The following is a 97,137-nucleotide window of genomic DNA, read 5'->3' on the forward strand; positions in this document are numbered from 1 at the left end:
GCCGCTCCTCGGCGCGCTGGGTGAGGCGTTCGGCCTGCTCCACGCGGCGGCGCACCGCCGCGCTGACGCGGTCGCATGCCCGGGCCTCACGCAGCCGCGCTCGCTCCACCCCCCGCGTCACATCACGCTCAAGCACGGCGCTGGCCACCCGCAGGCGCTGTCGCTCACGCTCCACCCGCCGGGTGGCATGGCGCGCCAGCCGCGCGTAACGATCTTCCATCTCCGACCAGAAGCGCTCCACCTGCTCGATGAGCAGGTCCGCCGCAGCGGTAGGCGTCTTCGTCGAGGTGCTGATCAGATCGAGCAGGCACACATCACGCTGATGCCCCACCCCGCAGATCACCTTGAGTGGCAGCCGACACACCGCCTCACCGATGGCCTCGGTGTCGAAATAGGCCAGATCGGAGCGCGAGCCCCCGCCGCGCACGATCGCCACCACGTCGAAGTCGGCCGCCCGCTCTTCAAAATAACGCAACGCACGCAACACCGACGCCTCGGTGTGCACCCCCTGCACGTTGGCGTGGTGCACCGTCAGCGCAAACCCGAAGCCGCTCTGGGCGAGCTGGTGGGCGAAGTCGTTGTAGGCGTCACTCTCGTAACTGGTAATGAGCCCCACGCGCAGCGGACACACCGGTAGAGGTTGCGCCAGGTTCAGCCCGGCAAGCCCCCGAGCCTCCAGCGCTCGAAAGGCCCGCTCCCGATTCATCTCCAGCTCGCCGGCGGTGTAGCGCGGGTCGATATCCTGGACGATGACCTGAAAGCGACCGTTCTGCGGGTAGAGATCGATCTTCACCAGCACCCGCACCGCCAACCCGTCGCGCAGCCGCACATCGAGCGCGCTCTGGCGCAAAACCTCTTCCACGCGCCGCCGATCGTCCTCGAAGAGCACCGCCTTGATCCGCGCCACCTCGCTGGCTCCGGCATAGGGTCGCTCCACAAGATCGAAGAAAAAGGTGCGGTAGCCGCTGGCGCGGTTCTTATCAAAGTCCTGCAGCTCGCCCACCAGCCAGACCGCCTCGGCGAAACGCTCGCGCAGCGCCAGCCGCGCCTGATGGTTGAGCTGCGCAACGGTCAGCGTGCCCTCCGGCACCGTGGGAATCGCCGGCGCCGGAAGCTCCTGAACCTTCGCCTGGTTGTCGGCGCAGTACGCCCGAAGATCTTCGCTGTGCTTAAAGTGATGCGCTTCCAGCTTGCTGATCACAAAAGCCAGATGCTCCAGCGGGACGAGCCAGCTGCGGGTGTGCTTGTCGTACCAGCGATCGGGAAGCGTGCGCACCACCGCCACGAGCTCCCGGTCGTAAGGAAAGCTGATGCGCAGCCGGCTGTGCTGCTCCTCAATGTCGATCATTCGCGCCATCGGCGCACCCTTGTTGAAGTCTCAGCCCGGCTCCACACACACCCTCCCGGCCTCACCGAGGCAGTCGCCCTCCAGGGCACCGCTCTCCGGCTGACAGGGCACACACTGCGCCGGCGCCTCACACTGGGCGTCATCGGTGCACTGCGGCAGACACTGGCGCTTGTAACATATCTCGCCATCGCCACAACGCACGTACTCGTCGCACTCGGTGGTCGTGACGCACCCGGCCGCGACCATCATCACCAGCGCCAGAAGCACCATCACGCCCGCTCGACACCACCCTGTGGCGAGTCTACTTTGGCCACAGCGGTGTGAACCACTCCCCCTGATGAGTCTGCTGATGCTGCGTGCGCCTTTTGTCATCGTCTTCAATCTCCTGCGCCTGCTGCGCTACCTGTGGCGCTGGCTCTTTTTTAAGCTGGGCCGACGGCTGGCGCGCCGACGCCAGCTCTGGGTACGCCTGAACCTGGGGACGCGTCGGGCCTTCGGGCCGGCTCACGGGCTGGCCGCGCGCTTCCAGCGCCAGGAATCCTACCTGCAACTTCGCGACGACGTCGACCGTCTCGCCAGCTCTCCTTACGTCAAAGGAGTTGTCCTCGTCTGCGACGACTTCGCCGAGGGGGCCGCACGCACCGCCGATCTTCGGGAGCTCATCCTTCGTCTTCGACGGGCCGGAAAGCGGGTCATCACGCACACCCACGCGCTCACCGGCAACGACTTTGACCTCGCCAGCGCCACCGACGAGGTGCTGCTCACCCCGGGGGGCCGCCTCTACCTCTTCGGACGCCGCTTCGAAGAGATCTTCGCCGCGGAGCTTCTAGAGAAGGTCGGTGTCGCCGCACAGTTCGTGCACATCGGCCCTTTCAAGACGGCGGCCCACCGCATGATTCACAACCACGGCACTCCACCGCAACGGCTGATGATGACGCAACTTCTCGAGACGCTGGAGCAGGAGCGCCTGGAGCGTCAGGCCACCTCGCTGGCGCTTTCCCCGCAGACCCTGGATGCGGCGGTGTCGCACATGCCTCTGGACGCACGACGCGCGCAGGCGATGGGTCTTGTCGGACCGGAGCTTCATCGCGCGCAGCTCAAAGACTACCTGGCGATGGGCGCTCGCAACGATGGCTTCATCCCTCATCCCGAGCTCGCCACACCCGACGGGCCGGACGAACGTCGTGCCGAAACCAATTCGACGCCTGCTGAGCGTCAACCCGTCGACCTGCGCTCCGCCGAAGACTGGCTGGCCAGCGACCCGGGGCCCTTTCAACCTACGCCGCTATTTCGCCGGCGCGAGCGCATCGCCGTGATGGACCTCTCCGGAATGATCGTGATGTCCTCCACAGATATCCCCGGACAGTCCGCCGCCAGCGTGCAACCTTCGGAGGTGCTCCCGACCCTCAACGCGCTGCGCCGCGACCCGCGTGTGCGCGCGGTCATTCTGCACATCAATTCGCCGGGCGGCAGCGCCCTGGCCAGCGAGATCCTCTGGGAGGCCATTGAGCGACTGCGACGAGAAAAACCGGTCATCGCCTACTGCTCCGACGTCGCCGCCAGCGGTGGGTATTACATGGCGGTGGCCTGCGATCGCATCGTCTGCCAACCCGAGACCCTGACCGGCTCCATCGGCGTCATCGCCGGGAAGTTGGCGCTACCCGGCGTCTTCGAGAACCTTCATCTTCACGTGGAGCACCGCGAGCGCAACCCGGTCGGCCGCTTTCAGAGCCTGAGCGCGCCGCTCCCGGAGCGTGCTCTCGCAAACCTGCAACAGGATGCTCGGGCCTTCTACCGGATGTTTCTGCGCCGCGTTGGCCATGCTCGCCAGCTTCCCCGCCGACGCCTGCACCGTTACGCACGGGGCCGCGTTTACACCGGCCGCGACGCCCTGATCCGGGGCCTCGTCGACGAGCTCGGCGGCTTCGACCGCGCCTTTGAGCTCGCCTGTGAACTCGGCGAACTCTCTGCGGAGCGCGCCGATCTGCATTTTACCTCCCATCGCCGCGTGAGCCTGCCGGCGCTGCTTCGACGGCAGGTCCGCGCCGAGCTCCCCGCCCTCTCCACCCTGGACACGCTGCGCACGGCCACAGCCCTGCTGCGCCAGGAGCAGCTCCTCGCTATCTGCCCGCTGCGACCTGCCAACGCCTCGCCATCTTGAAACCTCGTCCCGGCTCTGGCATCCCACCCCTCGATGATCCCTCCGCGCGGCGCTCGATCACGCACGTGCCTTGATTAACCTCGCCACCGCGCACACATTGTCGCCAACTGCCAGCACCTTCGCTGGCACCGACCTGAATCACGGAGTACCCCATGGCCGAAGTCATCATCTACCGCACCCAATACTGCCCCTACTGCGATATGGCCAAGCGCCTCTTTCGCGAGCTCGACGTGCCTTTTGAAGAGATCGACGTGACCCACGATCCCGACGCGCGCGCCGAGCTCATCCAGCGCACCGGCGGCAAACGCACCGTCCCTCAGATCTTCATTGATGGCACATCCGTCGGCGGGTTCACCGACGTGCAAGCCCTCCAGCGCACCGGCGAGCTCACCCGCATGCTCAAGGGCGAATAGCCCACACAAGGTATCGCGCGCCCACCGCCGCTGCCCCCACACTGGGCGTGCCCTGCCCCTGCGCACACTCGAGGCTTCCCTCGCCAGCGCAGGGGCCCTCTTCATGTATCCAGCTTCGATGAGTCTGTGTGATGTTTCGAGCGCGCTACGCCCCCCTCGCCCTGCTGCCCTTCGTCTCGCTGAGCGCCGCCTGTCAGACCGACACGGTGGCCTGCCAGCAGGACTCCGATTGTTTCCTCAACGAGCGCTGCTCGGCAGGGTTCTGCGAGGCTCGCCCCTCCGTGGAGCCCGACACGGGCAACGATGCCGACGTGCCCGACGACCTCGACGCCGAGGACGATACGGCAGACGCGCTCCCTCAGCCGCCCGATCTTACCACCCTCTGCCCCCCCTCCCAGCGCCCCGCCGACTCGGGCGACCACACCCCATACGCGGTCGCCCTGGCACCCACCCACGCCTGCGCCGTTGATCTCGACGGACGTCTGCTTTGCTGGGGCGAGAACGCGCGCGGCCAGCTGGGCGACGGCACCCTTGACGCGCAGCGGGTCCCGACCCGTGTAGCCCCCGCCTGCCGCTGGAACCGCATCGACCTTGCCGGAGAGACCACCTGCGCCATCACCATCGATGACCAGCTCTTCTGCTGGGGCGACAACCGCTTCGGCCAGCTGGCGCAGGGAGATTTTGAAGATCGCCCCTACCCCACGCAGATCCCCGGCGAGTGGTCCTCCGTCAGCGTGGGGCCGGACCGCGTCTGCGCCCGCGACAACGCCGGCGATGTCTGGTGCTGGGGGAACAACGGCACGCGTCTCAACCTCCTGGGCGCAGAGAACCTCCAACAGCGCGAGCCCTCCCCCGTCAAGATCATCGACGACTTTTACGCCCTCGACCTTGCGATTGGCGAGCATCACACCTGCGCGGTGCGACGCAGCGATCGTCAGCTCTTCTGCTGGGGTGACAACCTCCAGAGCCAGATCGGACCGGAGCTCGGCAGCGCGGGCTCGGCGAGCCCCTTCTTCACAATGCGCAACTTCAACTGGCAGCACGTCAGCGCCGCCGGCGACCACACCTGCGCGGTGCTGCGCGACAATGAAGAAGGCAACCTTTACTGCTGGGGCGATGACGCCGCGCCCTACGGGCTCGTGGCCCCCGACAGCGAAGACGCCCCCCATAACGTCGGCGCCGAGGGCCACTTTGGTTGGAGCATCCACACGAGCACCACGCACACCTGCAGCATCGACTTCAACATCGATAACCAGACCTACAACGGGCTGGTGTGCTGGGGGGATAACAGCCAGGGCCAGGTCGCTCCAACCAGCGAGGTCGCCTCGGTGAGCACGCCTCAACGCGTCGACCTCCCCGACACCGACGTCTACTTCGCCGCTGTCACCGAAGGCGTCACCTGTGCGTTAAGTGGCTTCCCGCAGCAGCTGCGCTGCTGGGGCAGCAACGCCCGGGGCCACCTGGCCACCGGCGACACGGAAGCCCGGGAAGGGTTTGTGACGATCAGCCTGGCTCCGCGCTAACGTCCCGCATCTCGACCACCGCCTCGCGGGCTCTTTGCGCATATCGAAGAGGACACAAATGAGGCCGCGCCCTCAATGGGGCGCGGCCCTTTCTATTCGGTGCTATCCGACTCGCCTTATGCGATGCCCGAAAAAACGAAAAGGCCGCGCCCTCAACGGGGCGCGGCCTTTTCTATTCGGAGCTACCCGACTCGACTTATTCGATGCCCGAGAAGACGAAGGGGTAGTTAATCACGCAGATACCACCGTCGGGCTTCTCAAAGCGCAGGCGGTCGATCACGCGGGTGATGCAGCTCTCCACCGAGGAGTTGTTCATCGTGGAGCTGGCGATCGCCGCGTTGGAGACCGAGCCGTCCAGCTGCACGCGCCAGGTCGCGGTGATGTTACCACTCAGGGTGGGGTTGGTCTGAAGCTCACGCTCGAAGCAGTGGCGAATCGCGGCCTGACGGCTGCTGACCACCTGACGGATGTTGCCCGGGTCGCAGAAGTCGCCGACGGCCGGCGCACCGGTCGACATACGCGCCTCAACCTTGCGCTCTTTCTTCTTACCGAGCGCCGCGCCGGTGCCTTTGCCGCCGCCGGTGTCGACCTTACCCAGGCCGCCAACACGACCGAAGCCTTCGCCACCACCGCCGCTGCCGCTGCCGCGCATGCCCATGCCGCCCTGGCCACGGCCGATCTGCAGCTCGCCACCTTCGCCGCTCATCGCGACGTTCATCTTGGAATCAAAGCCTTCCGAGTTGCCGAAGAGGTTGGCCAGCGGGCCGTCGCTGATGATGTTGTTGCTCAGCGCCTCGTGCACACCGATGTTCTTCACATCGATCTCGTCCACCATCGGGCCGTCGACCTTCGGGATCTTGGAGTCAGGCATCTCTTCATCCGGGTCACCGAACTCGCCTTCTTCACCGCCAGCCTTCTTGCCGGTGGTGTCTTCGGCGGGCTCTTCCACTTCTTCTTCCTCTTCGAGCGCGGCGTCGACATCATCGACGGCGAAGCGCGCGAAGCGGTCCATGACCTCGAGTTCGGTGAGCTCAGGCTCAATCGGCTGCATCATCGCCGTGATCAAGAAGATCAGGTGCGCGATCGCCGCCACGATCAGCGAGACCGAGAGCGGACCGTCAAAGATCTCTTTGGGGCTCGTCCCGACAATCGCCTCCCCACGCTCAACGAGCTGGAAGAAGATGTTGACGTTGCCCAGGTTGAGCACACCCCAGTCGCCGAAGCTCAAGTCCACTTCGTAAACGGTGGCCTGACCTTCATCGGTGCTCACAGTTCCCGACTTGGTAGCCTTGCCCTCTTCGATAAGCTCTTCGAGGTCAAACTCCTCATCGTCGATGTGGAGCGCCGCTTCGATCTTATCGGTGATTCGGATCTTATAACCCGAGTCCAGACGCTCAAATACATCAAGCGAGGCGGGAAGCCCCGGCGCCGGGACCGAGAAGACGTTCTTATCGTCTTCACCGATGGTGACTTTAGGCGCGCTGTCTTTGGTGAACGTCGACTCTTGATAAATCGTCCCGTTCCAGACTAGCGCGACGCGCAGGTTATGATTCTTCGGCTTCACCAGGAGCTCCGTTCACTCGGTTTTATCACCATCTGGCCGCACAGGGTGCGACGACTCTCGCCGACGCGGTCGGCCCGAACTCCGCTTCATTGTACCCGAAATCGGGGTCAGAAAGCGGACAAGGGAAGATACGTTTTGCGTTTTCCGGCGTCAAGCATGCCTTAAAAAGCGCGCCCATCCACCGGATCACGGCATAAAACCTACATCATCCGACACCACATCATCAACCACCTTCCCATCTCACGATGCACTGCGTCATCGCTCAACCTGATCACCTTTAGAATTTGCGAAGCCTCTTTGCGTCTTCTACCGTCCTCACTGGCACCGGGCACTGCCCGCGACGCAAGCAACGAGTTTAGCATGTCGTCCCCACTCCAAACCTCTCCATCTCGCGCTTCTATGCCACGACGGTTCAGCATCGTCGTCGCTCTTGCGCTCGTCATCTGGAGCGACCTCGCGCTCGCCCAGCAGCCTGAGCCCCTGGAGCGCGTCAAACCCGGCGAGCTGCAGAGTTTTGAGGATGTGCGCATCGAACGCATCAGCCCCCACGAGCTCAGTGAGATCACGCCAGGGCTGGGACGCCCCCAGATCGCGACCGCTGAAGGTGCCGATCTCCCTCGCCCCTTAAACCGCCAGGAGCTTGAGCGCCTGCGTGGTATCGCCAGCAGCCGCACCGCTCTCATCATGGCGCTCGTCATGCCGCCGCGGCCCTACCGACAGGTGCCGATGGTGTACGTCGGCCACGCGGTCTGGGTGGAGCGTACCGCGGCCCAGCCCGCGGCTCTTATCAGCACCGCCGACTGGCTCGCCGACGCGCAGAAGATCTTCTTGATCGACGACGCGACGGCCACCGCCATGCGCGAACACGGCATCCCCCTGGCCAGCCAGCCCTCCCCGGGTGCGAGCCGCCCCTCGGGGGATGGCGTTGAAGATCTCTTAAAGAAGGATGCCGACCTCCTCATCGAACTTCGTGCGGCGCGCCGAGAGCCCAACCTTAACCTCGCCCACCTGACCTTCGTCTCGGACACCACCGCCGAGACACATCGTCCGTCGCAAGGTTGGCCGCTGCATGCCACCGACCGCCCCGCCCCACCGATGATTTTCGCGTATTCGCCGGAGCGCCCCGACCGCATCGAAGCGGTGCAGATCCACGCGCTGAGCACCCTGGAAGATGCTTTCCAGTTCTACCTGCCGACCACGTCGACGGCGATCCTCGGCGCGCCCCTCTTTTCCAACAGCGGGCATCTGGTCGCGCTCAACGCCCTTCGCCACCCCGAGCGTGGCGAGGTGGGCCTGGCGGTCCCTCCCGGCGCACTCCAGCACTTTGTTGAATCGCTCTCTGAGCCCTGAGCCTCGCCGCGATGCCATCTCCATCCACCACCGAAGACACCCTGCTTGAGGGGGTTCACGACGCCTTAGGACGCGCCGGGGTCGCCCCGGGAGATACGCTCGTGGTGGCGTGGAGCGGCGGACGCGACTCCACCGTGTTGCTCGATCTTCTACAGAGGATCGCACCGACACTGGACATCCACCTGGTCGCCGCCCATGTCGATCACGCGATGCGCGCGAGCTCATCGGACGATGCGGCACATTGCGAGGCTCGCGCTCAAGAGTCCGGCATTCACCTGGAACGCGTCACGCTCTCACCGGGTGAGGCGTCCAATCAGGCCGACGCGCGTCAGGCGCGTTATCAGGCGCTCGCCATGCTGGCGCGCCGGCATCAGGCGGCCGCGCTCGTGACCGCCCACCACGGCGACGATCGCCTCGAGAGCGCGCTCATCAACCTGCTGCGCGGCAGCGGCCTCGATGGTCTGGCCACCTTGCAGGAAGACACGACCCTCATCGTCAATAACGCCAGACTGCGGGTGCTTCGCCCCTTGCTCTTCGCATCGGCCGAAGATGTCGACGCTTACTCGCGCCGACGCAACCTCGTGTGGGTCGAGGATCCGACCAACGCCACCGACAGCTACCTTAGAAACCGCATCCGCCACGAGCTCACCCCCGCGCTCCGGGCGATCGCCGGTGAGCTCGCCCCGGCGCGCCGCACGCTGACAAACCTGGTGTCGGAGCGCCGGGCGGCAGACGCCGCCGCCGACGCCCTGGAGACGCGCGCCCGCCGCCCCCCGCTGGAGCCCGACGCACACGCCTTCGATGCGCACACTCTGAAAAACGCCCCTCGCGCCGTCTGCACCCGCGTCATCCTGCGCATCGCGCCCCACTTCGATCGCCAGACCCTCGCGCGCATCGCAGCAATGCTTCCCGAGGCCTTCTCGATCACCCCGAAATACCTGAGCGCCCCCGGGTTTCTGGTGCGCGTAAGCCACGGCCAGCTCGTGCTGCTGCCTTCGCGCGAGCGCGGGGGGCGCGATCGTCTGCACCCCACCGCAAGACCGGCGACCCTCGCCGCCGCCCCTCGGGGCCTGATTGACTGGCAGGGCTCTAAGCTCCGGTGGTCGACACTCCCTCGCGCCCTGGCCGCGCCCGACCACCCCGCCCGTCCCTGGCGCTGCCTGCTGCCGCCCCCTCCTCAGGGACACACGCTGACGCTGCGCGGCTATCGCCCCGGCGACACGCTGAATCGCATCACTGGCCAGGCCATATCAACGAGGTTCAAGGCCAGCGCCATCTTCCAGGCCGCGCGGCTCGGCGCCGACGTCCGCTGGTGCTGGCCCTGCATCGCCGACGCCGACGACACCCTGATCTGGATCGCCGGGCTGACGCCCCCTTCTCGGCCCGCTCAAACCCCATCATCGGAACACCTTATTGAGGTTATCGTACAACCGAGCGCCGCTCTGAGTGCAATTCTTCATTGGCAGCGGAAATAACCCCCCCGAAAAATCCCTTCTCCCCATCGACGCCGCACGCACCATCCGCGGCCCCGCAGATGGGTGACTCAAGCGCCGGGTGCGCTGTTGAACGCCCACATGCGAGGTGTTATAGCTTGTCGGTCCGGCCCCCCGCATTCGATGCTCTCGCCGGACTCCCGCGCGCTTCTAAAGGCAACCCCTTGAAGGCTCGCCATATACTCGACTTCGACGAGGCCAAACGTGCTCAACAAGATCCCCCTCCGCGCATCATTGATCTGGGGTATTCTCATCATCATGGTCGTGGTGGTTTTCAACATCATGACCGACACCTCCATCGACTCCTCCGAGATCTCCTTTAGCCAGTTCCGCAACGCGGTGGAGACCGGCCAGGTCGAGGAGGTCACCATCAAAGACCTCGAGGTCAAGGGCACCTTCAGCGAGGAGTTCGCCCGCGAGCATCACGAGGGCAAGACCGAGTTCAACACCGTGGGTCCGGTCGGCGAAGATCTTCAGGACATGCTCGCTGCGCAGCAGATCGAGTTCTCCTTTGATCGCGCCGACGAAGACGGCGTCTGGAAGACGATCCTCGTGACCTCCATCCCGCTGATTCTGCTGGTGATGGTCCTGATCTTCTTCATGCGCCAGTTCCAGGGCGGCGGCGGTGGCCGCGCGATGACCTTTGGGAAGTCGCGGGCGCGACTGCTCAACGAGAACCAGAACAAGGTCACCTTCAACGACATCGCCGGCATTGACGAGGCCAAAGAGGAGCTCCAGGAGATCGTCGAGTTCCTCAAGAATCCCAAGAAGTTCACCCGTCTGGGCGGTCGCATCCCCAAAGGTGTGCTGCTGATGGGCTCGCCGGGTACCGGTAAGACCCTGCTCGCGCGTGGTGTGGCCGGCGAGGCCGGCGTGCCCTTCTTCTCGATCTCCGGCTCGGACTTTGTGGAGATGTTTGTGGGCGTGGGCGCCTCGCGTGTTCGCGACCTCTTTGAGCAGGGCAAAAAGAACGCGCCCTGCATCATCTTCATCGACGAGATCGACGCCGTCGGTCGCCACCGTGGTTCCGGTATGGGTGGTGGGCACGACGAGCGCGAGCAGACGCTCAACCAGCTCCTCGTCGAGATGGACGGCTTTGAGTCCAATGAGGGCGTGATCCTCATCGCGGCGACCAACCGCGCCGACGTGCTCGACCCGGCGCTGCTTCGCCCGGGCCGCTTCGACCGCCGCGTGATGGTCGCGCCGCCGGATGTCCGAGGCCGTGAGCAGATCCTCAAGATCCACACCCGCCGCACCCCCATCGGCAAGACCGTCGATCTCAAAGACATCGCCCGCGGCACCCCCGGGTTCTCCGGCGCCGACCTTGAGAACCTGGTCAACGAGGCCGCCCTCCTGGCGGCGCGCTCCAACAAAGATCGCGTCGAGGCCATCGACTTCGAAGAGGCCAAAGACAAAGTCCTGATGGGCGCCGAGCGCAAGAGCATTGTGCTCACCGATGAGGAAAAGGCCGTCACCGCTTACCATGAGTCGGGCCACGCGATTGTGGCGCTGCGGCAGGCCAACACCGACCCGGTGCATAAGGTCACGATCATCCCGCGTGGTCGTGCCCTCGGTGTGACGCAGCAGCTGCCCACCAAAGATCGCTACAACCTCAACCGCGACTATGTGCTCGAGCGCATCGCGGTGATGATGGGCGGTCGCGCTGCCGAAGAGCTGATTTACAATCAGTTCACCACCGGCGCCGGTCAGGACATCAAGGTCGCCACCAACCTGGCGCGCCAGATGGTCTGTGAGTGGGGTATGAGCGAGGCGATCGGGCCGCTCTTCTATGGCGAGTCGCAGGAAGCCAGCCTCAGCACCACCCGCCCCTACAGCGAAGACCTCGCCCGCGAGATCGACGCCGAGGTGCGACGCATCGTCAAAGAGGCCTACCAGCACGCCTACCAGTTGCTTGAAGAGAACCGCGAGCTGCTGGAGCTGATGACCGAAGCGCTCCTGGAGTTCGAAGCGCTCGACGCCGATGAGATCCGCTACCTGGCCGAAGAGGGCAAGCTCGACTGGATCCGCGAGGAGCGCCAGAAGAAGATGGCCGAAGAAGCCGAGGAGGCCGAGAAGGCTCCCAAGACCGGCTTCGCCTCCAAGATCAAAGAGCAGGTCCCCCCGGTTGAGCCCAACCTGGCGCCCTCCAACACCTGGTAATGACTGAGTAAGCGATGGCTTTTCTGGCAGCCCCCCGGCCCAGAGCACACGTGCCGACCCTTGAGGTCGGCACGCGCGCTCTGCCCTTTGGAGATCGCGCCCACATCATGGGTGTGGTCAACGTCACGCCCGACTCCTTCTCCGATGGTGGGGCATACTTCGACGCCGAGCGCGCCATCGCTCACGGCCTGGAGCTGGCCGCCGCCGGCGCCGACATCCTGGATGTCGGCGGCGAGTCCACCCGCCCCGGCGCCGAGCCGGTCAGCCTCAATGAAGAGCTGCGGCGGGTGATCCCGGTCGTCGAGGGGCTCGCGCAACGCTGCGACGCCTGGATCTCGGTGGATACCTATAAGGCGGAGGTCGCCCGCCAGGCGATCATCGCCGGCGCGCACATCATCAACGACATCAGCGCGATGACCTTTGATGCAGCCATGGTGGAGGTCATCGCCACGCATGACGTCGGTGTGGTGCTCATGCACACCCGCGACCGCCCGCAGACCATGCAGGACGACCTGAGCGAAGGCGACATCGTCGCCGAGGTGGTCTCACACCTCGAGGAGCGCCTTCGCATCGCACGGGAAGCGGGCATCCCCGGCGAGCGTGTGCTCCTCGATCCGGGCATCGGCTTTGGGAAGAGTGTGGCGCAGAACTACTGCCTCATCCGCGAGCTGAGCCAACTTCGTGAGCTGGGGTGTGCTATCGTGCTGGGCACCAGCCGCAAGAGCCTCATCGGTGCGGTCACCGGCCGCCCCGCCTCCGAGCGTCTGATGGGCACCGCGGCGACAGTGGCCTGCGGGATCTTCGCCGGCGCCGACATCGTGCGCGTGCACGACGTCACAGAGCTCGTCGACGTCGTGCGCGTCAGCGAGGCGCTCTGCCAGATGGAGACTCACTGACTTAGATATGCAATTTTTTTGCTCCCCCGGGTGCTCTGGTTCACCATAGGCCCACTCGCGTCTCGGGGCGCTTACCTGTTGAGCTGGCCTACCTCACGTCGCGCCGGGCGACGTCTACTGGCAACGCATGGATCTTCTCTTCGACATCTTCCGGGTGGACTCGGGCTGGCAAGCCTTCTTCACCATCCTGGACATGACGATCGTCTTTATCGTCATCTATCGGGTGCTGCTGCTCATCAAGGGCACGCGCGCGCTGCAGATGTTGTTCGGGCTGATCTTTATCCTGATCTTTTTCTACATCTCGCAGGAAGATTACCTCAATCTGGCCACGACCCACTGGTTGATCGATATGTTTATCGCCAACCTGATCATCATCGTGGTCATCATCTTCCAGCATGACATCCGCCGCGCGCTCGCGCAGGTCGGCCGCGCCCCGATTCTGGGCGGCGCGCGCTCCTACGAAGAGACCTCCGTACTCGAAGAGGTCGTCAAAGCCTGCGTGATGCTCTCCAGCCGCAAGCTCGGCGCGCTCATCGCCATTGAGCGCGAGGCCGACTTAAGCCACTTCACCGAGGAGGGCATCAAACTCGACGCGGTGGTGACCAAAGATGTGCTCTTCACGCTCTTTTTGCCCGAGCATCAGAACCCGCTGCACGACGGCGCGGTGATCATTCAAAAGGGGCGCGTCTCGGCGGCGGGCTGCTTCTTGCCGCTGACGATCAACCCGCGCGTCGAAAAGACGCTTGGCACCCGCCACCGCGCCGGCATTGGCGTGACCGAAGATACCGACGCGGCCGTCGCCATCGTCAGCGAGGAGACCGGCACCATCTCGATCGCCTATGAGGGCGAGCTCCACCGTGACCTGGATGCCAACGAGATGCGCTCGCTCTTGCAGAAGATTTACCGCGCGGGCACCAGCTCGGCGCCGGCCGGATCGCTGCTGGAGCGGCTGAAAGTCGGCCTGCAAGACCGCGCCACCCCGCCCCCCCCTTCCAGTGACGAGACCGAGAAAGACGAGGTCTCCTCATGAGCTCCTTGAGTCTGCGCGCGGTGCTGCGCCACATCTTTGTTCACAACTTCTCGCTCAAGTTCATCGCGGCGGTGCTCACCCTGGCGCTCTACATCTGGGTCAGTGAGGATCGCGAGACGGTGGTCGCGAGCTTTGCGCCGGTGCGCATTGTGGTGCCCGAGAACCAGGTCCTGGTCTCCGATCCCCTCGACCGGGTGAAGGTCACCATCCGCGGGCGCTGGTCGGACATCAACCGCTTTGACCCGAGCAATCTCGAGCCCATCCGTCTGGATCTGACGCCGGCCGACAGCGACTCCATCGTCACCATCAGCGGCAACATGGTGCGCGTGCCGCCCGGGCTGCGGGTGGTCTCGATCGAGCCGAGCTCCATGTATGTGGAGCTTGAGCCGGAGGCCCAGCGCGTTGTGCCGATCATCCCTCAGACCACCGGCGAGCCGCAGAGCTCCTATGTGGTCGAAGGGGTCGATGTGACGCCCGGGCGCGTGACGATTCGCGGGCCGCGCTCGCGTCTGGAGCGCATCAACTCGGTGCAGACCGAGCCGGTCGATGTGGGCAACCGCAGCGAGTCGTTTGAGCGCAACGTGCAACTTCGCGTCGAAGACGGCCTGGTGCGTGTTGAGTATGATAGCCGCATCAGCGTGCGGGTGCGCATCGGCTCGGAGCTCATCACCCGCACCCTGGACGATGTCCCGATCACCGGGGTTAACACCTCACTCGACGTCAACATCTCGCCGGCCACCACCTCGGTGACGGTGCGCGGCCCCCGCGGGCTGGTCGAGGCGCTCGACCCCGACGTGGTGCGCGCCGAGATCGATCTGAGCGACGAGGATCGGCGTCCTCCCGGCACCTTCTCCAAGACCGTGGCGATTCAGAACCTGCCGCCGGGCGTGGAGATGACGCGGGTCTATCCGGACCGCTTCCGCGTGATCACCACCGAGCGTTGAGAGGACTTGCCCGCGGCCTGCGCCGTGTAGAGCTTCGTGGCCACGCTCGGTGAAGTCCCGGCCCGGCTTTAGCGGCCCATCCGATCATGCTATGCACGTGGCGCGCGCCGGCAGGCGCGCTGCCAGACGACGGCCTCTCACCCAGGGACCACGCCATGACCACCCGACAGCTTTTTGGAACCGACGGCATCCGCGGCGTCGCCAACCAGTACCCGATGACCGCCGACCTGGCGGTGCGCCTGGGCCAGGCCATCGCGCAGCACTTTAAGTGCCGCCCCGACGAGCGCCCTTTTGGCCACCGCACGCGCATTGTCATCGGCAAAGACACCCGCATCTCCGGCTATATGTTTGAGTCGGGTCTGGCCGCCGGCATCACCTCGATGGGCGCCGATGTGCAGCTGGTCGGCCCGCTGCCCACGCCGGGGATCTCGTTTTTGACGACCGGCATGCGCGCCGACGCCGGCATCGTCATCAGCGCCAGCCATAACGCCTACCAGGATAACGGCATCAAGATCTTTGCCTCCGACGGCTTCAAGCTCCCCGACGAGGTCGAGCTCGCCATCGAAGATCTGGTGCTGAGTGAGGGCAAACTTCAGCCCAACACCGACCGCATCGGTAAAGCCGCGCGCATTGATGACGCCACCGGCCGCTACATCGTCTTCTTGAAGAACACCTTCCCCCGCGATCTGACCCTGGACGGGCTGCGCGTGGTCGTCGACTGCGCCAACGGTGCCGCCTACAAGGTCGCCCCGGCCGTGCTGCGCGAGCTCGGCGCGGAGGTCTTCACCCTGGGGGTGGAGCCCGACGGCTACAACATCAACCAGGACTGCGGCAGCCTCCACCCGCACAACACCGCGCGCCGCGTGCGTGAGACCCGCGCCGACGTGGGCATCACGCTCGACGGAGACGCCGACCGCCTCATCCTCATCGATGAAAACGGCGACATCGTCGACGGCGACGGCATCCTGGCGCTCTGTGCCATCCACCTCCACGAGCAGGGCAAGCTCGCCGACAACACCCTGGTCACCACGGTCATGAGCAATGTGGGCCTGGAGGTCGCGCTGCAGAAACGCGGCATCAAGCTGGTGCGCACCTCGGTGGGCGATCGCTACGTGGTCGAAGAGATGCGCAACGGCGGCTACACCCTGGGTGGTGAGCAGAGCGGCCATATGATCTTTTTGGAACACTCGACCACCGGAGACGGCATGCTCGCGGCGCTTCAGGTGCTGGCGATCATGCAACGCCACAAGTGCCCGCTGAGCCAGCTGGCCCGGGTCATGAAGCCCTTCCCCCAGGTGCTGCTCAACCTGAAAGTTCGCGAGAAGCCGCCGCTCGAAGAGCTTGAGGCCTTCCAGAAGATGGTCCGCCAGGTCGAGAGCGAGCTCGCCGGCGAGGGCCGTGTGCTTGCGCGCTACTCGGGCACCGAGGCCAAAGCCCGCATCATGGTCGAAGGCCCCGATCAGCAGAAAGTACGTGCCTACGCCGAGGCGCTTCACGCCCAGCTCCGCGAACTCATCGGCGCCTGACTTTGATGATGTTTACCTGATGGATTAGGAGTTAGTGATGAACCCCACCCGCATCCGCCCCCGGCTGGGCGTCAACGTCGATCATGTCGCCACCATTCGCCAGGCCCGCACCACCCGTTACCCCGACCCGGTGAGCGCTGCGGCGATCGCCGAGCTCGCAGGCGCCGACCAGATCACCATTCACCTGCGCGAAGATCGCCGCCACATTCAAGATCGCGATCTTCGGGTGTTGCGCGAGACGGTACAGACCCGCCTCAACCTGGAGATGGCCGCCACCGACGAGATGTTCAAGATCGCCATGGAGGTCCGCCCCGACATGATCACGCTGGTGCCGGAGCGCCGCGAGGAGCAGACCACCGAGGGTGGCCTTGCCATCGTCGGGCAAGAGAAGACCCTGGGGCCTTACCTGGAGCGCCTGCGCCGTAGTGGGGCCCACTTAAGCCTCTTCATCGATCCGGATCCGGCTCAGATTGAAGCCAGCGCGGACCTGGGCGTCGACATCGTCGAGCTGCATACCGGCGACTACTGCGAGTCGGCCGCGGAGTTTACCAACACGCTCGCCCCCTCGGAGTTTGAGCGCGATCACGAGTGGCGTCGCCTCCGCGACGCCGCCTCCCGCGCGGCCAGCGCCGGGCTGACCGTGGCCGCCGGCCACGGCCTCGACTACAAAAACGTGCTCGCCGTGGCCGCGATCCCCGAGTTTGAAGAGTTCAACATCGGCCACAGCATCGTCGCGCGCGCCATCTACGTGGGCTTTGAGCGCGCGGTCGCCGAGATGATCGAGGCGCTGGCCGAAGGCCGGGCCCTGGCCGAGTGATTCCCGCCCTCGTGTGTTCCCCCTGCCCTGACTTAGCGCCGAAGTGACCTATGCACCTTGTGACCCCCGAGTCGATGCGTGAGATGGACCGCTGCACCATTGAGACCATCGGCATCCCGGCCGAAGTGTTGATGGAGCGCGCCGCCCGCGGCGCGCTGGGCGTCCTGCTGGAGCATTTCGCACCGCCCGCCGGCGCCCGCATCGGGGTGCTCTGCGGCATGGGAAACAACGGCGGCGACGGGGTGGCGCTGGCCACGATGCTCGACCACCTTGGCTACCATCCGGTGCTGGTGCTGATGGGCACCCCTGAGCGTTTCGGCCCCGAGGCGCAGCGCTTCCATAAGGTCGCCGAGAGCCTCATCGGCGATCGCCACCAGCTCAACGGGCTGGACGCCGCCGGGGTGCGCCACGCGCTGAGCTCGCTGCCCCCCTGCGAGCTGTGGTGCGACGCGCTTCTGGGCACCGGGCTGGATCGCCCGGTGGAGGGGCGCTTTGCCTCGGCGGTGAAGTTTCTCAACGATCAGCCCGCGCCGGTCTTTGCGCTGGATACGCCCAGCGGTCTCGATGGTCGCACAGGCCAGGTGCTCGGGGTGTGCACCCGGGCTGAGGTCACCGCGACCTTCGGCTTTCCGAAGATCGGGCAGCTCCTCGACCCGGCGCGCGCATTCATTGGCACGCTCTGCCCGATCGACATCGGCATCCCGGCGCGCGTGCGCGACGCGGTCGGTGTCGAAGCCTTCGCGCTGGATGCGGACTGGCTTCAGGGCAAGATTCCGCCTCGCCCCACCCACGCCCATAAGGGCTCGGTCGGCAAGATCGCGCTCATCGGCGGCCGCGCACCCACAACCGGTGCCCTGACCATGGCCGCACGCGGCGCGTTGCTGGGCGGCGCCGGGCTGATCTATCCCGGCACCGATCCGCAGGGAGCGTTCAGCGCCCGTGCCACCCCGGAGATGATGGCACGCGCGATCTTCGGCGACGCCGGCGAGCTTCACGCCGACGCCTTAAGCCAACTTCTCGATCAAAGCGACACGCTTGTGATCGGCCCCGGGCTGGGGACCGACGAGGCTGCGCGTCAGGCGCTGCGACACGCGCTGACGGCCACCCCGCGCCCCACAGTCATCGACGCCGACGCGCTCACCCTGCTGGCACAAAATCCGGATCTTTTTCAGGCGGCCTGCGACCTGGCCTCGTGCGCGCCGGTCGTGCTCACGCCTCACCCCGGCGAGCTGGCGCGCTTGCTCGATCGCAGCGTCGACGAGGTCCTGAGCGACACCGTGGTCGCCGCTCGTGAGCTGCTCGCGCGCATCCCTGCGGTCATCGTGCATAAGAGCGCCGCGACAGTCGTCGCCGCGCCCGACAGCCCTCTGGGCATCAACCGCACCGGGAACCCGGGCATGGCCACCGGTGGGATGGGCGATGTGCTCAGTGGTCTTATCGCCGCATCGCTAAACGACCACCCCGACGATCCCTGGATGGCCGCGGCGATCGCGGTGTGCGTCCACGGGCTGGCCGGCGACGCGGCCCGCGACGCGGTGGGCACGCGCGCCACCACGCCCGGCGCGCTCCTGGAGCAGCTCGGTTCGGTATGGCGCAGGTTTGAGACATGATCTGCGGGCGTTGCTACCTCCGCGCGCTGATCCTTGCGCTCTTCGCCCTGATCCTCGCGGGCTGCGAGAGCCCCTCCGACCCCGCGGCGCTCGGCACCCTCTGCCTGCCCGAGCGCCAGGGGTGCCCCGACGCGGTGAGCCTCTCGCGCAGCGGCGTGGGCCGTAACGCCCTGGAGGTGGAAGTCGCCACCGATCTGAACAGCAGCGCCGAGCTCACACTCACGGTCTCCACCCCCTCCGAGATCGGCCTCCCTTCCGACACCCCACGAGTCGAGGAGCGCTGGCTGCTGGCCGCCCGCGATTACACCCTGGGGCCTGGCGAACGCGTCGTGGAGCGCATTGAGCCCTCCGAGCTCACGGTGGCGCCCGAGCTGATGGTGGCGCTTGAGGGCCCTGACAACACAGGCCCCGTCGAGCTCACCTACCTGCTGATCTCCGAACCGCTGGAGTGCATCGACGACAACGACTGCGCTCGACGTGAGCGCTGTGAGCCGGTGTACGGCCGCTGCGCCAACTGCCTGAGCGACTCCGACTGCGCACCCACCCAGAGCTGCTCCCGCCAGAACGGCCGCTGCTTCCCCGAGGCCCAGTCTGGTTGCCAGTCGGCCTCCGGAGGCCCCCCGGCCGCACTTCTCGTTGTGCTGACCGCGCTGGGCGTAATCCTGCTAAGGCGTCGCCAACACCTCACACGCCCTCTATGGGTGCCTGCAGCTACGCTGACACTCGCCCTGCTCGCCATAGCCCCTGGCGAGGCGCAGGCGGCCCCGGGGGCATCGTTGAGCGTGGGTGCAGGAGGCCGTCTGCTCCTGGGGGGCGTCGCCACCGGTGCCAGCCCCGGCTGGGGCGTGGCTCTGAACCAGGAGTTTCGCTGGCGTTTTGCCGGCTTGAGCCTGCATTTTTTAAGCGGCAACCACGCCACACAGAGTGACAGCCCGCCGTTTGAAGCGAGCGCGCAGACCTTCGCTCTGGGGGGCGGACCGCGTGGCTATTATCCTATTGGCCCGATCGAGGCGCAGCTCGGGTTCGACTACATGCGCGTCGGGCTGGCGGGCACCGGGCTGGTGCAGAACACCGGGCTTGAGCGCGACTTTCACGCGCTGGGCGGAGTGGCCGCAGCGCGCTGGAGTTTTGGGGACTTCCACCTCATCGGGCGCGCCACCTACCACGAGCTTGTGGACGCATCGGGCAGAATGCTCGGGCTCGACGTGATGGTCGGGATGGGCTTTTAGCGTCGACCCCGCGCGAGACCGACACGCGTATCCTCTCAGCGTTTTGACTCTTTCTCGCGCAGCTCTTTGAGCCGGGCCTTGAGCTTCCGACGACTGAGCACCCGGGCCTCGACCAGCATCTCGGCCAGCGACTGCAAGATCGCCTTCTGGTACTCGACCTCCCGCTCCAGACGCGTGATGTGCTGACGCTGTCGCGCAACCACCTGGGCCAGCGTCGGTTCATTCTCGGCGCCGTCGGTCTCGTCGTTGTCGAGAAACCCGAAGGGTTGGCGATCGATGGGGAAGAGCCCCGACTCGCCACTGTCGAAACCAGGCGCAGCGCTCTGACTGGGATCCAGGGGGATCAAGCCCGAACCGGTGCGACTGTAATGGGCCTGACTTCCGGTGCGCCCGCGCCGCTCAAAGCCCGAGGCGTTGAGCCGGCTGGAGCTGGGCTGCTCGTAGGCGTCCGACGACGCATCAAGCTGGGCGTCAAAGTCGTTGAGGGCGCCGGCCATATCGCCAAAATCGCGCTCCCGCGCGCTGTGTCCGCTGGCGCTGCGCCGCGGCGACGGCGTCGTCGAACCGCCTCGCGACGCTCCGGCGCGCGAGGAGCTTCCGGCATCCGACGCGCTCCTCGATGCGCCCATCGAAGGCTTTGGCGTCTTTCGTGGCGCGCTCTCTTTGCCGAGCTGATGCTCCTCCAACGCGTCGGTGAACGCATCTTCAAAGCCGTCAAAGAAGTCTTCGCCGGGCTGCGGCCCCGGGCTGGTGCTCTCGCTGAGGCTGGGTTTGCCGGCCTCGCCGCGGGCGTTCTTCACCAGATCGAAGAAGGGGTTGTCCTCGGCGGCGTGAAGGTCGACCTGGCGGGTCGGGCCACTGTCATCGAGGTGCACCACGCGTGTGGCCGGCTCATGGGCGTCGCCGGGCATGTGGCGAGGCGGCCGCGCGCGGGCCATCGCCGGAGGCTGCACGGGCGCGGCCACGGTCTTGTCGGCGGCGTGTTCGTGGTTGTAATGCCGAAAAATCTCGCGCTCCAACGTCGAACGCGGTGCGATGACCAGGGATGGCGAGATCCCGGTGGCCTCGCGAACCTCCTGGAGGACGGGGCGGGCGCGGTCGGCATCGAAGACGACCATCTCCAGCTCCCCGCTGGCCTCGTTGTAGGTGATCGCCAACACGCCGAACTCCTCGGCGCGCTCCGAGCTGACGAGCGCCAGGGCCTCGGGCTGCGCCTGGATCGAGGGTCGCTCGTGAACGCGGAGTCCCAGATGCTCGGCGATGGCGCGGGCGAGCTGGCGCTCGTCCACGCCGGCGCGGGTGATCAGCTCTTCGACCACCGAGCCTTTCGACATGGAGGCGCGCAGCACACACCGCTGAATGTCCTGTCGACTGACCACCTGCTGCGCGACCAGATGGTCGACAAGTTGGCGTTCCATGGGCATTGGCCCCTGTATTCTGACAAAAAGTGAACTTCTGTATCGAGCTAGACCCCGCCAATCTAATACGCGGAGGGAAGGGATGGCAAAGCGTTTTGCCCCGGCGCGTCGATCCGCGCGATCTGCGCCCGCAGCGTCCGGCGACCTCCGCTTTCTGGCAGCGCCATCCGCATGACGAGATCACTGACGATCACCTGTCCTCGCTCCACATCCCAGAGCAGCGTGCCCTGACCTTCGCCCTTCACGTGAAGCGCGTCAGGTGAGGACGTCTCCCCAACTTCCCGAAGCTCGATCGCGATCCGACGCTCGATCCAGAAGACGGGGCGGCCCTCGTGCATGATGTGCTCCCGCAGTCGATCTTCCACATCCACCCGTTTGACCAGATGCGTCGCAAGCGCCGCATTATCGGGGACCGGTAGCAGCCCCGCATCATCGAGGCGGTATCGCCAACGCTCGCCAGCGAGCTGCGCGTCCAGCGGAAAACGCGGCGTGAGCAAGCGGTGAAGATCGTCGAGCAGCGCCACGCCCCAGGCTCCTGCAGCCTGCGCGGGCCGCCCCCGCTCCGACCGACCCCCACCGCCCATCCGATCCCGGGCACGCTGATAGACCGCCCCCTTAAGCGCCCGCTCCTCCTGGGCGGCGCGAAACCCGATCACCGGTGCCCCCGCCCCCCGGACCTCCAGCGTCGCGGACTCAACCTCCACGCGTTGAATCAACGCCTCACCGTCCGCGCTCTCCTGACTCGACCATCGCGAGTACGCCTCCAGATCTATTTTATTTTTTAGCGCATCCGACGCCTCATCGTGCTCCCAGCGCGCGCGCAAGCGGTACCGCACCGGCGAATGCCCCGCATAACGCAGCGTGAACGCCTCGCCGGCCGCCGGCGCGCCCTGCCAGTCTGGCGAGAGGGGCGGCGGCACAAACGCCTCACTGGAGGCGAACGCCAGGTGTGTGGAGTCGTCGCCTTGCGGCGACTCCAGCGCCCAGAGCCCGGCAAGCGTCGCCACCAACCACGCCCCCAACACCATCGGGTAGCGCTTCGGAGGTCGCGTGGCTTCGTCATCACGGCTCTGCACATTCTGCACGGCGCGCTCCATTCATCTCACCAGCCTTGACGCTAACGCATGCCCCACGCGATCTTCAACGCCGCGAACGCCCCCCGGCCCCCGACGAGCTCCTTCAATGACTTCACGACGTTTTGAATGCACCCGTTGCCAGCGATGCTGCGCACGCCCAGGCCAGGTCGAGTTCAGCGCGCCGGAGGTCTTTCTGGCCGCATCATTTCTGGGCGTGCCCCCCGACGAGCTGACCGAGGCCTACATGCACCCCCGGGGCTCAGGCTGGGTCATCGCCGTCGATGAGGGCTCGCCATGCCCCTTTCTGGGGAAACGCGGCTGTGAGATTCACCCGGTGAAACCCTCCCAATGTCGCACCTACCCCTTCTGGCCGGAGATCCTCGACGAGCCCGGCGCCTGGCAGGCCGAAGCGACCTGGTGTGAAGGCATCGGACGTGGCCCCCTCTATAACGACGACGCCATCGCCGCGATCCTCGTTGGCGAGCGAGACACCTTCGAGAACGACGCCGACGTGGGCTAACGAACACGCGCTCACCGCGGGCGCTCTTCGCCCCCATCGCCTATCGACCCAGGCGTCCCCTCACCCCAGCGCCGCAGCAAAGGCTGAGACCGCGTCCTGCATGCACCCGCGTGCATCCGCGAGCTCCGAGTCGTTGAGGGTTCGAGTCCCCAGACCGAGCAGCAGCGTATCCACCGGCTCCATCGCCCGGTCGCCGGCGGGGTGCGCGCGGCGAGTGGTCTCAAGTCCCTCGCCGGGCACCACCGCGCCGAAGATCCCGTCGGTGTCGCGGTAGGGCCAGTCGCGCACCAGCTCAAAGAAATGACGGGCGGCCGCGATCGCCTCATCGCGGGCCAGCTCCTGCCCCGTCGGGTACGCACCCCGCTCGGTGGCCGCCAGCTCAAAGAAGGTGCGAATGAGCCTGGGGTTGGTGATCACCAACCCGTAGAGGTAGGAGTCGGGCACCGCCGCGATCACAAGCTCCACCTCCGGGCGTTTGAGCACCGCGTGCGCCGCGCAGAGGTAATCCTCACAGATGAAGCGGTCGTAGACGCCACAGTCGCGACCGTCGACCCCCTGATTCTGAAGCGGATGCACCAGACAGCCCACGCGCCCCGCAGGATCGAGCCCGTCGAGCAGCCCCAGAAAGGGGCAGCTCGCAAGCTCGCCGAGCAACTTCACCTCGGGCGGATCTTCCCACCGCGCGCGAAACGCCCGCAGCGAGGCCTCATCCTCGATCGAGGCATCCCGGCGAAACGCCCGGGTGCGCTCGACCAGACGCGCCATCAGCGCGGCCTCATCGCTTATGCGATGGTTGTACATCCCGCAGCAGGCCCCGCAGCTCTTCTTGCCATCCGGGTGACAAAGCGCGCGGCGCGCGCTGCTCTCGGAGACGCCGGCATCCACCCTCAGTCACACTCCTGCTGGGCGTTGAGCAGGCGCGCGCCCTGAGGCGCCTCAAACTCAAACCCGCTGTCGGGCAGGTTGCGGTTGACCCGGGTGTTCTGGAAGACAATCTCGTTGGTGTTCCCATAGGGGTCGTAGACGGTCGTGCGGGTCACCTGGAAGGTCTGCGGGTCGACGCGAAAACGCAGCTCCCTGTAATGCGGCGTGGGCTCTTTCGGCGTGAGCTTAAGCTCGGGAGCCTGCGCGGTGGAGCGCTCGCTGAGCTCGGCGTTGAACTCCTCGAGCAGATCGCCCTGCCCCATCAAAAAGCGCAGGCTCGTGGGCAGCTGGCTGTCTTCGAGGCACTGCTTGAAGACCTGCTGAAACTCGAACTCATAGATCCAGAAGGCCGAACCATCACTCACCAGCACCCGCTCGCGCTGGGTGGCGTCGGTGGGGCTGTAGTAGTCCCAGCGCATCTTTCCGGGCTTCTTGAAGTAGACGCGGCCGCGCGAGCGCTTGCTCTCGCCAGCGGCGATGTCGGTGTAGGTCTGGGCAAACGCCGCCTGAAAGTCGCTCGTCTCCTGGTAGAAGCGCTGCACCCGGCGCGCGACATCCTCCGCGCTCATCTCCGCCGGCGCCTTCGCCACCTCGGCCGTCTCGCCCGCCTCCTGGGCCAGCGGCTGGCTCAGCGCGGTGAGCGCAGCGAGTGAACCCGCCGCGGCCGCCGCTGCGATCTTCATCCAGGGTGTCATCATCGCACGATCCTTCACGCTAACCTCTCATTAAGTTCAGGTGCGCCCTTCGCGTTCGAAGAGCACCGTCAGGGCTCGGGTGTAAGACGCCGGCCCCGTCGAATTATTCGTCTGCACATCAGCCCGCCCGCACCCTCCGCCCGCCGGGGGCGCCGAGTCACTCAGGAGACGAGCTCCTCGGAGGCGTCCTGCTCCGCATTGCGGCGCTCGATCTCCACGCTGATGATGCGCTTGGCGTCCGCTTCAATAACGCGGAACACCAGATCGTTCCACACGATCTCGTCGCCGGCCTCCGGCACACTCCCCGACTGCGAGAGGATGAACCCGCCGAGCGACTCGTAGTCCGGGTGCTCGGGAAGCTCCATATCGTAATACTCTTCCAGATCGTAGATCGGCACCCGCGCGTCGGCCATCACCCGCGCCTCATCAATCGCGATGATCTGGGCGGGCTCGGTGTCGTATTCGTCCTGAATATCGCCAAAAAACTCCTCGATGATGTCCTCCAGCGTGATCAGGCCCGCCGTGCCGCCGAACTCATCGACGACCACCGCCATATGGATGCGGTTGATCTGGAACTCCGCAAGCAGATCCGCGATGCGCTTGGTGGCCGGCACAAAATAGGTCCGACGCAGAAGTTTGCTCAGATCAAAGTCCTGTCGGGCCGCCATCAGCTGAATGACGTCCTTGGCGTAAAAGAGCCCCACGATATCATCGATCGTCTCGCGGTAGACCGGGATGCGGCTGTGGCCGCACTCCATGAGCACCTCAAGGACCTCCTCAAGGTTGATCTCCTCGGGGATGGCGACCATGTCGGTGCGCGGCACCATGATCTCGCGTACGACCGTATCGGGGAACTCAAAGACCGAACGCAGCAGGCGCTCGCGATCCTCGGGGATCTGCCCCTCCCGCGAGCCCAGATCGATCATGTACTGCAGCTCCTCGTTGGTAGCGTAAGGCTGGCGCTCATCGACGCTGCCCCCCACAAGGCGCATCACCCCGGCTGCGAGTTTGTTGAAAAAGAAGGTGGCCGGGGCAAAGAGCGCCACCGGAAGGCGCATCGGCCACATCACCACCGAGGCCAGCTGCTGGTTGCGCACCCGCGCGATCGTCTTCGGGGTGATCTCGCCGAAGGTCAGCAGCAAGAAGGTCATCGCGCCAACCGCCACCGGGATCGCCCATTGCGAGGCCGCCGTCGAGCCCAGGAGGCGAGCCGCAAGATCGGTGGCCAGCGCCGAGGCCGTGATGTTGAAGATGTTATTGCCGATCAAGATCGAGGTCAGCACCACCAGCGGCTTATCCCGCCAGAGACGCAACGAACCCACTCCTTTTTCCTCGATCAACCGCTCGGTCTGACCTTCGCTCAACGAGGTGAGCGCAGTCTCCGAGCCTGAGAAGTACGCAGAGCCTATCAGGCAGGCAATAATGCCGATGACTTCCGCTATGACAACGTCCAACGCCGTCGACCTGGGCTAAAGTTGATCCACTGCGGGGCGGCCTCGTAAAGGCGGCACCCTGCTCCCTGAACCCGCGGCCCGAGCACAGCGCCCGGCCGAAACCACGATCCAGAATCAAGAGCGATACCATGGTAACGCCCCATCACCCCAATTATTTCAGAGCCTCGCGCCGATGTCGATCCTCGCGGCCTCGCCGAAGGTTCGAGCCGCTACTCAGGCGCGACGACGTTCGTTACGCTGCCCCTTTGCCCTGCCCACCCTGTCAAATCGCCGCTCTGAGACGCCCTCCCCGAGCGTCTTCCGGGGCGTTTCGATAACGCGAGCGCGACGTCAACGAGCTCGGCGATCGTCTGCAGCGCCTCGACCGCAACCTCACCGAGGCGGCGCAGCGTCTTGGCGCCGATGGAAGCCTGTGGTGGCGCGACGCGTCGTTTATCAGCGCCCTGAACGCCTCGCCCGAGGCACGCGAGCAGCTGCGTCGGCAACGCGTCGCTGCCGCCCAGGTCATTGAGGCCGCCCGTGACGACCTGACCCGCTTCCCTGAACGACTTTTTGCCTCCCGCATCAACGAGGCCTCGCTTGAGCTTCCCACACTCAGCGACGAGGACCAGGCACGTCGCACCCCGGTCGAAGCGCCCGCCGCAATGCCCGGCATCTGGGGGTGGCTAGCGGTGATCGCCCTTTTGGCGTCGATGCTTGCGAGCACCCGCGGCGGACTGCGTGCCGTCAAACTCAAACGCCTGATGGAGCACATGCCCACAAGCCCAATCCGCGGCATCACCTACGGGCTGACCGAGGTCTGCGGAACCCCCTCTCGCCAGAGTCAACAACGAGAACTCTTCGGCCCGGTCTCCGGCCGCCCCTGCCTCTACTACCGCTACGTGATCACCCGTCGCTCCGACGACAAAACCATCACCGAGAAAGACGTCACCGCACACGCGCCCTTTCTGCTCACCGACGCCAGCGCCTCGGTGGTGGTCCATCCCGCCGAGGCGACCTTCTACACCGACCACGTCGTCTCCAAAAAAGAGGGCTCACGCACCTACTCCGAGTACGCGATCTACACCGACGACACGATCTACGCCCTGGGCTTCGCCGGCCTCTCCGACGAGGTCCACGACCACCTTGAGGTGCTGCATCACCCGGATCTTCCCCTGATCATCGCCGCGATCCCCGAGCGTGAACTTCACTACCGGGTCGATCGCAAAGAAAACGTCCTGCTGGGCCTGGGTGTGGCCCTGACCGCGTCGTTAGGCATGTACACCTTCACAAGTTTTGGCACCTTCGGCGCCGGAGACTACGTCTACGCCACGCTTACAAGTTGTGCGTACACCGCGGCGTGTTTTGTCGCGTTGCTCTACAACGACCTGGTGTTTGTGCGGGAGCGTGTGCGCCGCGGCTTTGCCAACGTGGAGGTCGCGCTCAAGAAGCGCTTCGATCTGATCTCCGCGCTGCTCCCCGTCGTGGAGTCGTATGTCGCTCACGAGCGCGAGACCCTGGACGCCATCGCGACAGCGCGCACCCACATCCCGGCCGAGAGCCCCTCAGCGGCCGCGCTTCACAAGAGCTCCGAAGCCATCTCGCAGAGCAACCAGGCCAGCCGCGCGCTCGTTGCGCTGCGGGAGTCCTACCCTCACCTGCAGGCGGACACCCACGTCAACGCGCTGATGCAAACCCCGACCGATGTTGAAGATGAACTCGCGCTGATGCGCGCGGGTTCTAACGATACCGTGGAGCACTACAACACCCGCATCGCGAAGCTCACCGAAGTGCTGATCGCGCGCACCTTCGGGTTTGCGCCGGCGATGTACCTCCATGCGACGATCGCCCGCCAGAGCCCGGCTCCCGATCTCAGCGCGCTTCACACTGAGCAGGCCCCTGCCTCCTCCTGATCTCCGGCGTCGCCGCGGTGCCGGCGACCTGCGACAAGCTGCCGCAGCGCAGCGAGGAATGCCCCCGGGAAAGGCGCGCGTTGGGCGAGTGTTGCGATTCGGGCGGCTCCGTGCCACAAGGAGCCCGGGCCCGGGTGGCCCAACATTCGTCACGGTGCGCCCCGCCGCGCGCCGCTTCCCTCGCCAGCACCAGCGTCCGGCCCCCATGACTGCCCGAAGTCCGATCCGCCGCCTCTTCCCGATCCTGCTGCTCAACATCACCGGGTTCGCCATCGCCATTCCGGTGCTGCCTGCCCTGGCCGAAGCGCTGGGTGGCAGCGCCGTGGATGTGGGGTTGCTCTACGCCACGCAATCCCTGGGGCAGTTCATCATGGCGCCGATCTGGGGCCGCCTCTCCGATCGCGTCGGCCGAAAGCCGGTGCTCATGGCCACCTTCCTGGCCGCGGCGCTCCTGGAGCTGCTCACCGCGCTGACCATGAGCTTGCCGCTACTCTATGCGGCACGCTTTACCGCAGGCCTCTGCGCGGGCAACGTCGCCACAGCCAGCGCGCTGATCGCCGACAGCACCGACGCCAGCGGACGCAGCCGCGGCATGGCCGTCATCGGGATCAGCTTCGGCCTGGGCTTTACGCTGGGTCCTGCGATCGGCGCGATCGTCGGAACCTTCGCCCAACCCGGCGCCGGACTGATGGGCGCGGGCCTGCCCTTTGCTGCCAGCGCGATCCTGAGCCTGATCACCTTTGTCCTTGCGGCCTTCGTGCTCATTGAGCCTCCGGCCACCGAAGAAACCCGCCGCGCCAACCGGGTGCGTTACCGCCCCGCGCGCGTCAGCGAGCACCTCAAGAAGGCCCCGATCTTCGCGCTCTGCGCCCTCTTCTTCGTCTACACCGTGGCGTTGGCCGTGCTCGAAGGGACCTTCTTTCTCTACATGTCGGACACCTACGGCTACGACATCGTCGAGGTCGGCTTCATCTTCGCGGCGATGGGCGTCGCCATGGCGATCTTCCAGGGCGGCGTCGGCCCCATCTCGCGCCGACTTGGCGACCGACGCATGACCGGAGTGGGCCTGGCGGCGCTGGCCGTCGGCCTGGCGCTTGCGCCGCTGAACCCCTCTCTGCTCTACCTCTTCGCGATGCTGGGCGTCGCTACGATAGGGCGAGCGCTGGTGCATCCGGGGATCCTCTCGATGACCTCCCAGCAAGCCGACGATCCACGCCACACCGGACAGATCATGGGCATCCTGCAATCGGCCTCCAGCCTGGGACGCATCGCCGGACCTGCCGCCGGCGGCCTTCTCTTCGCCGCCCTCAGCCCGTCGGCCCCCTTCGTGCTCGCCGGCGTGTTGCTGGGGATCGCCGCGGCCCTGTGGTGGATCATCTGGCCGCGCCTGCGCCCGAATCAGCTGCATGGCTAAGACCACAAGACGCAAGGCTTAGCGCCCGGGGTACGCTTATGCGTCAAATTGCCACATCGCTTTGCCTCCCTCCAAACTGGCCCTCGCGCGGGTGCGCTGCTACCTTCTGCAGCGTGAAGACCGGCAACGCAAAATACGCGTTTTTTCAACACCTTGCCCCCGACCAGGGGTAACCTTGCGTTATTGCTGGAATATTTCACACCCAACTTGCCCGACCTCGCCGAAACTCACTCTCGCCGCGAAAAATCAAGGCGAAACGCGATCTTAGGTGAGGACATAAACGTATTGACAAGCTCGCGCAGCGCGTGTGAATAAGGGCCTCGTTTTCGAAGGGCATTTTGCTCTTATTGAATCTGGCGCCCCGCGCCTGCTCGACGAAGTTATCCCATCGGTTCACGGAGTCGTTGGACGTATGAATGCTCGTTATCTGACCATCGCTGGCATCCTGGTGCTCGCCGCCGCGATCGGGTTCTCGGCCTGCTTTAATCCCCGGCAAGGCTACGCTCCCGAACAGCCCATCGCCTTTAGCCACCAGCTTCATGCAGGGATCAATGAGATCCCCTGTGGCTACTGTCACGTTAACCCCGGCGAAGGCCCCGTCTCGGGCGTCCCTTCGGTCAACACCTGCATGAACTGTCACTCGCAGGTCAAAACCGACAGCCCCGAGATCCAGAAGATCCATAAGAGCTGGCGTGAGGGCACCCCGATCAAGTGGGTGAAGGTGCACGACATGCCTGACCACGTGCAGTTCAGCCACACCCCGCACATCAACCGAGGCATCGACTGCTCGGAGTGCCACGGTGCGGTCAACCGCATGGACGTGGTCGAAGTGACCAACCCCTTCAACATGGGTTGGTGTGTGGACTGCCACCGGCAGCCCCAGCACAACGCCCCGATCGACTGCGTGACCTGTCACTACTGATCGTCAGGCTGCGCGGTGTCTGAGAACGACCCGCCGCGCAGGTTCGCGATCTCAGTTGAAGGCGCCCCCCCAAGCGTAAGCACGGCGCCGAGGAAGTTTTCACTCAACGTCAGGTCGGCCTGTGTCGCATAGACCACCGACCCGTCTGCCCCACGAATGGCCGCTATGAGTAAGCACCTCAAAGATCCCGATCTTCCCAAGCACTCGGAACCGCAACCGGGCGCCTCGGCGCTTCTGCGCGCCGACGCCCAGGGTGATGTCACGCTGAGCTTCTCCGACGGCTCTGAGCCTTTGAAGATGAACCGCCGTGACTTCCTGCGGGTGAGCAGCGTCGCTGCGGCCACCGCGGCGATGAGCAGCGCGGCGTGCCGTCGTCCCGTGCGCGAGATCGTCCCCTATGTCGATCGCCCCGAAGAGGTGCGCATCGGCATGTCCAACCACTACGCCAGCGTGTGCACCGCCTGCCCCTCGCAGTGCGGCATGCTGGTGAAGTCGCGCGCCGGTCGCCCGATCAAGCTCGAGGGCAACCCCCAGCACCCGGTCAGCCAGGGTGCGCTCTGCGCTCGCGGCCAGGCCTCCTATATCGACCTCTACGACCCGGACCGCCTGCGCGACGCGCAGCGCGTCAGCGGGGAGAGCGTCTCGGCGGTCAGCTGGGAAGACATCGACGCGCAGGTCGCGGCCAAGCTCAGCGAGATTCGCGGTGGCGGCGGACTGCGCATCCTCACCGGTGCGATGCACGGGCCGGCCACTGACGCGCTGATCGCCGAGGTGACCTCCAGCGTGCCCAACGCGCGCCACTACACCTATGAAGCGCTGGGCGACGACGCGATGCTCGCGGCCAACGAGGCGTCTTACGGCAGCGCACACATCCCGCACTACCGCTTCGATAAAGCCAGCCTCATCGTCACCTTCGGCAGCGACTTTTTGGGCACCTGGCTCTCCCCCTCGGAGTTCACCCGCCAGTTTGCCAGCCGTCGTAACCCCGACGGGGAGATGTCGCAGCTGATCGCGTTTGAGCCGACGCTCACCCTGACCGGAATCAACGCCGACCAGCGTGTGCGCGTTCGCCCCGACGCGATGGTCGATGTGGCGATGGCCGTGGCTCATCAGCTCTTCACCGCACACAACCCGCAGGGCGTGCCCGCCGGCGCGGTGCGCCAGGCGCTGAACGCCTTTGCTCCGGCTGCGGTTGTGGAGCGCCTCGGTGGTGATCTGAGCGTCGAGATCATTGAAAGCGTCGCGCAGAAGCTCTCGCAGACCGCCGGCAAGTCCATTGTTGTGGCGGGTGGCAACGCCAGCGCCACGAGCAACGGCGTGGCGCTCGAGAGCGCGGTCAATCTGATCAACGCCGCGCTTGGCAACGACGGGCAGACCATTGAGCGCGATCGCCCCAGCTACGGCGCCGCCGGTTTGGCCCAGCTTCAGGCCCTCATCGCCGAGATCGAAAGCGGCGATGTCGACATGCTCATCATCAGCGGCACCAACCCGGTCTACTCGGCCCCGGCCTCGCTCAATGTGGCTGAGGCGCTGGCCAAGGTGCCCCTCGTGGTCAGCACCTCGACGCACTTCGACGAGACGGCCCGCCAGGCGCACTACGTCGCCACCGGCTGCCACTCGCTGGAAGCCTGGGGTGACTCCAACCCCCGCGTCGGTGTGCACGCGATCCGCCAGCCGGCGATCCTGCCCCTCTACAACACGCGCTCCTTTGAAGACAGCCTGATGACCTGGTTCGGCACCGCCGAACTCAGCAGCACGCTGGCTGCCTTCATCCCGGCGCCGCCCCAGCCCGCCGGCAACCGCCCGGGCGCGGGTCAGACCTACGACACCGGCCCCTTCTACCGCTTCCTGCGCGACTTCTGGCAGCGCGAGGTCTATCCGAAGGCCGACTCCCTGGCGAGCTTCGATCAGTTCTGGCTCTCGACGATGCGCGAAGGCGTCTACCTGAGCAACGACGCTCAGAGCGCCCCCTCGCTTCGCGTGCGTCAGACCGTCGCCAACCTGCCCTCCGCGCCCACCGAGTTTGAGGCCGCTGGCGACCTGGGCAACAAGGTCATTCAGCTCTTCGCCTCGATCCCGCTCTACGACGGGCGCCAGGCCAACAACGGTCACCTCCAGGAGCTCCCCGACCCGGTCAGCAAGCACGTCTGGGGTTCCTACGCGATGGTCAGCTACAAGACCCTCAAGGGCGCCAAACTCGAAAACGGCCAGTACATCACAGTGCAGGTCGAGGGCGGCCCCGAGCTGAGCTTCCCGGTGATCATGGTCCCGGGCATGCACGATGACGTCATCGCCATCCCGCTCGGTTACGGTCGCACCGGCGCTGGCGATGTCGCCAACGGCGTGGGCGCCAACGCCTTCAAACTCTCGCAGAGCGGTGAGAACGGCGTGCTCTTCTCGGGCATCAAAGCCACGATCAAGAAGACCGAGAAGGTCGAGGTCCTCTCCACCGTGCAGCAGGGCAACGTCATCGATGTGGACTACCACCGCATCATGGCCACCGCCGAGCTCAAGGAGTACCGCGAGAAGCCCGACGCCGGCATCCACCACCCGGTGGCCACCAAGAACCTCTGGGAAGACCACGACTTCGGTAACCTCAAGTGGGGCATGTCCATCGACATGTCCAAGTGCACCGGCTGCTCGGCCTGCGTGATCGCCTGCCAGGAAGAGAACAACATCCCGGTCGTCGGCCGCCAGGGCATCCTGGAAGGTCGCGAGATGCACTGGATGCGCATCGACCGTTACTACCAGCTGCCCGAAGAAGCGGTGAAGATCCGCTCCTCGGTCACCGACGACCCGATGTACAGCTCCGAGCCCGAGGTCGCCTTCGGCGAGTACCTGGATAACCCGCGTGTCTTGATGCACCCGATGCTCTGCCAGCACTGTGACCGCGCTCCCTGTGAGACGGTCTGCCCGGTGCTTGCCACCATGCAGAGCAGCGACGGCCTCAACCAGATGAGCTACCAGCGCTGCGTGGGTACCCGCTATTGCTCCAACAACTGCCCCTACAAGGTGCGCCGCTACAACTGGTTCAACTACTCGGAGAACCGCGGAGATACCTTCTTTGCGCGCCTCTACCCCGAGCTCAAAGAGCACGGTCGCCTCAACCAGACCGAGCCGCTTCAGCTGGGACTGAACCCCGACGTCACCGTACGTACCCGCGGGGTCATGGAGAAGTGCACCTTCTGCGTCCAGCGCATCCGTCGTGGCAAGTGGGAGATCATGAAAGAGGGTCGCCGCTCCTTCCGCCAGGGCGAAGTCGTCACCGCTTGCCAGCAGGCTTGCCCGGCCGAAGCCATCGACTTTGGCAACGTCCTCGACGACTCCCACACCGTCTCGAAGATGCACAAGTCACCCCGGGCCACCTTCGCGCTCAGCGATATCAATACCCGGCCTGCGGTCGCTTATATGACCAGCATCTGGAACACCGACGAAGAGCTCGTCTAAGCACCCATTGTTGTCGGGGCGCCACGAACAAGGCGCCCCGGTCCCCCGATGTTTTGATCCACTGACGCTCCAAAGAGTTCCGGCATGAAACAGAGTGAACTACAGGGACGCCCCCGGGCAGCCGAAGCCGAAGGGCCTTTTGGCGGCCCGCTGGCCCGGCGAGAGCCCCTCGTCGCCGATAATAAGACCTGGGCGCAGGTCGATGATGACATCGCTCGCCATACCGAGGTGATGCCCACGGCCCGATGGTGGGCGGTGTTCGTCCCCTCGGTGTTGCTGATGCTTGTCTTCCTCAGCTCGCTGGGTGTGGCCATTGGTACCGGTATCGGTACCAGCGGCATCAGCCACCCGGTCGGCTGGGGGGTGTTCATCATCAACTTCGTCTTCTGGATTGGTATTGGACACGCCGGGACGCTGATCTCGGCCATCCTCTTCCTCTTCCGCCAGAACTGGCGTACGGCCATTAACCGCTCGGCCGAGGCGATGACGATCTTCGCCGTTATGGTCGCCGGTCTCTTCCCGCTTTTGCACACCGGCCGCCCCTGGTTTGCCTACTGGCTCTTCCCGCTCCCCAACGGGCGCGGGCCGCTGTGGGTCAACTTCAACTCGCCGCTGCTGTGGGACGTCTTCGCCGTCTCCACCTACGCGACGATCTCGCTGGTCTTCTGGTACGTGGGCCTGGTGCCTGACCTGGCGACCATCCGCGACCGTGCGAAGCACCCGCTGCGCAAGAAGATCTACGGCATCTTGAGCCTGGGCTGGACCGGTGGAAACCGCTCCTGGCGCCACTACGAGGCCGCCTACCTGATGCTGGCCGGTCTGGCCACGCCGCTGGTCCTCTCGGTGCACACGATCGTGTCCTTCGACTTCGCGGTCTCCGTGATTCCGGGCTGGCACACCACGATCTTCCCGCCCTACTTCGTGGCCGGCGCCATCTTCAGTGGCTTCGCGATGGTGCTCACGCTCACGATCATCATGCGCCACGTCTTCGACTTGAAGAGCTACATCACGATCAACCACCTGGAAGCCATGGCCAAGGTCGTGCTGCTCACCAGCGGTGTGGTCGGCATCGCGTACCTGACCGAGTTCATCATCGCGTACTACTCGGCGGTGCCTGCGGAGCGCTTCCACTTCGCCAACCGTATGTTTGGCCCCTACGCCTGGTCGGCCTTCATCATGTACGGCTGCAACATGGTGGTCCCGCAGCTCCTGTGGTTCAAGAAGCTGCGCCGCTCCATCCCGGTGCTCTTCGTCCTCTCGCTCTTTGTGAACCTGGGCATGTGGTTTGAGCGCTTCGTCATCGTTGTCACCGCGCTCCACCGCGACTTCGTGCCCAGCTCCTGGGGCATGTACAACTTCAAGGCGATGGACTGGCTGCTGACCATCGGGTCGTTCGGGATGTTCTTCACCCTCTTCCTGCTCTTCGCCCGCGTGCTGCCCACCATCACCATGTTCGAAGTTAAGGCTGTGATGTCGCCTGAAGAAGCTTCGCGCAAGAACCGTAAGGAGGTCGTCGGTGGCTAAGGACAAAGAGACCAAAGAGACGCTGGAAGAGACCAGCGAAGAGACCGCCGCTGAGACCTCCGCAGAAGAAACGGAGACCAGCGCGACCGACGCAGAGAACACCGCTGTGAACGACGCCGAAACCACCAAAGCCGAAGAAGGCGCCGAGGAAAGCGAGGCTTCCGAAGAAGCCGCCGCTACCGAAGAGAGCGACGCATCCGACGATGCAGCCGCTCAAGAGGCCGCTGCTTCTGAAGAGAGCGATGGCGAAGACGCCGAGGCCAGCTCGGATGACAACCCCGACGACGAGGTCGAGGAGTCTCACGAGAGCCTCACCGTCGCCGGCAACGGCGCCAGCGACGCGGTGGTTCCCCCGGCTGCGGGCGACGTCACCAACGGAGAAGGTATGAAAGGCATCGCCGCCTACTTCGATCTTCCCGACGATCTGATGCTGGCCGCCGCGCACACCCGCGACTCCAAGTACGACGCCTTTGAAGCCTACTCGCCCTTCCCCATTCACGGGATGGACGACGCGATGGGCCTGGGCCGCTCCTGGATTCCCTGGGTGACCTTCGGCGCCGGCTCGGCGGGTTTTCTTACCGCCAACGCCATCCAGTTCTTCATGATGACCTTTGACTGGCCGATGATCGTCGGCGGCAAGCCCTACGCGCCCTGGCCCTCCTTTGTGCCGATCATGTTTGAGCTCACCGTGCTCTTCGCCGGTGTCACCACCGCACTGGTGATGCTCATCGCGGCGGGTTGCTTCCGCAAGCCCTTCATCATCGACCCGGAGATCACCAAAGATCGCTTTGTGCTGTGGATCTCCGCCGACGACGACGCTTTTGATGCCGAAGAGGTCCGAGGCTTCCTCGAGACGCTCAACCCGGTTGAAATTCGAACCATCACGAAAGGCGCTTAATCTCATGAGCATTCCAAGCACGCTAAAAACTCGCGTCGCTGTGACCGCGCTGGCCCTCCTGGGCGCCTCGTTCGTGGGCTGCATCTATGAGGTAGGGATCCCGGCCGACGGCAGCAAACAGATGGGTGAGCTGAACCCGATTGAGGGCATGCACAACCAGTCGAGCTACAAAGACCAGGAGGCACAGCCGGTCTTCCGCGCCGACCAGGTTCCCGGCATGCGCACCCCGCCCCCGGCCACCGTGCCGGTCGACGGTCAGCTTCGCCCCGATCAGCCCAGCCCCGACGCCAGCGCGCAGCTGGTCAACCCGGTGCCGGTCAACGCCCAGAGCCTGGAGTACGGCCGCTTCCTCTACCGCACCAACTGCGCGGTGTGTCACGGCAGCGAAGGCGCCGCCGACGGCACGATCGTCGTCTCCGGAGCCTACGGCGCGCCGCCGAGCCTGCTGACCGACAAGCTGCGCGGCTACGAGGACGGACGCATCTACCACGTGGTCACCTACGGCCAGGGCGCGATGTGGGCCTACAAGAACAACCTCACCGATATGGAACGCTGGGCCGTGGTCAACTACGTGCGTGCCCTGCAACGGGCCGACTTCCCCGAGCCCATCGACCTGGATCGGATGCGCGACCAGTAACCCCATTTGACTCACGGACGCGCACAGCGCTCTTTGAACGACCGTTGAATTAGCATAGAGGCAAACTCCAATGGCTCACTCATCTCACCACCACGACATCGCGCCGCCTAAGCGCTTCGAGCTCCCCGGGGGCTTCCAGACAGCCGGACTCGCGCTCTTTGTGCTGGGCCTTGTGGTCTTTGTGGTCGGTCTCCTTATGGGAGAGTACAACGCGGTGCGCGCCTGGCGCGGCTACATCATCGGGTTCTGGTTTACCTTAAGCCTGGGACTCTCCGGCCCCTTCTTCATCGCCACGCAGTACCTGGCCAAGGCCGGTTGGAGTGTCGCGATTCGCCGCGTGCCCGAGGCCTTCGGCGCGTTCCTGCTGCCGGTGATCATCTTCGGCGCCATCGCGCTGCTCGGCGCCGAGACGCTCTTTAAGTGGCTACCGGCTGACCCGGCTGAGAACCACTACATCGACGCGGTTGTCGCCGCCAAAAGCGGCTTCCTCAACTTCACCGGCATCGCGCTGACCACCATCGCCTCGACCCTGGCCTGGTTTGGTTTCTTCACCTGGATGCGTCGCAACAGCCTCAAGCAGGATGAAGTCGGCGGCTACAAGCTCACCCACACCAACATCTGGGTCAGCGCCGGCTTCCTGCTGGTCTTCGTCATCGGCTTCTCGTTCATGAGCTGGTACTGGATCATGTCGTTCAACGCGCACTGGTACTCCACGATGTTCTCGGTCTACGCGTTCGCCGGCCTCTTCCAGTCGGGCCTGAGCGTGATGGTGCTGATCATCCTCTACCTCAAGCGCCGCGGCTACTTCGGTGACACCGTGGGCACCCAGCACATCCACGACATGGGCAAGCTGGTCTTCGCCTTCACGGTCTTCTACGCCTACATCGGGTTCAGCCAGTTCCTGCTCATCTGGTACGCAAACATCCCCGAGGCCGCCGAGTGGTACGTCCACCGTACGACCAACGGCTGGGGCTTCTTCCTCTTCATCCTGCCCTTCATCAAGTTCATCATCCCCTTCCTTCTTCTGCTCCCCCAGGAGCACAAGAAGAACAAGAACAACATCCTGCAGTACGTGTGCGGGTGGCTGATCCTCACCCAGCTCTACGAAGTGTGGCTCTGGGTGGCGCCCTACCCCTCCATCAAAGGTAGCTACTCGCCGCTGTGGCCGGTCTTTGAGCTTCCGATCGCCCTGGGCTTTGTCGGCCTCTTCATCGTGGTCGTCGGTCGCTCACTGGCCAAGCACAACCTGGTGCCGCTCAAAGATCCCTTCCTGGCTGAGAGCATCCCGCACTCCCACGATCACCTCATCTACCCCAACGGCAAGCCGGAGTAAGTCTTAGCTTATCCGAACGCTCTTGAGGTTCTGGCATCCACGCTCTTCGCAGTGACGTCATGAAAAACGCTACGCTTAAAAATGGTCTTAAAATCGCGCTGGTCACCGGCGGCATGGTCGCCCTGATCCCGACTGTCTACGGGCAGGGAATCGGGCTGCAGACCCTTGACCGCATGCTGGTGCCGACCCCCCAGAAGATCGAACGCGGGGAGAAGGTCTTCGCCGAACAGTGTGCCACCTGCCACGGCGATCAAGGCCGGGGCGGGGCCGAGCTCGCCGAGCGCAACGGCGCCCAGGGCTTTGTCGGCACCGAGGTGGAGCGCTCCGGTCTGGAGTCGATCTACAGCGTCGTCGCCCACGGCTACGCCACCGAGAACTTCGAGCACACGCCCTTCAACAACCTGTTCTTTCAGGATCAGTGGGCCGTCTCGCACTACGTGCACAGCCTGATCGACAACCCCAACCCGGTGCCGACGGAGCTCTCCGAGCGCATCCGTCGTGAAGCCGAGTTCGGCGTGTGCGACCCCGAGATTCGCGTGGGCATCGCCGATCTGGTGGAGCCCTCGGGGGATGAGCAGCTTGCTAAGGGCGAAGAGGTTTTCGCGCAGCAGTGCGCCTCCTGCCACGGTGCCCAGGGTAAAGGTGACGGCCCTGCCGGCGGCGCGCTCAACCCGCCGCCGCGTAACTTCGAGGCCCCGCCCGCCGACTGGACCAATGGCACCAGCGCCCTGGCGATCTACAACACCCTCTTTGCGGGCATCTCCGGCACCTCGATGCCCGCCTACGGCCACCTCCCGGAAGAAGAGCTCTGGGCGCTCACCCACTATGTGCGTGAGTCCTTTATCCCCGAGCAGAACCAGGAACCGGCCACCGATGAGCAGGTCAACGACGTCTGCCGCTCGCTGAGCGCCCCCCCGCGTCCCGACGCCATCCCGGTGAACGACGCGATGCGCTTCCTGGCCGCCGACGCCGCTGAGAACCGCCTGATTCGTCTCGGCCAGTACGGCGACCCGGTGCTCGCCGCCGACGCCAACGCCGCCGACGGTCAGCAGGTTTACGGTCAGATGTGCGCCAGCTGCCACGGCAGTCAGGGCGCCGGCGCTCGCAACGTGGGCCCTTACGGCGCCTTCCCGCCCTTCCTTTACATCAACGTCGGGCGTCTGGTTCCGGCCTCGGTCGGCGGCACCTACCAGGACGTCGCCGCGCGCACCATCGGCGGTGTTCACGCGACCCTTCCCAACATGACTCCGGCAGCGTCGCTCTCGGAGAAAAACTGGAAGGACCTGCAGGCCTATGTCGCTGGATTCGAAGGCGAAGGTAGCGAGCGCGTCACCACCGAACAGCCCGTCGACGAGACCACCGCGCCTGCGGATACCACCGGCGAGATCCCCGCCGACGGTCAGGCAGAGCCCGGTGCGGTCACGACCCCTGAAGTGGAAGATCCGGCCACCGAGCCTTAAAACCTGATTTAATCGCCGCCTTCGGGCGGCGAGCTCATTGACTTCACGCTCTGCGTTATGAACGCTTCAACCTCCAGTCAACCGTCGCAGATGCTGGGCCTCGCGCCTTCGACGAACGGCAACCTTATGAGTAAAAAAACCATGAGCGGCTATTTTAACCCTCGCCACCTCAAGCGCGCCGCGCTGCTCCTCGCGCTCACTCTCGCGCTGCTGATCCCGGCGACTGCGTTCGCTGTCCCCGGCTCCGGGGAGTTCATCGCCCACTACACCGAGAACGGTCGCGAGATGACCGGGCTCTACAACATGGTCGCCAAGATCTGTCTGGCGGTACTGATCATTGTAGAGGTAGTGCTGTTCGCGGCGATTATTAAGTTCCGCCGCCGTAGCGATGACGAGCGTCCGCTGCAGAATCACGGCAACCTGGTCCTGGAGATTGGCTGGACCTCCGCCGCCGCCCTCGCGCAGATCTGGATCGGTGTGGCCACCATCAACGTCATGTTCGCTACCGAAGTCATCCCCGACGACATCGACATGACCGTCGAAGCCGTGGCCTACCAGTGGGACTGGCAGTTTGTGTATCCCGACCACGGTGGCCTGGTGCACGGCGACCTGGTGGTGCCTGCGAACACCAACATCAAACTTGAGGTGACCTCGCGCGACGTCATCCACTCCATCTTCGTTCCCGACCTGGGGATTAAGATGGACGCCGTCCCCGGTCGCTTTAACTACTGGTGGTTCCGCGCCGATGGCCCGGTCAACCAGGTTCGCGTCGATGAGTTCGCCACGGTCGAGCGCCCCGAGCGTGAGTACGTCACCACGCGCCCTGACTTCATGCAGACCCGCGACGACGCTACCAACAAGACCATCTCCGGCCTTGAGCAGCGCGTCACCTACCTGGGTCGCTCGCGCACCGTCGAAGAGGTCTCGCCCTACGCCAACTACAGCGCCATTGAGTACCAGGGCACCTGCACCGAGCTCTGCGGTCTTGGCCACTGGGACATGTACTTCCGTGCAGTGGTGATGACCCCGTCGAGCTTCCGCCAGTGGGTCTTTGATATGCAGAACGCCGTCACCGAAGCCAACGGCCCCGACGTCTTTGCCGCGCGCTGCGCCACCTGCCACGGTGAGAGTGGTCAGGGCCAGGGCGAGCAGTTCCCCAGCCTGGTGGGCGCCGCCCGCGTGGTCGAAGAGGGCCAGAAGGACTCCCACATCCAGCTTGTGCTCCAGGGCCAGGGTGTGATGCCGGCCTTCGGACAGATCCTCAACGACGCCGAAGTCACCGCCGTCGTCAACCACGAGCGCCTCAGCTGGGGTAACGCCGGTGGCGAGGTGACCGACGAAGATGTCGCGCGGGTTCGCGAGTCGTTGGGCCTTCCGCCCTTCCCGGCCGGTGGTGTGGAGCCGACTCCGACCCCCGACCTGATTGCCGCTGGCGAACGCATCTACGAGAGCTGTGTGAGCTGTCACGGACGCGACGGTCAGGGTCCGGATTACATCCCCTCGCTGGTCAACAACAGCAAAGTTAACGGCGATGTTGCCGCTCTGGCGGAGCTTCTTATCAAGGGTGCTGACAGCGACCAGTGGCCTGGCGAGAAGAGCCCGGTTGCCCGTTCCATGACCGACTTCCAGCTGGCCTCCTTGCTCACCTACCTGCGCGGCTCCTTCGGCAACGAGAGCGACCCGGTGCAGCCCGGCGACATCGAGCGCATCCGGCGCGACATCAACTGAGACGATCGAGATTGGCGCGCTCCAACGCGTGCTATCAGTAGACTTACACTTGGGGGAGCCTCGGGCTCCCCATGCAGGCACATAAAGCGGCGAGGCATCGCATCATGGAAATCAAGGCCAAAGGTTACCTGTCTCCTCTCACCGAAGAGGCCAAGACCTCCCTGTGGGTCTATCTCAAGGAATGGGCGTGCACGACGGACGCCAAACGTATCGGGATCATGTATCTGCTCTTCGCCACGTTTATGGCGATCTGGGGCGGCATCTTGTCGGTCATCATCCGTTTGGAACTGGCACAGCACGGCCCGGACCTGATCATGGACGCGTCGTTCTACAACGCGCTGCCCGGGATGCACGCCACGGCGATGATTTTCTTCTTCATCATCCCCGCGTTCACCGGGGTGGCCAACTTCGTGGTGCCCATTCAAATCGGCGCCCCGGATATGGCCTTTCCCAAGCTCAACAACGCAGCATTCTGGATCCTACCCCCGGCAGCCATCCTGACCTTCGCGGGCTTCTTTATGAACAGCCTTCCGGAGTTCGGTTGGACGGCCTATCCGCCGCTCTCCAACTCGGTCTACTCCCCCATCTGGGGCGCGGACTTCTGGGTCATTGGCCTGATTCTGGTCGGTGTGAGTTCGACCCTGGGCGCGGTGAACTTCCTTGCGACCGTCTTTAATATGCGATGCAAGGGTATGAAGTTGTTCCAGCTTCCGCTCTTCACCTGGGCGATGACGGTCACCAGCTTTTTGATTCTGGCAGCCACTCCCGTGCTTACAAGCGCGCTGCTGATGTTGACCTTTGAGCGCATGTTCCCCGGCGTCTTCTACTTCTTTAACCCCGCTGGCGGCGGCGACCCGATCCTCTACCAGCACCTCTTCTGGTTCTACTCCCACCCCGCTGTCTACATCATGATTCTGCCCGGCTTCGGCATGGTCAGCGAGGTCATTCAGGTCTTCAGCCGTAAGCACATCTTCGGCTACGTGCTTATGGTGTGGTCGATGATTGCCATCGCCGTGCTCGGCTTTCTGGTCTGGGCCCACCACATGTTCGCAACGGGTATCGCGCTTGAGATTCGCGTAGGCTTTATGTTCCTCACCATGCTGATCGCGGTGCCCACGGGCATCAAGATTTTCAGCTGGCTCGCCACGATGTGGGGAGGCTCGATCAAGTTCGACACACCGATGCTCTTCGCGACCGCTTTCCTTGGGATGTTTACCATCGGTGGCCTCTCCGGGGTTGTTGTGGCTGCGGTCCCGGTTGATATTCAGCTTCACGACACCTACTACGTCGTCGCCCACATCCACTACGTGCTCGTCGCCGGCTCGCTGATGACCGCCTTCGCCGGTGTGTACTTCTGGTTCCCCAAGTTCACCGGCCGCTTCTACAATGAGCTGCTCGGCAAGGTGCACTTCTGGCTGACGGCTATTTTCATCAACGTGACCTTCTTCATCCAACACTGGTTGGGGATGAAGGGCATGCCACGCCGCTACTACGACTACGACCCGTCGTTTGAGCTCGCCAACCTGATCTCCTCGGTGGGTTCGGTGGTGCTCTTCCTGGCGCAGTTCATCTTCATTGCCAACATGATCTGGAGCTGGCGCAACGGGAAAGTGGCCGAAGACAACGCCTGGAAGGACGGGTTTACCCTGGAGTGGCAGATCACCTCGCCGCCCGACCACCACAACTTCCACCACGAGCCTTACTGGAAGCCGCTGATTCGCCAGCACGTCGGCCCGGACCAGCCCGGCGGGCTGTGGCATCGCTACGACGACTGATCTTCGCAGGGGGTGGCGCCGCATCACCACGCGGCGCCTCTCACCTCGGTCTCACCTGATACGAGCTATTGACTTTAAGAGGTCCTTGAAATGGCATCACAAAACGCCTCCCTTGCGGCTGACTCCATGATCGGTGAAGAGTCGTTGGGTGTTACCAACGGCAAGCTGGGCATGTGGGCATTTCTGGTCATGGACGCCATGACCTTTGCCGGCCTTTTGGCCGGTTACGCCCGCCTGCGCTGGACTCCGGGCAGTGACTGGCCGCTTCCCATCGAAGCGTTCGGCTTCACCGGCATTCAGCTCACCGCGCTCAACACCTTCATCCTGATTTGCTCCAGCGTCTCCATGGTCCACGTGCTCGCCGAGCAGATGCGTGGCAACATGGAGCGCGCCAAGAAGTGGATGCTCTTCACGATTTTCGGCGGGCTCGTCTTCCTGGGCATCCAGGGCTTTGAGTGGACGCACCTGATCATGGATATGTGGCCCTACCTCTTCGATGAGGGCTACGAGGCCGCCTACAGCGTGAACTTCGCGGCGACCTTCTTCATCCTGACCGGCTTCCACGGCATGCACGTCTCGGTCGGCGTGATCTACAATGTGATCATCTACCTGGGTCTGCGCAGCGGAAAGATCACCAAAGACGACACCTCGGTCGTCGAGATCGCCGGACTTTACTGGCACTTCGTTGACCTGGTGTGGATTCTGGTCTTCACCTTCGTCTACCTGATTTAAAGGTGCCCCGGCGCCTTGTGATACGAATCAACGCTTTCACAGGACTTTGACATGGCTTCTCACGACGCAACGAGTGATCCCAACGAGGGCTGGGGCTGGGGCTTTGACTTCCTCTACAGCCAGTACATGTGGGTCTGGCTGGCGCTGCTCATCCTGACGCTGGTGGAGGTGGTGATCCCCGAGCCGGAGATCATCGGGCTGAGCTTCCAGTTCTCGCGCCCCTTTGTGGTGATCTCGCTTATCAGCCTGGCGCTGGTAAAGACCTGGATGGTCGCCTGGTACTACATGCACCTGATCGCCGAGCGCCCCTCGATCATTTTGATCGCCTGCGCACCCTTTCTCTTCTCGCTCTTCCTGACCATCGGCATCTTCCCGTGGAACGGAGGCTGAGTCGCCGACACGGCGTCACGGCATAGCGACCCTGTAGCATCTGACACCTCGCCGCCCGTCTTCCGGGCCGCGAGGTGTTTGTTTTGTGAGGGCAGGTCGCGACAATTTGCCCTCTTGGCTTGAAAGTGTCTGCCGCTCATGATTAGTTTGCGGCGCTCCGGGCTCCGGCAAGAGAGCCCTGGTCCCTCCCGCACCACCCCCCATTGATGAGTCTGGCGATGCAAGGCCTCCAACGTTTTCTTTTTCTGGCGCGTGAGTTTGCGCAGCTGACCAAGCCGGGCATCCTTCGCCTGCTGGTGATCACGCAGTTTTGCACGATGCTGGTGGCCGCCGGTGGCGTCCCCGATCTGTGGACCGCGATCTGGGCCACGGTGGGCACCGTCTTGATCTGCGGCAGCGCCAACACCATCAACATGGTGTGGGACCAGGACATCGACGGGCTGATGGGTCGCACCGCGCACCGCCCGCTGGTGGTGGGGAGCATCAAACCCGCGCATGCGCTGATCTTCTCGGGCGTTCTGGGGTTGAGCGCGGTGATGATTCTGACCTTTCTGGTCAACCCGCTCGCTGCGCTGATGGGCATCGCCGGACACGCCTATTACGCTGTGATCTACACGATGTGGCTCAAGCGCAGCACGCCCCAGAACATCGTGATTGGCGGGGCTGCCGGCGCCTTCCCGGCGCTTATTGGCTGGGCCGCGGTGACCGGTGAGTTGAGCCTGACGGCCTGGCTGATCTTCGCGATTGTCTTCTTCTGGACGCCACCCCACTTCTGGGCGCTGGCGCTCTATAAAGATGTCGAATACGGCAAGGCCAACGTGCCGATGATGCCGAATGTGCGGGGCCATCACACCACCAAGCTGCAGATGCTCATCTACATGCTGCTGCTCCTGGGGACCTCGCTGGCGCTGAGCCTTACCGGCGATGTCGGGCTCATCTACCTGGTCGCCGCGGTGATCCTCGGCGCGGGCTTTACCTACTGCTGCATTCGCGCGGCGTTTGACGCCACGGACTACTGGGCCAGGCGCACCTTCGCGTTCTCGATCATCTACCTGGGGCTGCTCTTCGCGGCGATGTCCTTCGACAGCCTTCAGACCCACTACTTCACCGAGCGTCACTACCTGGCGGCGATCGAGCGCGACGCCGATCGCATGCGCGCCGAGCAGGACATCGATGAGATTCGACGTCTGCATAACGCCGCCTCCGCCCCGGTGCTGACCTCCACCCCCTGAGCCCGGAGTACCTCGTATGGCGAGCTCACCGCATAACGCTGCCACCGCGGAGATGGCCGAACGAAACGCCAGACTCGGCAAGTGGTTTATCGGCGTCATCGTCGGGATGTTCCTTCTCGGTTTTGCATCCATTCCCCTCTACCGCTGGGTCTGTGCCCAGACCGACCCGGGTGGTTCGGCCTACTTCAACGGCGAAGCCGACTCGTATGAAGGCGTCGTCGTCGATGAGAGTCGTCAGATCCGCGTGCGCTTTGCCACCAACGTCGAACGCCAACTTCCCTGGTCCTTCGACGTCGCCGAGAAGCACGTCACGGTCCATCCGGGTGAGAAGCGTCTGGTGAGCTTTACGGCGCTCAACGAGGCCCCCTTCCCTATCAAGGGAAAAGCCGTCTACGACATCAACCCTCCCGAGGCGGCGCCCTACTTTAAGAAGATCGAGTGCTTCTGCTTTGTCGAGCAGACCATCGATGGCGAGTCGAAGTACGAGATGCCGCTCTATTTCTGGTTCGACCCGGAGCTCCCTGAGCATGTCACCGAGGTGACGCTGGCGTACACCTTCTTCAGCGCAGACAGCTCGATGACCCGCGCGAGCCGAGAGTACTGATGAGCGATGAGCAATCCGTAGAAGCCTCCGACGCCCCCCTTCCTGAGAAGGGCGCGTTTCAGGTCGACGAAGCGATGCGTCGCCGCAACCGCCTCACCGCGATCATCATCACGGTGCTCGTCCTGACCATGATCCTCGTGGGCACCCGCCATCAACTCTTCGGACCCTGATGTCATCGCGTCGATTTAAAGCCCCGGGGGTCGTCGCCACGCTCTTTGCCCTGCTGGGGCTGGCGCTGCTGCTGTGGCTGGGGACCTGGCAGAGCATCCGATATCAAGAGAAGTCAGCCGCGGAGTCGCAGCGCGACGCGCTGGCCGACGCCGAGCCGCATCACATCACCTCGCTCGACGCGCTTAACAGTGGCGAGCTGGACTTCCACCCGGTGACGCTGCGTGGTGCGTTTGCGACGGAGCCGGCCTTTCTCATTAAACATCGCGTGTTCAAGGGAAAGCCTGGCTATTGGCTTGTCAGCCCGCTGATCCTGGAGAGTGGCGAGTCGGTGCTCGTGAACCGTGGCTGGGTGCCCTATGAGGATGGAGAGGGCAAAGCGGCGGCGCTCATCGACCGCACCGATGGGGAGGAGACGCTTCACGGGCTGGTTCATTACCTGGACTACGTCGTGGCCGACGACGCGACGCGCGAGGCGGTGAAGCGCGGCGAACACGACCCCTCCCTGATCCTCTGGGACTCCTATGACACCGAGGGCATGCACCAAGCTGTTGAAGGTCCGACGCCTTCACGAGCCGTCATTGTGACGCTCTCCGAGGAGCACTCCGGATCGCCCTACCCCATCGCCAGCTACGCGCACATCACCGAGCCTTACCTGACCGCCGAGAAGCATTTTGGTTACGCGTTGACCTGGTACAGCCTGGCGGTGGCTCTGATCGCGATCTACATCGCCGCCGGATTCGGAGCGCTTAAAGCGAGCCCGATGGCGCCTCGCGAAGACGGCCAGCTTAGAGACCACTCCTGATCGTATCGGCAAGGCCTCGCGGCTTCGGCGTGTGGCGCCTGGTGACGCTGCGGCCTGCTAGAAGCGACCTTCCCAGCTCAGGGTGGCCCCCCTCTCGGAGAGGCTGACGTCGAAGCGTGGCTCAGCAGGCCGCATGGTCGGCGTCTCACGAGCGCCTGCCCTCTCAAGGATTAGCGCTCCGAAGACTGCGGCCCCGACCCCCAGCGTGATGCTCGCGCCCAACCGGTGCAGGTTCGTCGCGCGGGCCTGCCTCTGCCGCGCCTCTTCGCCAGTAAAGCTCATCGCCTGGGTCCCCTCACAGCTCATCCAGGAGTCGCCACCGGTCTGCGCGGAGCAATTGTAACGATGCTGCTGCACCAGGGCGTAGCCCAGCCAGGCGCCGCCGGCGACCATCAGCGTGGTGGGAGCCGCCCAGACCACCGCGCTTCGAGAGGGAGGCTGCGGCAACACCGCAATCGGCGACGGTCGACCTGGCTCCCCGGCCTTCTCATAGAGTCGTGGAAGCACCGCCCCCAGCGCGCGATGGGCAGCGGCCGGGTCGTTGAGATCAAGAAGCTCGGCGTGATTCTCATCGCCAACCCGGCTGCTCCAGAGGCAGGCCTGCCCATCTTTGATGGACATTGTGGCCTCACAGTACTCCCCGGGCCCCATGATCACGATCTCGTCCACGCCGAGCGTTGTCGCCATGGAGCGCACCTCGTCGCCGTCGACCATGCGACCGGCGACGATCGAGGGCCAGTAGCCCGCGAGGTTATCTCCCGGTGTGATCCCGCCAATGCTCCACGCGGCCTCATCGTTGCGGCTTGCTCCATCGCACATCGAGGTCAGCATGTAGCGTTGCCCGGGTTTGACACGCACGCGACCCACATGCACCTCCTGGCCGAAGATGGCGATGGGGCAGTCCCATCCGTCCTGCCGGTGCACCGTGAGCGTCGCGCCGTAGTCCGCGAGCTTCTGGCGTGCCTCTTGCCAGAGCTCAGCGATCTCCGGAGGCCAGCGCCGCCCCAGAATCGATCGCGCCACGAAGAGCGTGGTGAGGCGATCCACGAGCGCTCCGGCGCGCGCCTCCTCCCCCAGATCCAGCAGAGCCCGCACCAGGTAGAGCGACGCGTCGTGCACCGCGATCGCCGCCGGCGGGTCTGCGCCCCACTCCTCCGGCGCATCGAGCAGCTGCTGGACCGGGCCGTCGAGAAGCGCCAGCACCGCGGCCACATCCTCAAAGAAGTAGGCCCGCTCCGCGTCCTTAGCCCAGGTCATGAGCTCCTGCTGACGTTGGGGCGGCATCGGTGCCAGCCCCGCGCTCGCTTCGACCACCTCGACCGAGGTCCAGGTGTTCAGCAGCTCAGCCGCGGCCCGCGCCGTCGCGACGTCTTCGTCGTACGAATACACCGGCAGGACCGCGACCTTTGCGGGCCGCTCCAGAGCCGGCTCCCAGGGCAGCGGTTGAGCGCCCGCCAGGCTCACCAGAAGTTGCATCACCACCATCACGCCTGCCCCGACTTCCCACTTCACATCGGCTCGCATTGCTCCTCCCGACCACAGATCGACCTTCACCGCCCGACCACCGGGCGTTCATCCTCTCTGTTATCGAAGGCGCGGGGCGACTTTTGCATCTGGATACATTTCTTTACAACGCCAACAGAACGCCGCGCAGAAAAAGCCCGCCCTGCGAGCGCAGGGCGGGCCCAGACCATCCCCGGGTGCGATGCGTGCCCGGGCCTGGTGAACGTCGTTCAGAAGACGGTCAACGCGTGGTAGGGCACGCCGTGCAGCCGTTTCGAGCCCTCCAGAAAGCCCAGCTCCACCAGGAAGGCGCACTCCACCACCACCGCGCCGAGCTCCTGAACCAGGGCGACGGTGGCCCCACAGGTGCCTCCGGTGGCCAGCAGGTCATCGACCACGACCACGCGCTGGCCAGGCTTCAGCGCGTCGGTGTGCATCTCGACCCGGTCGGTGCCGTACTCCAGGGTGTAGTCCACGCCAATACGGTTGTAGGGGAGCTTTCCGGGCTTGCGAACCAGGGTCAGACCCACACCCAGCGCGTGAGCCAGCGCCGCGCCGAAGATAAAGCCGCGGCTCTCAATGCCGACGACCGCGCTGATGTTCTGAGAGGCGTAGCGTTCGCGCCAGGCCTCAATGATCTCGCGGAAGAGCATCCCGTCGGCGAGCACCGGGGTGATGTCTTTAAAGATGATCCCCTCTTTGGGGAAGTCGGGCACATCGCGCAGGGTGCTGCGAACTTTGCTGACGAGATCAGACATCGCTATCTCCGGGGGCGCCTTGTGAGCGGGGCTCGGCGTGAGGTTGGAGCGCGTCCCACTGACGCAGCTCATTAAGAAATCGGTAGTGGGTCAGATCGAGGTCGACCGGGCTCAAGCTGATATGCCCCTCGGCCACCGCGTTGCAATCGCTGCCGGGCATATCATCAAAGCCCAGCTCGGAGCCACCCAACCAGTAATAGGGCAGGTGACGGGGATCTTCTTTGGCGACGACCTGGCGACCGTAGTTGCGTCGGCCCAGCTTGCTCACGCGGACGCCGGAGCTCGCGCTGAGCGCGGGGGGAAAGTTCACGTTGAGAAAGGAAGCCCGGGGCAAGCCCTCTTTCAGCGCGTCGGCGGCGATGCGCTGGACCCAGCTGGCGAGCAGCGCAGCATCCATCGCACCGCGGCCGGCCTGACTGAACGCGATCGAGGGCACATCGGAGAGCGTCGCCTCAATGGCCGCGGCCACCGTGCCGCTGTAGAGGACATCATCGCCGAGGTTGGCCCCGTGGTTGATGCCGCTGACGCACAGGGCCGGTCGGCGGGGCAAGGCGTGGTTTAAGGCGATGTAGACGCAGTCGGTGGGCGTGCCGCTGACGGCGAACTGCTGTGGGGCACGCTCCCGGATGCGCAGGGGCTGGCGCAGGCTGATCGCCCCGCTGACCGCGCTCTGCTCGGTGGCCGGGGCCACCACCCAGACCTCACCCAGCGCACGCATCGCGTCAGCGAGGATCGCGATGCCCGGAGCATCAATGCCGTCATCGTTGGAGACGAGGATCAGGGGGCGCGTCACAGGCTTCCTTTCGAGGTGGGGTGGCCGCACTACCATGCCCTGGCATACTCTGCGGCCCTAAGGGGGCTCAGCCGCCCTGCCCCAGGGAAACTTTCATCAGGTAGAGCGCCTCGCGTGCGGCGTTGGCCACAAGCTGACTCTCCACCGGCTCGTCATCGACGGGCTTGATGGCTTTGTCGGGGCCGACCTCGAAGGAGTCCTTGAGGCTCAGGCCCACCAGCTGATCGAGAAACGCCGGGCGAGTCAGCTCCCGGGAGCCCCGGTAATCGAAGAGGCGCACGCGGCTCACTCGCCCGCGCGCGTCCACACCGATGCCCACCTCGATGCGCACGACATTGCCCTCGAGAAGTCGAGATTCCACGCGCGGATCGATGAAAAGCGCCACCCCGAGGAAGCGTCGTTTTCCCGACGACTCATCGACGGCGATGTAGAACTCCGGGTTGCGATCTTCGGGGTAGAGCTCAAAACCGAGCTCTGCCTCGATCTGCGCGACCTCGGCGTCGGTGTAGCTGTCGCGTCGGCGCAGAAAGTCGGTGGCGTCGGGGAAGATCTCCTGGAGGTAACCCCGGGTGATCTCCCAGCTTCCGAAGGTCGCAAGGTGCGCCTCGGCCGGCGGAGGCTCAGCGAGCAGCAACGCGCCACCAAGCACCACACCGGCGGCCAGACGCATCATCGTCGAGAGGTGTCCCATCACATCAACCCGGGCCTGATTCAGCCCTCGTTATCGGTGTTCTTTTTTTGAGCGCGCTTGAGCGAGTCCACCTGCCGGTTGAGGCGGTCGAGCTCGCGTTTCATCGTGCGCAGATCGTCGCGGGTGGCCAGGTTGAAGCGCTTGGCGAACTCGTCGCGCTTCTCGTCCAGGCCGTTTTTAATCTCGAAGGAGGCGCGAAAGGCCTTGCTGACGCCCTTTTGCACCTTTTCGTTGTTCATGATCTTTTGCGCCGTGGGGCTCTGAAGCGCCTTGAGCGCGTTGTTGACGAGATCGTCTTTCCAGCTGGCCATGGTCTCGCTCCTGGGAGGTGATCGGGTACCCGAAAGTCTGCCGCGCCGGGCGGCGTATTCGGCGCTGAACATTGCCCTGAGCCCCCCAAAAGTCAAGGCGGCGAGGCGCGAGTTCGCGGTCCCCCCGCACGTGCCGGCACACCCTGCGAGGCGCACGAGCGCGGGTTTTGTATGGCGAGCGCCGCGGGGCTCGTTGCAGTCAACACATACTATCCCCTTGATGATTTCAAGGCCGGCCCCGACTCCGGACGGAACGCCCGGCATGCCCCCCGACTTTCGATGCGAACGCGAGACGTCCATCCGACGAGTTCCACCCTGGGGCTGGCGTGGCGCGGCGACAGCACCTCCCGCGCCTGGTTGCGCGGCCGGCGACAGTGGAAACAGCCGCTGATGTTGAAGACGTCGGCTGGCCATCGGGTCGCCGGCGCTTTGATTTTGTGCGTCGATTCGGATAATCCAACGGGGGGCAAGCAGCCGGCGTGTCGCCGCGTTGCCAGGCAACTCTTCAGAGCATCTGGGACATGATGACCAACGACACTGCTGGCGGGGTCGGCGGCCGCACAAGCGCCGGCAGGCTTCCAAAACTCGTGGGGGGCGCGCTCATCGCCCTTTTGCTGCTCGGGGTGGGGGCCTGGCTGATGGCTCCGAAGATGGCGCGGCGCGTGCTGGACTCCCAGCTGGAGCGGGTGGAAGCACGCAGCGGCCTGGCCATCACAAGCGGGGCTTTAGAGACGCGTGGCTTGAGCGGTGTGTCCCTGCGCGATCTTGAAGTGGTCATTCCTGGCGAGGCGACGCCGGTGGTCACCGTTGAGCGCGCGGACGTCTCACTGGGCCTGCTCGCTGCGGTGAGAGGGGATCGCGCCATCAGCGCGCTGACGCTTCAGGGCGTGCGGGTTGCGCTGAGCTTTGATGACGAGGGCCGTCACACCGTGGCGCGCATCCTGGCGTTGAAGGGTGGCGAGGACGCCGGTGAGACCGGCGACGACACCGAAGGGCCTCGCGATCTGGAGGCGCTGGCGGCACGTATTCAGGAGCGCGCGTTGCGTCACTTCGGCGGGCGCTTTCCGCAGGTGGAGGTGCGCGACCTGCAGGTCGACTTTGCCGATGCGGAGACCCCGTCGCGCTGGCCTCTGACGCAGCTTAAGAGCGAGCTTGCGACGCTGGAGAGCGGTGAGACACACGCTCCCTTTGAGACTGAACTGCAGCTGGTGCCCAACCCCGATCATGGGTTGAGCCTGCCGGCCACCATCACTCTGAGCGGGGCGCTGGCCCTGCCTTTGACCCGAAGCTCGGTCGACGTGAGCTTCTCCGAGGCGCTGCGGGCCCGGGCGCCGGCCCCTTACGACTTTATCGAAGTGAGCCTCAAGGGGGCGGCGGTTACCGACGACTTCGGCGTGGCGCTGCGGGCGCTGACGCTGCGCAACCGACTGGAGCCCGGTGAGGCGCCGATCTTTGAAGCCGCCCTGGCGAGCCTGGCGCTGGAGGGCTGGCCGGCGCGCCCGAGCGAGGTGACGTTGCAGGAGCTGCGCGTGGAGCAGCCTCACCTTCGGCTGAGCTATGCCGCCCACGGCGCTTCTAACCTGGGCGATCTCGATGCCCTCCTGCGTCGAGGTGTCGCGAAGCGCAGCGTGCGCACCGCCCGGGAGGTCGCCCGGGAGCTGGCGGAACGCGCCATCGCAGACGCCGCCGAAGAGGATACCACCGATTCTGCTCCTGCCGCTGAAGACCTCGACGCGCTGGCAGCGCAACCCACCGCGGATACGACGAAGCCCACCGGCCCCTCCATGCGCGAGCTGCTCACCGAGAGGTTGCCTCAGCGCATCAAAGTCAGCGACGTGACCATCGAGGTGGTTGACCCCAGGCCCCACCCCAACCTCAACGCTCCTCTTGAGCGTTTTGCGCTGCGAGGTGGCGAGCTCGACGTGGATCACCGGCCGATTCAGGGGCAGATCGAGCTCAAAGCCCTCGCGCGCATCGAGGGTGCTGACCCGCCCGCCCGCGTCGACGTGGCGCTCGACCTCCCTTACCGAAAGGGGGGCTGGGAGGCCAACGTCGACATCGAAGAGTTGGAGCTCTCCCAGCTCGCGCAGCTCGGCGGGCAGCGCGTCGCCAGCCGACTTTTTGGCGGCCGGGTCAACGCGACCCTCGATCTCGGAGAGGGCGAGCAACGCGGTCGCACCTCCTTTGAAGGCATGTTCGCGCTGGACGGCTTTCGCGCCTTCTTGAGTCCGGTCGCCGCCGATCCGATCGAGCTTGGTGAGGCCAGCCTGGCGCTCAAAGGCTACCTCGATCCGAAGGCGGCCATCCCGACGGCGCGACTGCTCAAAGCAAACGAGCCCGAGCTTGCCGACGACAGTGAGGAAGGCAGCGACGACGAGTTTCCCGCGCCACCGGAGCGCGGCGCCTTCGTCATTGAAGAGGGCAAAGCCCGCCACCGCGACGCCAGCGCCGACTTCCAGCTGGCGATCTACGGCCTCGACGGCATCGACCGCCGCCCCAACCGCCTCGACCTGACCATCGCGATGGACCCCACGCCGGTGCAGACCCTGGTCGACGCGATCCCCTCGGCCATCCTCGGCCCGCTGGCGGGCATGCGCCTCTCGGGCACCTTCGGCTGGAACTTCGCCATGGAAGTGCCCCTCTACGACGCCGGGCGCATGCAGTGGGAAGCCACCCCGGAGCTCCTCAATCTGGAGGTGATGCATCTGCCCGAGGAGGTCGACGTCTACAAACTCTTCGAGCGTTTTGAGCACACCATCGAAGACACCTGGGAGGTTAAAGCGTATCGGCGCACGCGCACACTGACCTACCGCCGCGACATCATCATCCCGAAGATGCGCCCCACCCCCGCGCCCTGGCTGGTCGAAAACGCCGGCATCCCCCTGGAGGAGCTCGACCTTCGCCGGCGCGAGCGCGGCTGGCCCGAAGTCCCGCCGTGGTCCCCGGGGCTGGGCATCCCTCGCCAGGCCATCGACTCCCCGGAGTACTGGCTCACCCGGCACGCCACCTCTCAGGCCGCCCCGCTCCCCTGGACACCGCGTGCGGAGCCGGTCAGCGCGCTGGAGTCCTTCTTTGGTGAGTGGAGCCCGCAGCCCTCACCCGAGGTCCCGCGCTGGGAAGCCCCGTCCTCGCACCACCGCAGAAGCGAACAGACCATCGACACCGAGCGCTACGGTGACTACGTCTACGTGCCCCTGCACCATATCTCGCCCTATATGGTGCGGGCGATCCTGACGACGGAAGATAACTCCTTCTTTGATCACCCCGGATTTAACTTCTACGCCATCAAGCAGTCGGTCGCCGCCAACCTGCGCGCCGGGCGCTTCGTGCGCGGCGCGAGCACCATCTCAATGCAGCTCGCCAAAAACCTCTTTCTGGACCGCGAAAAAGTGCTGGCGCGCAAGTTCCAGGAAGCCACCCTGGTATGGTTAATGGAGAGCGTCGCCGACATCCCCAAAGAGCGGCTGCTGGAGATCTACCTCAACATCATCGAGTACGGCCCCGGCGTCTTTGGCATCCACGAGGCCGCAGTCCACTACTTTGGCAAGCGCCCCGACGCACTGAGCATTGGCGAGGTGGCCTGGCTGGTAAGCATCATTCCCGGGCCCAAGCGTTACCACTCCTACTACGACCGCGGCGAGATCTCGCCGGCGTGGTTCCGCCGCATGGGTCGCTACATCCGCGCGATGGAGACCCGCGAGCGCATCACCCCTGAGGAGATGGAGCTCGCCCTGGCCGCGCCGCCGGCCTTCCATATCCCGCAGGATGGCGAGCCGATCTTCCGCGCTGATTATGAGCGCGAGAACCCTCCCCCACCCCCGGAAGTCCCCGAGGGCGCCGGCGAAGGGGTTGAGGAGCTGGGCGCCGAGCCTACGCTTGAGCCCGCGGAAGATCGCGGCTTTATGCGTCTTTTTGAGTGATCTGGCGGAATAGCACGTCGGAATCAGCGCCTTGCTGCATCTGGCGGTTGTCGCCTTCCCCCCTTTTGCTAAGCTGAGTCCATGGCACCGACGTTATCGCCCGACCCCAACCTGGCCCCCGCGCTCCTTAAGCTGCTCGATCGGCTTGAGCGCCGCGTACGCTCGCAGCGCGCCGTCGCCTCGGCCGCCGCCGGCGCTTGCCTGGCGCTGATGCTAAGCGCCGTGGGCGTGGCCGCGTTGCGGACGCAATGGATCGATCCGACGCTCTGGTGGACGGTACCGCTGGCCGCGGGACTGCTCATCGTCGCCGCAGCGCTGTGGGGCTGGCGCCGTGCGGTGGACCGCATCGCCATCGCCCAGCACATCGACCGTCATTACGATCTGCACGATCGCATCTCCACCGCGCTGAGCCTGGCGATGAGCCCCCCGCAGGATGCGGCCGGGCAGGCATTTGCCCGCGCCCAGGCCGCCGACGCGCTCACCTACCTCGACCGCATCGATCTTCGCGAGGCCACGCCCTGGCAGCGCCCCGCCGACACCACCCTGCTGGCGGCCTGCGCCCTGGTGACCATCGGCGTGGGGATTGTGCCGCTGCCCGACCACCGGGGCACGCTCCCCCCTCCCTTTGAGGTTCGCTACGAGGCCTTTGTCGACGACGCCACCCTGGCCCTCGAGCGCGACCGCATCGCCGCGCTCCGAGAGGCCCTCGGCGACGATCCCGACCCGCAGGCCGAGGCGATGCTCGACGCGATGGAAGAGCTCCTCGACCGCGCCGAAGCACGCACCATCTCGCAGCGTGAGTTCCTGGAAGAGATTGAGAAGATCGAGACTCAACTCGACGCCGCCGACGAGGTCATCGCGCAAGAGCTTGAGACGCTCAGCCGCACTCTGGCGGACGCTGCGCAGGAGCTCGCCAGCGAAAACGCCGAGGCACTGGCCGAGGAGCCCGCCCTCAAAGAAGCGATCGACGCCCTGGCCAACAACGACCTCGCCACGGCCAGCGAGGCCCTCGAAACACTCGCGGAGTCCATCCAGGAAGAGGGCATCTCGCCGGAGCGCGCCGAACGCCTGGCGGAGCTCCTGGAGACCTTCTCCGACAAGCTCAACGCCGAAGATGAACGTCTGCAAGATCTCGTCGAAAAGCACCGCGACGCGCTCGAGAAGCTCGCCGAACAGTTCGGCGACGAGGGCAACCTCACCGAAGAGCAGCAGGCGCTGCTCGATGAGGCCGAAGAGATGCTCTCCAACGCCGAGAACGCCCGTGAAGAGTTCGACACCTCCGAGGCCAAAAACCAACTCGAGCGCCTCTCCCGCGACCTCGACGAAGTCGTCAACGAATACCTGGCCGAGGCCAAAGGCAGCGAAGACGGCGACGAGGGCATCGCCGGCCAGGCCGAAGAAAACCGCGGCGATCGCCCCGACTACCGCAACGAAGTAAGCCGCAAGATGGAAGACGCCTCCGAGCAGCTCTCCGAGGCCGGCGAGCAGCAATCCTCACAGCAACAGCGCGAAGAGATCCGACGCCAGATGCAGGAGATGCGCGAGAGCATGTCACGCGGCACCGGCGAGGCCAGCGAAGAGGAGCAACGGCGCGGCGATCAGGTCGAAGACTTCATGGAGCGCGCCCGCGGAGAGTCCGAAGCTCGCGACGACGCGCAGCTCGACCAGGAGCGTGCTCAACAGCAGGGAGAGCCCGGCGAAGCCGGCCAGGATGGCGAGCAGAAGCCCGGCGCCGAGGCCGAACAAGCGCAGGGCGAAGAAGGCGAAGCTCAAAACCCGGGGCAACCCGGCGGCGGGGAGCCTCCTCCCGGCGGCGAAGGCGGCCAGGCGAACTCGGAAGGGGAAACGAACGATGGCGAATACCGCCCCGGCGAGAGCGACGCCCCGGGCGGCGACGGCCCCGACGAGCAGGCGCAGGGCTCGGGCGAGACTGAGCTCGATGGCGAACGCGTCCAGGAGCAGGCTCAGGGCCAGGAGAACTCCTCGGGCAAGTCCCGCGCCGAGATCATCCGCGGGGCCAGCGAAGAGGGCTTCGCCTCGGCCGAGTACCAGGAGGTCTACGCCGACTATGAGTCCGTGGCCGAAGAGGTCATGGAGCGCGAAAACGTGCCCGACGGCTACCGCTTCTTTATCAAACGCTACTTTCAACTGATCCGGCCCCAGCAGCCTTAAGCGGCCGCTTTGCGCCTTTCCACGTCTCTGGAGACTCCGTCTTATGTCCAGTGAAAACACCGCCCCCGACGCCTCGGTGCAGGCAAAAGTACAGGCCTTTCAGAAGGACGCCGGCCGCATCCGCGAAGAAGTCGGCAAAATGATCGTGGGCCAGCGCGACATCATCAACGGCGTCATCCAGGTTATGCTCGCCGGCGGCAACGTGCTGCTCGAAGGCGTGCCCGGGCTGGGCAAGACGATGCTCGTGCGCACCCTCTCCGAGGCGCTGGGCCTGAACTTCTCGCGCATTCAGTTCACCCCCGACCTGATGCCCACCGACATCGTCGGCGCCACCATCATCGTCGAGGGCGAAGACCGCCAGAAGCATTTTAAGTTTGAGCGGGGCCCCATCTTCTCGAATATCGTGCTCGCCGACGAGGTCAACCGCGCCACGCCCAAGACGCAGTCGGCGATGCTCGAGGCGATGCAGGAGCGCAGCGTCACCGTGGGCAAGGAGACCTACAAGCTCGACGATCCCTTCTTCGTGCTCGCCACGCAGAACCCGCTGGAGATGGAGGGCACCTACCCGCTCCCCGAGGCCCAGCTCGACCGCTTCCTCTTTAAGCTGGTCGTGAAGTTCCCCGACCTCGACGAGTTGCACAGCATCATGGAGCGCACCACCCAGGTCTCGCAGCCGGAGGTCAACCCGGTGATCGACAAGGCGCGCCTCCTGGAGATGAAGCGCTTTGCCCGCGAGGTGCCCGTGGCGCGCCACGTGCAGGACTATGCCCTGCGCATCCTCCAGGGCACCCACCCCGAACACCCGGGCGCGCCGGAGATCACGCGCAAGTACGTGCGTTTCGGGTCGTCACCCCGCGGCGCTCAGGCGATCATGACGACCGCCCGGGTGCGCGCGCTGACCGAGGGTCGCTTCAACGTCAGCAGCGAAGACGTGCGCCGCAGCGCCCAGAACGCCCTTCGCCACCGCGTCATCCTCAACTTCGAGGGCGAGGCCGAGGGCGTCTCCACCGACACCATCGTGCAGAAGATCATTGAGGCGACGCCCGAGTCGACCTGATACATCTCCGGCTCGATGACGGGTGCGCCCAGATCGCTTTTTCTTTTCATGTCTTCGCAAACGCTCGTTTCCCTCGCCCAGCTGTGAGTCCCCGTGGCCAAGCCATCTCGCCAACATCCCGACGACGCGCGCTTCGACGATGAGTTCTTAAAAAAGCTCGATTACCTCTACATCGTCTCGCGCAAGATGGCCGCCAGCGGCCAGCGCGCCAAACGTCAGAAGAAGATCGTGGGCTCTGGCCTCGACTTCGCGGACTACCGCGTCTACTCGCCAGGCGACGACGTGAAGAGTCTGGACTGGCGCGTCTACAGCCGCACCGAACGCCTCTTCTTAAAGCTCTACGAAGAAGAAGAGGATCTGCACATCTACTTTCTGGTCGACGCCAGCCGCTCGATGCACCTGGGCCAGCCCAACAAATGGAACTACGCCCGCCAGGTGGCCGCCGCGCTGGCCTACATCGGGCTGAGCAACCTGGACCGCGTCAGCATCATCCCCTTCTCCTCGAAGGTTGAGGGGCGCCTTCCTCCGGCCAAGGGCAAGGCGCAGATCTTTAAGATCTTCAACTTCCTCGATGCCTGTGATGCCGGCGAACACACCTCGCTTCGCCAGGCCTTTAAGACCTTTGTCAGTCAGAACAAACGCCGCGGCCTGGCCGTAGTCATCTCCGACTTCTACGACCCGGACGGCATCGAAGAGGGGCTCAACGCGCTGCGCTACCATCGCTTTGAACCGATGGTCATTCAGCTCTTTGATGAGCGCGAGCTCAACCTGGACTTCCATGGCGAGGTTCAGATCGTGGACTGTGAGACCGATGAGGCCCGCGACATCACGGTGACCCCGGCGATGCTCAAGGCCTACCGCGAGGTCTTTGAGGAGTTCTGCACCGAGCTTGAGGGCTATTGTAAGAGCCGGCAGATCCTCTACTTCCGCGCCCCGATTCAGCAGCCTTTTGATGAGCTGATTCTGCGGGTCTTCCGGGCCGGAGGTTTTCTGAAATGAAGGGGAGTCGTTGATGCAATGGACCGGTCTGCCCATAGCGACCGTGCTCGGAGTGGCGGGGTTTGTGGCGGTGTTCATCACGCTGCTCTACCTGCTGCGTTTGCGAAAGCGCCGGGTGCAGGTGCCCTACTCCGCCCTCTGGGGCCGGGTGCTCGCCGAGAAGAAGCGCCAGACCGACTGGTGGCGACGCTTCAAGCGCCTGCTCTCCTGGTTGCTCTTTATGATCATCGCCGCGCTGATCACCGTGGCGGCCCTGGGGCCTCGCTCGGCTGACGAGGTCGTGGAGGGGCGCCATCTTCTGATCATGCTCGACACCTCCGCCAGCATGGGGGCGACCGATGTGACCGGGGGCCTCAACCGCTTTGAGGTCGCCCGCACCCAGGCGCTGGAGCTTCTTGGGAGCGTGGGCGGCGATGACCGCGTGATGGTCGCGCTCTTCAACAACCGGGTGATGCCGCTCGGACCTTTCGTGCGCGAGACGCAGCCCCTGGAAGCCGCGCTGCGCGCGGCCACGCTCAGCGCCAACGCCACCGACTTTCGCCAGGCGTTGAGTTTTGCGCGCGACAGCCTCCGCGATCGCGGTCAGGCTGAACTCATCGTGCTCAGCGACGGCGCCGGCCTGCAGAACCTCGACCTCTCGGAGTTCGACCCTGGCGAGGCGGTGCGGGTGCGTCACATCGCCCCTGGCGAGCGCTCCGAGAACCTGGCAATCACCGGGTTCAACGCGCGACGCTACCCCTCCAACCGCCTCGATCACGAGGTCTTTGTCGAGGTCTCCAGCACCTTCGATCGACCGGTGGAGGCGCGCCTGGAGCTCTTGAGCGAGGGGCGCATCATCGAGACGCTCCCCCTGGAGCTCTCCGCCAACCAGGTGCACCGGCAGTTCTACCCCGGGCAGGCCTTTGCCGGGGAGCGGCTGGAGGCGCGCGTGCGGGTGATGACGGCCGACGCCGAAGACGTCTTCCCCCTTGATGATCGCGCCTACGCGGTGCTTCCGCAGGCCCGCAAACTTCGGGTGCAGGTCGTCTCCACCGGCAACCTCTTTTTGGAAGGGCCGCTCTTGCTCAACACCCACATCGAGGTGACCCGGGTCAACCCGGAGCGCTACGACCCGCAGGCTGAGTTTGACGTGACGTTTTTTGATAACGTCGCCCCCACGCTGCCCGTCTCGGGCGATCTGGTCTTTTTCAACCCTCCGGCCGAGAGCTCCCCCATCGCGATCCGCGACGTGGATGACGAGCCGATCTTAACCGATGTGGCCTCAAGCCACCCGCTGATGCGCTGGATCAACCTGCAAGACCTCAACATCGCACGCACCTCAACCTTTCGGCGCGAGGCCAGCGACACCGCCGTGGCGAGCGCGTTCGGACAGGCCGTGATCGTGGATCGCGAGCTCGATGGTCGCCGCCTGATCGCGGTGGGTTTTGATCTTCGGGAGAGCGACTTCCCGCTGCGCGTGGCCTTTCCGATCTTCATTCTCAACATCATCGACTACCTGGCGCAGGACGACGTCGACTTGATGTACGCCTTTGAGACGGGCCGCTCGGTGCAGATCCCGGTGGCGCGCGACATCGAGGAGGCGCGGGTCACCGCCCCCGATGGTGAGGTGCGCAGCGCGGCGATCCATCGTGGCGAGGCGGTCTTCTACACCGACCAGCCCGGCTTCTACGTGCTCACCCCGGGCGGTGGCGAGCCGGTGGCGGTAGCCGCCAACCTGGCCAGCCCCGAGGAGAGCCGCATCGCCCCGTCCGAGCTTCAGCTTGGCGAGCGCGAGGTCAGCCGCGACGCGGCAGGCCTTGTCTTTGAGCGGCGCGAGATCTGGATCTGGCTGGTCCTGCTGGCCATGGGCCTGCTGCTTTTGGAGTGGCTCACCTACAACCGCAGGTGGACAGAATGATCGGCTCACGATCTTTAGTCTCCAAAATCTTCTTCTGGTCGACGCTTTCCCTGATCTGGGTCGCGGGCCTCTGGGCCTACCTGGACGCCGTGGTCTGGGCGCAGGCCGAGACCTGGAGCTTTGTTTACGGGGAGCGCACCTTTGAGATCATGGCGCCAGAGTACATCGGGCTGCTGCTGGTGCTGCCCCTGTTGGCCATCGTCGCGCGCTTCACCCTCTCGGACTTTCCTCTCTATCAGCGTGTGCTCAACGTCGGCTTTCGCGCGCTGGTGCTGGCCGGGCTGACGCTGGCGTTGATGCAGCCGGTGGTCACCAGTTTCGACTCGAAGATCGCCACGATCGTCGTGGTGGACACCTCGGCCTCCTTCCCCGATGAGGCGCTGGAGCAGGCCCGCGAGCGCATCAACACCTATGTCGCGGCGGCGGCCGAAGACGACCAGGTCCGCGTCATCGGGTTTGCCGATCGCCCCTACCAGATTGAGCCTGGCGCCGACGGCACCTACACCGAGCTCCCGCGCCCGAGCTCCAATGCACCAACCGACACGTCGGCCGACACCGACACAGACGCAGCAACCGAACTTCAGGAGCTCGCCAGCGAGCCTACCCTGCAGACCGACATCAGCGCCGCGCTGCGCATGGCCTACGGCCTCTTCCCCGACGATCATCTCAAACGCCTGGTGGTGATCAGCGATGGCAACCAGACCCGCGGCGATGTGCTGGCCGAGGCCAACCGCGCCGCCGATTTTGGCATCCGCCTCTACGCCGCGACCCTCGATTATGAGCAGCCCGCCGAGGTGCTCATTGAGGCGGTGGATGTTCCCGAAAACATCGAGCTCGGCGCCCCCTTCTTTCTGGTGGCCCGCGTCTTCTCGACCTACGCCACCACAGCCCGGCTGACGCTCTGGCAGAACGAGTACCGGGACGGTGAGCAAGAGGTTGAGCTGCAGCGCGGCGTCACCGAGGTGCGTTTTCAGACCGAGGTTTACGAGCCCGGCTTTCGGCAGTTTCGCGTGCAAATGAGCGTCGACGGGCCAGACGGCTACGCGGCCAACAACAGCTTTATGTACAGCGCGCATATCCGCGGCAAAGCGCGGGTGCTCTATGTGGAGGGCGAGATGCGCTCGCGCCATCACCTGGAGCGCGCGCTGCGTAATGAGAACTTCGATGTGGAGACGCGCAGCCCCGCAGGTCTTCCGAAGAGCGAAGAGGAGCTCGACCGCTTCGATCTTGTGCTCCTCTCCGATGTGCACTCCCGCCACGTCAGCGACGCCCAGCAGGATCTTCTCACACGCTATGTGCGCGACCTGGGCGGGGGTCTGATCATGGCCGGGGGTCAGGACTCCTTTGGCCCTGGCGGCTGGGAAGATAGCGCGGTGGAGCGCCTGATGCCGGTGAGCTTTGAAGGGGAGCGCCAGCGCGAGACGCCTTCGCTGGCGCTCCTGATGGTCATCGATCGCTCCGGCTCAATGGCCGGCGACCGCATCGCGCTGGCCAAAGACGCCGCCCGCGCCGCCGTCGAGGTCTTGCAGCCCGGCGACCAGGTCGGGGTGTTGGCCTTTGACAACGACATCGACCCCATCGTGCGCCTGCAACCTGCGGCCAACCGCTCACGTATCCTCAGCGCGATCAACCGGCTGCAGGTCCGCGGGGGCACCGACATTGAGCTCGCGCTCAATGAAGCCTACGAGCAGCTGGCCTTTGCCTCGGCCCGAGTTAAACACATCATCCTGCTGACCGACGGAATGTCGGAGCCCGGCGCGATCTTCACGCGCATTATGCCCGCGATGCGCATTGAAAACATCACCGTGACCACCGTGGCGGTGGGCGACGGGGCGGAGACGTCTATGTTGCGGCGCATCGCCGAGCGGGGCTCGGGGCGTTATCACTTCACCAACAACCCCTACAACGTCCCGCAGATCTTTACCCAGGAGACGCGCACCGTGGCGCGCTCGGCGCTGGCCGAGGAGCCGATCCGCGCGCAGGTCGCCGGGCGCGCCCAACTTCTTGAAGGCATCGCCTGGAACGCCGCGCCCTACCTCCTGGGCTATGTGACCACCACGCCCAAACCTCAATCCGAGGTGCTTTTGACCGTGGAAGGCGGTGACCCGCTGCTCGCGCGCTGGCGTGTGGGTCTGGGCAAAACAGCCGCGTTTACCTCGGACTTGAAGAACCGCTGGGGCGCGGAGTGGGTGCGCTGGCCGGGCTACGCGCAGCTCTGGGCCCAGCTGATTCGCGATACGATGCGCACCGACGATCGCGATCGCCTGCCGATGCGCGTCGACATCGACGGGGAGCGCGCCCGGGTGATGGTCGACGCCATCGGCGAAGATGACCGCTTTATCAACGATCTCGACAGCGTGCTGCGCGTGACCGACCCCGATGGGAACGACTCCCAGGTCGCGCTGCAGCAACGCGCGCCGGGGCGCTATGAGGCCAGCTTCCCCCTGCCTCAATTCGGTGCCTACCAGCTGGCCGCCCAGCACGACCGCGGCGGAGATACCTTCGCGGTCAGCCAGGCCAGCCTGGCCTACCCCTACCCCCGCGAGATGACCTACCTGGAGCCCAACGAGGCGCTCATCGCCCAGATTGTGGCCATGGGTCGTGGCGAGCTCGATCCGGCGCCGGCGACGATCTTCGACGCCGATGGCGAGGAAGTCCGCTACCGGCGCCAGCTCTGGCCCTGGGTGCTGCTTTTTGCCCTGTCGCTGATGGTGCTCGATCTCGCGCTGCGCCGCATTCGGCTCAGCGGCCAGACCGAGCTGAGCTGGCTGGCGCTAACCCGCTCGAAATAACGCACACCCTATGACGGCGACTCGCCGCCCCTCCTCGCCAGGGGCGGTTTTGACGTCACGCCAGGGCGCTCTCATTGCCGGAGTCGCGCACAAAGAGCACCGAGCTGCCGGTGAGCTGCACCATGCGCTCCATAAAGTCGCGATCGATGGTGTCGGCGAGCCCCATGATCTGAAGATCGGCACGCGGGGAGTCGGCGACCCACTTCATAAAACTGCCGCTCTCCACCCACGACTCGGTGCCGCGGGGCAGTCGCGCATCATCGATGAGCAGCTGCAGGTAGCGCCGCGCGTTGTCGGTCTCCTCCGGGTCGGGGCAGACCGTGAGCAGGCGTAACGAGCCCTGCCAGTTGCGATGGGCCTGGTAGCCCAGCAAGAGCGAGAGGTCGAGGTTGGCCAGGCGCAGCCCCACCGGCCAGCTCGGGCTCTGATCGCGCACCCAGACGTTGATGCGGCGCTCATGGCCCAGCGACGACTCGGGGTGCTCAAAAAGAAAGGCCGCGCCCATCTTGCGCGTGATCGCCACGTCCAGAAGTTCTTGCAGTGTGGGCTGATCGTACATATCGGCGTTGATGAAGAGGATGTTCGGTCGGAAGTAACTTCCCTGCATCACCGCCGAGGCCATATCCACGCCGGCCGGGTAGGTGCTGGCCTCAATGGTGACCGCCGTGGCAAAGAGCCCCTCGCGCTGAAAGTCGGCGGCGACCGCGCCAAGATCGCCCAGCGCGCGCTGACGGATCGCAGCCATCGCCGCGGTGGGGAGCTTGCCGGCGCCCATCCCCGGGATGGTCTTATGCTCACCGCTGCGCCGCCTTGGCCTGTACCGGGCGTGCGCGTCGTCTTCGCCCACCTCGCTGGCCTCGGCCGTGACCGGCGCGGCCGCGTCCCCACTCTGCGGGTACGTCTCCCGGCTGAGCACACCGACCACCTGCAACGACCCCTTCGGTGCGGTGAGCAGCCTTAAGAATCGAAACTGCCCATCGAGTTGGGTGCGGCTCTCCACCGGCACGAGCAGGTCGGGCTTCCAGCTGCGCTCGTTGGCCTCCTGCGGCCCCCGGGCGATGCGTTTGGCGGCCCAGTCCGCCAGCGACACAAAGATCGAGCTTCGCACCGTCTCCCAGGGCGTCTCCAGGCGCCGCCCCACCAGCACCACATAGATCCCGCCGATCACCGAGAGGGCCACCAGCGCAAAGGCCGGGCTGATCACAAAGACCGCCAGCAGCGCCAGCGCCGCGCCCACCACCGGCACCGCCCTCGGCACACGGAAGGTGGGGCGAAACGAGATCATCCCCAGGCTCTGCTCCACCAGCACCACCAGGTTGATGGTCAGGTAGGTCAGCAAAAAGAACATCGTGATGAGCACCGCGATGCGATCCAGGCTCCCGAGCGTCAGCGCGATGGCCACAAGCCCGCCCGTAAAGAGCGCGGCGTTGCGCGGCTCCCCACCGCCGGTGACATGCGAGAAGAAGGCGCTCCGGGGCAAGATGCTATGCGAGCCCAGCGCCTGCAGCACGCGCGGCGCGGCCACCAGCGAGCTCAGGGTCGCCGTGAAGGTCGAGGCCAGAATCCCCACCAGCACAAGCTCGCCGAAGGCCGCGTAGTCCACGACGACCAGCGCGTTCTCACGGAGCTCCTGCGGGCTGGCCACCATCGAGTACCAGAAGGCCAGAAAGAGATACGTGCATAGCGCGACGAGCACCGCCGCCATCGTCCCCCGCGGGATGCTGCGCCGCGGGTTGGCCAGTGCCCCGGACATGCTCGCGCCCACATTGACCCCGGTGCCGGCCGGAAAGAAGATCGCAAAGAGGATCCAGAAGCCGCCGGCCTCAAAGCTGCCAAAGAGCTCCGGGTTGCGCAGCTCCACCTCACCGCCCTGCCCCATCCCGGTGAGCCCCAGCGCGATCGAGATCAATGAGGCGACGATGACGATCATCACCAGCCCCTGAAGTCGAAACGCCAACTTCGTCGAGATCAGCGTCGCGCCAAAGGCCAGCACAAAGACCGCATACGCCACCGCCACCGGCGGATGATCCGGGAAAATATAGCCCCAGGCCTCGGTGAACCCGTAGATGTAAAGCGCGGCCGAGAGCGCCTGCCCCACGTAGAGCGGGATCCCGATGGCCCCGCCGGGCTCCAGCCCCAGCGACTGACTGATGATCGAGAAGACCCCGCCGGCGCCGACCCGGATGTTGGTGGTGATCGACGAGAGCGACATCGCCGCGGTCCCGGTGATGGCAAAGGTCAAAAGGATCAACGCCAGCGCGCCCAACAGCCCGGCCTGGCCCACCACCCAGCCCTCCCGCAGGTACATCATCACCCCGCAGATCGTGAGCACCGTGGGGCGAAACACTCCGGCAAAGGTCCCCAGCCCCTCGCGCACCGAGAAGATTGGCGAGGCGCTCTCCACCGGCGGAGCGATCGTATGCGCGGGGTTGTCCAACGCGCCGAGAGGTTCGGTCTTCTGCTCGGCGATCGTGCTCGCCAGATCGTCCTGCTCTACAGGGCTGTCACCATCCATGATCGTCTCCATCGCATCAGCGTGATTCATCGTGCGGGCGTCCCCCTTCGTTACGCGAGCCGCACCCGCCGGGATTGTCGGCGCGCAGCCCGACCGTGTCCAGAAAGGCGAAGGCCTGCCCCGGCGCTAGACATCGCGTCTGCTGTGGGGCTATCATCGCCGGCGAGCACCGCCACTCTCAACTACTTCGACCCTCTTAAAGATGATGGCCATGCGAAAGTTTATCGGAGTCGGGCTGTTGGTGACCCTGATGTCCACTGGAGTTCCCGCCCAGGTGATGGCGCAGTCGGACGCCGACGCCGCCGACATCGCCCGTCAGGTCGAGAGCCTCTCGGCCGAAGGCGCGCAGAGTTTCCGCGCCGGCGACTACGAAAAGGCCATCGAGTTCTTCGAGCAGGCTTACGCGCTCGATCCGGTGCCCAACCTGCTCTACAACATCGGGCGTTGCTACGAGCAGATGGAGCAGTGGGACGAGGCCATCGCGCAGTATGAGCGCTTTATGGTCGCCCCGGACGTTGAGAGTGAGGCGCGCTCCCACGCGATGGAGCGGGTGCAGTCCCTGCGCGAGATTCAGGCGATGCAGGCCCGCGAAGACGGCAGCGATGGCGACGGCGTTCAGGATGAGGGCGCCGACGATGTCATCGCCACCCCGCAGCCGGCGCCCCCCAACCGCACCCCCGGCATCATCACCACCGCCGGCGGCGTGGCGCTGATCGGCGGCGGGGTCGTGATGGGCCTGATGGCCAGCGGCAACGCCGAGAGCATCACCGACACCCAGCTCAGCTATGACGATCGCCTGGCCGCGCGCGACAGCGCGCGCACCCAGGCCCTGGTGGCCGACGTCTTCTACGTCTCCGGCGCCGCGGTGACCGCGCTGGGCATCTACCTGATTGTCAGCGCCGACAGCGTCGAAGATAACCCTCAGGCCTCGCGCTCGATGCTCACCCCCTGGGTGGGCAAAGGCAGCGCCGGCGTTGGCCTGACCCTCGGCTTCTGAACCTTCTGGCGCGCCGCACGCTCGCGGCGCGGACCTGCTCCCCAAGACCGAACCTATGTCCTCTTCTCGCGACCAACGTCGAGCGCTCTACGAAAAGCTCGTCGGCCAGACCGTGGCTGATCGCTACGAGATCGTCAGCCTGATGGGTTTTGGGGGCATGGGTGCGGTCTATGAGGCGATCCAGCGCAACATGAACCGGCGCATCGCCCTCAAGTACATCCCCTCGCATAACCCGGTGACCGCCGCGCGCTTTGAGCGCGAAGCGCTGACCGTCAGCCAGCTGCGCCACCCCAACACGGTCACCGTCTTCGACTACGGCCAGACCGACGACGGGTTTCTCTACCTGACCATGGAGATGCTCGCCGGGCGCACCCTGACCGAGGCGATCAAGACCGAGGCGCCTTTCTCGCCAAAGCGCGCGGTGCACATCGCCTCCCAGATCTGCCGCTCGCTGGCCGAGGCGCATAAAAACGGCATCGTTCACCGCGACGTCAAACCCGATAACATCTTCCTGATCGAGGTCGACGGCGATCCCGACGTGGTCAAAGTCCTGGACTTCGGCATCGCCAAAGCCGTCGGCGGCGAAGATGACGTGCAGCTGACCGGCGATGGCCGCATCGTGGGCACGCCCCGCTACATGTCGCCCGAGCAGATCCTCTCGCAGAGCGTCGATCACCGCAGCGACATCTACAGCCTGGGTTGCATCATCTTTGAGATGCTCTGTGGCGAGCCGCCTTTTCAGGGGCCGACGACCACCGCGCTGATGATCAGCCACGCCCAGGATCCGCCCCCTCCCTTCGCCGAGCGCCTCTCGGAGCAGGCGCTGGATATGATCCCGCTGGCGCTCGAGCATGTGGTGCGCCGCACGATGTCCAAAGATCCCGGGGCGCGGCCGCAGACCACCGAAGAGCTGCGCGAGGAGCTTGAGAGCGCGCTGAGCAAGCACCACGCCGCGCTGGCCGCAGGCATCGCCTCGCCAACCTCGACCGGCAACCACTTCGCGCCCTCGGCGCCGGGTGGCGCGGCCGGGGGATTCGGTGGCACCGGGAACTTCACCGGAAACGGCCAGTTCAATGGCACCGGCAACTTCACCGGGAATGGCCAGTTCAATGGCACCGGCAACTTCACCGGCGCCGGTCAGGCGATGGCGCCCGGCGCGGCAGCCGCCCAGGCGCCGGCGAAGGGCGGTACGAACAAGGGGCTGATTGCTGCGGTTGTGCTCGCGCTGATCATCGTGCTCTTGCTGGGGGTGATGGTGCTGCGTGGTCAGGAGCAGAGCGCGCCGGAGACGACTCCCGAGGTCGCGGGGGCGTCGGCTGAAGCGGCACCTGAGATACCCGAAGAGCCCGCCGAACCCGCGATCGACGAGCCGACGGTGGTCGCCGTCAACGACACGATTATTTTGCGGCTGACAACCGAGCCGCCGGGCGCGACGATCATGGAAGGTGACGACGAGCTGGGCACCACGCCCTACAACCTCTCGGTGGCCCCCGGCGGCGACCCGCTGACGTACCGCCTTCGCCTGGACGGCTACGAGCCCCTCGATGTGCGCATCCCCATCGACCCGGAGCGCGGCCTGCGCCAGGAGCTCAGCTACGAGCTGACCGCCGAGGAGCGGCGCCCGACCCGGCGCGCCCCTCGTCAAGAGCGGCGCCCGCGTCCCCCCGAGGAGGTCTCCCAGACCGAGGAGCCCCCCGCCGAGGAGGAGACGCCTGCCGAGCCGCGGCGCCCCTCGATTGAGCTGCTCGATGACGGGCCCCGCCCCAAAGTCAACCGCCTCTAACCTTCGCCGGGGAGCCTGGCCGAAAGGGGGCGTCCTCATCCTGAGCGTTCATGCAAAAGATCTGCCCAACCTGTCAGCGCAGCTACGGCGACGAGGTCGTCTATTGCCCGCATGACGGCATGAAGTTACGCCTCAGCCGCCCCGAAGGTGACGACCCGATGATCGGGCGCGTGCTCGACGGGCGCTGGATCATTGAGAAGGCCATCGGCGCCGGCGGCATGGGCGCGGTCTACCTGGGCCATCAGCGCAGCGTCGACCGCCAGGTGGCCATCAAGACGCTGCGCGCCAACCTCAGCGAGACCGACGACTTCGTCGACCGCTTCTTTCGCGAAGCGCGCATCGCCACCACCATCAACCACCCGCACAGCGTCACGATCCTGGACTTCGGTCAGGACGAAGATGGCACCCTCTATCTGGCGATGGAGTACCTGGTGGGCACGCTGCTCAGCGAGCGCATCAAAGAGGGCGATCTCACCTTTGAAGAGATCTTGCGCATCGGCGTGCAGATCGCCTCGGCGCTCTCTGCTGCGCACGACGCCAACATCGTCCACCGCGACTTAAAGCCCGATAACATCTTTCTGCTCGACATCCCCGGCGGGGGGACCTTTGTCAAAGTGCTCGACTTCGGCATCGCCAAGGTCCTGGGCGCCGAGACTCAGGTCACGCGCACCGGCCAGGTCTTTGGCACGCCGCAATACATGAGCCCGGAGCAATGCCAGGGCCACGAGGTCGACGGGCGCGCCGATCTCTACAGCCTGGGCTGCATCCTCTATGAGCTCGTGGGTGGTCGACCGCCCTTCTCGGCCGAGACGCCCATGGCGATCTTGATGGCGCATGTCGTCAACGAGATCCCCTCTTTGCGCCAACAGCGCGAGCTGCCCGAAGCGCTCGAGCGCGCGATCACGTCCCTGCTGGCCAAAGATCCGAACGACCGCCCCGCCGACGCCAGCGCCGCACGCGCGCTCTTCGAGGCGTTGCTCGCCGAGCTCAACCCGGAGGTCCTGGCAGGCACGCCGGGCCCGGCCGATCCCGACGCCCCGACGATCTCGCCGACGCGCGCGGGGCGCACAGTGACCGAGACGCAGACCCAGCCTCCTCTGGCCTCCCTGAGCACGCCCATCGACGATCTCGATGATCTGGCACCGATCACCTACGACCGACGCTCCCGAACGCCGCTCGTTCTCGGGGTGCTGGCGATCCTGGTGGTTGCAGGCGCGGCGTTCGCGCTCTCTCGACCCTCCACGGATGAGCCGGCCAACGACGCGATCGCAGCCGAGGCGCCTTCCCAACCCGCTCCAGGTGACGAGGTTGCCCCGCAGGTCGCGGAGGACCGGCCTCAAGACAGGGCGAGCGCGGAGCGTGCGCGCGAGCAGGCCGAAGACGATGCCCTGGCGCTGGGCGAACCTGTCGCCGCGCTGGCGCGCCAGACCGCCGAAGCCCTGCATGCCAGCGCTCAGGCGGCGCAGCGCGCCGAGGCGCGCCGCTCAACGAGGCCCTCCCGAGTCGCTCCCGATCGGCGGCCGCGTCCGGAGGTTCGCCCTGAGCCCGAGCCGCAACCGGAGCCGGTTGAGGCGCCGAAGCCGGATCCTGGTCCCGAGCAACCGGCCGAGGACGATCCCTTCGACGGGTTCTTCTCCGAATAATGTCTTTGTTTGATTGACGTGGTGTTGCGCTATGGCTTCTGCCCCTTCCCATCGCGTCGCTCTTGCGGGTGTGTTGTGGCTGGCGCTGCTAACCGGCTGTGCGACCACCTCTGAGAGCGACTACATCGTGCCGGGGACCACCGACCTTCGCATCAGCAATGTGGAGATTCGCGGCGTTGAGCAGGTCTCCGAGAGCGAGCTCCGCGACGGACTCGCCACCCGCGAAGATCCGGGCTGGCGGGCCGCCGTATCCTGGCTCCCCCTCATCGGGGCTGAGCGCCAGTACTTCAATCAGTTCAGCTGGCAGCGCGACCGTGAGCGCATCGAGACCTTCTACCAGCGCCGCGGGTACTTCGGGGCGAGCATCGTCTCGGAGTCGATTATCGAAAACCCCGAGGAGGGCACGATCAGCGTGCGGGTGACGATCGATGAGGGGGAGCCCACCCGCATCGCGCGCATCGAGCTTGAGGGGCTAGATCCCTCCTCCCAACTCTCTCGCGAAGCGCTGCTGGATGATCTTCCGCTCAACCAGGGCGCGATCTTTACCCAGGAAGACTACCTGACCACCCGCGATGCGCTGGGCCGCCGGCTGCGCGAGGCGGGCTACGCCTACGCCGCCGTCAGCGGTCGAGCCTTTGTCGATCCTGAGACCCGGAAAGCGGACGTCTTTTTCTTCATCGACGCCGGTCCCCGCTCGCGTTTCGGCCAGGTGCATATCTTCGGGCTGGAAGACGTGGAGGAGCGTTTCGTGCGCGAGGCCATCACCATCGAGCCCGGTGAGCAGTACGATCCGCAACGCCTCAATGAGACCCAGGAAGACGTCTACGAGCTGGGCGTGTTCGGCCTCGTCACGGTGCTCCCGGCTCACGAGGCCCGCGAGTTTACCCTGGAGGACGCCGAGGATCGCGAACGGCTCGAAGATCTTCTGGAAGAGAGCGACATCCCCGATGACGCCGACCCACAGGCCGGTGTCGACGCTTCTCCGCGCCCCGGCATCGACGCGGCCGCTCCCCCTGACGACGCCAACGCTCAGGAGGACACCTCCAACGCCGAAGGTTCGGAGGCCTCCGGTCGCGAGCGAGCGCTGGGCGTGAGCACGCTGCTGGAGAGCGCCCAGCTCGAAGCCGAACGCCGCAGCCGCCTCGATCCGGAGGTTCCCGTCGTCGTGCGCCTCAAAGAGGCCAAGAAGTACAACCTGCGCGTGGGTGCCGGCCTGGCCGTGGAGAGCGCCCGACAGGATGTGCGCGGGCTCCTCAACTGGTCAGCGCGCAACTTCCTGGGCGGGCTGCGTCGCCTGGATCACTTCAACGTGGCGGGTTACGCCTGGGCCCCCGGGCTCATCCCCCGCGCCGAGCTGGTCAACCGCGGGGCGATCCTCTCCAGCGAGCTGCGCTTCTCCCAGCCCCAGTTCATTGAGCGCCGCACCAACCTGCGCCTGAGCGCCAGTGTGGAGCGCGACGTTCGGGAAGGCTTCTCGTTATGGAACCCCGCACTGAGGGTGGGGCTCGACCGCCCGATCTTCCGCAAGCTGCGCCTGGAGGCCTCCTACAACGTCGCCTACTACAACTACTTCAACGTCGAAGAGTCTCTGGTGGATGTCTCCACGACCACGCTGGGACTGGACTTCCAGACGGAGTTTTTGCTCGAGTACCTGGAGCAGTCGCTGATCCTGGACATGCGCAACGACGTGCTCGACCCGACCTCCGGCGCCCTGGTCGCACTGACGGTTCAAGAAGCCGGCAGCTTCGCTGTGGGCGGTGAGTTCGACTTTATCAAACCGGTGCTCTCGGCCGAGGGCTACGTCCCCTCCGATCTTCTGGGCCGCTCGGTGCTCGCGATGCGCACTCGTCTGGGCAGCGTCTACAACATCGGGCGAGAGACCGGGGTGCCGATTCAAAACCGCCTCTACAGCGGTGGGACCGACGGGATGCGCAGCTTCGGCCGCCAGCGCCTCTCGCTCTACACCCCCTCGGGCGAAGCGGTACCGGTGGGCGGGCTGACCCAGTTTGAGTGGTCGGTCGAGCCGCGGGTGCGCCTTGTGCCCAACCTCTTCTCGATCGGCGATGTGTGGGGGGCGGTCTTCGTCGACGCGGCCACCATCCTGCGCGGCCAGCTCGAAGTCGATACCGCCGCCAACGATCAGGGCACGGTGAGTTTCAACGAGCTGGCGCCCTCCCTGCTCTACGGCCTGGGAACCGGCCTGTGGTGGAACACCCCGGTGGGTCCGGTGCGCCTGGACTTCGCCTACACCCTGAGTGACACCACGCAGGACCCGCGCTTTCGGCGCTGCGCCGATCCCTCCACCCAGGGCACCGAGGCCTGCGTCTTTGTGCCTCAGGATGAAGACGCCATCCAGGAGCTGCTCGTGGGCTACGGCTTCTACCTGAGCATCGGGCACTCGTTCTAAACCCCCGAGGCGGCCTTAAGCGCTGTGGCGACGCCGCGCTCAAGGCCCACCGCGGCAGACGTTCGGGCATAAAAAAACCGGGCCCGAAGGGCCCGGCAATTCGCTTCGATCTGCCCGTTAGGACTCAGGGCACGATCGTGATGTCGGCGCTGTTGACGTCCTTCTCCGAGACCCCGAAGCCGCTCCAGGGCGTCAGGGCATAAAACGCCAGCACCATCGCCACGATGATGATTTCCACGGGGTTCTCATACCACCAGTCCCAGAAGACCGGGGTCTTTTTGCGAGAGATATGCTGGGGGGCGCGCTCGGACATCGTTAGCTCGAAGAGGAGTAGGTTAACACCATCGACCAGATCTGGCGCCAGAGGTACCACCGGGGGCCTCCAGGCGCAAGAGCCTGTGCTAGAAGCGCCCGCTGAAGCTCACGCCCAACGCCCGCGCGGAGCCGGCCTGATCGGGGCTGGAAAAGCCCGGGGCGTCGGAGGCCGGCGGAAGGCGCCCGCTCCAGTCGCGTCCCAGCAAAAAGAAGCCGGAACCGGTCAGGATCAACCCGCAGCCCACGGCCTGTCCGACCGAGAGCATGCCCTGCCCGGCGCCGACGCCACACAGGGCGCTGCCCGCAAAGCCCATCACCGCCAGAGTATTGGCCCACCAGGGCGGCGCGACGCTGACGCGGTCCAGGCGCACCGGGCGGTCCATCGCGCGCTCTGAGCCGGGCATCGGGATCACGTCGTCGCCTCCGGCGCCTTCTGCCACCTCCTCTTCCGCGCTCTCCGCCACGGGATCTTCAGCATCGGCGCCATCTTCGGCGGGCTCCTCCGCAAGGGAAGCCTCCGGTTCATCGACCTCCACCTCGGTGGTCTCGGCGCTGGCGAGCTCTTCGCTCTGACGAGGAGGAGCGGCGCTGCCTACCTGAAAGATGCGCTCGACGGTCGCGCCCGCTCCGACCTCCACCACGGCCTGCAGACGCTGGCGGTCGGGAAAGACCAGGGTGACAATGTTTTCGCCGGCGCCCACCGGCATCGTCACCGGCGCCTGCCCCTCCGGCTCACCCATATACTCATTGAGGTAGACGGTGGCGCCGGCCGGCACCGAGTCGACCACCAGGTAGGCCTGAATGTTCTCCTCGAGGTCGCGCAGCTGATCGATCTTGGCGCGCACACGCCCCTCGACCGGGCTGTCCTTGTCGAGCTCCAGGTAACGCAAAAGTGTCTGACGCGCGCGGGCGTAATTGCCCAGGTTCTCGTAGCTCAAACCGATGCGGTAGAGCAGGCGCACATCCTCAAGCACGTCATAGGCCTGGCGGTACTTGAGCAGCGCGTCGCTGAACTCACCGGCGTCATAATGACCGTTGGCCTCCCGCACCGTATCGAGCGCCTCGTCGGAGCCCTGCGCGTAAAGCGGCGCGCAGAAGCAGAGGATCACCACCGCCACAAGCGCGCCGAACCATCGTCTCATTGAGCGTGCGCTCACCATGAAAACCGCTCCATGCAAAGCCCCCGCCGCAGCGGGCAGCCGTGTCTCATGTCGTCAAAAGCGTTCAACGGGCTGCAACCTAACGATCCGCCCGCCCCGAGGCAACCACAACGCCCCTTCGGGGGATGCGCGGTTGCTAAAGCGCTGCCTGCGACTATATTACTCGCCAGCAGCTGTCCTGCCCCGCGGTCGCGGCCCTCTCCCCGAGAGCGCCGTTGTCCCGAATCCGGCCGACTTCGCCAAGATACCGCGGGCATCTGGAGGACACAAAAGGCGTAACTGGCCCAGAACAAAGGATCTTCATGGCACGGTTGATGTCTAGCACGGAGCTTCAACAGCGTATCGCAGAAGGCGAAGACTTCGTACTGATCGACATTCTCAACCCCGAGGACTACCAGCGCGAGCATATCCCCGGCGCAATCAACATCCCTGTGGAGTCGCTCAAGGAGCGCGCCCGCAAGGACCTGGGTAAAAATCAGCGCATCGTCGTCTACGGCGACAGCCACGACGCCGAGGCGTCCAACCGCGCGGCAAAAATCCTCGAGGAGCTCGGCTTCCGCAAGGTCTCCGATTTCGACGGGGGCCTCAACGCCTGGAAAAACGCAGGCTTCCTCACCGAGGGCAGCGAGGCTGAGATCGTCGGCGAAGTCACCCGCCTCTGATCAGCTCACCCTCGCGCGGCCCGGCCATTTAAGACGCCGGGCCGCAGCGTAAAACGCAAAAAACCTCGCCAGCTCCTGGCGAGGTTTTTTTATGCGTGCTCGATCACCGAAGACTCAGTCCTCGACGGTGGCTTCCGCGCGGTAGAGGATCACATCGCCCTCGGAGTTGGCCACCAGCGCCTGGTACTCCGTGCCCGGGTTCTCCTCGACCTTGGCCCACTCGCCAGCCATCTCGTCGGCGCCTTCCTGGGTGCGAAAGAGCGCCAGATGCGCCGTCTCGGCCTCGCGGTCGTAGCGGATCAGCGCGAGCATCGTCTCATCCTGCACCTCGGAGGCCTGCAGGTAAGGACCGCCCTCAATGGCTTCGAGCTCGTCCATATCGACGATCTCTTCTTTGCCATCGGCAAGCGAGCGCACCACCAGACCGTTATCCTCGCTCTTGGCGACGATCACGACCTCTTTGGCCGGCGCGCCGTCGAGATTAACCCGGCCGCGCTTCTCTTCCTCGGCCGCCAACAGATAGATGCGGTGCGGGGCGATCCCGCGCGAGTCGAGCAGCTTCTGCAACCGGTCGCGCTCCTCAAGCAGCTCCAGGAAGCGTTGTGCGTCGCGCAGGTTCGTGGTCCGAAACTCCACCTCGCCCTCCTCATTGAGGATCTTGCAGTGGCGCGCACCGCGCTCAATGACCAGGCCATCATAGGACAACAACTCGTCTTCATTCGACGTCACGATTGTTACCCTTTTGTTTCGAGATTTCTAAAGAATTTCGGGACTCAAAACCCGCCAACGGGTCGTTATCATTAGCACACGCGTGCCCCTTGTAAAGTAGGTCGCGTCAGATGCGCACGCCAGGCCCCCCTTCTTGCGCCCCGGCGCGGGCTGTGCGACCACATCTTACGACCAGATTTCGGGGCGACGAGGCCGTGTTCTCACCCGCAGCGCTCCACTCCTCTCAGCATGACGTGTCCGGTATGATGAAGTTTCTCCTTCACCATCGCTCCCATTCCACAGCCTTGCTTCTGGCGGCCCTCTTGCTCGCCGGCTGCGCCCACGATCTTCAACGTGGCGAGGAGGCGCTGCGCGCCGGTGACGCCGCCCTGGCCGAGCGCATCGCCCACGAAGAGCTCGGCAACGACATGGCCAACCCCCGCGCCAACCTGGTGTTGGCCGAAGCGCTGGTGGCCCAGGATAAGCATCAACAGGCGCTGCGCCCGGCGACCGTGGCGGAGCAGTCCGGGGAGTTCGGCGCCCGCGCCTCCTTACTCGTCGCGCGTATTAATGAAGCGCTCAATGAACCGGCCGAGGCCGCGCTGGCGTACCTGCGCGCCCGCAACGAGGACGCCACCGCGGTGGATGACGCGAAGTTGGCCGAGGTTCTGGAGGCGGGCATCACCCACGCCGAGGTGCGCCAGCAGCTTGCGACGCTGATCCGACTGCGCGGCGCGCTGCGCCTCATCAACGCCGATCATCCCGCCGCCTCTCTGGAGCGCCTGCGCGCCGACGCTCTGGTCTACGCCGACGAGCTGGTAGCCCGTGGCGAGTACGTCGACGCGGTCGACCTTCTGGAAGGTACGCTGGCAGAGGATCCCGACTTTGAAGCCGGGGCCGCACAGCTCGGTTCGCTCTACCTGCGCCTGGATCTTCCCGATGAGGCGTTGCGCGTCTGGCGCGACGCCGCCTCCCAGGCGCCCGACGACGCGGAGCGCTCCCGACGTCTGGCGAGCTACGCGGAGCGCGCCTCGGAGTTCGACGCCCACACCGCCGCCATCGAACTTCTCGACGAGGCGATCGCGCTTCTGCCGCCGCCCCACCCCGACCTCGCCAGCCTCTACGCCAGGCAGGCCCGGGCGTACCTGAGCGCCGAGCAGCCCTCGCGCGCCGAGACGGCGCTGCGCGCCTCCCTCGACAACCTCGCCAGCGAGCCCACCGCCGCGGACTACACGCGCCTGGCGCGCCTGGCCACCGACTACGGCGCCCCTCAGATCGCGCTGAGTCTGTTGCTCGACGCCTCCGAGTCGGTGCAGCTCGACTGGCCGATGACCGAGCTTTTGGCCAACCTCCTGGCCTCCCGCGCGCGCCTTGATGAGGTCGAGGCGCTGATCAACCGCTTCGTCGAGGCCAACCCGCCGGCCCACGTCGCGTTGGAGCGCGCGGCCAACTGGGCGCAGCAGCGTAACAACCTCCCCCTGGCCCGCTCGCTCTATGAGCGCGCGCTGCAGTTCCCGGAGACCTCCGACAACGCCAACCTCGCGCTGGGCATCGTGCTCATGGAGCTCAAAGAGCGCGAGGCGATGCTGCAGGCCTTTATGGCCTACCTCCAGGCCGTCGACATGGAGACCTCCAGCGTCCTGCAGATCACCGAGCTGCTCACGCGCGAGCGCTTCTTCGAAGAAGCGGAGCGCCTGCTCAAGCGCCTGGGCAGCGCGGCGCGGGAAGAGATCCGCGTGGTCGAGACGCTCGCAGGCCTTTACGCCACCTGGGGCCGACCTGCCGACGCCGAAGCCACCTACGACGCCTGGATCGCCTCGCGCGGCAACCAGGAAGAAGATCTTCGCTTTGTCGCCGAGCGCTTCTGGCGTCTTGGCGATCCGGGGCGCGCGCTCAGCTACTACGAGCGCTCCGCCCGCGCCGGAAATTATCGCTCCTGGCTCAACGTGGCCGACATCAACTTCGAGCAGGGCCGCTTCCCGGCAATGAGCGAGAGTCTGGAGCGCTACGTCGCCAACAGCACGCCCGGCCAGGAAGAGAACGCGCTGGCCGACGCGCTGATGCGATACCGTCGCGCCAACCTCCCCGACCGTGTCGAGTCCACGCTGAAAACGCTGCTGGAGGCGGCGCCGGACGACTGGCGCTGGGTCGAGCAACTCTCCGATCTCTATTTTGATACCGGCCGTGATGAACGCGCCATCACCATTCTGGCGCAGTATATGTCGGTGACCGACATTCCGGCCCAGGCCTTTGAGGGCATTTTGGCGCGGCTGAGCGCGCGCCAGCGCGCGTCGGCCGCACTTCCCCTGGCCCGCCAGATCTTCGGTGATCGTGACGACTACGTCTCCAACCGCGTCTTCGGTGACGTCTACGACGCGATGTCGCGTGAGGCCTCTTCGGACGATGCCACCGAGCTACGTCGACGCGCCGCGCATCACTATCGCCGCGCGCTCGAGCGGGCCCAGAAGGCCCCTGAGGGCTGGAGCGAGCAGGCCGACGCCCTGTTGCGCGACTGGATCCGGCAGGCCGACTTCTGGCGCCAGCGCCGCTACTTCGAGGTCGCAAAGCTCGCCTACGAGCGCGCCATCGCGCAGGGCAACTCCCCGGCCTCTGTGGCCATCCCCTACGCCGAGACGCTCCTGGAGCTCGGCGAGCTTGAGCGCGCCGAGACCGTACTGGAGCAGCTCCACCGCGACCGCTCCCGCAGCACGCGCGACGCGGTACGCATCGCCGAGGTGCTCATGAAGTACGGGCACTATGAGGCCGCCGAGCCCTACCTCAATCTGCTCTTCGCGTCGCCAGACGCCGACGCCAACCGTCAGGGCTTTACCCTGCTGGCTACAATGTACCGGCAGCAAGACCGGCTCGACGAGCTCGGCCCACTCATCGACAGTTACCTGGCCAAGGCCCCCAACACGCTGATCGCACGCCAGCTCATCTTGAGCACGCTCGAGAGCGCCGGGATGTGGGATGAGGCCATCGCCCAGCTCGAACGCATCGCCTCCATGACGCCGGGCGAGCACACCTACCTCATCGCCCTCAACCACTTCCGCGCCGGCCGCAGCGAAAAGGCCAGCGAGCTGCTCACGCAGTGGGCCACCGAGAGCGCTCAGACCGAGATGTGGCTCGCCGCCTCCGATGTTCTGGCGAACCATGGCGAGCTCGACCGCGCGCTGGAGCTTCTGGATGCGGGCGTTCAGCGCGCCCCGGGCGACCGCACACTGCGCCTGCAACGCGCCACGCTCCGCGCCCGCGCAGGCCTGCTCGAAGACGCGCTCGATGACGCCAACGTTTGCCTCGGCGAGCGCGAGGAGTGTCCCGGCGAGCTCATCGCCAGCTTCATTGAAGAGGTGAGTGTCGCGGGGCGCTTTGACCTGGCCGCGCCCTTTATGGAGCAGGCCCGCGTCAGCCCCGCCCGCAACGCCGCCCAGACCCCGGGACGCACCCACCCGGCGCTTCTCTCGGGCGATCCGGATCAGGTCCGCACCTTTGTCGATGAGGTGCTCGGCCAGGGCGTCGGGCTCACCGAGCTCGTCAATCAACTCGACACCGCCGGCTACCACGCGCTGAGCCAGGCGATGATCGAGGAGGAGATCCAAGAGGGCGACGCTGCCACCGGCGCGCTGCTCCTGCTCAACCGCCAGCTCGCCATCACCCCGGGGGCCGCCGTCGACGATCTTCTGATGACGCTGCGTCCGGTGGTCGACCCGCTGGAGCGCAGCAATGAGGATTTTGTCGGCCCCGTCGGTGACACGCTTATGCGCATGGGACGCCGCGATGAGGCCATCGCCTACCTGCGCGCGGCGGTCGATGCGGGCGACGTCAGCTACCTCGGCCAGCTCGCGCAGGCCCTGATCCTGAAAGGTCAGTTTGAGGAAGGCATGGACCTTCTGATCCGCTCAGTGGAGCTGCCGGGCGCGAACACCGAGAGCGCTGCCAATGCGGCGATGCGCCTGGAGCTCGCCGCCCAACCCGAGCTGGCCCGACGCCTGCTTCAGGAGCTGGCCGGTCAGCCCGAGACCACCGCCCAGGCCTTCCCGCTGAAGACTCACTATGACCTGGAGCATCACGGCGATGTCCGCCAGGCGCTGGCCGACGTCGACGCGCACCTCGAGTGGATGCGCCAGCTGCGCGGCGCCGACTTTGGCGACGCGTTGAGCTCCAACGCCATCGAAGACGCCATCGTCGGCGCGCTGGAGACCATCGCCTCTCTCGGCTATATCGACGCGGTCCTCGCCCACCTCGACACGCTGCCCGGGGAGCTTCGCGAGTCGCCCCGCCTTGGACGCCTTCGGCTGCACGCCGCGCTACTTCGGGGCGACGATGAGGCCATCGACGGCGCCGTCGACGCGCTGCTCACCGCCGCGAACAACGCCCCCGAGGCCCGCCGCCAGATCACTCTGCAGCTCCTCGCCTTCGGGCACACCGCGCGCGCCGAAACGGTGCTCGCCCCGCTGTGGGAGACCCGGGCCTCCGATCGGGAGAACGTCGCGCTGCAGCTCGCGCTGCTCCGCGCTCAAAACGCCCCCGATGCGGCGATCACTGATGCCGCCGAGGCGCATATCAACGCCAGCGCCGACCGCCAACTCGCCCGCACCCTGGTCAGCGAACTGCTCACCGACCTGGCGCTCGATGACCTCGCGCTGGAGGTCGCCCGACGCGGCGCCGCCCAAATCCCGGTCGCATCCGAGCTCAACCTGGCGCTTAACGCCGCGCTCATCGACGGCGATCTCGACACCCTCCGCGCCCTCCTGCCGCAGATGGTGCGCACCGCCGATCAGCCCGAGACCGTCCTCGAGAACCTCTATCGCCGCAGCCGCTTCAGCCCCGACATCCGGGTGCCGCTGGCCATCCTCGACCACCTTCAGGCCATCCGTCCCGCCGCCATCAGCTGGGAGCTCGAGCGCATCTACCTGCGTTTTCGCAACGGCGACGTCGCCCAGGCCCGCGAGCGCATGATGGCGATGGTCGAGCGCACCGGCGCCCACCCCTCGGTGGTCGACGCGCTGCTCGCCATGCTCAACAACGAGCGCCTCGATGTGGAGATCGCCCGGGTGCTCGCCACCGAGCTCAACCCCGACACTCTGGGACCGCTTCACCTGCGCGCGATCGCCGAGGCCGAGCTGGCCCTGGGATTTGAAGATCGCGCCCAACCCTGGCTCCATCGCCTCGACGCGCTGGCCGGTGACCCCGCACATCGGGTCGCCATCGCCACCGACCTCAACTCGCGCCGCCTCTACACCGCCGCGCTGCAGGCTCTCGGGGAACCCCAGCCGGAGAACTCCCCGGCCTACGACGCCGCGCACGCCATCGCCACGATGGGCTCCGGAGAGCCCGCTGCCGACGCCTTCCTCAACGCCATGCGCCGCGGCATCCCCTCGATCAGCGCGCTGCACGACGCGCTGGTCGCCGCCATCGACGGCGATCTTCCCGACGACGCGCGCCTGTTGATGGAGACCCTCACCCAGACCCCGATGGCCCCGGCCTACGCCGCGACCCAACCTCTGCAGCTGGTGCTCACCGCCGGGTCGCTCGATCGCAGCGGTCGCGGCATGCAGTACGTGCGCGACTTCCTCGACACCCGCCTCCCGCGCATCGCCAGCAGCGCCGGCATCAACTGGCAGCAGTTCGCCGGACAGCTCGCTGAGGCCTACCGCCATGACGACGCGCTGGCCGCCTACGGCGTCTACCGCGACCGCATCTTCCAGTCGCTGCTGACCAGCCCCCGTCGCGAAAACCTGGCCATCTACCTCAACAACCTGGCCTACATGTACGCCACCACCGACCAGCACATCGACGAAGGCCTTGAGCTTGCCAGACGCGCCATCGCGCTGGCCGGTGGCCGAAACTCCAGCTACGTCGACACCCTGGGTTGGCTGTACTTCCGCCAGGGCGAGCTGGATCAGGCCCGCGACACCATCAGCCGCGCGCTCAACCTCTATGACGGCAGCACCCTGGGCCTCGAAGAGCTCTACCGCCACCTTGGCGAGATCCTCGATGCGCAGGGCCAGCACCACAGCGCGGCCTGGATGCACATCTACGCCGACCGCGTCGGACAGCGCTCTCCCTGGCAGGGCGCCCCCTGAGGCTCGCGACAACGAAAAAAGCCCGGGCCATCGCCCGGGCTTTTTTCTGCTTTCACGCTTCGCGTCGTCACCGTCACTGGCATCACCGACTCAGCCCGCGATCTCTCCGCCGGAGTCTTCGTCCCACTCCAGAAAGGGCCCCGGCAGCTGCTCGTCTTCATCATCAAAGGGAATGTCGATCACCGGCGGCGCCGCCACCGGCTGGGACTGCAAGCACTTCACGAGCGCCTGAATCGCGATGCGACGGCGTGAGCCCAGCGCGCGGTTCACCACGAGCTTAAGCTGACTGTAGCCCAGCACATCGATCGCCCGGAAGTCGTGCTCATGCATCGGCGCCGGATCTTCGAGGCGATCCACAAAGGCATCGGCCAACCCCAGCAGGCACGCGGTGTAGGTGTCGCTGACGTTGACCACCTCCACGTTCATCCCGCGATGGGAGAAGACCTCACGCGCCAGCGCCGGATAAGGCGTCGCGATGCGCGCCAGCGGACGCGACGAGAGGCTCGCGAAGGTCTCGCCCTTCGGCGCCGCCAGAATCAGCGGGTAGCGCCCAAAGGCAAAGGTATAAGGCCGCCACACCTCCACGCCGGTCTCATTGAGAAGATCGGTGCTCATCACCCCCAGGTGACTGATCGCGTGCTCGACGTAGGTGCCGACATCGGCCGGCGCCAGCGGAAAGACCTCAAAATCAAAGCCGCAACCGAGCGGGTCGCCCACGTGGTGGAGCCCCGGCATGTCCAGATCCGGCAGCGCAAACCCACAGGCGCGCAGCTGCTCGACGATCGCGTCGAGCTCCGCGCTCATGGGCAACGCCAGCCTCAAGCTCTGTCGCTGTGTCATCCTCGCTCCTCGCCACGGGCAATCACGCGCGTGGGCAGGTTATTGCGTCGTCGCTCCAGGACCTCTTCAAAGCCCAGCACCGCATCGCTCTCACGCACCGTCACCACCTCGTGCGCACGCCGGCGCGCCCCACCCTGGGCGACCTTCGGATGCAGGAGCTCCACCAGCGTCTCCAACGAGAACGAAAAGCCGACCGCCGGCGTCTCTTTGCCAAAACGTCCGATCAAGGTGTCGTAGCGCCCGCCCCGCGCCAGCCTTCGGCTGGCCCCCTCCGAGACCACGCTGAACCCGATGCCGGTGTAATAACCCGGCCCATCGATCTCACCCAGGTCGATGCGCACCTTCTTGCCATAGCCGAGCTCGGCCAGCGTGCGCTCAATGTCGCGCAGGTACTGCACCCGCTCCAGCAGCTCCAGCTCGTTGGGCAACGCCTTCTCGATCCAGTCGAGCTGTTGCAGACCGCCTTCCAGGCCGGCGAGCACCGCGATGGAGTCGATGAAGGGCTTACGGGTGCCGAGGCCTTCGAGGATCAGGCGCACCTCATCGGGGTCGCGCGCCAGGATCGCCTCTTCCACGTCTTCGCGGATGCGTCTGGGCGCGCCGGTCGCCTTGAGAAGATGGCGCGCCAGCTGATGATCGGCCAGGTTGATGTGGAACATCTTCAGCCCCAGGCGCTCCAGCACCTCGAGCACCACGAGCAGCACCTCCACATCGGCCACCAGCCCGCCGCGCCCGATGAGCTCGGCCCCCAGCTGGTAACTCTCAACCTGCGCGCCCGAGAAGCTGCGCTCGATGCGCACGACTTTATTGGCGTAGCTGACGCGCAGCGGCAGGGGCAGCCCGCTGAGCTGAAACGCAAAGGTCTTGGCCACCGCCGGCGTCACGTCGGGGCGCAGCACCATGAGGTTGCCGCCCCGATCCACAAAACGAAAGCTGCGCGCGATCTGATCTTCGTCGAGCGCACCCTGCAGGGCGTCAAAGCGCTCCAGCAAGGGGATTTGAATTTCCCGGTAGCCCCATCCGCCAAAGACCTGCATCGCCTGGGCGGTCACCTGTCGACGCAGGCTCACTGAGCGGTCCAGCGCCGGCGTCGCAAACTGTATATCCAGCACGTTGTGCTCCCTGATGGGTCATCTCTCTACGTCGCGCGCTTGCCACTTCGGCGCCCTTTTAGGGGGGCAACCCTGCAGTGTCAATGCCACCTCATGACCACCTCAGGGCAATCGCAAAGTCCCACAAGATCTTTTTGTGGAGAACCCACCCAATCCGTAGGGAGGGGTCTTGTGCCCCTCCGGAACTCCCAAAGCGGGGACCCACAAGGGGTCCCCCTACGGTGGCGGGTGGTGGGGATTCACTTTGCGATTGCCCTGATGACCACCTCATGGCGCGCCCCGCCACCTTCGAGGTAGCGCGCCGCGCTCGACTGGATTGTCCGGGCCAAGACCATTACTAATGTAACGAATTGCGAATCGTGATCTTCCCCAATCGAATTGGAGTCAGTATGGCGTCTCTTCGCTCTCGTCATCCATTCTCACTGCTCGCCGCACTTTTTGCCGCGCTGCTCTTTCAGACGCCGACCCTCGCCAGCGCCCAGGCCCCGCCGCAGGGCCCCTACCCCGCGCTGAGCGCGCCGGCTGCGGTCGAGCGCTCGGGCACGCGTGATGCCGCCATCATTGTGGCGCTGCAGGACTACGTGTTTTTGCCCGACGTCCCCGGCGCCATCGACAACGCCAACGACTGGGAGCGTTTTTTGAGCGATGACCTGGGGGTCCCCCGGGTGCACACCCTCACCGACCGCCAGGCCACCCGCGAGCAGCTCCTGCGCTTTGCGGAGCAGGCCGCCTCGGAGGTGGGCGAAGGCGGAACGCTCTGGTTTGTCTTCATCGGCCACGGCGCGCCGGGCTCGGCGACCGATGGTCTTCTTGTGGGCGTCGACGCCCAGCAAGATCCCGACAGCCTCAAAGCCCGCGGCCTCTCCCAGCAGGCGCTGCTCGATGTGCTCAACGAGGGAAAGCAGGCCAACACGGTGATGGTCGTCGACGCCTGCTTCAGCGGTCGGGCCTCCAACGGCGACCCGCTGGCCCCGACCCAGCCGGTGATCCCCATCAACGTGCAGCCGACCTTGAGCAAATCCACGGTGATCCTCTCGGCGGCCGAGGCCACCGAGTTCGCCGGCGCCCTCCCCGGTGCACAGCGCCCGGCGTTTAGCTACCTCTTGCTCGGCGCGCTGCGTGGCTGGGCGTCGTCGGAGGCGCAGGTCAGCGCCCGCGACGCCTGGTCCTTCACGCGCCGCGCGCTGCGCGGCATCCCCGGGCGTTTTCAGCAGACCCCCTCGATCTTTGGCAACGACGAGCTCGTGCTGGTGCGGGGCGCCTCCGAGAGCAACCCCGGGATCGAGCAGATCATGCGCACCGCCGCCTCCAGCCCCTCCACCCCGCGCTCCGAACCCACGCCGGAGCAGGCCAACCCGGCTGAAAACGCGGCGCGCTACCAGAGCTTCGCGCTCAGCCCGGGCTTTGTCCCCGACCCGGCCATCGGCCGCGGCCTGGCCGGAGGCTCCGTCAACGCCGCCTCGCTGGGCCCGGTCGCCGGCGGTGAGTGCATTGGCATGGTCGATGCGCGGCCCGACCACACGGTGAAGCTCACCACCGATTTTGGCTATCTGCGCTTCGGCATCACCAGTGAGGCCGACACAAGCCTGGCCATCCGCCGCCCCGACGGAAGCTTTTTGTGCGATGACGACACCCACGGCCTCAACCCGGAGGTCGCCGGGCGCATGCCCGCCGGGGACTACCAGATCTTCATCGGCGCCATCGGCCAGGCCGACGACCGCTCCTACCGCCTGGAGCTCTCCGAGCGCCCGGTCAACGCCGCCCCCCCGCAAAACCCGGGCTCCCCCTCGGCAGAAGCCAACTTCGCAGCCCTCACCCTCTCCCCGAACTTCACGCCCGACCCGGCCACCGTCGGCGGCCTGGCCGGCGGCAACATCGACGCGAGCGCCATCACCGGCAGCACCGCCGGATGCGCCGGCAAAATCAGCAACCGCCCCGACCACATCCTCACCCTGAGCGGCCACTTCTCCACCCTCTACCTGGGCGTGAACTCCGAGGCCGACACCTCGCTCATCATCCGCCGCCCCGACGGCAGCTTCGTCTGCAACGACGACACCGTCGGCCTCAACCCCCGCATCAGCGGCGCCTTCGCCGCCGGCACCTACCAGGTCTACGTGGGCTCGCTGGCCAGCGGAAACCCCTCCTACGACCTCTACGCCTCCGAGCTCAGCTACGGCATCCCCTCCCCCGAGCCCGCCCCCACCCCCACCCCGGGCGGAAGCTACCAGAGCTTCTCGCTGCGCCCGGGCTTTTCCCCTGATCCGGCCGTGGGCACCGGCACCGCCGGCGGCAGCCGCGACGCCTCCACCCTGGGCGGCAGCCCCACCGGCCCCTGCGCAGGCAACATCGACACCAGCCCCGACCACCGCGTCACCCTTCAGAGCAGCTTCAGCTACCTCAGATTCAGCGCGAGCTCCCCCATCGACACCTCCCTTGTGATCCTGGGCCCCGCTGGCAGCCGCTACTGCAACGACGACTCCGACGGCCTCGACCCGGTCATCGAGGGCGCCTTCCCCGCTGGCGAGTACGAGGTCTACGTCGGCAAGGTCGGCGCCGGGGATAGCGCGAGTTACAGGTTGGAGATCACGGAGCTGCGCTGAGCTGAATCGCGTCGGCCGCCGGGGGGGACACGCATGCCCTCCACCCCACCTCTAAACCGGTCTCCCACCCCCGTTTTCGCCCCTCACCCCGACAACCAGTCACACCTCGCCCCATTTTTACGAGGGTCACCGTGACAGATTGGCACACACAGACCGCCTCAGGGGGGAGGTCACCTCCCCCAAAACACGCGCTTTGGCCGCTTTTGGGGGAGGTGATCGTGACAGCCTGGCACACCTCGACCGGTTTTGCCGGGGGTCAATTCAGATTTCCCGCACACGATGACCGCGTTTCGGGCAGGTCACGCCACCAATCTGGCACATCTCGACGGTTTTGCCGGAGGTCGGTGCCGAGCGCCCTCACCCCCGTCCCCTTCTCCATCGACCTCCACGCCCCGAAACTCGCTGCGCGACCCGCAACCTACAGGGTTGCCCCCTGTTCCCACCCGCCCCAACTTATGCTACTCCCCTCCTCCCTTCTCAGGCCGCGCACGGGGCGCATCTTCGGCGCACCGGCGGCCAACGTCGTCGGCCTGCTGCACCTGCGCGGGGCCGACGTCGCAACGATCCCCCCGCGAGGTTTTTTGTGGACTGGCAAGAGCGCTACTTCAAAGGCAAAAAAGTCTGGGTCAAGGTCGACCACCTGGGTGACCCCATCGTGGAGTCGGGGCGCGTGGAGATGCGCTACCAGAACAGCGAGGACGCCAAGATCTACCGCGCCTCCCCGGGCAACGTCTCCGCCCAGTCGGCCGAGCTCGTCGATGCCACCCGCGACTTCGAAGACAAACTCGCCGGCAAAAAGCCCGCCTCAAAGTCGAAGTCCTCGTCGAAGTCCTCCCGGTCGGGAACAAAAGCGGCCCCGGGCTCCATTACATCGCTCGAAGCGCCCGAGCGCTGGGGTCCGCGCCACGAATCGACGTCGGTGCCCGACACCATCGCCGCGCTGGAGTGGCCCGCGGAGGGCGTCGTGGAGATCTACACCGACGGCGCCTGCTCCGGGAACCCCGGCCCCTGCGGCTACGGTGTGGTGATTCGCGATGGCAAAAGCTACCGCGAGATCGGCCAGTACCTGGGCCAGGGCACCAACAACATCGGTGAGCTTATGGGCATCAAAACCGCGCTGGAGGCCGTCGAGGACCGAAGCCGCCCCGTACATCTTTACACCGACAGCACCTACTGCATCGGCGTGCTCACAAAGGGCTGGAAGGCCAAGGCCAACCGCGAGCTTATTCTGGAGATCCGCGAGCTGGTTTCGAAGTTCCCCGACCTGACCTTCCACAAGGTCAAAGGCCACTCCGACCACCCGCTCAACGACCGCGCCGACTTTATGGCGACCTCCTCGCTCGACGACGCCCGCTGAGCCCCCGAGTCCGGCTTTTCAGACTTCGCCTCAACCTGAACCTGCGATGGATGATCGACGTATGACCACCCCCGATGAGACGCCTCAGAATGTGAGCGCCGCAGACGCCAACGCCGCTTTAGAAGAGCGCGTGGCCGACGCCAGCCAGTTTGTCAGCCGCATCCGCGCCTCCCTGGCGCCCATCGTCATCGGTCAGACCATGATGGTCGACCGCCTGCTCATTGGACTGCTGACCGGCGGCCATGTGCTGCTTGAAGGGGTGCCGGGCCTGGCCAAGACGCTCACCGTCAAGAGCCTGGCCGAGAGCATTCACTGCCAGTTTGCGCGCATCCAGTTCACCCCGGATCTTCTGCCGGCCGATCTGATCGGCACGATGATCTTCGATCAGGCCTCCCGCGACTTCGTGCCGCGTAAGGGTCCGGTCTTCACCAACATTTTGCTCGCGGACGAGATCAACCGCGCCCCCGCCAAGGTGCAATCCGCCCTGCTCGAAGCGATGCAGGAGCGCCAGGTCACCATCGGCGACGCCACCTACAAGCTCGACCGCCCCTTTCTGGTGCTCGCCACGCAGAACCCCATCGAGCAGGAGGGCACCTACCCTCTTCCCGAGGCCCAGGTCGACCGCTTCATGCTCATGATCAAGGTCGGCTACCCCACCCGCTCCGAGGAGCGCCAGATCATGGATCTGGTCACCGAAAGCGCCGAGATGCCCACCCCACAGCCGGTGGTCACCCCGCAGGAGGTCCTCGACGCCCAGCAGCTCGTGCGCCAGATCTACATCGACGACAAGCTCAAGGATTATATCGTCGACATCATCTACGCCACGCGCACCCCGGAGCAGTACAAGCTGCGCTCGCTAGCCGACTTTATCGACTACGGCGCAAGCCCCCGCGCCACGATCTACTTGAACCTCGCCAGCCGCGCGCACGCCTTTTTGGAGGGTCGCGCCTACGTGACCCCCGAGGACATCAAGGCAGTGGCCTACGACGTTTTGCGCCACCGCGTCGTGCTCACCTATGAGGCCGAGGCCGAGGAGTACACCCCCGAGCGCGTGCTCACCACGATCCTGGAGACCATCGACGTCCCCTGATCCCGAGCCTTGACGCGAACTCACCCTCGCCCCCTCCCCTCGAAGGACGCCCCCAAAACCATGCTCCCCGGTGAACTTTTTAAAGCGGTACGCCACCTGGAGATCGTCGCGCGCCGCGCGGTCAACGATCACCTGGCCGGCCAGTACCACAGCGTCTTTAAAGGGCGCGGCATGGACTTTCTGGACGTGCGCGCCTACCAGCCCGGCGACGACATCCGGGTGATCGACTGGAACGTCAGCGCGCGCACAAGCGAGTTGCACGTCAAACAGTTCACCGAAGAGCGCGAGCTCACCGTCTTTTTGCTCGTCGACGCCTCGGCCTCCCAGTCCTTCGGCACCCGCCATCGCCGCAAGCAAGAGACCGCCGCCGAGCTCGCCGCCCTCATCGCGTTTAGCGCCATTGCCAACAACGACCGCGTGGGGCTGATCATCTTCACCGACGAGGTCGAGGTCTTCTTGCCGCCGCGCAAAGGCAAAAAACACGTGCTGCGCGTCATCAAAGAGATCCTCGAGCCGCGGGTCGAGCGGCGCAAAACCTCGATCACCACCGCGCTCGAATACCTCACCCGCATCAGCCGCAAGCGCAGCATCTCCTTTCTGATCAGCGACTTTCTGGACGCCGACTACGAGCGCAGCCTCAAGATCGCCAACCGCCGCCACGAGCTCATCCCGCTGGTGGTCGTCGACCCGATGGAGCGTCGCATCCCCGAGATGGGTCTGGTGCATTTTGAAGATCCCGAGACGGGGCAAATCATCCCGGTCGACACCTCCTCGTCGGCGGTGCGGGAGGGTTTTGCCGCGCATATGGCGCGGGTGCGCCGCGACCAGCAGCGCATCTTCAACAAGCTGCGCATCGACAGCGTCACCATTGATACCGAAGGCAACCACATCGATCCCCTGGTGCGTTATTTCAAGCAGCGCGCGAGGCGACCATGATCTTTTGTCCACCAGAACACCCTCGACGCGCGCTGCAGATAAGCGCGCTAACGCTGCTGCTCCTCGCGCCAGCACCGCTGCTCTACGCCCAGGATGGCCCGGCGCGTGCCGACGCCACGGAGCCGCCTGCGGCTGCCGCGAGCGAAGGTGTCGATGAGAACGACAGCGCACGCGCGACCCTGGAAGGCCATGAGCTGGTCGTGCCCGACGGACTGAAGGTCGGCGACACCGTGAGCGTAAGCGTCACCGTCCGACACGCCGCCGACCAGCGCCTGACCATCGTCCCGCTCCCGGAGGGCTCGCGCTGGGAGCGCGTCGCGCTCGAGAGTGACACGCGGGATGAGGGCGACCAGAAGATCACCACCTTCGCGCTGGAGTTCGCCGTCTTTCGACCCGGCCCCACCCGATCGCCGGAGGTGATCATTCGGGCGTTGGGCAGCGATGGCGAGCCGGTGGAGCTGACGGTGCCCCGCACCCCGGTGCGTGTCGCGCCGATCAGCCAGGCCGACGCCGGGCTCCTGAGCGCGCGCGGCGCGCGCGCCCTGCTCGTCTCCGACGCCACGCCCTACCTGATCGCCGGCGGCGCGCTCGGACTTTTAGCGCTGGGCGCAGCCGGCGCGCTGCTCGCGCGCCGACGCCGTCGCGACGAACCCGACGAGGCCCCACGCAAGCCCCCGGCCGAAGAAGCCCTGCAAAAGCTCGAGTTTCTCGCCAGCTCCTCGCTGCTCGACGATGGCGAGGTGATGGCCTTCTATGTCCGCCTCTCCGAGACCTTGAGGACCTACCTGGGGCGACGCTGGGGCTTCCCGGGCACCGAGCTCACCACCACCGAGATCGTTGCGCGCCTCAAGGATCGCGCCACGCTCCCGGCGGACTTAAGCGTGGGCGATCTCAGCCGCTGGCTGCGGGCCTGCGACCGCGTCAAATTCGCCGGCCACACCCCCGCGCCCGCCGAGGCGCGCCAGCACCTTCAGTCGGCCTTCCACATCGTTGAGCGCACTCGCCAGCGCCCCGAGCAAGCGAGCACGGCTGACGAGGGCGAACCACAACCCCCTGAAAATAAAGCCATTTCAGGCACTAAACCCGACGCGCGGGCCTCAGAGCCTGCCGAGAGCCCGGACACTGGCGAGGAGGCGACGCGATGATGAGCTCCCCGCTGCTGATCGCCACCTTTGCGTTTGCCCACCCCTGGGTGCTGGGCCTCTTGATCCTCATCCCGCTGCTGGCGGTGATGATGCTCACCCCGCGCATTCGCGCGCGCCGTCAGCCTTCCTTTCTTTTCTCGGCCACCGGCAGGTTGGCGCAGCGCTCGCGCGGCCCCCGCGTGGTGCTCGACCCGCTGATCGACCTGGCCCTCCTGCTCGCGCTGGCGGCGATGATCGTGGCGATCGCGCGCCCCCAGACCTCTGAGCCCCTCCCCACGGAGGTGGAGGGCATCGACATCTTTGTGGCTTTGGATATGAGCGGCTCGATGCGCGCCATTGACCTCGACCCGGCCCAGGCCCGCGCGCTGGAGGCCCGCGGCCAGCGCCCGCCCACCCGTTTTGAAGACGCCGTGCGCACCCTGCGCGAGTTCATCGCCACGCGCCCCAACGACCGCATCGGCGTCGTGCTCTTTGCCCGCGACGCCTACCTGCACTTCCCGCTGACCCTCGACCACGAGCTCCTCGACGAGAGCCTGGCCAGCCTGCAGCTCGGCGACATCGACGACTCCGGCACCGCCATCGGAAACGCCCTGGGGCGCGCGGTGGCCGGGCTGGTGGAGAGCGAGGCCGAGTCCAAACTCATCATCCTCATCACCGATGGCGATCGCCGCGGCGGCAACATCTCGCCAGTGCAGGCCGCCGAGATGGCCCGCGACATCGACGCGGTCGTCTACCCCATCCTGGTGGGGCGAGAGGGCAAGGCGCTTATTGCGGCCGGCCGCGACATCTTCAGCGGGCGCATCGCCTATCAGACCAGCGAGTTCCCCATTAACCCCGAGTTGATGCAGGAGATCGCCACCGTCACCGGCGGCCAGTACTTCCGCGCCTTCGACGCGCGCTCGATGCGCGAGGATCTGCACGAGATCATCGACGCCTACGACCGCACCGAGCTCGAAGACGTCAAGAGCGTGCGCTACCGCGAGCATTACCACAGCTGGGCGCTCGCGGCGCTTTTGCTGCTGGCCTTTCACTTCTTCGCGCGGCACACGCTGTGTCGGACCTTTCCTTAAGAAGAGGCGCCGATGGTGTTCGCAAAGACCGACAACCTCTACTGGCTGGCCCTGCTGATTCCCCTGGCGGTGGCCTGGATAAGCTACGAAGTCTGGCGCCGCGGGGTGCTGCGCCGCCTGGGCGACCTCCCGCTGATCGAGGCGATGACCGCCTCCTTCAACCCCACCCGCAAGCTCGTCGCCCGCGTCTGCCAGCTCGCTGCGCTGGCGCTCTTGACCATCGCCCTGGCCCAGCCGCAATGGGGCATCAGCGACGCTCCCTCCTCCCGCGAGGGCCTCGATGTGGTCTTCGCCATGGACCTCTCCCGCTCCATGCTCGCCGAGGACGTCGCGCCCAACCGCCTGGAGGCCGCCAACCGCGAGATTCAGACCTTTATGACGCGCCTGGCAGGCGACCGTGTGGGCCTTGTGATCTTCACCTCCCTCTCCTTTCCGCAGGCCCCGCTGACGACCGACTACGCGGCGATCAACTTCTTTTTGCGGCGCGTGCACCCCGAGCAGATCCCGGTCGGCGGCACCTCGCTGGGCGCGGCGCTGGTCGACGCCACCGAGCTGCTCACCGGCCGCGCCGACGATTCGGAGGACGAGGGCGCCATGGCCCGCTCCCCCAACCAGGTCATCGTGCTGATCACCGACGGCGAAGATCATGAGTCCGACCCGATGGTCGCCGCCCGGCGCGCCGCGGAGCTGGGCATCCGCGTGGTCACCGTGGGCGTGGGCAGCACCGAAGGCGCGCGCGTGCCCGTCTTCGACCAGAACGGCAGCCGCCGGGGCTTTCTGCGCGATCGCGATGGCGAGTACGTCTTGAGCACCCTCGATGACGCCACGCTCAAGAAGATCGCGCAGACCACCGGCGGCACCTACATCCACTTTGACCGCCCCGGTGCAGTCTCCAACGCGCTGGTGGGCTTTCTGGACCAGCTGGAGCGCACGCAGTTCGAAGATCAACTTCGCGAGCGCTACATCGACCGCTTTATGATCTTTCTGATCCCCGCCTTTGTGCTCACGCTGCTGTCGATCTTTCTGGGCCAGCGCGTCCTGCCGACCGTCGGTGGGAGCTCGCTCGGCGGGCGACTCAGCCGTCGCGTCCGCGCCATCCTGGGGCTCTCGCTCGTCGCATTGCTGCTCGGGAGCTCCGGCTGCGAGCCCCCGCCGCGCCCCGACGCCGCCATCGAAGAGGCCAACCAGCTCATCGACGAGGGAGAGTTCCAGCAGGCCCTCGACCTGATGGATCCCCTGGCCGCGACCTATGACGATCGCCCCGAGTTCCACTACAACCGCGGCCGCGCGCTCCTGGGCTTAGAGGACTTCGAGGGTGCCCGCGAGGCCTTTGCCCGCGCGCTCACCGTGGATGACCCGGAGTTTCGCGCCGCGATCCTCTACAACCTCGGGCTTAGCCTGGCCGGTCTCGAAGACTGGCGCGAAGCCCACGACGCCTTCCGCCAGGGCCTCAAACTCTTTTCTACGGTCGAAGAGCCCGAAGATCCCGAGCTTGGCGAAGCGCTGCGTCATAACCTGGAAGTCGCGCTGCGCGCGCTCTACCCACCCTGCGCCACCTTCGAGGATGAGCTCGAGCCCAACAACGATCCGCAGAGCGCCCACGCCCTGGAAAAACCCACCCTCGACGATCTCACCCTCTGTGGCGAGAACATCGACCTCTTTAAGCTCGACGCCGTGCCCGGCACGCTGCTCGGGGTGAGCGCGACCTTTAAGGAGGTGCGCGAGGAGCCCGATCCGGAGCGCGTCTTTCTGACCGAGCCGGGCGCGCTTCGCCTGAGCATCATCGCCCCCGACGGCCAGACGGTGCTCGCCATCGACGAGGGCCTCGACGACGACGAAGATGCCCTGCGCGGTCAGAACGCCCGCGGCGAAGTGACGCGCGCCATCGACGAGATCGTGCTCAGCCAGCAACTTCTGGGCGGCCCCAACCCCGCGCCGGTTTTCATCGCCGTAGAGACCGACCCGGGCCTGGAGTTCGCCTACGCGCTCGACGTGCACTTTGTGCCCCCCTGCGAGGCGCTCGAAGACGCCTACGAACCTAATGGCTCGGCCAATACCGCCGCCGCGCTGGAGGGCAACGAACACAAACTCCACATCTGCAAGGGCGATGAAGACTGGTTCACGTTTAAGCCCGAGGGTGCCGAGACCCTCTTTGTGGATCTTCAACCGCAGCCCGACCTCGAATCCGAGGAGCCGCCGCAGCTGCGCATGGAGGTTCGCGACGCAGCCTCTGGCGAGCTCCTGGCGCGGGGGCTTGCTGCCGGAAATCGGCTCAGCGCGGGTATCCCTGAGCTTGGCGAGGTGGAGGAGGTCCGCGTCAGCGTCACGCCGGTCGACGACGCCCAGCAGGGCCCGTACACCCTTAAATTCTACCCCTTTGCGGCCTGCCCCTCGGGCAACGACGCGCACTGGCCCAACAACGGGCCCGATGAGCCCGCGACCTTGAGCGAGGAGCAGCAGGAGGTGCGCTACGCCCGCATCTGCCCTGGCGAGGCCGACTTCTTCAGCGTGCCCGTCCCTGAAGAGGAGCCGTTGCAATGGGGCATCTCCAGCATCCCGCAAGAAGCCTGGCGCCCCGACGCCGATCCGGCCGCGGAGCTTCCTTACGGCCCCTTCCCCGCCCACACCCTGTCCCACGTGGATCCGGTGATCGGCGAAGATCGCATGGTGGCCGAGCGCCCCGAGAGCACGCCCTCGCCAGCCGCGCCCACGCCAACCACGGCTGCGGCCGCAAACGCGCAGGACACCGCCGGCAACGAAGACGCTGCGCCCGAGCTCAGCGCGATCACGCTGGATCAGGGGCTCAGCATCGGAGACCTCGACGACGAGCGCGCCCTCCTGAAGATCACTGGCGAGCCGGGCTTCTACCACCTGCAGAGCCTCAATGGGGGCGGATCCGGCGGCTCCAACTCCCAGGACCAGCAGGAACAGCAGCAAGACCAGCAACAAAATCAGGAGGATCAGGACGACCCGCAGGAGCGCGGTGATTCTCAGCACGAGGAGCCGCAAGATCCGCAGGATGGCGAGCAGCAACAGGACGAGAGCGAGGCTCCGCAGGATGAGGAGCAAGCCTCCGAAGAGCCTCAGGAGGCCCAGGCTCAGCCCTCAGAGGAGCCCACCGACGAGGAGAAACAAGAGCTCATGGAGATCCTGCGCGCGCTCGAAGAGAGCGACGACAACTTCCAGCTCAAGAAAGCACTCGAAGACGTGCCTCGCCGCCACATCGAGAGGGATTGGTGATGCGCCACGCCACGCACAACGCTCAACGTCTGTCCGCGCTGGTGGCCTGCATCTGCGCGGCGCTCTCGCTGCTCTGGACGGTTGAGGCCCGCGCCCAGCAGGACGTCGAGATCACGGTGAGCGCCTCCCCAAAAGTCGTGGCCCCGGGCCAGGTGGTGGAGTACGAGCTGGTGGCGAGGGTCGGCGGCAATTACGACATCCGCGTGGAGCGCGATCCGCGTTTTGGCCCCTTTCGGCTGGTCGGAGCCGGCAGCGCCCCCTCGATGATCAGCCGTAACGGGCAGGTCGAGCGCTCGCTCAAAGTCCGCTATCAACTTCGCGCGCCGTCGGAGCATGAGATTTACACCATCGAGCCACCGCGGGTGCGGGTTGGCACGCGCTCCTTTACGCCCAACCCGGTCAGCGTGCGCGTCACCGCGCCCGATCAGGTTCCCGAACCCACGCCGCCGGCCGGCGCCCGCAACAATGTGGCCTTCCTCGATGTGAAGGTGGAGCCCTCCGAGCGCGACCCCTACCTCGGCGAGCAGATCACGCTGATCTACGAGCTCTACACCAACGCGCGCAGTGGGGGGTTGAGGGCCTCCCCGCCCGATGAGCCCGCCCTGGACGACTTCTGGGTCGAAGACTTAAGCGATGTCGTGGTCCGCCAGCGCCGCACCACCACCCTGCAGGGCCAGCACTGGAACGTCAGCGGCGTGCGCGGCTACGCGCTCTTTCCTCTGGAGGCCGGTGAGCTGACGGTGGAGGCGATGACGCTTCCGCTGGAGCGAGCGTCGCTCTTCGGGCCGCGCTCGCAGATCGAGATTCAGGCGGAGGCGGTGAGCTTTCGGGTTCAAGAACTTCCCCCCGACGCCCCGCCCGGCTTCGACCGCAACAATGTGGGGCAGTGGTCGATGACCTCCCAGCTCGACTCGCGGAGCGCGCGGGTCGGCGGCACGCTGGACTACACGCTGCGCATCACCGGGGTCGGCCGCGCCTCTCGCCTGCAGGTCCCCACGTTAAGCGACACGGAGGCCTACCGCGTGATCGCCACCGCCGATGAGCCGCAGCAGATCCGCCAGGGCACGCGCATTCACGGCACCCGCGAGGTGCGCTTTACGTTGATGCCGCTCAAAGAAGGTCCGCTGACCCTGCCCGAGCTCACGCTGGCGTACTTCAACCCGGAAGAAGGCGCCTACAAGGTCGCAAAGGTCGACGCGCGCACGATCCACGTGGAGCCGGGCACGCTCCCGGCCGCCAGCCTCGATGACGCGCCGATGGACGAGGTGCACCGCGGGGAGTCGGGGCAGTCGCAGTTTGATCTTCTGGAGCTTGCCGAGCCGAAGATCGATGGCGAGCTCGGTCCGGCGCGCGCGCCGGCGGGGAGCGTCCCCTGGTGGCTCTGGCTGCTTCCGCTGCTGGGGTTAGGGGCGCTGGCCCTCGAGCGCCCGCTGCGCGGCGCGATGGAGCGGCGGTGGGGCCCGGCG

The 97,137-nt window shown here is 65.7% G+C and carries 70 protein-coding genes; 51 read left to right on the forward strand and 19 right to left on the reverse strand.

The window, feature by feature from the left end; genetic code table 11:
- Both xseA and FRC96_RS10580 read right to left on the reverse strand, forming a co-directional pair.
- On the reverse strand, nt 1–1,357 hold a 1,357-nt coding region (xseA, locus tag FRC96_RS10575), incomplete at its 3' end, for an exodeoxyribonuclease VII large subunit (protein WP_146974465.1).
- Nucleotides 1,358–1,378: 21 nt separating this feature from the next.
- On the reverse strand, nt 1,379–1,621 hold the full coding sequence (locus FRC96_RS10580; RefSeq protein WP_146974466.1) for a hypothetical protein: 243 nt from the start codon (nt 1,619–1,621) through the stop codon (nt 1,379–1,381).
- A gap of 76 nt (nt 1,622–1,697) precedes the next feature.
- Between FRC96_RS10580 and FRC96_RS10585 the strand changes: the two genes are divergently transcribed.
- The 3 genes from FRC96_RS10585 to FRC96_RS10595 all read left to right on the forward strand — a co-directional run bounded on the left by FRC96_RS10585 (nt 1,698) and on the right by FRC96_RS10595 (nt 5,445).
- The gene (locus FRC96_RS10585) at nt 1,698–3,509 is read left to right on the forward strand and encodes a S49 family peptidase (RefSeq protein ID WP_230470119.1); all 1,812 of its coding nucleotides are present in this window, start codon (nt 1,698–1,700) and stop codon (nt 3,507–3,509) included.
- Between the two features lie 152 nt (nt 3,510–3,661).
- Nucleotides 3,662–3,922, forward strand: a complete 261-nt coding sequence (gene grxC, locus FRC96_RS10590) for a glutaredoxin 3 (RefSeq protein ID WP_146974468.1) — start codon at nt 3,662–3,664, stop codon at nt 3,920–3,922.
- Nucleotides 3,923–4,053: 131 nt separating this feature from the next.
- The gene (locus FRC96_RS10595; protein WP_230470140.1) at nt 4,054–5,445 is read left to right on the forward strand and encodes an RCC1 domain-containing protein; all 1,392 of its coding nucleotides are present in this window, start codon (nt 4,054–4,056) and stop codon (nt 5,443–5,445) included.
- Between the two features lie 196 nt (nt 5,446–5,641).
- Here FRC96_RS10595 and FRC96_RS10600 read toward each other — a convergent pair whose 3' ends face one another.
- Nucleotides 5,642–7,009, reverse strand: a complete 1,368-nt coding sequence (locus tag FRC96_RS10600; RefSeq protein ID WP_146974470.1) for an AgmX/PglI C-terminal domain-containing protein — start codon at nt 7,007–7,009, stop codon at nt 5,642–5,644.
- A gap of 399 nt (nt 7,010–7,408) precedes the next feature.
- Between FRC96_RS10600 and FRC96_RS10605 the strand changes: the two genes are divergently transcribed.
- The 10 genes from FRC96_RS10605 (at nt 7,409) to FRC96_RS10650 (ending at nt 20,064) form a co-directional block, all read left to right on the forward strand.
- Nucleotides 7,409–8,359 (forward strand): hypothetical protein, encoded by a 951-nt coding sequence (locus FRC96_RS10605; protein ID WP_146974471.1) that lies wholly within the window; start codon nt 7,409–7,411, stop codon nt 8,357–8,359.
- A gap of 11 nt (nt 8,360–8,370) precedes the next feature.
- The gene (tilS, locus tag FRC96_RS10610; RefSeq protein ID WP_146974472.1) at nt 8,371–9,834 is read left to right on the forward strand and encodes a tRNA lysidine(34) synthetase TilS; all 1,464 of its coding nucleotides are present in this window, start codon (nt 8,371–8,373) and stop codon (nt 9,832–9,834) included.
- Nucleotides 9,835–10,056: 222 nt separating this feature from the next.
- Entirely contained in the window at nt 10,057–12,012 is a 1,956-nt protein-coding gene (gene ftsH, locus FRC96_RS10615; protein WP_230470120.1) for an ATP-dependent zinc metalloprotease FtsH, read from the forward strand.
- 14 nt (nt 12,013–12,026) lie between these two features.
- A complete protein-coding gene (gene folP, locus FRC96_RS10620; protein ID WP_146974473.1) occupies nt 12,027–12,908 on the forward strand; it encodes a dihydropteroate synthase in 882 nt (293 codons plus the stop codon).
- Between the two features lie 127 nt (nt 12,909–13,035).
- On the forward strand, nt 13,036–13,938 hold the full coding sequence (cdaA, locus tag FRC96_RS10625) for a diadenylate cyclase CdaA (RefSeq protein ID WP_146974474.1): 903 nt from the start codon (nt 13,036–13,038) through the stop codon (nt 13,936–13,938).
- Nucleotides 13,935–14,882 (forward strand): CdaR family protein, encoded by a 948-nt coding sequence (locus FRC96_RS10630; protein ID WP_146974475.1) that lies wholly within the window; start codon nt 13,935–13,937, stop codon nt 14,880–14,882. The genes cdaA and FRC96_RS10630 overlap by 4 nt, the downstream gene beginning before the upstream one ends.
- A 155-nt stretch (nt 14,883–15,037) precedes the next feature.
- Entirely contained in the window at nt 15,038–16,408 is a 1,371-nt protein-coding gene (gene glmM, locus FRC96_RS10635) for a phosphoglucosamine mutase (protein ID WP_146974476.1), read from the forward strand.
- A gap of 37 nt (nt 16,409–16,445) precedes the next feature.
- Nucleotides 16,446–17,225, forward strand: coding sequence for a pyridoxine 5'-phosphate synthase (locus FRC96_RS10640; RefSeq protein WP_230470121.1), 780 nt, complete (start codon nt 16,446–16,448; stop codon nt 17,223–17,225).
- Nucleotides 17,226–17,275: 50 nt separating this feature from the next.
- A complete protein-coding gene (locus FRC96_RS10645; protein ID WP_146974477.1) occupies nt 17,276–18,835 on the forward strand; it encodes an NAD(P)H-hydrate dehydratase in 1,560 nt (519 codons plus the stop codon).
- Nucleotides 18,832–20,064 (forward strand): dickkopf-related protein, encoded by a 1,233-nt coding sequence (locus FRC96_RS10650; protein WP_146974478.1) that lies wholly within the window; start codon nt 18,832–18,834, stop codon nt 20,062–20,064. Before FRC96_RS10645 ends, FRC96_RS10650 begins: the two co-directional genes overlap by 4 nt.
- A gap of 35 nt (nt 20,065–20,099) precedes the next feature.
- Here FRC96_RS10650 and FRC96_RS10655 read toward each other — a convergent pair whose 3' ends face one another.
- Together FRC96_RS10655 and FRC96_RS10660 are read right to left on the reverse strand one after the other, a co-directional pair.
- Complete coding sequence (locus FRC96_RS10655; RefSeq protein ID WP_230470122.1) at nt 20,100–21,482, reverse strand: hypothetical protein; 1,383 nt, start codon at nt 21,480–21,482, stop codon at nt 20,100–20,102.
- 62 nt (nt 21,483–21,544) lie between these two features.
- A complete protein-coding gene (locus tag FRC96_RS10660; RefSeq protein WP_146974480.1) occupies nt 21,545–22,567 on the reverse strand; it encodes a hypothetical protein in 1,023 nt (340 codons plus the stop codon).
- A gap of 97 nt (nt 22,568–22,664) precedes the next feature.
- Between FRC96_RS10660 and FRC96_RS10665 the strand changes: the two genes are divergently transcribed.
- Nucleotides 22,665–23,078 (forward strand): YkgJ family cysteine cluster protein, encoded by a 414-nt coding sequence (locus FRC96_RS10665; RefSeq protein WP_146974481.1) that lies wholly within the window; start codon nt 22,665–22,667, stop codon nt 23,076–23,078.
- 60 nt (nt 23,079–23,138) lie between these two features.
- Here the strand turns inward: FRC96_RS10665 and FRC96_RS10670 are convergent, their stop codons facing one another.
- The 3 genes from FRC96_RS10670 to FRC96_RS10680 form a co-directional block, all read right to left on the reverse strand.
- Nucleotides 23,139–23,963: a hypothetical protein gene (locus FRC96_RS10670; RefSeq protein WP_146974482.1), complete on the reverse strand. Its 825-nt coding sequence runs from the start codon at nt 23,961–23,963 to the stop codon at nt 23,139–23,141.
- 2 nt (nt 23,964–23,965) lie between these two features.
- A complete protein-coding gene (locus tag FRC96_RS10675) occupies nt 23,966–24,700 on the reverse strand; it encodes a LolA family protein (RefSeq protein ID WP_146974483.1) in 735 nt (244 codons plus the stop codon).
- Between the two features lie 158 nt (nt 24,701–24,858).
- Nucleotides 24,859–26,151 carry a hemolysin family protein gene (locus FRC96_RS10680; protein ID WP_146974484.1) on the reverse strand — a complete coding sequence of 431 codons (1,293 nt, stop codon included), beginning with the start codon at nt 26,149–26,151 and terminating at the stop codon, nt 24,859–24,861.
- A gap of 752 nt (nt 26,152–26,903) precedes the next feature.
- Between FRC96_RS10680 and FRC96_RS10685 the strand changes: the two genes are divergently transcribed.
- The 17 genes from FRC96_RS10685 to FRC96_RS10760 all read left to right on the forward strand — a co-directional run bounded on the left by FRC96_RS10685 (nt 26,904) and on the right by FRC96_RS10760 (nt 47,112).
- Complete coding sequence (locus tag FRC96_RS10685) at nt 26,904–28,043, forward strand: LemA family protein (RefSeq protein WP_230470123.1); 1,140 nt, start codon at nt 26,904–26,906, stop codon at nt 28,041–28,043.
- Nucleotides 28,044–28,248: 205 nt separating this feature from the next.
- Nucleotides 28,249–29,457, forward strand: coding sequence for an MFS transporter (locus tag FRC96_RS10690; protein WP_230470124.1), 1,209 nt, complete (start codon nt 28,249–28,251; stop codon nt 29,455–29,457).
- Between the two features lie 412 nt (nt 29,458–29,869).
- Nucleotides 29,870–30,379 (forward strand): cytochrome c3 family protein, encoded by a 510-nt coding sequence (locus FRC96_RS10695; protein ID WP_146974487.1) that lies wholly within the window; start codon nt 29,870–29,872, stop codon nt 30,377–30,379.
- A gap of 165 nt (nt 30,380–30,544) precedes the next feature.
- Nucleotides 30,545–33,826: a 4Fe-4S dicluster domain-containing protein gene (locus FRC96_RS10700; protein WP_230470125.1), complete on the forward strand. Its 3,282-nt coding sequence runs from the start codon at nt 30,545–30,547 to the stop codon at nt 33,824–33,826.
- An 84-nt stretch (nt 33,827–33,910) separates the two neighbouring features.
- Entirely contained in the window at nt 33,911–35,350 is a 1,440-nt protein-coding gene (gene nrfD, locus FRC96_RS10705) for an NrfD/PsrC family molybdoenzyme membrane anchor subunit (protein WP_146974489.1), read from the forward strand.
- Nucleotides 35,343–36,248, forward strand: a complete 906-nt coding sequence (locus tag FRC96_RS10710; RefSeq protein WP_146974490.1) for a DUF3341 domain-containing protein — start codon at nt 35,343–35,345, stop codon at nt 36,246–36,248. The genes nrfD and FRC96_RS10710 overlap by 8 nt, the downstream gene beginning before the upstream one ends.
- 4 nt (nt 36,249–36,252) lie before the next feature.
- The gene (locus tag FRC96_RS10715) at nt 36,253–36,885 is read left to right on the forward strand and encodes a c-type cytochrome (protein WP_230470126.1); all 633 of its coding nucleotides are present in this window, start codon (nt 36,253–36,255) and stop codon (nt 36,883–36,885) included.
- A gap of 70 nt (nt 36,886–36,955) precedes the next feature.
- Nucleotides 36,956–38,218 carry a hypothetical protein gene (locus FRC96_RS10720; RefSeq protein WP_146974492.1) on the forward strand — a complete coding sequence of 421 codons (1,263 nt, stop codon included), beginning with the start codon at nt 36,956–36,958 and terminating at the stop codon, nt 38,216–38,218.
- 59 nt (nt 38,219–38,277) lie between these two features.
- Complete coding sequence (locus FRC96_RS10725) at nt 38,278–39,678, forward strand: cytochrome c (RefSeq protein ID WP_146974493.1); 1,401 nt, start codon at nt 38,278–38,280, stop codon at nt 39,676–39,678.
- 126 nt (nt 39,679–39,804) lie between these two features.
- A complete protein-coding gene (locus tag FRC96_RS10730) occupies nt 39,805–41,406 on the forward strand; it encodes a cytochrome c oxidase subunit II (RefSeq protein WP_230470127.1) in 1,602 nt (533 codons plus the stop codon).
- Between the two features lie 104 nt (nt 41,407–41,510).
- Nucleotides 41,511–43,181: a cytochrome c oxidase subunit I gene (gene ctaD / locus FRC96_RS10735; RefSeq protein WP_230470128.1), complete on the forward strand. Its 1,671-nt coding sequence runs from the start codon at nt 41,511–41,513 to the stop codon at nt 43,179–43,181.
- A 90-nt stretch (nt 43,182–43,271) separates the two neighbouring features.
- The gene (locus FRC96_RS10740) at nt 43,272–43,913 is read left to right on the forward strand and encodes a cytochrome c oxidase subunit 3 (protein ID WP_146974496.1); all 642 of its coding nucleotides are present in this window, start codon (nt 43,272–43,274) and stop codon (nt 43,911–43,913) included.
- A gap of 51 nt (nt 43,914–43,964) precedes the next feature.
- On the forward strand, nt 43,965–44,303 hold the full coding sequence (locus tag FRC96_RS10745) for a cytochrome C oxidase subunit IV family protein (RefSeq protein ID WP_146974497.1): 339 nt from the start codon (nt 43,965–43,967) through the stop codon (nt 44,301–44,303).
- A gap of 218 nt (nt 44,304–44,521) precedes the next feature.
- Nucleotides 44,522–45,535 carry a heme o synthase gene (gene cyoE, locus FRC96_RS10750; RefSeq protein ID WP_230470129.1) on the forward strand — a complete coding sequence of 338 codons (1,014 nt, stop codon included), beginning with the start codon at nt 44,522–44,524 and terminating at the stop codon, nt 45,533–45,535.
- A gap of 16 nt (nt 45,536–45,551) precedes the next feature.
- Nucleotides 45,552–46,139 carry a cytochrome c oxidase assembly protein gene (locus tag FRC96_RS10755; protein WP_146974499.1) on the forward strand — a complete coding sequence of 196 codons (588 nt, stop codon included), beginning with the start codon at nt 45,552–45,554 and terminating at the stop codon, nt 46,137–46,139.
- Nucleotides 46,139–46,309, forward strand: a complete 171-nt coding sequence (locus FRC96_RS22045) for a hypothetical protein (protein ID WP_230470130.1) — start codon at nt 46,139–46,141, stop codon at nt 46,307–46,309. The genes FRC96_RS10755 and FRC96_RS22045 overlap by 1 nt, the downstream gene beginning before the upstream one ends.
- Complete coding sequence (locus FRC96_RS10760) at nt 46,309–47,112, forward strand: SURF1 family protein (protein ID WP_146974500.1); 804 nt, start codon at nt 46,309–46,311, stop codon at nt 47,110–47,112. The genes FRC96_RS22045 and FRC96_RS10760 overlap by 1 nt, the downstream gene beginning before the upstream one ends.
- A 57-nt stretch (nt 47,113–47,169) precedes the next feature.
- Here FRC96_RS10760 and FRC96_RS10765 read toward each other — a convergent pair whose 3' ends face one another.
- The 5 genes from FRC96_RS10765 to FRC96_RS10785 all read right to left on the reverse strand — a co-directional run bounded on the left by FRC96_RS10765 (nt 47,170) and on the right by FRC96_RS10785 (nt 51,168).
- A complete protein-coding gene (locus tag FRC96_RS10765; protein WP_146974501.1) occupies nt 47,170–48,636 on the reverse strand; it encodes a hypothetical protein in 1,467 nt (488 codons plus the stop codon).
- 209 nt (nt 48,637–48,845) lie between these two features.
- Entirely contained in the window at nt 48,846–49,373 is a 528-nt protein-coding gene (locus tag FRC96_RS10770) for an adenine phosphoribosyltransferase (RefSeq protein WP_146974502.1), read from the reverse strand.
- Entirely contained in the window at nt 49,366–50,202 is an 837-nt protein-coding gene (gene surE / locus FRC96_RS10775; protein WP_146974503.1) for a 5'/3'-nucleotidase SurE, read from the reverse strand. Before surE ends, FRC96_RS10770 begins: the two co-directional genes overlap by 8 nt.
- 31 nt (nt 50,203–50,233) lie before the next feature.
- Nucleotides 50,234–50,857, reverse strand: a complete 624-nt coding sequence (locus FRC96_RS10780; protein ID WP_146974504.1) for a hypothetical protein — start codon at nt 50,855–50,857, stop codon at nt 50,234–50,236.
- A gap of 20 nt (nt 50,858–50,877) precedes the next feature.
- The gene (locus tag FRC96_RS10785) at nt 50,878–51,168 is read right to left on the reverse strand and encodes a hypothetical protein (protein WP_115604214.1); all 291 of its coding nucleotides are present in this window, start codon (nt 51,166–51,168) and stop codon (nt 50,878–50,880) included.
- Nucleotides 51,169–51,689: 521 nt separating this feature from the next.
- Between FRC96_RS10785 and FRC96_RS10790 the strand changes: the two genes are divergently transcribed.
- The 6 genes from FRC96_RS10790 to FRC96_RS10815 all read left to right on the forward strand — a co-directional run bounded on the left by FRC96_RS10790 (nt 51,690) and on the right by FRC96_RS10815 (nt 64,005).
- The gene (locus tag FRC96_RS10790; RefSeq protein WP_146974505.1) at nt 51,690–55,088 is read left to right on the forward strand and encodes a biosynthetic peptidoglycan transglycosylase; all 3,399 of its coding nucleotides are present in this window, start codon (nt 51,690–51,692) and stop codon (nt 55,086–55,088) included.
- Nucleotides 55,089–55,169: 81 nt separating this feature from the next.
- Nucleotides 55,170–57,260, forward strand: coding sequence for a hypothetical protein (locus FRC96_RS10795; protein ID WP_146974506.1), 2,091 nt, complete (start codon nt 55,170–55,172; stop codon nt 57,258–57,260).
- A 43-nt stretch (nt 57,261–57,303) separates the two neighbouring features.
- On the forward strand, nt 57,304–58,317 hold the full coding sequence (locus FRC96_RS10800) for an AAA family ATPase (RefSeq protein ID WP_146974507.1): 1,014 nt from the start codon (nt 57,304–57,306) through the stop codon (nt 58,315–58,317).
- Between the two features lie 93 nt (nt 58,318–58,410).
- Entirely contained in the window at nt 58,411–59,316 is a 906-nt protein-coding gene (locus FRC96_RS10805; RefSeq protein ID WP_230470132.1) for a DUF58 domain-containing protein, read from the forward strand.
- A gap of 13 nt (nt 59,317–59,329) precedes the next feature.
- Nucleotides 59,330–61,213 carry a vWA domain-containing protein gene (locus FRC96_RS10810; RefSeq protein ID WP_146974508.1) on the forward strand — a complete coding sequence of 628 codons (1,884 nt, stop codon included), beginning with the start codon at nt 59,330–59,332 and terminating at the stop codon, nt 61,211–61,213.
- On the forward strand, nt 61,210–64,005 hold the full coding sequence (locus FRC96_RS10815; protein WP_146974509.1) for a VWA domain-containing protein: 2,796 nt from the start codon (nt 61,210–61,212) through the stop codon (nt 64,003–64,005). The genes FRC96_RS10810 and FRC96_RS10815 overlap by 4 nt, the downstream gene beginning before the upstream one ends.
- Before the next feature lie 55 nt (nt 64,006–64,060).
- Here FRC96_RS10815 and FRC96_RS10820 read toward each other — a convergent pair whose 3' ends face one another.
- Nucleotides 64,061–66,550, reverse strand: a complete 2,490-nt coding sequence (locus FRC96_RS10820) for an amino acid permease (RefSeq protein WP_146974510.1) — start codon at nt 66,548–66,550, stop codon at nt 64,061–64,063.
- Between the two features lie 220 nt (nt 66,551–66,770).
- Between FRC96_RS10820 and FRC96_RS10825 the strand changes: the two genes are divergently transcribed.
- The 4 genes from FRC96_RS10825 to FRC96_RS10840 are packed head-to-tail and all read left to right on the forward strand — an operon-like array spanning nt 66,771 to nt 73,350.
- Complete coding sequence (locus FRC96_RS10825) at nt 66,771–67,517, forward strand: tetratricopeptide repeat protein (protein ID WP_230470133.1); 747 nt, start codon at nt 66,771–66,773, stop codon at nt 67,515–67,517.
- Between the two features lie 55 nt (nt 67,518–67,572).
- Nucleotides 67,573–69,300, forward strand: coding sequence for a serine/threonine-protein kinase (locus FRC96_RS10830; RefSeq protein ID WP_146974512.1), 1,728 nt, complete (start codon nt 67,573–67,575; stop codon nt 69,298–69,300).
- Between the two features lie 50 nt (nt 69,301–69,350).
- Nucleotides 69,351–70,943, forward strand: a complete 1,593-nt coding sequence (locus FRC96_RS10835) for a serine/threonine-protein kinase (RefSeq protein WP_146974513.1) — start codon at nt 69,351–69,353, stop codon at nt 70,941–70,943.
- A 31-nt stretch (nt 70,944–70,974) separates the two neighbouring features.
- Entirely contained in the window at nt 70,975–73,350 is a 2,376-nt protein-coding gene (locus tag FRC96_RS10840; protein WP_146974514.1) for a BamA/OMP85 family outer membrane protein, read from the forward strand.
- Nucleotides 73,351–73,474: 124 nt separating this feature from the next.
- On the opposite strand, the gene FRC96_RS10845 is transcribed toward FRC96_RS10840, so the two are convergent.
- Nucleotides 73,475–73,663, reverse strand: coding sequence for a hypothetical protein (locus tag FRC96_RS10845; protein WP_146974515.1), 189 nt, complete (start codon nt 73,661–73,663; stop codon nt 73,475–73,477).
- 88 nt (nt 73,664–73,751) lie between these two features.
- A complete protein-coding gene (locus FRC96_RS10850) occupies nt 73,752–74,807 on the reverse strand; it encodes a PEGA domain-containing protein (RefSeq protein ID WP_230470134.1) in 1,056 nt (351 codons plus the stop codon).
- A 332-nt stretch (nt 74,808–75,139) separates the two neighbouring features.
- On the opposite strand from FRC96_RS10850, the gene FRC96_RS10855 reads away from it, so the two are divergent.
- On the forward strand, nt 75,140–75,487 hold the full coding sequence (locus FRC96_RS10855; RefSeq protein WP_230470135.1) for a rhodanese-like domain-containing protein: 348 nt from the start codon (nt 75,140–75,142) through the stop codon (nt 75,485–75,487).
- 114 nt (nt 75,488–75,601) lie between these two features.
- On the opposite strand, the gene FRC96_RS10860 is transcribed toward FRC96_RS10855, so the two are convergent.
- A complete protein-coding gene (locus FRC96_RS10860) occupies nt 75,602–76,195 on the reverse strand; it encodes a hypothetical protein (RefSeq protein ID WP_146974518.1) in 594 nt (197 codons plus the stop codon).
- A gap of 263 nt (nt 76,196–76,458) precedes the next feature.
- Here FRC96_RS10860 and FRC96_RS10865 point away from each other — a divergent pair, with 263 nt between their 5' ends.
- On the forward strand, nt 76,459–82,281 hold the full coding sequence (locus tag FRC96_RS10865) for a tetratricopeptide repeat protein (protein ID WP_230470136.1): 5,823 nt from the start codon (nt 76,459–76,461) through the stop codon (nt 82,279–82,281).
- Nucleotides 82,282–82,371: 90 nt separating this feature from the next.
- Here the strand turns inward: FRC96_RS10865 and FRC96_RS10870 are convergent, their stop codons facing one another.
- Together FRC96_RS10870 and FRC96_RS10875 are read right to left on the reverse strand one after the other, a co-directional pair.
- A complete protein-coding gene (locus FRC96_RS10870) occupies nt 82,372–83,121 on the reverse strand; it encodes a hypothetical protein (protein WP_146974520.1) in 750 nt (249 codons plus the stop codon).
- Nucleotides 83,118–84,233: an ATP phosphoribosyltransferase regulatory subunit gene (locus FRC96_RS10875; RefSeq protein WP_146974521.1), complete on the reverse strand. Its 1,116-nt coding sequence runs from the start codon at nt 84,231–84,233 to the stop codon at nt 83,118–83,120. Before FRC96_RS10875 ends, FRC96_RS10870 begins: the two co-directional genes overlap by 4 nt.
- A gap of 389 nt (nt 84,234–84,622) precedes the next feature.
- On the opposite strand from FRC96_RS10875, the gene FRC96_RS10880 reads away from it, so the two are divergent.
- The 8 genes from FRC96_RS10880 to FRC96_RS10915 form a co-directional block, all read left to right on the forward strand.
- Nucleotides 84,623–86,833: a caspase family protein gene (locus tag FRC96_RS10880; RefSeq protein ID WP_146974522.1), complete on the forward strand. Its 2,211-nt coding sequence runs from the start codon at nt 84,623–84,625 to the stop codon at nt 86,831–86,833.
- A 583-nt stretch (nt 86,834–87,416) separates the two neighbouring features.
- Nucleotides 87,417–88,190, forward strand: coding sequence for a ribonuclease HI (locus FRC96_RS10885; protein WP_230470137.1), 774 nt, complete (start codon nt 87,417–87,419; stop codon nt 88,188–88,190).
- A gap of 61 nt (nt 88,191–88,251) precedes the next feature.
- Nucleotides 88,252–89,280, forward strand: coding sequence for an AAA family ATPase (locus FRC96_RS10890; protein ID WP_146974532.1), 1,029 nt, complete (start codon nt 88,252–88,254; stop codon nt 89,278–89,280).
- Between the two features lie 60 nt (nt 89,281–89,340).
- Nucleotides 89,341–90,216, forward strand: a complete 876-nt coding sequence (locus FRC96_RS10895) for a DUF58 domain-containing protein (protein WP_146974523.1) — start codon at nt 89,341–89,343, stop codon at nt 90,214–90,216.
- Nucleotides 90,213–91,361, forward strand: coding sequence for a hypothetical protein (locus tag FRC96_RS10900; protein ID WP_146974524.1), 1,149 nt, complete (start codon nt 90,213–90,215; stop codon nt 91,359–91,361). Before FRC96_RS10895 ends, FRC96_RS10900 begins: the two co-directional genes overlap by 4 nt.
- Entirely contained in the window at nt 91,358–92,431 is a 1,074-nt protein-coding gene (locus tag FRC96_RS10905; protein ID WP_146974525.1) for a VWA domain-containing protein, read from the forward strand. The genes FRC96_RS10900 and FRC96_RS10905 overlap by 4 nt, the downstream gene beginning before the upstream one ends.
- Nucleotides 92,432–92,443: 12 nt before the next feature.
- Nucleotides 92,444–95,671, forward strand: coding sequence for a VWA domain-containing protein (locus FRC96_RS10910; protein WP_146974526.1), 3,228 nt, complete (start codon nt 92,444–92,446; stop codon nt 95,669–95,671).
- Nucleotides 95,671–97,137 (forward strand): BatD family protein (locus FRC96_RS10915; RefSeq protein ID WP_146974527.1); only part of this gene is annotated, 1,467 nt, incomplete at its 3' end. The genes FRC96_RS10910 and FRC96_RS10915, both read left to right, overlap by 1 nt.

Source organism: Lujinxingia vulgaris, from assembly GCF_007997005.1.
In the GTDB taxonomy this organism is placed as follows: Bacteria; Myxococcota_A; Bradymonadia; order Bradymonadales; family Bradymonadaceae; genus Lujinxingia.

Excerpts from the sequence above, each read along its gene's own strand:
- FRC96_RS10585 (WP_230470119.1), top strand. The coding sequence starts at position 1,698 with ATGCTGCGTGCGCCTTTTGTCATCGTCTTCAATCTCCTGCGCCTGCTG.
- grxC (WP_146974468.1), top strand. The coding sequence starts at position 3,662 with ATGGCCGAAGTCATCATCTACCGCACCCAATACTGCCCCTACTGCGAT.
- FRC96_RS10595 (WP_230470140.1), top strand. The coding sequence starts at position 4,054 with ATGTTTCGAGCGCGCTACGCCCCCCTCGCCCTGCTGCCCTTCGTCTCG.
- FRC96_RS10605 (WP_146974471.1), top strand. The coding sequence starts at position 7,409 with ATGCCACGACGGTTCAGCATCGTCGTCGCTCTTGCGCTCGTCATCTGG.
- tilS (WP_146974472.1), top strand. The coding sequence starts at position 8,371 with ATGCCATCTCCATCCACCACCGAAGACACCCTGCTTGAGGGGGTTCAC.
- folP (WP_146974473.1), top strand. The coding sequence starts at position 12,027 with ATGGCTTTTCTGGCAGCCCCCCGGCCCAGAGCACACGTGCCGACCCTT.
- cdaA (WP_146974474.1), top strand. The coding sequence starts at position 13,036 with ATGGATCTTCTCTTCGACATCTTCCGGGTGGACTCGGGCTGGCAAGCC.
- FRC96_RS10630 (WP_146974475.1), top strand. The coding sequence starts at position 13,935 with ATGAGCTCCTTGAGTCTGCGCGCGGTGCTGCGCCACATCTTTGTTCAC.
- glmM (WP_146974476.1), top strand. The coding sequence starts at position 15,038 with ATGACCACCCGACAGCTTTTTGGAACCGACGGCATCCGCGGCGTCGCC.
- FRC96_RS10640 (WP_230470121.1), top strand. The coding sequence starts at position 16,446 with ATGAACCCCACCCGCATCCGCCCCCGGCTGGGCGTCAACGTCGATCAT.
- FRC96_RS10645 (WP_146974477.1), top strand. The coding sequence starts at position 17,276 with ATGCACCTTGTGACCCCCGAGTCGATGCGTGAGATGGACCGCTGCACC.
- FRC96_RS10650 (WP_146974478.1), top strand. The coding sequence starts at position 18,832 with ATGATCTGCGGGCGTTGCTACCTCCGCGCGCTGATCCTTGCGCTCTTC.
- FRC96_RS10655 (WP_230470122.1), bottom strand. The coding sequence starts at position 21,482 with ATGGAACGCCAACTTGTCGACCATCTGGTCGCGCAGCAGGTGGTCAGT.
- FRC96_RS10665 (WP_146974481.1), top strand. The coding sequence starts at position 22,665 with ATGACTTCACGACGTTTTGAATGCACCCGTTGCCAGCGATGCTGCGCA.
- FRC96_RS10675 (WP_146974483.1), bottom strand. The coding sequence starts at position 24,700 with ATGATGACACCCTGGATGAAGATCGCAGCGGCGGCCGCGGCGGGTTCA.
- FRC96_RS10685 (WP_230470123.1), top strand. The coding sequence starts at position 26,904 with ATGCCCACAAGCCCAATCCGCGGCATCACCTACGGGCTGACCGAGGTC.
- FRC96_RS10690 (WP_230470124.1), top strand. The coding sequence starts at position 28,249 with ATGACTGCCCGAAGTCCGATCCGCCGCCTCTTCCCGATCCTGCTGCTC.
- FRC96_RS10695 (WP_146974487.1), top strand. The coding sequence starts at position 29,870 with ATGAATGCTCGTTATCTGACCATCGCTGGCATCCTGGTGCTCGCCGCC.
- FRC96_RS10700 (WP_230470125.1), top strand. The coding sequence starts at position 30,545 with ATGAGTAAGCACCTCAAAGATCCCGATCTTCCCAAGCACTCGGAACCG.
- nrfD (WP_146974489.1), top strand. The coding sequence starts at position 33,911 with ATGAAACAGAGTGAACTACAGGGACGCCCCCGGGCAGCCGAAGCCGAA.
- FRC96_RS10715 (WP_230470126.1), top strand. The coding sequence starts at position 36,253 with ATGAGCATTCCAAGCACGCTAAAAACTCGCGTCGCTGTGACCGCGCTG.
- FRC96_RS10720 (WP_146974492.1), top strand. The coding sequence starts at position 36,956 with ATGGCTCACTCATCTCACCACCACGACATCGCGCCGCCTAAGCGCTTC.
- FRC96_RS10725 (WP_146974493.1), top strand. The coding sequence starts at position 38,278 with ATGAAAAACGCTACGCTTAAAAATGGTCTTAAAATCGCGCTGGTCACC.
- FRC96_RS10730 (WP_230470127.1), top strand. The coding sequence starts at position 39,805 with ATGAGTAAAAAAACCATGAGCGGCTATTTTAACCCTCGCCACCTCAAG.
- ctaD (WP_230470128.1), top strand. The coding sequence starts at position 41,511 with ATGGAAATCAAGGCCAAAGGTTACCTGTCTCCTCTCACCGAAGAGGCC.
- FRC96_RS10740 (WP_146974496.1), top strand. The coding sequence starts at position 43,272 with ATGGCATCACAAAACGCCTCCCTTGCGGCTGACTCCATGATCGGTGAA.
- FRC96_RS10745 (WP_146974497.1), top strand. The coding sequence starts at position 43,965 with ATGGCTTCTCACGACGCAACGAGTGATCCCAACGAGGGCTGGGGCTGG.
- cyoE (WP_230470129.1), top strand. The coding sequence starts at position 44,522 with ATGCAAGGCCTCCAACGTTTTCTTTTTCTGGCGCGTGAGTTTGCGCAG.
- FRC96_RS10755 (WP_146974499.1), top strand. The coding sequence starts at position 45,552 with ATGGCGAGCTCACCGCATAACGCTGCCACCGCGGAGATGGCCGAACGA.
- FRC96_RS22045 (WP_230470130.1), top strand. The coding sequence starts at position 46,139 with ATGAGCGATGAGCAATCCGTAGAAGCCTCCGACGCCCCCCTTCCTGAG.
- FRC96_RS10760 (WP_146974500.1), top strand. The coding sequence starts at position 46,309 with ATGTCATCGCGTCGATTTAAAGCCCCGGGGGTCGTCGCCACGCTCTTT.
- FRC96_RS10765 (WP_146974501.1), bottom strand. The coding sequence starts at position 48,636 with ATGCGAGCCGATGTGAAGTGGGAAGTCGGGGCAGGCGTGATGGTGGTG.
- FRC96_RS10770 (WP_146974502.1), bottom strand. The coding sequence starts at position 49,373 with ATGTCTGATCTCGTCAGCAAAGTTCGCAGCACCCTGCGCGATGTGCCC.
- surE (WP_146974503.1), bottom strand. The coding sequence starts at position 50,202 with ATGGTAGTGCGGCCACCCCACCTCGAAAGGAAGCCTGTGACGCGCCCC.
- FRC96_RS10780 (WP_146974504.1), bottom strand. The coding sequence starts at position 50,857 with ATGGGACACCTCTCGACGATGATGCGTCTGGCCGCCGGTGTGGTGCTT.
- FRC96_RS10785 (WP_115604214.1), bottom strand. The coding sequence starts at position 51,168 with ATGGCCAGCTGGAAAGACGATCTCGTCAACAACGCGCTCAAGGCGCTT.
- FRC96_RS10790 (WP_146974505.1), top strand. The coding sequence starts at position 51,690 with ATGATGACCAACGACACTGCTGGCGGGGTCGGCGGCCGCACAAGCGCC.
- FRC96_RS10795 (WP_146974506.1), top strand. The coding sequence starts at position 55,170 with ATGGCACCGACGTTATCGCCCGACCCCAACCTGGCCCCCGCGCTCCTT.
- FRC96_RS10800 (WP_146974507.1), top strand. The coding sequence starts at position 57,304 with ATGTCCAGTGAAAACACCGCCCCCGACGCCTCGGTGCAGGCAAAAGTA.
- FRC96_RS10810 (WP_146974508.1), top strand. The coding sequence starts at position 59,330 with ATGCAATGGACCGGTCTGCCCATAGCGACCGTGCTCGGAGTGGCGGGG.
- FRC96_RS10815 (WP_146974509.1), top strand. The coding sequence starts at position 61,210 with ATGATCGGCTCACGATCTTTAGTCTCCAAAATCTTCTTCTGGTCGACG.
- FRC96_RS10820 (WP_146974510.1), bottom strand. The coding sequence starts at position 66,550 with ATGAATCACGCTGATGCGATGGAGACGATCATGGATGGTGACAGCCCT.
- FRC96_RS10825 (WP_230470133.1), top strand. The coding sequence starts at position 66,771 with ATGTCCACTGGAGTTCCCGCCCAGGTGATGGCGCAGTCGGACGCCGAC.
- FRC96_RS10830 (WP_146974512.1), top strand. The coding sequence starts at position 67,573 with ATGTCCTCTTCTCGCGACCAACGTCGAGCGCTCTACGAAAAGCTCGTC.
- FRC96_RS10835 (WP_146974513.1), top strand. The coding sequence starts at position 69,351 with ATGCAAAAGATCTGCCCAACCTGTCAGCGCAGCTACGGCGACGAGGTC.
- FRC96_RS10840 (WP_146974514.1), top strand. The coding sequence starts at position 70,975 with ATGGCTTCTGCCCCTTCCCATCGCGTCGCTCTTGCGGGTGTGTTGTGG.
- FRC96_RS10845 (WP_146974515.1), bottom strand. The coding sequence starts at position 73,663 with ATGTCCGAGCGCGCCCCCCAGCATATCTCTCGCAAAAAGACCCCGGTC.
- FRC96_RS10850 (WP_230470134.1), bottom strand. The coding sequence starts at position 74,807 with ATGAGACGATGGTTCGGCGCGCTTGTGGCGGTGGTGATCCTCTGCTTC.
- FRC96_RS10855 (WP_230470135.1), top strand. The coding sequence starts at position 75,140 with ATGTCTAGCACGGAGCTTCAACAGCGTATCGCAGAAGGCGAAGACTTC.
- FRC96_RS10865 (WP_230470136.1), top strand. The coding sequence starts at position 76,459 with ATGATGAAGTTTCTCCTTCACCATCGCTCCCATTCCACAGCCTTGCTT.
- FRC96_RS10870 (WP_146974520.1), bottom strand. The coding sequence starts at position 83,121 with ATGACACAGCGACAGAGCTTGAGGCTGGCGTTGCCCATGAGCGCGGAG.
- FRC96_RS10880 (WP_146974522.1), top strand. The coding sequence starts at position 84,623 with ATGGCGTCTCTTCGCTCTCGTCATCCATTCTCACTGCTCGCCGCACTT.
- FRC96_RS10890 (WP_146974532.1), top strand. The coding sequence starts at position 88,252 with ATGACCACCCCCGATGAGACGCCTCAGAATGTGAGCGCCGCAGACGCC.
- FRC96_RS10895 (WP_146974523.1), top strand. The coding sequence starts at position 89,341 with ATGCTCCCCGGTGAACTTTTTAAAGCGGTACGCCACCTGGAGATCGTC.
- FRC96_RS10900 (WP_146974524.1), top strand. The coding sequence starts at position 90,213 with ATGATCTTTTGTCCACCAGAACACCCTCGACGCGCGCTGCAGATAAGC.
- FRC96_RS10905 (WP_146974525.1), top strand. The coding sequence starts at position 91,358 with ATGATGAGCTCCCCGCTGCTGATCGCCACCTTTGCGTTTGCCCACCCC.
- FRC96_RS10910 (WP_146974526.1), top strand. The coding sequence starts at position 92,444 with ATGGTGTTCGCAAAGACCGACAACCTCTACTGGCTGGCCCTGCTGATT.